This is a genomic window from Terriglobales bacterium (assembly GCA_035487355.1).
Taxonomy (GTDB): Bacteria; Acidobacteriota; Terriglobia; order Terriglobales; family Acidobacteriaceae; genus QIAW01.
Genome location: DATHMF010000116.1, coordinates 1 through 93,496, shown reverse-complemented (window position 1 = coordinate 93,496; position 93,496 = coordinate 1). Strand labels below are relative to the sequence as shown.

The window sequence follows — 93,496 nt, the reverse complement described above, 5'->3', positions numbered from 1 at the left end:
CGACCAAAGCACCGGAAGCCACGCGACGGAAGATCCTGGGAGCCGCATTTGCGGAGTTCTACAAGAACGGTTTCCAGGGTGGGAGCCTGAATCACATCGTAAAAGTGACAGGGACCACCAAAGGCGCGCTGTTTCATCACTTCTCAGGCAAGCAGGAACTGGGTTACGCAGTAGTGGACGAGATCATTGCGCCGATTCTGAAGCAGCGTTGGCTTGATACCTTAGCGGATTCGACGAACCCAATCGCGGACATGAAACGTTCCTTCCGGCGATTCGTCAAAGAGGACATCAAGAGCGGCTCGTTCGTGCAGGGATGTCCATTAAACAACCTGGCGCAGGAGATGTCGCCGCTGGATGAAGGATTTCGCAAGCGAATCGACAAACTTTATAACATGTGGCGGAAGTGTTATACAGACGCCTTTACGGATGCCATGAAGGCCGGAAAAGTGAGAAAGGACATCTTGCCGCGCGCCGTAGCGGCGCTGGTTGTGGCATCACAGATGGGAATTTGGGGCACAGGCAAGAGTTCGCGGAGCCAGGAGTTGATGGTACAGGCAGTCGAGGCGCTGTGCAGGTATCTAGACAGCTTGAAGCCTTAAATACAAGAAATGATATGCAAAAATAAAAATGCAGAACCTGTCGATTCTACGTCGGTCGTGCGTCGTATATATAAGGCTACGTGTTAAACGTAAACAAAGGCGAGCATCAAGACCCCTCGCTACAAGCCATGATAGGGTTGTCGGCGAGCATCTTCAAAAATCTAAGGAGGAAGGATGAGCAAGGTACGAGTACTGGTTGGCACACGCAAGGGCGCGTTCGTCCTGACGTCGGACGGCAAGCGCGAAAAATGGGATGTGAGTGGTCCGCATTTCGCGGGTTGGGAGATCTACCACGTCAAGGGATCGCCCGTTAACCCAAACCGGATTTATGCGTCGCAGTGCAGTGGATGGTTCGGACAGATTATTCAGCGCTCCGATGATGGGGGCAAAACCTGGGTGCAGCCAGGGACACCGCCGGGCGAACCGACCACAGGGCCGGGGGGAATGCCCAAAGGCGAGAGCAACAAGTTCGTGTACGACACCTCGACGGAGACCGGCAACCCCCTTACCACTCATCAGTGGTACGACGGCACCCAGCATCCGTGGGAGTTCAAGCGAGTCTGGCATATCGAACCATCGCTGACCGATCCCAATACTGTCTACGCCGGAGTGGAAGACGCCGCTTTGTTTCGCTCAACCGACGGCGGCCAGAACTGGCAGGAGCTCTCTGGACTTCGCGGCCACGGCACAGGCCCAAAATGGCAGCCCGGTGCCGGCGGCATGTGCCTGCACACGGTCATTCTCGATCCGAGCAACCCCGGCCGCATCTTCATCGCCATCTCGGCTGCGGGCGCCTTCCGTACCGACGACGGCGGCAAGACGTGGAAGCCGATCAATCGTGGACTGCATTCGCAATACATTCCCGACCCGAATGCTGAGGTCGGCCACTGCGTCCACCATATCGCCATGAATCCCACACGTCCGCGTGTCCTTTTCATGCAGAAGCACTGGGACGTCATGCGCAGCGACGACGCCGGAGATTCGTGGAAAGAGGTCAGCGGCAACCTGCCTACCGACTTCGGATTCGTGATTGACGTTCACGCGCACGAGCCTGAGACCATCTACGTGGTCCCGATCAAGAGCGATGGGGAGCACTTCCCTCCCGATGGCAAACTGCGCGTGTACCGCAGCCGCACCGGAGGAAATGAGTGGGAGGCGCTCACCAAAGGCCTGCCGCAGAGCGATTGCTACGTCAACGTGTTGCGCGATGCGATGGCCGTCGATTCGCTCGACAAATGCGGTGTGTATTTTGGCACCACAGGCGGGCAAGTATACGCGTCGGCTAATGCCGGAGACAGTTGGGCCCCTATCGTCCGCGATCTGCCAGCCGTGCTTTCTGTGGAGGTCCAGACATTGTCTGGGTCAAACTAATATGATCCGAGTTATGCTCCCGCAACACTTGCGAACCCTGGCAGGTGTTCACGGCGACGTGGAAATCGAGGTCGAAGGCCAGGCCACGCTGCGCTTGGTCCTCGACGCGATTGAGGCCCGCTATCCGATGCTGCGCGGGACGATCCGCGATCACGTCACGCAACAGCGCCGGCCGTATTTGCGGTTTTTCGCCTGCGAGCAGGATCTGTCGCATGAATCACCAGACGCCCTACTGCCTGCCTCGGTCGCGTCCGGCTCGGAGCCATTGATCATCTTAGGGGCTATTGCCGGCGGGTAAACAACCGTAGTTGGGACTCGGTGTGCGAATATGGCGGACTGCACAGCGCGCTCTGCCACATCCTCAAAAGCCCGTTATCGTAGAATGTTTGGGGTCCTGGTGTTGGGAAGGAAAAACGTAATGAAAATCGTGGCTTTGGATCGCACGTATTCTGCTCGGCCTGGTCTTCCTGGTATTTGGGCTGAATGGTTTCCTGCACTTTCTTCCTACGCCGCCCTTGCCTTCAGGAACGGCAGGCCAGTTCATAGGCGCACTCTTCCAATCACATTACGCGTTCGTTGTATCTGCGCTTCAAGTTGCAGGTGGCGTACTTCTGCTGGTAAATCGCTACGTGCCGCTCGGGCTCACGCTTCTTGGCCCTGTGATTGTGAACATTTTTTTGTATCACCTGCTCATGGATCCGAAGGGTCTGCCCCTGGCGATCGTAGTCGTGATTCTATGGTGCATTGTGGCCCTTCGTCACCGCCAATACTTCTCAGGCCTGTTTGTGCAACGGGCGTCATAGACGGCACAAGTCGTCATACTTTATGACCAGCTTGGCTCGGTATCGTCCGAGGTTGCGACGAAAGGCTGCCAATTACCAACTCGGATTGCGCATTGACCACAAGCCAACATGCCCTTTAGTACCGCAGCGCTTGTCCTACTGGTTGTGTAGAATCATGGGACGACGCCACGCGTATTTCCCAAAGGTGGAACACTTGAAAAGCAATCCTGTAAAAGCAGAAACCTTGCACAAGGAGAGTTATGAAAACCTCTCTTCCTAATCATAATCATAAGAGACAGCCCATCCGTATTGCTGTAATCGAGACCGACCCGTTGCGGTTTGCGGGTTTGCATACCCTGTTAAATTCAGCGTCGGATTTAGAGCTAACCTTTACTTCCCTCTCGGAAATGGGCGCCCGGCAGAACATTGATCTTGCGCTCCTCGGGAACCATATCGGCCCCAATTTGTTCGAGGCGATGGCCACCCTGCGAGCGGCACGTCCTGACCTGCGCGTCATCGTGATGGGCTCCGGGATGGATGAAGAAAACATCCTCAAGGCCATTGCCGGCGGGGCCAAGGGTTATATTGACGAAGCCGCGGATCCAAGTGAGTTTATCAACGCGATCCGGGCGGTGAACCATGGGTCGGTGTGGGCGCCACGGCGAGTGCTCTCTCTGTTCATTGAACGCGTGAGCAACTCACCGGGACGCATCTTCCCTGCTGGCCGGGTGACTTTTACCGACCGCGAAAAAGAGGTGCTGGAAATGCTGGTCGCGGGTCGATCCAATAAGGAAATCGGCGCTCCCCTGGGCATCACCGAGCGCACCGTCAAAGCGCACGTCGCAAAACTGATGCGTAAAGTGGGAGTACAAAACCGAATCGCGCTTTCGGTGCACGCCATCACAAACTCACTGGTCTTTGTGGCCAAATGAGTAGGCGGGCCTCAACGCTTTTCCTTTAAGATCCGTTCTATTTGTTGCAGGTGATTCAGGTCGTGTCCCGCAATCATCCGCACGATGTGGGCCACGCTCTCGTTTCCTCTTTCCTGGTGGATACCGTAGTTCTCCCACAACTTGCGGGGTACGGTCTTGAGCAGAGCCACATTGCTGTTCCGCAGCACTCGAAAATCTTCCAATGACTGCTTTGAATCGCGGTGAGCGTAGTCAAGTGTCGTTGCCCATGAATCCTGATCGTAGGCCTGGATTGGGATGGCATTGCTGCTGAGAATCTGGCGCAAACGCCATGAGATTGCTATTTCCGCATCAGCCAAATGGGCGACGATTTCCACAACCGACCACTTGCCGGGAGCGGGCCGGCGCATGAGTCGTTTCTTGGTCTTACCTTTTAACAGCGCCGACAGCTTCTTGGGAGTGGTCTGCTGCAATGCTAAAGGTTCTTTTCCTTCTGAGTAACTCAACAGCCGCTGAGTATATTGTGCTGGCGTTTCCTGCATGGGTATTCCTCCACCTGTCTGTAATGGCCATCTGAATGACCTCAAAGAGTGTAACGCACATACAACGGGTGATGAGGAGTCTCACGTCGGCCAGGGGGGACTTGCTGCTAGTGGTTGGAGCCCTAAAAACAGCGCTGATCACCGCATATCCAGCGGCTAAAGTTGATGCCGGGGTGGGGTACTTGCTGAGGAAGTGCAGTACTCAGTACTCAGTAGTCGGTACTCAGAAAACAAAGCAGTATTCTGCTCTTGAGAAATGCCGATCATTCTACACCGCTTGGCTTCCTGCACCGCTTGGCTTCGCCAGATCGTGGCGGGGTGGGGGGACTTGCAGCTAGTGGTCAGAGCCCTAAAAACAGCGCTGATCACCGCATATCTAGCGGCTGAAATTGATGCCGGGGTGGGGTACTTGCTGAGGAAGTGCAGTACTCAGTACTCGGTACTCAGTACTCAGAAAAGAAGGCGGCATTCTGCTGCGGCTTCGATCTACCGGTAACGAATTTTCAAAGACCAGATGGGCCAAAAGCCCCCGCATTCTTGAATGCGGCTTTTATCTAAGGGCTCCGCGGTAAACCGCTGCGCCCTCGCCAACTGCTCGCGCGCATCCGGCGCTCGCATTTGGCTCACCCTTCAAAACACACCTCAAAGACAATTATGGCCTACAGTTGCTGTGAAACGAGCTTTTTGATGCCACGGTGATATCACTTTTTAGAGACTTTCGTGCACGCTGCAACTACTTCCACTGAATCTGCTCGAATATTGCGCGAAGGCGTTTTCCTTTGACCGGGTTGATCATCTCCACGAAGCCCACTCGGCCTTCGAGGTGTGAACGAAAGTGAGGATGAGCCTCGCGGTTCTGGCTCTCAGGACCGAGCCGAACACAGTTCGTCAGTATTGCTTTGAAGCGATCAAAATCGGCCCGGATAACGTTCAGGTGCTGATTGGCGACGAGGCCCGCCAAATGCTGGCGCACACCCTGGCGCATGATGCGTGTCTTACGATGATGTACGGCGAAACCCTCTTCGAGCAAAATTGCAGCGACTTGGGTTGAGAACCTCTCTACGCAGCGTTCCAATGTTTCACTGCCGGAAAAGGCAAGATCATCGGCGTAACGCGTGTACTTAGCGCTAACCGATTTCGCCAAGCCAGCGAGGCGGCAATCAATCCGGTAAGAGCAAAGATTAGCGAGTGCCGGCGATGTAGGCGCGCCTTGCGGCAAATGCGGCCGGGTATACAGGGCCCGCGCTTCCCACAGGTGACCAGGATCAACATCGAAGGCAGGCTTTTTCCACGCGCTGCGTGGCGCGGCGTTCGTGCAAATGCCCCCAAGCAGATCGGCAACCGATTCGGGATAGCCCATGGTGCGAAATAAGGTTTGAATCCTTGCCCCGCCGAAGGTAGGGAAAAAATCCCGCAAGTCCATTCGCAAGACAACGCGCCGGCCCACGTGGGGGGCCACGAACGTCTTGATGGAGCGTCCTTTGAGGAAGCCTTGCGCGGCAGGATGGGGCGGGATCTTTTCAAGAATTGCGGACAGAATCTGTCGTTGCAGTTCTTTCAAACGTGGCTTCGGTGCTTCAATCAATCGAATGTTGCCGGAGCGCTTGACCAAGACTTGGTAGTGATAGTGCCTTAGTTGCTGGCTGCTTTTCCTGTATCCGAGTCCCTTGAGATCGGCGAACCACTGCAATTCGCTGGGAGTGAGCCCAAGCCACTCGGCCAGGGCCCCGAAAGACTCGATGGCTGGAACGTCCCACATCTTTGCCGCCGCAACCGGCTGCATCTGCTGCGGCTCGGTCAGCCGTTGCTGCACGAACAATTCGCGGAAGTATTTCGACTGCACCTGTGCCATGCCGCGGTCGTGAAGAAGAAACACAACCACATCGCGGTGCCGGGGACGAGGACGTCTCCCGCTGGCAAAGATCTCGACGTAGCGCTTCGCAAGGGGACGAAGCCAGCGCCAGGGCTTGCCCAGAGTCCGGCTGCCACGAGCAATGACCTGCTCGACGTTCTGTTCGCCAGCCAGAAAGGACTGGGCGAGCGCGTTCAAAAGCGACAGATTCGGCATGATCAAGGCGGTGGCAAAATAGGATGCAGAATGTGACGGCAGAATACTCCAACCAGTCTGACCTTGCGTGAGCTGGTCTGCGCTCCGCGCAGCGAGGCTCATGCGACGAGATTTCAGTTCATCACGATTCCCTGGGGTAACCCCAGAGAGGCCCAACCGAACTCGAGAGCCCGATTCAAGCCAAGCTTGGAGTATTCCGCCGCCGGAGAAATGATAGCAGGGCCTTGTAGCAGGCTTTCTCGATGTCCCATGCTTTACAAGCCGGGGGCTAAAGCCCAATTTTATTTCATCCCTACCCCGGCCTAAAGGCCGGGGCTCCCACCGACGCTGCTTCGCTTTGCTCGCAGCGACTCAGCGCTTTTGATCCAGCCCACTGCCTGTGTTGGATTGTGCGGCTTTGCTGGTGTAACAGAGAATTTCAATTTCGTGGAAGTGTTGACGGCTGACCAACGCGTGTCCGCTTTCCAGCGAGGTTTGGGTTTTCTCTAAAAACGACGTTTCGACTGTATCGCTAGGATGAAGTCCATAAAGAACCAGCCAGATGGTCGGTATCTTGTAGGGGGAGGCTGCTTCATCGAAAGGGCTTATGATCGCCGGACTGACAGATGCCGGGCCCATGCGCTCGCGATAGTAATCAAAAGGCTGTTGCCCATACTCGCGATAAAAGACAATGCCATCCTCAGGCCGCACATGTGCAAGTAAGTAGGCCGTCGCTCCTCTCCAATCTTCCTTCGGCTTTGAGTAATAGGTGAATATTGCGGGAACGAAGAGTGCTCCCAGCGCCACGGTCGCAACCGTGAACTTCGTATTAGAGCGGAAACGGCACAATCCAACTGCCGCCAGCAGTGTCGAGGCGGGCAAGCTGATGAGTAAATACCGGGGAAATAACGGCGGCTTCCACAAGGAGACCAGCACAATGCTTGCAACCGGAAGAAGAAACCAGCCCCATAGGAGGGCATGCCGCCAGCGAGGGGCGGGTTCCCCGGGGTCTCGCCAGGCTTGACGGAAGCTAATGCCCGCCATCCCCAGGACCAACAAATAAATGGGGAACTTCACACCCGCGCCTGTGAGGGTCTGCAGCGCATGAAGCAGGTCCCACATAGTTGGTTTAGCGCCCCAGGGAATTTTTGGGAGATTCCTCACGATTGTCAGACTGAACACTGGAGCAATCAGCAGCAGAATCACCGTTGCACTTAAAATTGCAGGTTTTAACTGTGTCTTCTTGCGATCCAGGAACGCGAGCGACAACCACTGTGCCGGCAAGAGAAAGACAGCAAATAGATGGCTATAGATAGCCAGTACACTGCTCACAACATAGAGCAGCCACCATTTGCGGGCTCCTTCTTGTACTCCCCTGATGAAAAAATAGAATGCCGCCACGGAGAAGAACACACAAAGCGCGTAGCTGCGCGCTTCCTGAGAATAGGCGATATGGACCGGTTGCACGGCCAGCAGAAACGCCGCCGCCAATCCTGTCTGTTTGCTGAACAGACGCGAACCTAGTGCGTACAATAACGGGACCGTTGCCAGGCCGCAGAGGGCAGATGGCAGTCGCAGCCAAAGCTCACTGTCTCCTAAACGCACCCAGAAATGTAGCAAGGTGTAGTAGAGGCTCATGTAGAGGGCAAAGACGCTGGTATTAACTTGCGGAGACCAGAGACCATGCCACACGGAAGAGAAACTGGAGCGTGCAATCCATTGGCTGTAGGCTTCGTCCAGCCACAAGCTCTTTGATCCGAGTCCAGCAAAGCGGAACACGGCCGCGATGATGGTGATAAGAGTGAGCCAGCGAGTTACATGCGCAGGCGAATCAGACGATATCGGGAATGACGCTTTGATTTCATTTCCGGGCAGTGGTCGAGTGTCATTCAAGCGAGATTGTGTCTCGGTACTCAACCCGCCATTATAAATAGATACTGGCTATGGGGGCGCTCGCGCGCAAGCCCCTGTGTATATACTCTCAGCATTATTTCTATTCCTACCTGAAAGGCACACTAATGATTTCTCGTGTTTGGCGGCCTTGCGCTCTGATCGTTCTTCTCTTTTCTCTTTTCTCGCGTCTTGCCTTTGCGGAGCAGGCCCCCAATCCGGGCACTCAGCCTGCCACTGCCATGCCATCGGTCATCAATGTTCCTGCAGGGGCGCAGGCCTCTGCGAATTTCGACACTGATGTTGCCACTAATGCTTACCTCGCGGAAATTCCCGCAAGCGCCAAGGCGAAATCGGATGCCTACTTCGAAGGCGGGTACTGGCTCATTCTGTGGGATTTTGTCTACGCCGTCGCGGTCGTATTGCTGTTGCTCAATCTCCGCTGGTCGGCTGCTTTCCGCAACCTGGCGGAACGCATCACGCGCTTCAAGCCGCTGCAGACGATGATTTATTGGGTGCAATACCTTTTGGTCACGTCGGTTTTAGGTTTCCCGCTGACGGTATACGAAGACTACCTTCGCGAGCATAAATATGGATTGGCAACCCAGACCTTTGGTCCGTGGATGGGTGACCAGTTCAAAAACCTTCTTGTGGACCTGGTGCTGGGAGCGATTCTCTTTACCCTGCTCTTCGGTGTAGTCAGGCGCTTTCCACGCACATGGTGGTTATGGGGCGCGAGCGTGAGTACTTTATTTACCGTTCTAGTGACTCTGATCGCTCCGGTTTATCTTGTTCCCATCTTTAACAAAGTTACACCTCTGAACGATGCCAAAATCGCCGGGCCCATTTTGAGCATGGCACGGGCCAACGGTATCGCGGTGAAAGACGTCTATAAGATTGATGCCTCGAAGCAGTCAACCCGTATGAGTGCGAACGTGAGCGGACTTGGCCACACCCTGCGCATTACGCTGAACGACAATCTGCTGCGTCGGGGCTCTTTGGAAGAGATTCAGGCAGTAATGGGACACGAGATGGGGCACTATGTGCTCAACCACGTGTATAAAGGCATCTTCTTTTTTGCCATCGGCATCTTCGCCCTGTTTGCCCTTCTCTATTGGGCGCTCAACTGGTCGCTGGCACAGTGGGGAGAGAAGTGGCAGATTCGTGGCGTCGGCGATACCGCGGTGCTTCCATTGGTTGTACTCGTGGGGCTGATCTTCATCTTTGTGCTGACGCCCGTAGTCAATACTTTCATTCGGTCGCAGGAGCACGAGGCCGACATGTACGGGCTCAATGCCAGCCGGCAACCGGATGGTTTCGCCCAGGGTGCAATTCACTTGGGCGAATATCGCAAGATGAGCCCGGGCCCAGTGGAGGAGTGGATATTCTTCGATCATCCCAGCGGCCGCAATCGGATTCACGATGCTATGCAATGGAAGGCGGAGAACTTGAAGCTGATGACAGAGCAGGCGAAGCCGTGAGTTGGGCTGCTTGCCGATAACTTCAACTGGCAGCAGCCAGGATGGCATCGGCCACACGCGCCGCTTCGACAGCAGGTTTTACATCGTGCACGCGGACGATGTGGATCCCCTGCAAGATGGCTGCAGCAACGGTTGCCAGCGTGCCATACAAACGTTGGTCTGCCGGCGCATCTTCTTTTTCACCGTTGGTTCCCTCGTGGGCCAGAGTGCGTCCGATGAAAGACTTGCGCGAGGTTCCTGCGAGCAAGGGGAATCCCAGCTCGTGCAATTTGTCGAGGTGGGCGAGCAGAGGATAATTTTCTTCAAACTTTTTGCCGAAGCCAAAGCCGGGGTCGAGGACAATACGACCGGGTTGCACGCCGGCGCCGATTACCGCTCCACTCCATTCTCTTAATTCGCGGCCCACCAGCTCCAGCAAAGCATCGCTAGAGAGTTGCGGCAGTGTGTGCCACTCTTCGGGAAGTCCGCGCGAATGCATCAGCACTACGCCACACTTAAGCTCGGCCAGGGTTTGCGGCATGGTGGAATCCCAGCGAGCAGCGCTTACGTCGTTCACAATTTCCGCTCCAGCCTGTACGCAAGCGCGTGCTACTCCAGACTTGTAGGTATCCACGGAGATCAGTGCGGAGGGCCTCTGCTTGCGCACCGACACGATGACGGGCAGAATGCGGCACAGCTCTTCCGCAGCAGTCACGCCTCCCTCACCAACTTTCGAGCCGGGGCGGGTGGATTCTCCGCCGATATCGAGAATGTCCGCGCCTTCGTCGAGCAGCCGCAAAGCATGTTCGACGGCATTTCCGTGGGAAAAGTGTCGTCCGGTATCGGAGAAGGAGTCTGGGGTGACGTTGACGATGCCCATGACCAGCGTGCGCGCACCTAGCTCCAGGCGCCGCCGGCTAAGCTTCCATTCATAATGTGGACGCATGTAAGGAGATTTAAACACAAAGAGCACTTAGGACCACAAAGACGATAGGTTACGGGGGTAACCTGCCAGTTAACTTTATTATTTTTCCTAACGGACTACACTGGCATAACACATGCGACAAAAGATGAGAGTTGGTTGCAGTAAGGCACCTCAGGGGCTAAAGCCCAAGCCTGATGAGACTTTTAACGGCACGGCTAAAGCCGTGCTCCTCCGAAAGCAATACACAGCGCTGTTCTGCTGGGCACTAATCTTTTGGGCGCTGCTCGTGTTCTTGCCGGGAGCATTGGGCGCTGATAGTGGCAAATCCGGACGCAAGAGCAGCAATCCGCTGCCAGGGAAAATTGCTCCTATTCTGGCGCAACCCGACCTTAATCGCAGCTTCTGGGGGATCCAGATAGTTTCTTTAGACGATCAAAGAGTCTTGTACTCACTGAATGCAGAGAAGCTTTTTGTTCCGGCCTCCAACACAAAACTCTTTACCACGATTACGGCCATGGCATTGTTGGGACCGGACTACCGTTTTCATACAACGGTCGAGGCCAGCGCTCCACTCGACAAATACGGACGAATTGATGGTGATGTAATTCTGGTGGGGAGAGGCGATCCTAACCTTTCGGGACGCAGCTTGCCTTATGCACTTAAGACGGAGCGCACGCAGCCTACCACGGTTGCCCTGGAGAACCTTGCCGATCAACTGGTAAAAGCCGGAGTGAAATATATTGACGGCGATGTGGTGGCTGATGATTCCTACTACGTTGACGAACCTTACGGTGCAGGCTGGGCCCAGGATGATTTGCAGTGGGGATATGGGGCCCCGGTTTCGGCGCTCACCATCAATGACAATCTTATTTTCCTGAACATTCTGCCGGGAGAAAGATCGGGTGACCGCGCTTTTGTCACGCTTGACCCGCCGACTGCATACTACAAAGTGGACAACCGCATCGTCACGGTTGCCACAGGCGGAACGCACAAGATTGGCGTGCATCGTGATCAGGGTTCGCACACGGTAACTGTATGGGGAACGGTAACAGTCAATGATGGACCCGACCACCAGGAGCTGGCGGCCGAAGATCCAGCAGACTATGCAGCGCAATTGTTTTACGAAATCCTGAGCAGACACGGCATTGTGATTTATGGTCACACCCGAGCGCAGCATACGTCGCAAACCAGCATAATGAACGAAGAGGTTCCGGCTGCATCGCTACCCACGCTGGGCGCGACTTCCTCGCTGTCCCTCGGCAACCACTTTTCCCAGGGGCTCGCGACCTATGATTCCCTGCCCTTAATAGAAGATATTCGCGTCACCAACAAGACCAGCCAGAACCTACATGCCGAGATGACATTGCGCCTGATTGGAAAAACCAGCGGCGGCATTGGGAACACGGAAACAGGATTAAAGATCGAGCAGAACTTGCTGACCCAGGCAGGGCTTTTGCCGGAGGAATATGATCTTCACGATGGTTGCGGCCTTTCGCGCGAGAACCTGGTTGCTCCAGCGGGGGTAGTGAAGCTTTTGCAATACGCGGCAAAGCAGACGTGGTCCGCTAAATTCCAGGACACCCTGCCAGTTGCCGGTATAGACGGCTCGCTTGCCGACCGCTGGAAGGGTACAGACGTAGCAAATCACGTGCGAGCGAAAACCGGCACTATAAACCATGTGAGTGCCCTCTCGGGTTATGCGACCACGCTGAGCGGCAAAAATCTGGCGTTCTCAATCATGGTGAACAACCACGCTCTTAAAAACGGGCGCGCCCGCGAGGTCATTGACCAGATTGTAACGGCGATGGTGGAAGATCAGACGGAGCAAAAGTAGTAAATTAATTTTGGAACGAGCGGGTAGCCTAATCGGCTGAGTCAAAGTAAACTTAGAGGCCGTTCAGACGTACGAGTATTCTTGCATTCATCAGAACAAAATACTGCCCCAGGATTCCTTTGGGTTTCCAGCGCTCAGGATGACATCAGGGGACCGAGGTAATCGCTCTTGAAGCGACTAATTATTGGCTGCCTTTTATCACTGGCAACATTCGCAGCAGCTCAGGGAATACCCGCTACTGCCGGTGGGCAAGAGCTGACCATAGAAAAAATCTTCGATGGCGTCGGATTAATTGGACGCTTGCCTGAGGCGCTGCAATGGAGCCCTGACAGCAAAAAGATCTCTTACATCCTGCGGGACGACAGCGGCGCGAATGGCCAGCTTTGGTATGTTGATGTGAGTGAAGGCAAGCCGGCAGTTCTGGTTACGCAGGACAGGCTGGCCTCGCTCTCTCCCCCTGATTACAAGGTCAGGAGCGAGCGCGAATTAGAGCGACGCTTGCGCTATGGCGTTGCCGGATATCATTGGGCCCCGGATTCCAAACATCTGCTTTTTGACTCGCACGGCCAACTCTGGTTCTACAGCCTGGATACCAACACGGGTGTTCCGCTGACCTCAGAAGACGATCTGGCCTATGATCCCAAGTTTTCTCCGGACGGGTCACGTGTGGCTTATGTGCGCAAACATAATTTGCGTGTTCATCCCATATCAGGCGACGTTGAGTTCCAGCTCACGCAAGACAAAGATCCCAATGTTCTCAATGGCGAGGTTGACTGGGTTTATGCCGAAGAGCTGGATGTCCGCAGCAATTACTTCTGGTCACCGAACGGCAAGCAGATTGTTTTTTTACAGATGAATGAAACCCCGGTGCCAACGTATCCCATTGAAGACTTTATTCCCACGCATCCCATCATGGACTTCCAGAAATATCCCAAGGCAGGAGACCCTAATCCGGCTGTGCGTGTGGCCGTGGTGGGCGCCTCGGGAGGCAAAGTGAAATGGATTGATATTCCGCGACAGAAGAACGTGGAAGAAGTGCTGCCGGCGCCGGGAATCGGTGGAGCTGAGGACATCTATATCCCCCGCTTCGGATGGGTACGTGATGGCATTCTTTACGTCCAAGTGCTCAACCGCGCGCAGAACATATTGAATCTTTATTTCATAGATGTTGAATCGGGCAGATCGAAGCTAGTTCTTAGCGAGACCAGCGAGAACTGGGTTGAGGTGAACGACGATTTCCGATTGTTGAAATCGGGGAACGAATTTCTCTGGGGAAGCTGGCGCGACGGCCATACGCATCTTTATCTCTATAGCTTCAATGCATCGAGTCCACTGAATGGGCAGGCCACTCTGGAGCGTCAGCTTACAAGCGGCAATTACGAAGTGCAAAACCTGATCGCAGTCAATGACTCCACGCATAACGTTTATTTCACCGCTAATAAAGATGACGACCGGCAAAGCCAGCTCTACTCGGTGCAGCTCGACGGTAGCGGGTTAAATCGCATCTCAAAAGAAGACGGTACGCATACTCCGGAATTCGCCGGAGACGCCATGCATTATGTAGACACCTTCTCTGCCCTCATGACTCCGCCGCGAGAGTCGTTATGCGGCGCCGATGGAAGCTGTCAGGCTTTCTGGGAACCACATAGCCTGAAAGAGTACAAACTTGTTCCGCCCAAATTTGTTGATTTCCAGGCGGAAGATGGGACTGTGCTGCATGGACTGCTGCTCATGCCACCTAATCTACAAGGTAAAGCGCCGGTGCTCATGAATCCTTACGGTGGGCCGCACGCCCAGCGCGCGCGCGACGCCTGGGGAGGAACCGATTCCCTCTTTGATCAAATTTTAGTGCGGGAAGGCATTGCAATTTTGCGGGTTGACAATCGCGGGATGGGAAATCGCGGACAGAAATTCGCGGCGGCTTTACGTCACAATTTCGGCGAAGTCGAGTTGAAAGACCAACTCGCCGCCCTCGACCAGGCGCTGGCACAGTTCCCGCAACTGGATGAATCGCGCCTGGGCTGGTGGGGCTGGAGCTACGGCGGATACATGACCTTATATGCGCTGACCCACTCCGACCGCTTTAGTGCAGGAGTTGCGGTGGCCCCAGTCACCGACTGGCACGATTACGATTCCGTCTACACCGAACGCTATATGGGGCTGCCGCAGCAGTTTGAGGAGAGCTATAAGAAAAGCTCTCCAGTGCATTACGCCGCTCATTTGCATGGCAGCCTGCTGATTGCACACGGCACCGGCGACGACAATGTACACATGCAGAATACGATGCAGATGACGCAGGCGCTGATCAACTCGGGTAAAAAGTTTGACTTGATGCTCTACCCGCGCAAAACCCACAGCATCACCGGAACCGAGGTACGCCGGCATTTATTCAACAAGATCAAAGACCATTTTGAAACATACCTGCTAAAGGCCGGGCGGTAGAGAATCATCACTAAAACTTCGGTTCCTCCCATGTAGGAATGCGGCCGGGTGTCCAGGGGGCGCCCGCGGCTTCCATGTCTTTTTCCAAACTCACCAGATCCACTTCAATCAACCTGTGGAGTGTGACAAGCTGCTGGGAGAGTTCTTCGGAAGCAATCTTGAAGCTCTCCACATGTGTGTTGGTTGGGCGTGAGCTGGAGGTGCTCTCTTCATCCAGAATCGTGGATACGCGGTTCTGGATGGAGGTCGGAATGGGTTCATTGTGGGCCTGCAGCGCCTCATCGCCAACCAGAACACGCAATAGTTTGTTATTCGCTTCTTCAATCGCATCGGCACGAGGCGACAGCTCCGAAGCAGCCGTGGGGGTTTCAAGCAGGGCCCGCTTTATAGATTTGAGACGCGATTTGAGTTCGTTGGCTGATTCTACGGCCCCATTCACTGAACGATAGAGCGAAACAACGTTACGCTGGAACCTGGTGAGCGCAGCGCGGTCTTCGGCATTGGCCGGCCAGCCGTAAAGTGGAGTCACGTTGAATGAGAGCGGAGTTCCGACAGGCGTAATCGCTCCTCTGACCCGCGTTGCCATTGAAACCTTGTACGTACCCGGCATGACCAGAGGTGGTCTTGTATCCGGGCCGAAATCAGAATCTTCGTCGGACTTATCTTCCGAAGCAAGCGCCGGAGCGGAATAGCGCAGGTCCCAAGTTACACGCTGCATGCCGGCTCCGGTAGGTCCGGTAAGAATGCGAAGCGGCTTGCCGTTTTCGTCAGAGATCGTGAGCAATACAGCGGGAGCCTGCTCTTCGGCTTCAGCGCGCAGCTCATCGGGCGTAGGGTAAGCCACGGTCTTGCCTTTTTTGGCGGCCTCTTTTTCAGCGTCATGGCGCAGATCTTTTTTGGTTTTGAGTTTTTCTTTGAGGTAGTAAGTGATGGTTGCACCAAAGGGCGGATTAGCGCCGGTATAAAATGTCTCTCCCAGATGCGCCTTGCCCTTATCGCCGTAAGGTTTGCTCTCATGGTAAAGAGCTGCATTATGAACAGCGAGTAAAGCCGCAGGTGAGTTCAAGTCGTCGGTTTTAAGGTCTCGCAGCGGGCGAATGTCATCCAGAATATAGATGCTGCGGCCAAAGGTGCCCACAACCAGATCACTCTCACGCGCTTGAATTACCAGATCACGCACGGCAATGGTAGGGAAATCACCTTTGAGTTGCACCCATTTTTTGCCGCCGTCAATCGTGAAATACAGACCAAATTCCGTGCCGGCAAAAAGAAGGTTGGGATTCACTGGATCTTCTGCAAAGGCCAGCACCGGGCCGTTTTCAGGAAGGTTGCCGACCACTGAACTCCAGGTTTGGCCAGCGTCGGCGCTCTTTAAGAGGTAGGGTTTGAAGTCGGCATTCTTGTGGTTTTCAAAAGCGGCATAGACAGTACGAGCATCGTGGTTGGAAGCGGCAAGGCGGCTGACATAGGTCGAGTCGGGCACGCCGGGGAATTTATCAAGCTTGCGCCAATTGCTTCCACCATCTTCGGTTGCCTGGATGAGGCCGTCGTCGGTGCCGGCATAAATCAATCCTTCTTTTTTGGGGGATTCGCTCAGAACGACAATGTTTCCGTAGAACGATGTGGAGGCATTCTTGGCGACCGCGTCTGGTTCCCACACACGGCCCATCACCTGCAGTGAGTTGCGATCAAGCTGGCGTGTAAGGTCAGGACTGATAACCTGCCAAGTGTCTCCGCGATCGTCGCTGCGAAATATTTTGTTGGCAGCATAATAGAGACGCGTGTGCGAATGCGGGCTGATGATAAGAGGCGAATCCCAGTTCCAGCGATAGACCTCGCCGCCTTTTGGCTCCTGCACCGCAATGCCGGTATTTTCGCCGGTGCGCTTGTCGTAGCGGGTGAGTCCGCCCTCCTGATATTCCGAGTAGATAGTGTTGGGGTCTTCAGGATCAACCTGCGTGCGGAATCCGTCGCCGCCTTGCGTGATGAACCAATCGGCATTGGTTATGCCCGAGGCACTGGCGGTACGCGAAGGTCCACCAAGACTGTTGTTATCCTGCGTGCCGCCGTAGACGTTATAAAACGGCTGAGCGTTGTCTACAGCGACATCGTAAAACTGGCCGAGCGGCAAATTGCTTTTGTACTCCCAGGTAGCGGCGCGGTCGTAGCTCTCGTAAACACCGCCGTCGCAGCCGACAAGATAGTGGTCGGTGTTGCTGGGGTCAATCCAGATGACGTGGTTATCCACATGCTTTGATTTTGTAGGCAGTTTGGTAACAGTTTTGCCGCCGTCATCGGAAACCATAATGTTGAAGCCGGTCACGTAGACGCGATCAACATTCTTAGGGTCGGCAAATATCTGGCCGTAATACATGGCAGTCTGGTTGAAAGGATTACGCTTCTCCCAGGTCGCGCCGCGGTCTTTGGAGCGGAATACACCGCCGCTTTTGTTAGCGGCCTCGATGGTGGCGTAGACAACATTGTGATCTGCGGGTGAAATCGCCAGGCCGATGCGGCCGATCTCTTCGGAGGGCAGACCAGATTTCAGTTTGTTCCAGCTCTCTCCCCCATCGGTGGATTTATAAAGTGCCGATTCAGGCCCGCCATCAATCAGAGTCCAAACGTGGCGGCGGCGCTGATAGGCAGCCGCATACATTACATTGGGTTCAACGGGATCAATGGCAACATCAACTACGCCGGTGTTTTCACTGATGTTGAGGACACTTTTCCATGTCTTGCCGCTGTCGGTGGTTTTGTAAAGTCCGCGGTCGCCGCCGGGCCCCCATAGCGGACCTTCGGCTGCGACGAAGACGACGTTGCTGTCGCGAGGATCAATGGCAATGCGTCCGATGTGCTCGGATTTTTTTAGCCCCATGTTCTTCCAGCTTTTGCCACCGTCATCGGAGCGATAGACGCCATCGCCGTAGCCCACGCTGCGCTGGCTGTTACTCTCGCCCGTGCCTACCCACACGACATTTGAATCTTTGGGATCGAGCACGACCGTGCCGATGGAATAGCTGCCTTCACCGTCAAATACAGGAGTCCAGGTAATGCCATGGTTTTCAGTCTTCCACACGCCGCCGGAGGCAGTGGCGACGTAATAATGGGAGTGGTTTTCCGGATCAACGGCAAAGGCAAGCACACGGCCGGAGATCATGGCAGGGCCAATGAGGCGCAGCTTCAATCCGTCGAAGGTCCCCGACGACATAGGCTCAGGAGGGGTTTCCTTGTTTTCTTTTTCCGGCGCGGGCTGCTGTGCCGCTTTCTTCTGGGCAGGTTTAGACGCTGGCTTAGGATTAGAAGCTTTCTTGTCTTGAGCGAAGGTGGAAATGGAAGAGCAAATAACTATGCCGATGAGAAACGAACGAAACACGTTCACGCTGAACCTCCTGGAATTCATGCGAGCCATTAGGTATATCAGAATTAGCAGGGCTTTGCTGATGCTCGGACCTTTTGGGCATCGCTTATGCCAGGCCAAATCAGTGTCAATGCTAGAATCAACTTAACTTCTACTTATGGCCCGGAAAACGCGCGCCCCCGGACACGAGATCAAAAACCTGTCTATCCCGGTTAACCGCTGCTTTGCCTGCGGACCAGACAACCCGGAAGGCATGCACCTTGAATTTCATTTTGACGAGGCACACCGCCGTTCGTATTGCCGATTTCGCTTGCCCAAGAAATACCAGGGGCCGCCGGGACACTCTCACGGAGGGATTATTGCCACCATCCTGGACGAGGCTATGGGCAAGGTGAACAGGCTGCGCTCGGTGATTGCTCTGACAAAACAAATGGATGTGGAATATCTGAAGCCAGTCCCACTGCAAACGCCATTAATTGTGGAAGCTCGTGAGAGCAGCGTTCAGGGCAAAAAACACATTAATATTGCCGAAATCCGCAATCAGAAGGGCGAGGTACTGGCACGCGGACGGGCTGTGTTCATCGCGATTGATCCTCTCAAGATGTTTGCCAAACACATCAAGAAACTGTGAGTAGGGTTCAAGCCCAGTGGCAATGCACAGCTAAACTAGCCCTGTGTGTGTATTTAGACGTAAAATAACCTTAGTGCCACGCAACTTTTTGACTTTACCTGTGCGCAGGCACGAAGAGGAACTATGTCCAACAAAAATGGAAACCCAAACAACAGTCTGCGCCTGAAGACCGGGTTAGCCGAGATGCTCAAAGGCGGCGTCATCATGGACGTCACCACAGCCGAGCAGGCGTTGATCGCAGAAAAGGCCGGCGCAACAGCCGTCATGGCGCTCGAGCGCGTGCCGGCGCAGATCCGCGCCGAGGGTGGCGTGGCCCGCATGGCCTCGCCCAAGAAGATCCGCGAGATCATGGATGCGGTTTCCATTCCGGTGATGGCCAAATGCCGCATCGGTCACTTTGCAGAAGCCCAAATTTTGCAAGAGCTGGGCGTGGATTACATTGACGAATCCGAAGTCCTTACCCCCGCCGATGAAGCCAACCACGTAGACAAGCACGCCTTCAAAGTTCCTTTTGTCTGCGGAGCGCGGAATTTAGGCGAAGCGTTGCGGCGTATTGCCGAGGGTGCGGCCATGATCCGCACCAAGGGCGAAGCCGGCACCGGCGACGTGGTTCATGCAGTCAAGCACCTGCGGGCCATCAACCAAGAGATGCGCGTCCTGACCGTGCTGCGCGAAGACGAGTTGTACGCCAAGGCCAAAGAATATCAGGCACCGTACGAGATTATCCGCCTGGTGGCGAGCAGTGGTAAGCTTCCTGTCCCTAACTTCTCAGCCGGTGGCATTGCTACCCCGGCCGATGCCGCCCTGGTGCGCCAATTGGGCGCCGAAGCGGTGTTTGTAGGCTCGGGCATCTTCATGCAAGACTCCACGAATTTTGCTTCCCCGGAAGAGGCCGCGCGCCGGGCTCGCGCCATCGTACAAGCCACAACCCACTACGACGATCCTAAAGTATTACTTGAAGTCAGCCAGGAACTGATCGGAGCTATGAAAGGGTTAGCGGTGGCAGCGATCTCCGAAGAAAACATGATGCAAAAGCGCGGCTGGTAGACCTCAGATAACCACAAAGGACACAAAGGTACACAAAGGTTCTGCCATCACAGCACAACCGTTGTGGTCCATTGTGTCTTTGTGTTGAATTGAAGTATGACCATTGGTGTGCTTGCCATTCAGGGTGATTACGAAGCGCACGGCCGCGTGCTTGAGGGGCTGGGCGCCACGGTGAGTTACGTCCGCAAGCCGGAGCAGCTTGATTCTGTAGATGCGCTAGTGATTCCTGGCGGCGAGTCAACTACATTCCTGAAATTTTTGGAGCAAAAAGGGTTTTTTGAAAAGCTGGGGCAGTTCGTAAAAACCAAACCTGCCCTGGGCACTTGCGCCGGCGCTATCTTGCTGGCAAAAGAAGTCGAAGGCCCCAGCCAAGCCAGCCTGGGAGCGTTGGACATATGTATCCGGCGCAACGCTTATGGACGACAACTGGAGAGCTCGATACGCCAGGGGGAAACCAAACTTGGCGGCGGGCCGATGGAGATGGTTTTTATCCGCGCGCCAAAAATTGAGAAGGTGGGCAAAGAAGTCGAAGTGCTGGCTTCGGAAAATGGCGATCCTGTCCTGGTCCGTCAGGGGAAGATCATGGCGGCGACGTTTCATCCGGAACTTTCCGGCGATATCCGCGTTCACCAGGCATTTCTGCAACTGGTGAAATAATCAGATTCATTTAAACTTGATTCCGGGAAGCTATGGCAAAGGCTTTGTTGGTCGCGCTCTGGTTGATTGCATTGGTCTGCCTCTGCTTGTTCTGGTTTCATCCGTGGTGGTTGCCGGCGCTGGCTTCTGCGCAAGGCGCAGTTGTTGATCAGCAATTTAAATTCACTTTTATTTTTGTGGGATCCGCTTTTCTTCTAACGCAGGCTGCGCTTGGGTTCCTGGTATGGAAATACAGCGCCTCTCAGAATCAAATATCCAGCCGATCGTTCGTCGAAAATAAAAGGGCTGAATTTTTCTGGACGGCGCTTACTTCCCTGCTCTTTCTTGCCTTTGCATGGACAGGTGCCCGCAGTTGGTCGCAAAGCCATAGGCTACATACTGACGCTGATGCCAAGATGCCGGTTGATATTGAAGTTACAGGCATGCAGTTTGCGTGGTACTTCCGTTATCCGGGGCCGGACCGGACGTTTGGCCGCACACGACCAGAGTTGCAGGATGCTTCTTTGGGCTCGATTTCAACAGTGGGTTTGGATATGAGCGACCCGGCTTCACGAGACGACTTTGTGACCACAACGCTGGTGGTTCCCGCCAATCGCAACGTACGGCTCACGCTGCGGGCACAGGACGTGATTCATAGTTTTTTTGTACCTGAACTGCGCTTCAAACAAGATGCAGTACCCGGGATGGCAATTCCTGTCATCTTCACACCCAATCGCGAGGGGAGTTTTGAAATCGTCTGCGCCGCGTTGTGTGGTTTGGGACATTACCGTATGCGGGCCACGATGAAAGTTGTGAGCGAGACCGAGTTTGATAATTGGCTGGCGAAGCACGCGCCACAACCAACCGGGGTGCATCCGTGACGGAACTGCATGCAGCACATGGCAGCAGCGCATCGTCTATCGTCACTGAGAAGCCTGCGGGCTTTTTACGCCGCTATCTTTTCAGTTGTGATCACAAAACCATCGGCCTGCAATATTTCTTTCTAGCCCTGGCCGCTGCCCTTGTAGGAATTTTTCTTTCGCTGCTGATGCGCATTCATATTGTGTGGCCGACGGCAACTATCTTCGGGATCGGCAAGATTACTCCAGAATCTTATCTGGGACTCATGACCATGCATGGCACTTTCATGGTCTTCTTTGTCCTGACGCTGGCGCCGCAAAATGCCTTTGGAAATTATTTTCTACCGCTACAGATTGGCGCGAAGAGAATGGCGTTCCCCTGGTTGAACATGGCCGCGTTCTGGCTAGCTTTGGTTTCATTCCTGATCATGCTGGCTGCATTCTTTGTGCAGGGTGGCGCACCCATATCCGGCTGGACGCATTACGCTCCGCTCAGCGCCATCGCCAGCGCCGGGCCCGGTCAAGGATCGGGGTTAGACCTGTGGCTGGTAAGTATTGCGGTCTTCTGCGTTGCATCGGGAATCGCTGCGGTGAATTTCATCGTAACCACTATCAAGCTGCGCGCTCCGGGAATGACCTGGATGCGATTGCCGCTGCCCTGCTGGGCCTGGTTTGTAACTGCATTTCTCATACTCTCAGCCTTTTCGGTCCTTCTGGCAGCGGCGGTCATGCTCTTCATGGACCGCCATTATGGCACCAGCTTCTTTGAGCCGTCGGGGTTGATGATAGCGGGCCAGATGATTCAGCACCAGGGCGGGTCACCGCTGTTGTGGCAGCATCTCTTCTGGTTTTTCGGGCATCCCGAAGTTTACATTGCGATTCTTCCCGGAATGGGAGTGACCTCACATCTGCTATCTACTTTTGCGCGCAAGCCAGTCTTTGGATACCGCGCCATGGTTTATGCCACGATTGCGATTGGCGTCCTCGGCTTCGGGATTTGGGGGCACCACATGTTCACCAGTGGCATGAATCCGCATGCGGCTTTTGCGTTTTCTAATCTCACACTGGCGATCGGGGTTCCTTCCGCTGTCAAGATGTTTAACTGGCTGGGAACGCTGTGGGGCGGACGCTTGCGCTTCACCACACCCATGCTTTTTTCCATCGGCTTTGTGTCGTTATTTATTACCGGGGGGCTGACCGGGCCGATCCTGGCGCAGCCGGTGCTGGATTCTTATCTCCATGACACTTATTTTGTTGTGGCGCATTTTCACCTCATCATGGGTATGGCGGCAGTGTTTGCTATCTTTGCGGCGACATACTTCTGGTTTCCGAGGATCTTTAACCGCATGATGTCAGAAAAATTGGGACGCACTCATTTCTGGTTGAGCTTTTTTGGGGCCTATGCGACTTTTGTGCCTATGCATTTACTGGGGATGGCCGGACATCCGCGGCGCTATTCGCAGCTAACCGAGGTAAACTATGTTTATAAGCTGGCGCCGCTGCAGATGTTTATCAGCATAGCGGCGTTTGTAACCATGAGTGCGCAAGTTTTGTTTCTCGTGAATTTGTTTTGGAGCATCTTCCGGGGGAAAGCAAGCACTCAAAATCCCTGGGAGGCCACAACGCTGGAGTGGGAACCGTTGCAAGAAGGCAATCCAGTGCAGCACGGGGCTTACGAATTCGGCGGAGACTATAACGGAAAAGACTTTCAGCCGCAATCCGGGTTGTTATAACAGACGTAGTAAAAGCAGTAGCGCATGAGATGGGGAGACAAACCTAAGGGAACGGAGCTGCCCGATTCGGCACGCGAAGAGCGTGAACCTCGTTTGAGCGGGGGCGGCACGAACGACCGCTTCCCTTCCGACGATCACGGCGGAGACGACTCCGGCCATAACGAAGATGGGCGGCTGAGTTACCGCGATCGCTTGATGCGATGGCGCCTGGGGCTCGGCCTCAGCATGATCTCGATCCTGATGCTGTTCATAGCCCTGAGCAGCGCCTATATGATCCGCCAGCATACAGTGATTCAGAGTGGAAACGGGCACGGCGTAATTTATTGGCAAAAACTTCACCTGCCAACACTGCTCATCTTCAACACCATCCTGCTTCTCATCAGCAGCGTCACACTGGAAATCGCGCGGCGTCAACTGTTGCGGCGTGGATTACTGGCGCCCCTGGCCGATATTCCGGGAATCCAGCAGGAAAACTCGCGTTCCTTGCCCTGGCTTGCAATCACAGTCATTTTGGCCATTGGATTTCTCGTTGGACAGGCGACTGCCTGGAACATGCTCCAGCAGGAAGGGATGTTTGTGGTGGGCAACACCAGTGGCTCTTTCTTTTATGTGCTCGCCGGCACCCACGCTATTCACCTGAGCATCGGCATATTGGTGCTACTTTATGCGCTCTCGAGTGAAGTGTTCTCCTGGAAGCTTGAGACCCGCTGCCTGGTGGTAGATGTTACTTCCTGGTATTGGCATTTCATGGCAGTTTTGTGGATATACGTCTACGCGATCATGCACTTTTCACGTTAGTTTTGTTTAACCACAAAGAGCACGAAGGTAAACACAAAGAGCACGAAGGAAAGAATTGGTTTCGCAGAACCTGGTTTTCTCCGAAGCCACGCTTCGCCCCGTCAAAGCAATTTCTTTTATAATAGAAAGATTATCCAGCATCTTTGGACCTGCTGAGGAGTTATCCAGCGGAGTTGGGCCCTATTTTCATGGCAACAGAAAGCATTATTGTGCGCGGCGCGCGCGTGCACAACCTGAAAAACATTGACTTTGAAATTCCCCACAACACCTTGACGGTGGTGACCGGAGTTTCCGGTTCGGGCAAATCTTCGCTCGCCTTCGATACGATTTACGCTGAAGGACAGCGCCGCTACGTGGAATCGCTCTCTGCTTATGCCCGGCAATTTCTGGAGAGAATCGAAAAACCGGATGTTGACGTAATCGAGGGCATCGCGCCGGCAATCGCCATCCGGCAGAAGAACAGCACGCGCAATCCGCGCTCGACCGTAGCCACGGCAACGGAGATTTATGATTACCTGCGGCTTCTCTTTGCCCGTATCGGTAAAACGTATTGTCTCCAATGCGAGTCTCCGGTCAAAAAAGACACGATTGATGAGATGGCCCAGGCAGTGCTTGCCTTGAGTGAAGGCACTCGCTTGAACGTTTTGTTTCCGATTGTCGGCACACGGCCGCAAAGTGAACAGAGTAAGCCCAAGAAATCAAAGAGCAAAGAGACGAAACGTTCTGCACCGGCCAAGCCGGAGGAGAGTTTAAACGAGCGGCTTTTTGACCTGCGCAAGCGGGGCTTTAACCGTCTTTTCCAAAATGGGACAATTTTCGAATTTTCCACGCCGGAATCGTTGCTGGAGGTTGATTTTTCTCAGTCTGTGTTTGCGTTGGTGGACCGCATCGTGGTCGCTCCTGATGCACGCGCCCGCATTGTAGATGCAGTGGAGACCTGCTATCGCGAGTCGGGCGAGGTGTTGCTGGAAACCGCTCCGCGCGAAGACGAACCCATCCAGCGCTGGAAATTTTCACAGCGCTTTGAGTGCAAGAATTGCGGCATCCGCTACGAAGAGCCGGAGCCCCGGCTGTTTTCTTTCAACAACCCTTTTGGAGCGTGTCCGCGCTGCCAGGGATTCGGCAACACGATTGATTTTGACTTGAACCTGGTGATTCCCGATCCGCAAAAAACGCTGGCGGAGGGCGCCATTGATCCCTGGAACAAACCTAAATACCGCGCCTTTTTTGCGGACATGAAGAAATTCGCCCGACAGCATGACATCTCTATGGACGTACCCTGGGGCGATCTTTCCCGTGAAGACCAGGAAAAGATCCTGAGCGGCGAACGAGGAAGTTTCATGGGGGTACGCGGTTTCTTTGCCCACCTGGAGCGCAAGAAATACAAGCTGCACGTACGGGTGTTTCTCAGTCGTTATCGCGGATATGCGCTTTGCACCGACTGCCGGGGCGCGCGCCTGCGCAATGAGGCGCGTCACGTAAAAATTGCCGGCAAAAACATTTGCGATGTCGTCGGCTTTACTGTGGAAGAAGCCGCTATTTTTTTTAAAGAGCTGCAACTGAGCGATTATGAGCAGGAAATTGCCGGCCAAATCCTGGATGAAATTCGCGACCGTCTAAAGTTTTTGAATGATGTGGGATTGGAATACCTCACGCTCGACCGGCTGGCTTCCACGCTCTCTGGCGGCGAAGCGCAACGCATTCAACTGGCAACATCGCTGGGATCGCGCCTGGTGGGAGCGCTCTACGTATTAGACGAGCCTTCGATAGGCCTGCACAGCCGCGACACCACACGATTGATCAAGATCTTGCTCGATCTGCGCGATCTGGGCAACACCATTCTGGTGGTCGAGCACGATGCGGAGATCATGCGCGCCTCGGACCGCATTCTTGATCTTGGTCCGGGTGCGGGAGAGCACGGCGGTGCGGTGATTGCCAGCGGAACGTTCAACGAAATCATCAAGGCCACAGCATCCCTTACAGGCCGCTATTTATCGAGCGAGCTTCGCATTCAGTTGCCGGCCATACGGCGCAAGCCGGGTGCAGAACAACTCAAGATTACCGGCGCGCGCGCACACAATCTGAAAGATCTGACTGTCAATATCCCATTGCGTATGCTGGTGGCAATTACCGGCGTCTCCGGGTCAGGCAAGTCAACTTTGGTTCATGATGTCCTGTACAACGCTCTGGCCGCGGCCAAGCGCCAGAACGATTTTGCGCCGCCTATTGACCTGGGCCAGAAGCTGCAAAAGCTGGAAGGCTCGCAATATGTTGATGAAGTGATTCTAGTAGATCAGTCGCCCATTGGACGTACACCGCGCTCGAATCCGGTCACCTACATCAAGGTATTTGACGCGATCCGCGACCTTTATGCGAGCCAACCGGAAGCCGTGAAAAAAGGTTTTTCCGCTGGACACTTCTCTTTCAATATTCCGGGCGGCAGGTGTGAGGTTTGCCAGGGCGATGGCACGGTCACGGTAGAGATGCAGTTCCTGGCCGACGTCGAATTGGTTTGCGAGGAGTGCCACGGCACACGCTTCAAACCGGAGGTGCTGGAGGTCCGTTATCGTGGCAAGAATGTTTATGAGGCTCTCAACCTCACGGTGAAAGAGGCCATGCAGTTCTTTGCTGCCGCTCCTAAAATCACCGAGAAGCTGCGTGTTCTGGATGAAGTTGGCCTTGGATATCTTCGTCTGGGGCAATCGGCTACAACGCTCTCCGGCGGCGAGGCGCAGCGCATGAAGCTGGCTGCTCATCTGCAACCTAAATCCATACGCGGCGAAAACGGAAATGGAAATGGGCCTGACGGACGTCCGACGGGAAAGAAGCGCTTGCCGCGTATTCTCTATATCTTTGATGAGCCCACGACTGGACTCCACTTTGATGATGTCAGCAAGCTGCTTTCAGCATTCCGAAAACTTATTGAAAGTGGTGGCTCTATCGTGGTCATTGAGCATAATCTGGATGTGATTCGCGCAGCCGACTGGGTAATTGACTTAGGGCCGGAAGGCGGGGGCCGCGGGGGCAAAGTCATTGTCACCGGCACGCCAGAGACAGTGGCAAAAACTGCAGGCTCGTACACCGGAAAATGGCTGGCGCGCATCTTAAAGAGTAACGGGAACTCTCGTTCCAATGGACGCAAATAGCAGGCTTCTGGCGTTAGCGCAGAGCAGGAGACGGCTCTGCCACGCAAGCATAGGTGCGCTTGCGCTGGTGGCTGCGCTCACCGCGACGGCATGGGCTCAGGGCCGCAGCGTTGGCGGGCAATCGAAGCCGACGGTCCGGCATCATCGAGCGGCGGAGACGACGGCAGACACGATTCCTCCGGATGTCATCGAGGCAGAAAAAGCCCTGGACAAAAAAGACTACGCTCAAGCGGAAAAACTTCTTTCTTCCGCATCAACCACCAACCCCAATCATTACCGCGTGTGGTTTGACCTGGGAGTGCTCTATTCGCTGACTGATCGCAAGCCTCAGGCCATAGACGCATATAAAAAGTGCGTTGAGATCAAGCCAGATGTGTTCGAATCGAACCTGAACCTGGGATTGTTGCTTGCTTCAAGCGGAAACACAGGTGACGCCGCCAAATACCTGCGCGCGGCCACCGCGCTCAAACCGTCGCAGGTGGATTCCGCATCTGAAGCCCGGTTTACCGCATGGGATGCCCTCGGCCATGTTCTTGCCAAGGATTCGCCTGACGATGCCCTGACCGCGTATCAAAGGGCCGAAGAACTTCATCCTAAGGATTTTGATCTGCATCTGGCGATGGCGCGGCTGGCAGAGCGCAAAAATAATTTTGAGGTGGCAGAAAAAGAGTACAAGCAAGCACTTGCGTTGAATCCGCAATCATCGGAAACACTTGCTGAGTTGACGGACGTTTATATCGCCGGCAAGCGCCTGCCCGAAGCTGAGCAGAGCTTGCGTGACTATCTGAAGCTCAATCCGCAAAGCGCCACGGCGCACGTGCAGTTGGGACGCATCCTGGCCAATAGCGGACGGAATCAGGAGGCGCTGGTGGAGTTTGAAGCTGCACAAGCAATTTCTCCACAGAACCGGCAGGCACAGCGCGAAATTGCTGACCTGGCGCTGCAGGCAAAGGAATATGATGAGGCCGAGCGTTTGTACCGGAACTTAATCAAAGATGATGACAAGAACCCTGACCTTCACAATTCGCTGGCCAATATCTTGATGAATCAGAGAAAATTTCCTGAGGCACAGCAGGAATTCATTGCCAGCCTGAATCTTGATCCTTCAAGAGGCGCGGCCTATGACGGGCTGGCAACGGTTGCGGCAGAGAACCAAAACTATCCGCTGGTATTGAAGGTGCTGGAAGCCCGGGCAAAACTTCTTCCAGAGACTCCGGGAACCTATTTTTTGCGGGCCAGTTCCTACGATCATTTACACGACGTTAAGCAGGCGGCCGCAAATTATCATTTATTTCTATCCGTAGCTAATGGAAAATATCCTAATCAGGAGTGGCAGGCAAAACATAGGCTGATTGCGATTGAGCCGCAAAAATGATGCGCAAGGCCCTGGCCATTACGTTACTTCTTTCATCCACTGTGCTCTATGCATGGGCAGGATGGGACGATGAGCCCATTGAAAAACTGATCGCCCGCGCCGAAACCCGGAGCGACAGCCAGGCAGAACATTGCGCTGATGTTGCCCGCCGCGAAGTTGAGATCGCCAACCAGTATTACACCTCCGGCGACGTGGAGAAGGCCGAGGATGCGGTCAAGCTGACGGTCACCTACAGCCAAAAAGCGCTTGATGCCGGCAAACGTACCCGCAAGAAATTAAAAGAAACCGACCTCACTCTGCGCAAGACCTCGCGCCGATTGAGCGATGTAGAACAAACACTCGCGTTCGAAGATAAACCCCTGGTGAAAGATGCGGTCGAAAAGATCGAGCATGTCCGCAGTCAGTTGCTTACTTTGATGTTCGCTCAAAAATAAAAGTTTGGAGGGAAAGTCATGCCCAGGCCCCTTTCGGTCACACTCTGTGTTCTTATGCTGGCAATTTCTCTCGTTGCCTCCGCGCCTGGAGGCAGACGAGATCCGCTCACCGAGGCTGAAACCGACCAACTGCGCGAGCAGGCCCAGGAACCCGTTGCCCGCCTGCGGCTGTACATCAAATTTGCGGGCATTCGGATGGTGGCCCTCGAAGAGGTGCCTGCCAATGCCAAGGCGGACCTCAAGCGTGGACAAAAGATCCACGATCTGCTCGAAGATTTTGCCAACCTCATTGATGAGATTGACGACAATATTGACAACTATAGCGAGCACGGCTCCGACATGCGGAAACCTTTAAAAGAGCTCATTGACGCCGAATCAGACTGGGCCCTGCGTTTGCGCACCATGAAAGACGCTATCGCCAAGGACCCACAGGCGGCCAAGGAGGCGCGCGATTACTCCTTCGCCCTGGATTCTGCCATTGATTCGGTGAATGACAGCGCTGATAGTACCCGCAAAATCCTGGAAGAACAAAACGCGTCTTTGAAAACGAAAAAGAAATAAGAAACGAAAAGAAGCAGGCTTCGTTGCAAACGGAAGAGAAAATAAATTGGTGGGCGTGAAAGCAGTGCTGGCCAAGCATGGGTGTGGCGTACTTGCGTTTATCTTCATGCTATTGCCGAGTACGTCGAAGCCACAAGAGAACAAGGGCGAGCCGCCGAAAACAATCCATGTCTTTGTGGCATTGGCCGATAACCAAAGCCAAGGTATCGTTCCGGTTCCAGCAAAGCTAGGAAATGGCGAGGACCCAAACAATAACCTCTACTGGGGATCGGCTTACGGAGTGAAGACCTTCTTCACAAGAAGTAGTGATTGGCAATTACTCGCGACTCGGCAAGGACCCAAAGCAGAGGTGCTGGAACGATGCATCTTCAAGTACCGCAGCAAAAATGTCTATCTTGTTGCCGACGCCTATCATGGTAATCAGATCAAGCAAGCAGTCATTGATTTCCTGCAGGCAGCATCTGGAGCGAATCCCGAAACGATCACTCTAAAGACCAGTTCTCAGACTTTAACCTTCGAAGGTGGCGGGAATGCCAACCTGGTGGCATACGTGGGGCATGATGGGTTGATGGACTTCCAGCTATCTTCCCTTCCACAAAAAAGAAATGGTAGCTGGCGGGAAACAATAATCCTGGCTTGCTACAGTAAGGCTTTCTTTGGGCAGTCGCTGTACGCCACTGGTGCATATCCTTTGCTGTGGACAAATGGCCTGATGGCACCGGAAGCTTACACTTTGAAAAGCGCCATTGATGGCTGGATTCTCAGGGAGAGCAACCAGCAAATCCGGGAGCGAGCCGCCGAGGCTTATCACAAATATCAGAGCTGTTCTCTGAGTGCGGCACGAAAGCTGCTGACCACAGGCTGGTGATGTCTTTTAAGTTTCTCGTGATACTGTAAAAACAGTGAACCCTAATCTCATACCAATCTTTCAGGAAAGCTACCGCGAACTGCGTCCGCGGGCGCCGATGCCGGAGTTTCAGGTCCAGTTTCGTGCCTTTGCCAATGTCAATAATACGATTCGGCTACGCGAAGGACGCATCCTGGCGCGGCTCTCTGATCTGCTGGAAGGCGCTCCGGACTCTGTGCTGTATGCTATCGCCCACATACTGCTGGCCAAGCTTTACCTCAAACCCATCGAGAGCAGCCATGCCATCCGCTATCGCAAATATGTCGGCAGTCATGAAATAGCGTCTAAGGCGCACCTGATCCGCCAGATGCGCGGTCGCAAGCGAATTTCTTCTGCCAATGGACACCGCTTTAACCTGGAAGAAATTTTCGATGAACTCAATACCCGCCACTTTCACGGGCTGATGGGAAAGCCGCGGCTTACATGGAGTTCGAACGCCTCGCGCAGCAGTCTTGGACATTACGACCCGGCGCATAACACGATTGTGGTGAGCAGGATTTTTGACCGCGAGGCCGTGCCCCGTTTTGCCGTGGAGTATTTGCTGTTTCATGAGATGCTGCATTTGAAGTATCCGGTTAAACTGCGAGGGAGCAAACGCTGCGTGCATCCCCCGGAGTTTCAGGCGGAGGAAAAGTCATTTCCCCATTATGAGCAGGCCAAGAAATTCTTGCAGAAGCTTTAGCAAAACCGCGCGTTTTAATGCCTGCAGTCATTCTCAACAAGGTTCCGGGCCCGGCTTTTATTTGACGCACTGTTCCAGGGAACTTTAGAATCGTAGTCATACGTAAAATGCAGACTGTATTTCACACTTCGATGCTTGTTTCTCCAGTTGCAAACGATTTGCAAGTAGGATTGACCCAATAATATGCTGCAAGCACTTGTTATTACATTACGAGAGGGCGTGGAAGCTGCCCTAATTGTAGGAATTACCCTCGCCTATCTGGCCAAGATTGGCCGGGAAGAGTTGCGCCGGGTTGTTTACATCGCGCTCATAGCGGCTTTTGTGGCCAGCGTCGGCGTGGCGGTGGTGATCTCCCGTATCCAACTGAATCAGGACATTTTCGAGGGCTGGGTCATGCTTGTGGCGGCAGCGTTAACCATCAGCATGATCATCTTCATGATGCGCACGGCCCGCCGCTTAAAGGGTGAAATCGAAAGTAAAGTGAGCCAATTGGCCAGTAACAGCTCGCGCCTTGGCCTGTTTGCTTTTGTTTTTCTCATGGTCTTGCGCGAGGGCGTGGAAACGGTGCTGATCCTGGCTGGAGTTTCCTTCAATTCGACCGAATTGATGAACTTTGTTGGGACCCTCGCTGGCGTGATGCTGGCAATTTTGTTCGGCGTCATGTTTGTAAAAGGTTCAGTACGGATTAACCTGCAGAAATTCTTCCGCGTCACTTCGGTGATTCTATTTTTCGTGTCGGCACAGCTTATCATCTCCGGTCTGCATGAGCTCTCAGAAAACGGCGTATTGCCCTCCAGTAAGCGCGAGATGGCGCTGATTGGCCCTATCGTACGCAATGATCTTTTCTTTTTTATTACGATCCTGGCGCTGGCTGCGCTGATGGTTTTGATGGAGTGGCGTCGTCGTGCACCTTCTGGATCTCCCGCTTCAGGTACAACTGGAGCGGAGCAGCGCAAAGCAGTATGGACAGCACGGCGTGAGCGCTTCTGGATGGTCTCGGTTTATGTGACGACATTTGTTTTTATCGTTCTCATTACCGCCCAATTTATTTATGCCCAGAGCACCACAGGCCTCTCGCCGGCAACTCCGGTGCAATTGGTCAATGGCCAGGTGAGTGTTCCGCTCTCCCAGGTTTCCGATGGAGACCTGCATCGTTATTCCATTACTATCAACGGAACCGAGATGCGCTTCTTCCTTTATCAAAAACCTGATGGAAGTGTCGCTACCGTTCTTGACGCTTGTACGATTTGCGGCCCGGTAGGGTTTTACAAAACCAGTACGGGATTGGTATGCAAGAACTGTGCTGCGCCGGTGAATCCGCAGTCAGTGGGACAGCCCGGTGGATGCAATCCTATACCTTTGAAAGCAACCAAGACGGCCGATTCCATTGTCATCACGCAGCCCGACCTGGCCGCCGGGGTGGAATACTTCCAACACTGATCATGTTTTTCCGACTCGTCTATCAATCGTTCTACCGCCAGCGGCGAAACAAGCTCCTGGCTGCAACGGCCATTGTGTTCGGCGTGGCCGTGGCCACGGCCATGATCGCCGTGGCGACCGATATAGGCGACAAGATGAATCGTGAGTTGCGAGTGTACGGCCCCAATCTTGTAGCTTATCCGCAGGAAGACACGCTTGATGTGGAAATTGGCGGAGTCAATTTGAAGCCCATCACCTCCGGCGCATTCCTTAAGGAATCAGACTTGCCGAAGCTCAAGGGCATTTTTTGGGGACACAACATCACTGGATTTGCGCCTTTTCTTTCGTTGGACGTGAACGCTGCTTTAAACAATACGGCGAACCACGCAGGATCGGATGCAAACGCAAATAGTCCAACTGAAATCCCCGTAGAGTTGATTGGCACCTATTTCGCGAAGACGATTCATTACGGTAAAGAAGATTTTGTTACGGGCGTACGTAGCACGTATCCGTGGTGGAAGGTACAAGGCGAGTGGCCTCAGGATGAACTTTCGGCAAAACAACCGATTGAGGTGCTGGCCGGAATCCAATTTGCAGATCAGCATCACCTGAAACCAGGCGACGTCTTGCGGGTAGGCGACCGTGAGTTGAAGATCACTGGAATTCTGAGCACCGGCAGCGCCGAAGAAAAAGCTGTAATGGCTCCTCTGGTGCTGGTGCAGCAAATCGCGGGCAGACCGGATGCTGTTCGCAGGCTCTACGTAAGCGCTCTGACCAAACCCGAGGACGCCTTTGCACGACGCAATCCCAGCACGATGTCTCGGGAGATGCGTGACCGCTGGTATTGCTCACCTTACGCCAACTCCATCGCACTCCAGATTAGTGAAGCTCTGCCCTATGCCCATGCAGAGCAGATACGACAAGTCGCGCAGAATGAAGGCTCGGTGCTTTCGCGGATCAAAGGACTAATGTGGCTGGTAACGCTCGCTGCTCTTCTGGCAGCGGTGTTGGCTGTTTCTGCCGCCGTGATGAACACTCTGATGGTCCGCCGGCGCGAAATCGGACTCATGAAGGCCCTGGGCGCAACCCGCTCTTCGGTGGCGGCGTTGTTCTTTGCTGAGGGGGCGATGCTGGCTGTTGTAGCGGGCGGTTTAGGCTTTGCTTTGGGAATTCTATTAGCGCAGCGAATCTCGCTAAGCGTTTTTGGGAGCAGCATCCACGTTGAAGTTGCTCTGCTGCCGATCGTGCTGCTGATTTCATTCTTCATTCTGCTATCCGGAAGCGCTCTGGCATTACGGCGCGCGGTCCGTCTGGATCCAACGGTTGTTCTGCGAGGCGACCTATGAGGCGCCTGCGGATGCTGTTGCGAATCATGTTTCGCTCGGCAACGGTACGCCGAGGACGCGCTATTCTTACTCTCGTTGCCATTGCGGTGGCTGCCGCCGTGAGCACTGCGCTGCTCAACCTTTATGTTGATATGCAGGCCAAGCTGCACCGTGAATTTCGAAGCTACGGCCCCAATGTGGTCCTTTCGGCGAAAGAGGGCTCTTCCCTGCCGGCAGATGCGCTTGCCGTAGTTGATCGCGAGATTGCCAATCGGGGCACGGCTGTTCCGGTTACCTATGCAACTGCACGCACGCCTGATGGCTCATCGGTAGTGGTGGCAGCGGTTGACATGGAGCGCGCCCGCAAACTGAATACATGGTGGTCGGTGACGGCATGGCCCTCGGAGCCGAATTCAATACTGATAGGGGCGCGTGCATTGGAGGCACTCTCGCCTGAGGGCAAGCCCTTCGATCTCATTTTTGATGGACGCACGATGCACGTTTCCATTGCCGGCACGCTGCGTACCGGCGGCGCCGAAGACAGCCGTGTGTATCTTTCACAAAACGACTTCAGTGCCTGGACAGGATTGCAACCCTCGGTCATTGAGATCGGTGTAGTGGGAGGCGAGCAAGAGATCACGGAATTCATCAACAGGTTGGCAGCGCAGATGCCTTCGGCCCAGGTCCAGCCGGTGCGCCAGATCGTAGAAGGTGAGGCCCGGGTTTTTAATAAGACCCGCGCGGCCCTTCTGGCGTCGGTTGCGCTTATTATTCTGACTTCATTTCTGTGTGTGCTGGCGACGCTGACTTCTTCCGTGCTCGACCGGCGAAAAGATTTCGCCGTGATGAAGGCCCTGGGAGCGACGCAGCGCACGGCCAATCTGCTTTTTGCCGGGGAATCTGCCTTTATGGGCGCCGGCGGAGCTCTGCTGGGATATTTTGCCGGTATTGGAGTGGCTGCGCTGATTGGAAGAATCAATTTTCAGGCCGGCATCGAGCCACGCTGGAGCGTTTTTCCAGCAATACTGCTGGGCAGCGTCGTATTGACGCTGGTCACGGCCATCGTACCGATTACAATGCTGAATCGCATTCAACCGGCGGTGATTTTGAAAGGCGAGTAAGAATGGCAATCAGGATTGATAACGTCAGCAAACTCTATCCGGCGAAGGCCGAGGGCGGAGGCGTGCTCCGCGCTTTGGACGGGGTCTCACTGCAGGTGAGCACCGGAGAGTGGCTGGCGGTGATGGGGCCCTCAGGTTCGGGGAAATCAACCCTGGTCAACATTATTGGATGCCTCGACCGGCCCACATCGGGAGAAATTCTGATCGGCGGAGAAAACCTGGCGCAATATTCAACGGCACAGCTCGACCGCTTTCGTGCCGAGAAGATCGGGTTTATCTTTCAGCAGTTTCACCTGATCCCCTACCTCACGGCTTTGGAAAACGTGATGCTCGCGCAATACTTCCACAGCATGACCGATGAAGGTGAGGCCCTGGCCGCCCTGGAAAGAGTTGGATTGCGCGGACGGGCGCAGCATCTGCCGGCGCATCTCTCGGGCGGGGAGCAGCAGCGGGTCTGCATTGCGCGCGCTCTCATCAACGATCCGCAGATTATTCTGGCCGACGAACCTACCGGGAATCTGGATGCGCAAAACGAAGAAATCGTCCTGCACCTGTTGCGGCGATTCCATAATCAAGGCCGAACCATCGTGATGGTGACGCACGACCCGGCGGTAGCGCGGCTGGCAGACCGCAAAGTAGAGCTGCACCACGGCCGCATCGCCGAACAGGAGACCTTCAAATTTTCCGATGAAGAGCAGTTCGACGAGGTGCTGGAAGAGATTTGGACGCTCAAGGAAAACGGGGTGCCTGCCGAGGTTGGGCGCATGCACGTCTCCGGTCCGCTGCCGGTAACCATCGCTGTCGAAAAGATGAAAGAGATGGGGTTACTGCTGGTGCTGAACGGCGCACAATCTGAAAATGGCCACAAAGAAGTACTGAACCGCTGTCACGAGATGATTTATTCGGAGAGCGCAAAGATCAGCGAAGAGCAGAACCTGATGGTGGATTTCACTCCGCGCGGCGAGCAGCGAGCGGCAAACATTATCCGCCGGCACCGGCTGGCCGAGCGGCTGTTCATGGAAACCTTGCACATCGAGAACGAGGCTGAAGTCGAGCAGCAGGCATGCAAATTCGAGCACATTCTTTCTTTTGAAGCCACGGACAAGATCTGCACCTTTTTAGGGCACCCTAAGACTTGCCCGCATGGGAGCCCTATTCCTCCGGGCTGCTGCTGCACCCAGGCCAGAGTGGCAAACCTGCAGAAATAGCCTATTACGCCCCCACCCCACTTGCTAGCAGGTCATTTGAAGCCCCCAAATCACGTCTGACCCGCGTCATTGCTGGCGAAAATCGATCCGGAGAGGGGGACTTGCTGCTAGTCTGCCGGAATGTGGGTGATCCCTCGATGGGCCAACTGGGACGATCCAAGGCACTCACAGCAAGGCGGGGCCGGTCAGCTCCGCACGGCCAGATAGCACCTCCCCGCCCCACTTGCTAGCAGGTGATTTGAGGCCCCCAAATCGCGCCTGACCCTCGTCATTGCTGGCGAAAAGCGATCCGGGGAGGAGGACTTGCTGAGGTAGTACTTAGTACTCGGTCCCAGACAAGAAATTTTCAAAGAGCTAAAGAGGCTATGAAACCCCGGCATTCTTGAATGCCGTCTTCGTTCTTTTGCGGTTGTTTTTGACTGGCAACTGCTTCTCAATGATGGCCTGCGGTTTCCAGGAAGTCAACGATTTGATACCAGGATGATACCGACGTTGAGCTAAAACAAAAGCTTACCGCAGATTTCACGGATTGCGCGGATTTATGAAAAGTGGTTAGACCTGGCAGAGAACGGTTTCTAGTTGTGAATTCTCATCTCCGATGGCCGGTGCTGCACTCGTGGGCGTCCTTCTTCAACAGGGTGCGCAGGATCGGGTTCTCAAGATGCCGCAGCACGTCGTTAGGCGCGAGAGAACTTTGAGTGTTGAGGCGTGGCCGACTTTGCAGCAACTCTTCCACGCGCTGCATTTCTTCCTCCGTGCTCATCTTCCGAATGGCAGTCCACGCGCGCCGCGTCGCTGGATCGGCGGTTTCCCAGGCTTGCGTGTAGGCCATCGCCAGCTCCTCAGCGATGGTCTTGCATTCGCGGCAAGGTTCTGAACTCTCCATGACACTGCCATTCTAGCTCCTTCCTCGCCCATAAGACGAGACATTCAGAGGAGGATAGATTTCCGATGCCTCGGAAAACGCAATAAAAATGTTCGGCACAATAGGGATTCCTCCGCTCCGCGTTCGGAATGACAAGAAATTAAGGACGGTGATTCCACATTTTCTCGATTCTTCCCGCCCCACTGGCTTTGCACCGTTCCTGTGGTCAGAGTCGTCTAATGTTTATTGATTCCCGGTTCATTACACGCAGAACATAGGGCCAGCACTTATAATTAGAATCCAGATACAAAGATTCATGACGACCAGAAAAGGAATGACAACCCGGTGGAATTGAAAGCAACCCTCAACCTGCCCCGCACGGAATTTGCCATGAAGGCCAACCTGCCGCAGAAAGAGCCAGCGATACTGGCTCGCTGGCAGGAGACGGGGATCTATGAGCGTATCCGTGAAGCCAGAAAAGGTGCTCCTATCTACGTTTTGCACGATGGGCCGCCGTATGCCAATGGCTCTATTCACCTTGGTCATGCCTTAAACAAATGCTTGAAGGATTTTGTCGTAAAGTCAAAGACTATGGCAGGGTTCGATGCGCCGTATGTCCCGGGCTGGGACTGCCATGGCTTGCCTATTGAGATCAAAGTAGATGAAAAACTGGGCAAGAAAAAGCTGGAGATGGACCCGCTACGGGTCCGGCAGGAATGCCGCGCCTACGCCGACAATTTTCTCAACATTCAGCGTGAGCAATTCCAGCGTTTGGGTGTTTTTGGCCGATTCGACCGGCCCTATTCCACCATGTCACCGGACTACGAAGCGGTGATCGTAGAGACACTTTTTAGCTTCCTGGAAAAAGATGCCGTTTATAAGGGGCTCAGACCGGTTTACTGGTGCATCTTCGATAAAACCGCACTGGCAGAGGCGGAAGTTGAGTATGAAACGCATACCAGCCCGAGCGTGTGGGTAAAGTATGCCCTGACCAGCGATCCCGCAGCCATTGATCCTGCCCTGAAGGGCAAAAAGGTATCCACCATCATCTGGACTACGACCCCATGGACTTTGCCGGCTTCGATGGCGGTAGCTTTTCATCCGGGGATTGAGTATGTGGCCCTCGAAAGCGGCGATTCGGTTTACATTGTGGCTGAAGCGCTGGCTAAGGCGACCATCGAAAACACTTCGCTGACCGGGGCGCAGGTCATTGCCCGCTTCCCCGGACGCAAGCTGGAAAACGTCACCTTCGCGCATCCCTTTTTGGATAGAAAGATTCTCGGGGTCCTCGCCGACTACGTCACGACCGATCAGGGAACGGGCGCGGTGCATACCGCCCCTTCTCACGGCGCGGACGACTTTTATACTGGCGCGAAGTACAAGCTCGACCAGACCTGCAACGTGGATGAAGCCGGCAGAATGCGCAACGGGCTTCCCGAATACGAAGGCAAAACCGTTTTTCAGGCGAACGAACCCATCATCGAGTTGCTGAAGAAGCGGGGCGTACTCATGGCCCAGGCAAAGCTGGAGCACCAGTATCCGCATTGCTGGCGCTGTCATAATCCGGTGATCTTCCGCGCTACCGAGCAGTGGTTTATCGGCATGGAGAGTCCACTCGAGGGTTCAACGTTGCGGCAACGCGCGCTGGATGAAATCAAGAAGGTGAAGTGGGACCCGGCGTGGGGCGAAGAGCGCATCTCCAACATGATTGCGACGCGTCCGGATTGGTGCATCTCACGCCAGCGGGTTTGGGGCGTGCCTATCGCTGTATTTTTCTGCGCCGGGAAAGACTGCAACGAGTTGCTGCGCTCGCCCCAGGCCAACCGCGCTGTGGTCGAGTTATTTGCGCGCGAGGGCTCCGATGCCTGGTACAAGCACGATGCCAAAGAGATCCTCCCTGCGGGGACGAAATGTACGAAGTGTAGCGGCGCAGAGTTCCGCAAAGAGATGGACATCATTGATGTCTGGTTCGAATCGGGCTCAAGCCATGCCGCGGTGCTGGGCCACGAGCCCGGACTTCCCTGGCCTGCCGATATGTACTTGGAAGGCAGCGACCAATATCGCGGCTGGTTCCACTCTTCCCTGCTGTGCGCCGTGGGTACGCGTAATCAATCGCCTTATCGGATGGTGGTTACCAATGGCTGGACGCTCGACCCCGAAGGACGGCCGATGTCAAAGTCGCTGGGCAACGGAGTTGATCCGGTAGATGTCGCCAAGCGCCTGGGCAGCGAGATTGTGCGCCTGTGGGTGGCGTCGGTGGATTTCCGCGAAGACGTGCATGCTTCCGAAGAGCTGATGCAGCGGGTGGCGGACAACTACAAGAAGGTACGCAATACGTTCAAGAACATGCTGGGCAATCTTTACGACTTCAACCCAGCCGAGCACGCGGTGGAATTTTCGAAGCTGGAGCCCCTGGATCGCTATGCGCTGGTTCTGACCGCCGACCTGACAAAAGAACTTCGGCAATGGTACGAAGAGTTTGCCTTTCACAAAATCTACCAGCGGCTGAACCAGTTTTGCGTGGTAGACCTGAGTGCCTTCTATTTTGACGTGATTAAAGACCGTCTCTATACGGCAGCCACCAATTCGCAGGCGCGCCGCTCGGCGCAAACTGCGTTGTGGCAAATTGCCTCGGCGCTCGTCAAACTAACAGCACCGATCCTGAGCTTTACCGCCGAGGAGGTTTGGCAATACCTGCCCCAGGGCAAGGATTGGCCGGCGAGTGTGCATCTGGCGCGGTTTCCAGCACCGGAAGAAGTTGCCGGAGCATCCAATTGGGATGACGCGGCTTTCCGTGCCGATTGGGCGGTGATGCTTTCGGTGCGTGATGCCGCTTTGAAGGCGCTGGAGGAAGAGCGCAAGAAAGAGACGATTGGCCGCAGTGAGGAGGCGCAAGTGACAATCTCGGCGGCGGAGCAGGCCCACCAGGTGCTGGAACGCAATCGTAAGCATTTGCGGGAACTTTTGAAGGTCTCTAGTGTTGTATTAGAAAAGGCAGCCTCTGGGAACGGAGCCGCGGCGATCCACGTTAAGGTGGCTCGGGCGCAGGGGACAAAGTGCGAACGCTGCTGGACGTACTCAACGCATGTGGGAGAAGATAAGCAGTATCCGACGGTATGCGAACGTTGCAGCCAGGCTTTGGCCGAGATGTTTGGCCCACGAAACGAAGATGAAATAGGAAACAAGGCTCAAAATTGAAACCCGCTTCCAATAACCACGCCAAACGTAAATACCACTTTTTGATCGCAACCCTTGTTGTGCTCGCCGATCAGTTTACGAAATGGCTGGTGGCGACAAATATCTCGCTGCATGACACCATCAGTATTATTCCGGGACTGTTCCGTATCACCCACGTTGAGAACCAGGGCGCAGCCTTCGGCTTGTTTGCGGATTCGCCCTCCGAGTGGCGGGGTGCAGCGTTGATAGCTTTTTCAGCGCTGGCGCTGGTGGTAGTGTCTATCCTGCTCTGGAAGAACAGCCATGCCATGAACTCCACAGGAATTGCGCTCTCGCTCATCCTGGGAGGAGCAATTGGGAATCTATGGGATCGGGTGGTCGCAGGCCACGTGGTTGATTTTCTGGATTTTTATCTGGGCAATTCGCATTGGCCCTCTTTCAACATCGCCGACAGCGCCATTGTGATCGGAGCGCTCCTGCTGGTCGGCGAGATCATGTTCGCCAAATCTCCCGCCGAAGAAGGCACGGTGACCAACCGCTAGCTTCGGTTAGCGTGCCGGGCCAGTTGCGGTTGAATCTCTTGCAGGAAATACTCAGTTTTCTCAAAAATCTTCAGCAGCCCGCGTATGGAAGTTTCTGCAACTGGCGCCTCGCTGGAGAGCTCCGCGATTTCCTGAAAAGCCCGGTCAGGCTGCAATCCCGCCTCGGTTGCCGCCATATATAAATCTCCCAACCCGGCAAGCGTGTCGTGGTAGTCGCCACGCAGGTCTTCCATAGAAGCAACGGCGACCCCAAATCGCAGCCACTGTTCTTCACTCCCGGCTGGGCCCCCGGCGCGAACCTGCTCAGCGGCGCGATGGAGGTATCCCCAAAGGTCATGCAGGATGTAAGGCTGCTTTCCCAGAAAAAACCGAATGTTTTCGCGTTCCTTGGATGTGGCACCAAGATACAAGCTACAGAGTTGGTCAATGGCCAGGTTCAGATCGTGCCGGGGGCCGTCTCCAGCCTTGGCCATAGCATGGCGCAAGGCCTCATGTTGCTGCTCATGTTTGTACTCGCCAGCAGCAGCCTTGACCGGATCGAGTAACCTGCCCAGTTCGTCTTTGACCTGCTGCTGCCAAAGCAGCAAGCGCTGGTTCAAGGCCATCAGCTCTGGCTGCAGTTTCTCCCACGGTTGGAGGGAAATCATAGAAGGCACACTTTCATGGGAGTCAACCAATACTTTTAAGTTAAATGAATGCAGGCCCCGGCGGCAAGCAGGCAAAGATGCAGCGAAGGTGGTATATTGCATCGAAACATTTCTGCAGTACCCAGGAGCAACAGAGCCATGGCAAAAAGCGTGAATAAAGTTATTCTCATCGGAAATCTCGGAAAGGACCCCGAGGTCAAATTTACTCCCAGCGGCACGGCAGTGGCCAAGTTCAGCCTGGCGACCAACGAACGCTATAAAGACAAAGCCGGCGAATGGCAGGACCGCACCGAGTGGCACAACATTGTCGCCTGGCAGCGCCTGGCGGAGATCGTGGGCGAGTACGTGAAGAAAGGCAACAAGATCTACATCGAAGGACGCCTGCAGACTTCTTCCTGGGAAGACAAACAGAGCGGTGAGAAAAAGTATCGCACTGAGATCATCGCTCATGATTTAGTTCTGCTCGGCGGACGCGGCGGCGAGGCCGATCACGAAGGCGGCGGCTCACGTTCACGCGGTGCTGCCGCGGGCAACAACGCCCCGGCACCACCAGAACAAGAGTTCAGCGAAGCCTCGCAGATTACGGATGAGGATATTCCGTTCTAAATGCAGTTCTTAGTTTCGGGTTTCAGGTTTCGAGTTGCTGTTTCATAGCAGGAGGCATGATTTAAACTATTCCCTGGCTCGAAACTTGAAACTGGAACTGCCCATGGATGAACAGCAATTTCGCCGACATGCCGACTCTGCACTGGAGTCGCTCAAACAAAGCCTGATTCGCGCTGAGGATTCCGCCGAAATAGAAGTGGAAGAGAGCGGAGGCGCTCTTAAAGTCAACTTTGAAGAGCCGCCCGCTATTTTTGTGATTTCACCCAATGCGCCGGTGAAGCAAATCTGGATCTCGGCCCTCTCCACCAGCTTTAAGCTTGATTGGTCCGACGCGGCCAATGCATTTGTATTGGGCAAGACGGGCGAGGACCTGAAGATACTGCTTTCGCGGCTGATCAACGAACAATTGGGTGAGCAGGTAGTGAGCCTGAAATAAGCGCCACTTATTCGGTGTTTCTATAGGCTATCTCATAAATAGCTCTGCGAGGTGCGCCCAACATAGGTGGTGTAATCGCCTGTTTTCAACAGTTACTTCCGTATTGCCCGGCGCCCGTCACGGTGGAAAATTGTTTACGACGCAGCTCAAATGCGGCGCTATCCCCGTCGGTACGAAGCTCAACAATTCGCAGAATGAGGGTGCGTAGTCCGCGCCGCCGGTCACTTTAGACACTCCCCTACAGGCGCAGCTCTTCTAGCTTCAACTACTTCTGAACACACACGCGGGGACCCTTAAGATGCCGCCGCATCCCCGGCGAAGGCTCGAACCGCCTTGGGCTGAGGACGCAGCAGCAAATAGAATGCGACGACGTGCGTGATCATCAGCACGGGCACGTAGATGATCGGGATCGCGTATGTGGCGCCCAACTGTCCCGCCAGCGCGGGAAGGCCGACCTGGACGGCGTGGTAATAGTCGAGGATGAGGTCGACCACTCCCACGAGATTGAAGGCGACTACGAACAGCCAAAAGAGTGGACGTATCCTTACCGTGAGAAGCGCGAGGATGGCGAGCACCCCGGTTGCCAGGTCCCAGTAGGCGGCGAACGTCGCGAAGCTCGCGGGCAGATTGCCGACGACACCTGGAAGAATAAAGACGAGCCCGAAGAAGCGGAAGCTGTGTAGGGTAGCGATGGCACGTTGCGCTGCAACCAGGTCCATCGCCTTGAGCCTGGGCATGATGTACACGCCGAAGCAAAGCAGCCACGCGACATAACCTAGAATGAGATGCAGATTGAAGATAATTTCCGGCGACATTTGGCCTCCTATCAGATTGACGGCTTCCCGTTAGATGACATACGTCATCTAACGAGAGCAAGATCCACACCGCGAATCACGGTTCTCAACGCGGCCTAAGGTTTCGGTGTTCGAAGTTCAGCCATCGCCGTCGAATGGCCGTTTACTTCCAGCGTTGGCTTCCAATGGGAAAGACTGCCAGCCTCCGCCCAGGGCTTTGTATCCGGCCGCAGTGGCCGAGTTCACTTATTGGTTAGGGCTATCACGCAATAGCATCCTGAGCGGCATGAGTGGCCCGACCGGAATGAACTGCTCGTCCATGAGGTTTTCCTTCGAGAGAGGTAGGTCCTCGATGAGGGCCCGGGCCTCCTCTACGTCCTTGCAGTTCAGTATGAAGATGACGCCCCGGCCGTCGCCGCGCGTGAACCACTGCTGAATCTTGCCGTCGAGATACAGGGGAACGGTCGCACGAATTTCGGCGGGCATGATTTTCATGACTTGCTCGGGAGTAACCCCCGGTTTTGGCGAAAGGATCGTCAGCACGCCGGTGATCTTGGGCTGCGGCGGTGTGACCTGGCCTTGCGCCATAGGCGCCAGGACCGTCGCGAACGCCAGCATCAGGTAAAACATTTCAATCTTCATGGTTCAGCTCCTTTGATTCCTCTCGGAATTTGAGTTGGTACCCTTGGGTACCACACACTCATAATGGTACTATACGGTACCAGCTTCGTCAAGGAGGGGTGATGGCTACGACATCCATGTCAAAACGCCGCCAGGAAGGCGGCGACGAAACCGCAGTGCGCGAGCGCATCCTTGAGGCGGCCTTTGCGGCGTTCATGAAGAGCGGCTACGCAACGACCAGCACACTTGAGATCGCGACGCGCGCGCGCGTTTCGAAGCGAGAGCTTTACGCGCTAGTTGGCAACAAACAAGAAATGCTGATCGCCTGCATAAGCGAGCGCGCCAAACGATTTGACGTGCCCGTTGACCTGCCCGTGCTGCGCGATCGCGATACCCTAGAGCAGGTGCTGGCTTCTTTCGGGACCAAGCTCTTCCGCGAGATAAGCGATCCCACGGTCATTGCGGTATTCCGATTGGCGATCGCCGAGGCGGTCCAGGCCCCCGAAGTGGCGCGTGCGCTCAACTCTATAGGACGCGAGACAAGCCGCGCCGCTTTGCGTAAAATCATGGCCCGGGCCCAGGCGGCCGGACTGCTCGCAGGGCGTCCTGCCGAACTTGGCCAGCAGTTCGCGGGGCTGCTCTGGGGCGATTTGATGGTCAGCCTGTTGCTCGGCGTCGCCGAGCGACCGAACCCCCGCGAAATCGCGGTACGTGCCCGCGACGCCGCAGCCGCCTTCCTGCAACTTCATCCGCTACCGAAGGAACATGCGCCTGAATAGACGTCCGAGCGCCCGGCTCAATTCCAAGTAAGATCCAAAATCTGCAAGTGGAAAGTTAGGTGCAATTCGATAGTTGGCATTAACATCGCCATTTCACCAGCAACCGCCGGACAGCGCATTTATGAGATAGCTTCTAATCCGTGTTTATCCGTGTAAATCTGTGGCAAGTTTTCTTTTTAAGTCTTCGGCGATTTGCTTGCCGTGGAACCGGCCATTCTCGATGAAAATTTCGCTGGTCTTGGCGCCGGCCACGATCACTCCGGCCACGTAAATTCCAGGTACGTTACTTTCCAAGGTTTGCGGGTTGCACTCGGGGCGATAGTCGTTCTGGTTAAGGCGAATGCCCACGCTGCGCAGGAAATCGTAATCGGGATGGTAACCGGTCAGGGCGAAGACAAAATCGTTCTTGATTCGGATCTCGCCTGCAGGAGTGCTTAGCAGCACGCAATCCGGACGAATCTCGCGCACGATGGACTCGAAGTAAGCCTTAACCTCCCCATTCTTTATGCGATTTTCAATATCAGGCTTAATCCAATACTTTACGTTTGCATGCATGCCCGGTCCGCGATGCACCAGGGTTACTCGGGCGCCGCGTCGCCACAGTTCCAGCGCGGCAATGGCGGCAGAGTTCTTGCCGCCGACAATGAGAACGTCGGTATCAAAGTACGGATGCGGTTCGCGGTAATAGTGCAGAACCTTGAGCAGCTCTTCACCGGGTACGTTCATGATATTGGGCAGGTCGTAGTAGCCGGTGGCGATAATGACTTTACGGGCGCGATACTGGAATTTATCGCCACGCTGGTCGTGGGTAGTATCAATCAGAAATTCGTTATCTTTACCGCAGATCTTCTCTACCCTTTCATACTGGCGGATCTTTAACTGGTAGTGCTGGGCGACATTGCGGTAGTACTCCAGCGCTTCTGGCCGGGTCGGCTTTACGTTAGCGGAGGGAAAAGGAATATCGCCGATCTCCAGCAGCTCAGGCGTTGTGAAAAAAACCATGTTGGCGGGATAGTGAAAGAGCGAATTGACCAAGCAGCCCTTATCAATCAGCAGGGCGCTCAGCCCGGCGCGCTGCGCTTCAATCGCGCAGGCCATGCCGGTGGGGCCGGCTCCGATCACGATGACATCTGTCTTCTCTTCCGTTGCTTGTGACATGGCTTCGATCACTGTTCCGATTCTAAATCATCAGTAGAAGCTCTTAGCTCTTGGCTTTTAGCTCTGGCCAGAGACGTAGCAAGCTACGTCTCCACTGTAGTTTTTTCGGGGCTGGATTGGCGCAATGTACTCCAGCTTTGATCACCGGCGGTTGTTATAATTTTCTGTTTGGCATTTGCTCAGATTCAAACAAGGAGAGAGCCCTTCCAAAATGGCTACAGCAACCATGAATGCAACCCGGCAGGAAAAGGATTCCATTGGATTTAAAGAGGTCCCGGCAAACGCTTACTACGGCGTGCAGACGGCGCGAGCGGTTGAGAACTATCCTATTTCGGGAATGAGGGCGCATCCCACGCTGATTCGCGCTATCGGCCTGGTGAAGCAGGCCGCAGCCGAGGCCAACAAGTCGCTGGAACTGGTAGATGAGCAACGCGCGAACGCCATCATCCAGGCCGCACAGGAGGTTGCCGAGGGCAAGTGGGACAAAGAATTTGTGGTGGATGTTTTTCAGGCCGGGGCCGGTGTCAGCTTCCACATGAACAGCAATGAAGTCATCGCCAACCGCGCTACTGAGCTGATGGGCGGCAAGCTGGGCGAATACACGGTGCATCCCAATGACCACGTCAACTACGGACAATCTACCAACGACGTCTTCCCTACCAGCATGCGTCTAGCCACGCTGCTGGAGTTGGAGAAACTCTACCCTGCCCTGGACGCGCTGGCAGCGTCGTTAGAGAAAAAGACAAAGGAATTTCACGATGTGATGAAGTCGGGCCGCACGCACATGCAGGATGCTGTGCCGATTCGCCTGGGGCAGGAATTCGCCGCCTACGCAGTCTCTGTACGTAAGGCAATCGAGAGCATCAAACTGAACAGCAACGAGCTGCGCGAACTAGGGTTGGGAGGTTCGGCGGTTGGGACCGGCATTAATACGCATCCTGATTACCGTGAAAGGGCCATTGCCAATCTGGCACGCCTCTCCGGACAAAAGCTTGTTCCCGCGAAAGATATGCGTTGGGCGATGCAGTCAAATTCTGCGATGGCGGCCGTCTCCAGCGCGCTGCGCAATCTAGCGTTGGAAATCATTCGTATCTCGAATGACTTGCGACTGCTCTCTTCCGGCCCCAATACAGGATTCGCCGAAATTAATCTGCCCGGATTGCAGCCCGGTTCTTCGATCATGCCGGGAAAAATTAATCCGGTTATGCCTGAGCTGGCGGCGATGGTTTGCTTTCAGGTGATTGGCAACGACGTAGCAGTAGCTATGGCGGTGCAGGCGGGACAGCTCGAACTCAACGTCATGATGCCTACGATGTCTTATAGCGTGCTGCAGTCCATTACCATCCTGAGCAATATGCTGCAGGTCTTCAACGAAAAGTGCGTAGCCGGATTGACCGCCAACCAGAAACGCTGCGAGTTCTACGCGCAAAGCACGGTTTCGCTGGCAACGGCGCTTAATCCGTATATCGGGTACGCCAAGGCGGCGGAGATCGTAAAAGAATCCGTGGCAACGGGCAGATCAATCATAGATATTGCCCGCGAGAAAAAGTTGCTGACGGAAAATGAAATTGCGGAAATCCTTGATCCTGTGAACATGACTGAGCCACAGGTGCCGAAAGAAGCGGCCAAGCATCGAGAAGAGATCAAGAAGAAGTAACCTTAATTTTCTATCACCCCGGCTTCAATCAAAGCTTGCTCCGCGGCCGTTACTCCTTTGACCTGGACAGCATTCATCCCAACGGCTTGCGCCGCCTCTACGTTTAGTTTGCTGTCATCGAGAAAAAGGACTTCGTCCGCGGCGCAGTTCAGTGTGTCAGTCACGTGTTGGAACACTTCTTCATCAGGCTTGATCTTGCCCATCAGATGCGAGGCAAAATACAGATCGAAAGCCTCGGCTAGTTGCATTTCTTCCATCATGCGAGGCCAGTGCAGCGCGTTGGAATTGGACAGCGTGGCCCGCGTGTACCGCTGCGGAACTCTGCCGATCAGGTCAAGGGCGCCCGGAAACAGACCACGCGGCCAACGTGCGAACTCGTCCAGAAGCTGAGGTGTTCCGACGGGGAGGCCCATCTCCACAATAAGTTGATCGGCGAACCACTCAGGGGTAGCTCGTCCGGTTTCAAATGCGCGGACTACCGGAGAGGTAAGCCACATTTTCCAAAGCTCTTCCGATGAAACCCGGTTGCTCATCCACGCGAGCATGGTCGGGACCCCGGACAGCTCGACCAGCACTCCGCCCAAATCAAACAGGACAACACGAATCTGATGCTTCCGAGACATAAGTTTTGGCCGGTAGAACTGATATAGCGCAAAATATTTGAGGCCATTGAATAGCAATTGCCTAATAAGCCCATCGCAGCAAGGTTGCTCCAACGGTAAATCCTGCGCCAACCGACGCCAGAAGTACGAGATCGCCTTTCTTTAGCTTACCGCGTTCGCGTGCGGTCTGCATGGCTAAAGGAATAGTTGCTGCCGTAGTATTCCCAAACTGATCAATGTTGACGATCACGTTCTCGGATTTTAGGCCAATGCGGTCTGCCGTGGCGGTGATGATCCGCAGATTGGCCTGGTGAGGCAGGAATACGGCTACGTCGCAGCCCTTCAATCCGTTGCGCTTCAAGATGGTCTCGCAAACCTCAACCATCTTACGCACCGCGAACTTGAATACGGCCTGCCCATCCTGATGGACGTAATGCAATTTCTTGTCTACCGTCTCGTGCGATGGCGGATGCAGGCTTCCGCCTCCCGGCATATTGAGAGCGGATCCGCCGGAGCCGTCTACCTCATGAAGAAAGTCTATAAAACCGGGCTCGTCAGCGGCAGCGGGCTCTACCAGCACAGCCCCAGCGCCATCGCCAAAAATTACACAGGTGGCACGATCGGTGTAATCAATGATGGAAGACATCACGTCCGCACCGATGACCAAAACTTTTTTGTGGGCTCCCGTGCGTACGAACTGCACGCCCGCCTGCAAAGCATAGAGAAAACCCGAGCAGGCCGCCGATACGTCGAAGCCCCATGCGCCTTTGGCGCCGAGTTTGTTTTGCACCAGACAGGCGGTGGCGGGAAACATCATATCGGGCGTGACCGTGGCAACAATGATGGCCTCTACATCTCCAGGAGTGATTCCACGCTCGGTCAGTACTTTGCGGGCCGCTTCAACTGCCAGATCGCTGGAGGCGACTCCTTTTTCCACGATATGGCGCTGGCGGATGCCGGTGCGTTCGACAATCCACTGGTCGGTGGTATCCACCATTTTTTCAAGATCATTGTTGGTAAGAATTTTGGGCGGGACATAGGTTCCCAGAGCGGTAATCTTGGCGCCTAATAGATTTTGCAAAATTAATATCTCCAGTTATATAAGGCTCCGCGGTAAACCGCTGCGCCCTCGCTTTTTGGTTCGCGCGGCACGGCGCTCACCAAAAAACCACCCTTACCAAGAAGAACACGAGCTTTCGTAAACTCGCTGCGTGTGGAATCTATTGCCTGGAGGGCCAGTTTGCCAGGCACCGGGGTACCCGCTGCACACGCACGAGCCCGTTACCGTTGCTTCCTTCCGGACCTGGCGGGGTTGGCGGGATTGCGTTGCGCGGGACCCAATGCCTGACAGACGATTTTATCAAATGACCTAAGAATGACCCACCGCAGCACAAAAAAGATGGTTAACGTAAGGGGTACAATAATGCTGTGTCTTCCGCTTCAGCAGTGCGCTTACGGGTGCCTTTGGCGATCGAACGCTTCTTTGATACCTCGCTCTACCTGTTGATCGCCACGGGTTTTTTTACCCTGGCCGGTACCGGTAAGCTGGATATGCTCTCTGTGTTGTTCGTCGCTGTTGCGCTCATCGTTCGGGGTGTATTGCTGGCACGCGGACGGGAATTCAAGATCTCGGAACGCTACACCAATTACGCCACACTTGTGTACGTGGTTTTTTACGTTGCCGATTTCTTTCTGATATCTGGAAGCTTTGTTAATGCCACCGTGCACCTTGTGCTGTTCAGCATGGTGGTCAAAATGTTTTCTGTGCATCGCCAGCGCGACAATTTCTATCTCGCCTTGCTTGCGTTCTTAATGGTCCTGGCGGCAGCGGTGCTCACTGTGGATAGCACCTTCTTTTTTGCCTTCCTGCTGTTTCTCGTTTTGACAGCCACAACCTTTCTCAGCATGGAGATGAAACGCTCCGCAGAAACCGCTACGGCGCAGGCGCGCGAAATACCAGACCAATCTGTGCTGGCCCGCTCGCTTCTGATTGCGGCCGTAGTCCTGGTGATCAGCATCAGCGTGACATCGCCGATTGTTTTCTACGTCCTTCCCCGCACCAGCAATGGTTATCTGAGCCAGCTTGCTCAAAACAACCAGGTGCTGACCGGATTTGGAAACGAGGTACAACTCGGCCAGATTGGCGAGATCAAGCAATCCAGCTCCATCGTCATGCATGTCCAAGTGTTCGGCGATACGCGCGGAAATTTCACCAATTTGAAGTGGCGTGGCGTGGCGCTGGGGCTCTTTGACGGCCGCAAGTGGGACAATCCGCTTACATTTTCTCCCATTCCACATGGAATTTCTGGAACATTCAGCCTGCGGCCGCAAACCGGAGAAGGATTTCGCCCGGAAACGTCTGCAAAGTACACGCACCCCTACGCGCACATGCTGAATTACCGCGTGGTGATGGAACCGATTGGCACAAACGTCTTCTTTGTGGCCCCCTTTGGAGACGCCATCGTGGGCAATTATCGTTCTGTCTCGCAAGACCTGGCGGGTTCGGCATTTACAGATGAACCCATCGGTATTTACGTGGGGCGCTCTAATGTGCTTGAGGCCGAACCAGAGCTGTTACGCAAAGCTTCTGGAGAGTTTCCACCAGAAATTGCGCTGCATTATCTGCAGGTGCCCAAGCTTGATCCTCGCATCGCGCAACTGGCGGCAAAAGTTACAGCGGGCAAAACCAATAACTACGATCGCGCCCGCGAAATCGAGAATTACCTGAGCACGCATTATGGATACACACTGAAGCTTTCGCAGACACCACCGGATGATCCTTTAGCGGAATTTCTTTTCGTGCGCAAAGAGGGCCACTGCGAATATTTTGCCTCCGCCATGGCCATTATGCTGCGCACATTGCAGATTCCCACGCGCGTGGTCAACGGCTTCCGTAGCGCCCAGTTCAACGATCTGACCTCCAGTTACATCGTGCGCGCGAGCGAAGCGCATACCTGGGTGGAAGTGTATTTCCCTGGTTACGGATGGAGCACTTTCGATCCCACACCACCCGATCCTGGTTCCACTTCGGTGTTGCGCAATTCGCGCATGGGTCTATACCTTGATGCGGTCGGCGAGTTCTGGCGCGAATGGGTGATCAACTACGACTTTGGACACCAATCTAACCTGCAGATCAGGATGTTCCTGTTCTCCCGCAGCCGCATGTTTGCCTGGAAGCTGGCACTGATGCGCCGGTATTACAAACTGGTCAGCCATGCCAGCACGACGGACGTACGGCAAATCGCGCGACGTTACGGCCTGGTCCTGACAGCTCTGGTCGCCCTGTTCTTGCTGGCGGTGAACGGCCGCAGGCTGCTGCACACCTGGCGCGACTATCGGATTGCGGCGAGGCCAGAAGACGCCCCACGCGCGGCGGCTTCCATCTGGTATGAACGCATGACGGCTTCCCTCGCCCGCCGGGGATGTGAGAAAAAGCCCGCCCAAACTCCAGCAGAATTCGTGAACTCGATTCTTGAACCTGAGCTTCGACGCGTGGTTTCAGTGTTTACCCTGCACTACCTGCGGGCACGATTTGGGGAGATGACAGAAGACGCCAAACGCTTACCTGAGCTGTTCGCGGAAGTAGAGATTGCCGCCCGGCGATGAATTCACCAGATGTTAAAATAGAAAGATTGCATGTCATCCAAAAACACAACTGAGACCCCCTCAGCCCGGGCAGAAACCCCGGTCAAGATAGGCTTTGTCAGCCTGGGGTGCCCCAAGAATCTCGTGGATAGCGAGGTCATGATGGGGATGCTGGCCTCGTCGGGCGCGCAAATCACTGCTCGTGCCGATGAAGCGGATGTCATCGTAGTCAATACCTGCTCGTTCATTGACACGGCCAAGCAGGAGTCGGTGGATACCATCCTGCAGATGGCGCGGCACAAAGCTTCTGCGGAAAACCCAGGCGGCCGCGCAAAAAAACTGATTGTCGCCGGCTGTCTGGTAGAACGTTACCGCAATGAAATTCAAAAAAATATTCCCGAAGTAGATGCGGTTGTCGGCACCGGCGAGCTGCAAAAAATAATTGCCAGCGCTGGACTGGCGCAATCGGCAACCGGCGCAAGTCAGGATTTTTCACCCTTTAAGATTATTACTTCGCGTCCGGAGGCAACCTATTCGAAGCCGGATGGAGGGTCGACTTCCCGTGCCGAAGGCGACGCCCGCCAAGCGGCCGGACGCTTCTCGCGCAACGAGTGGGATGGGGCCATCGCCGATCTGCCCAATTATCTTTACGACGAAACCACGCCGCGTGTGCTGGCTACGCCCCGGCATCTGGCGTATATCAAGATTGCCGAAGGATGCGATCATCCTTGCAGCTTCTGCATCATCCCGCAACTGCGCGGCAAATTTCGCTCGCGCCGGTTCGAATCGGTAATAACAGAAGCCGAGCGTCTCGTACAGAGTGGTGTGCGAGAGATTACTCTGATCGGACAAGATACGACCTGCTACGGCGAGGACCTTGGCTTGAAAGACGGCTTGGCACTTCTGCTGGAGCGGCTGGCTGCAATTGACGATCTGCGCTGGGTGCGTTTTTTATATGCCTACCCCAACAAGATCACCGGGCGCCTGCTCGAAGCTATCGCCTCTCATCCGAAGATTTGTTCTTACATTGATGTCCCGTTGCAACATGCTTCGGCTCCCGTGCTTAAGAGCATGAAGCGCGGCAGCAGTGCCGACATCTTCCTGAAATCCATCGAGAAGATGCGCCGCGCCGTTCCCCAACTCACATTGCGGACTTCATTCATCGTGGGGTTTCCGGGAGAAAGTGAACGCGACTTCGAGGCGCTGTGTGATTTTGTTCGCGCCGCTGAGTTCGATTGGATGGGGACCTTTGCCTACTCCGATGAAGAGGGTGCTAAAGCATTCCATCTGGAAGAAAAATTACCGCATCGTGTGATTGAAGGCCGTCGCAAGAAACTGATGCAAATCCAGCGCCAGATCAGCAAACGTAAAAAACGCGCTTTGATTGGCAAGCAGTTTGATGTTGTCCTGGAAGGCCCGTCGCAAGAAACTGATTGGCTTTGGGAAGGACGCACCGAGATGCACGCACCAGAAATTGATGGCAAAGTCTTTATCAATGATTTTGGCGCCCTCGATAATGTTCAGGCCGGCGAATTCCACCGCTGCGAGATCACCGAAACTCATGACTACGATCTTGTAGCGCGGCTGGTATAACCAATTCAATTTTGCAAGGGGAAGTATGCGTGAGTAGTTTCTCTCAGATACTTCCCCTCTCTCCATCATTCACATCCCCAGGCTATAACTGCCAGTTGCGAACAGGAGATTACTTCACAAGGTTCAACCCTACCGCCCGAAGCACAATCTTGTCGGTGGTATCGCCAAAATTGACACGCAAATCGAGAAGGACAGAACCCTTTGCGGGATTGACCAACGTTGGTTGACTGTTAACGCAGACCGGACCCGCAGCGTTGAGATGGGTTGGGTCATCCAGCAAAACAATGGCGGTGCTGGGAGGGTTCTGCACCTGCGCCAGCCGTGTCTGAGTGATAAAGCTGCGCGGGTTGGAATTCTCGTAGCACACGCGCACGCTTACAATCTGGAAGCCTGGCGGTACTTCCAGAGCGGTCTCGACGACTTTGTTTCCCCCACCCTGTGCCTCGTCGCCGAGGGTTGAGGAGGTGATGATGAGGCCGCTCAATCCGCCTCCAACACCCGAGTTAACCGCGTTGAACGAGGTCTGCACGCTGGGGTCACCCGGCAGAAATACAAGGTGATCAATCCACATGGTGTGAATCCGGTCTCGATCATGATCACGATCAGGATCGAAACGGGGACGCTCTTGTGCGGTTGCGACAGAACGCGCGAGCAGCAAAGCCATTCCGAGGCAAATGGCAAAAAATAAGGGTCTTTTCCTGCTTCGAGATACTGATAAAGCTTCATTTTCCCTGGGCACACTCATAAATTTGAATTGCTCCTTTCAAAGTTGTCTTGCATAGCAGATAGTGAGGGGCACGTGGATTTCGTTTCCCTTTCCCGGAAACTGGATGAGTAATTCCTATGCTTTAGCGCTTGATTTCGGCCATTATCCGCGTTAAAGTTTCAGTAGCTCTCGCGGTAACTCCCGCCTTCGTCGAATCTCCGAACGAAAATTGCACTGGTTAAGCAGTTTTTTGGCTAATTGCATCAGAGGCTGTGCAATAGGCAGCGGTATAGGCATATGCCACACAATATATTGGGCGTTTAATGCTTGACCGGTAGTAACTTACCCGGTACATTAAGCAGCAATGGTTGTGTTTCCGATCCCTGTCCAGCCGCAGGGAGCGAATTTACCTGCCCACAAGGCAGTACAAACGCCGGGAGTGCTTTCATGGAATCTGACCAATTGAAAGACCACACCGATGCGGCATGAGGGAGTGAGTTTTTGCTAAAACTGAAGAAGCTGCAAATCCTGGGGTTCAAATCTTTCTGTGACCGTACGGAACTGAAGTTCCAAGGTGATGGCGTCGCCGCCATTGTGGGACCGAACGGCTGCGGCAAGTCGAATATCGCTGATGCCATCTCGTGGGTCTTGGGCGAACAGTCAGCCAAGAGCCTGCGCGGCTCGCGCATGGAAGACGTGATCTTTATCGGGACACGCGATCGCAAGCCTACTGGCATGGCCGAAGTCTCTCTCACTCTGATTGACCCTGAAGAGTACGAAGGCAATACCAGCTTCACAGAACCTGAAGTTGATATCCAGAACGAACCCTTCGACGATTGGGATGAAGCCGGCGATCGCGCAACTGCCGCGGAAGACACAGAACGCCACATCGCTGACGTTCAGCCGCTGGGACCGGAAGAGGTTATTGTAGAAAACGCTGCCGCAGCGGATGATGCCATCGCCGGCGAGAACACGACCCCCGAAAATACAGTCGAGGATTCAGAGAACGCTGCTGCACAAGCTGCTCCGGAAGAGGCACAACAGACTGCGGAAAGTGACACAGCCGAACCGCAAGCTCCAGATGCTTCAGCCAGCGAAAACGCTCCGCAGCATGTTGTTTTGAAGATCCGCCGCCGCAAGTTCAAGACCACGCAATTCAAAGCCGGCGAACTTGTTGTCACGCGGCGGTTGTTCCGCTCTGGCGAGAGCGAGTATCTGCTGAATGGCAAACTCTGCCGCCTGCGCGATATCCAGGATATCTTTATGGGAACAGGACTTGGCCCTGAGTCCTACGCGATCATTGAGCAGGGCCGCATTGGCCAGATTCTCAGCAGCAAGCCCTATGACCGGCGCGCGATTATCGAAGAAGCTGCCGGCATTACCAAGTTCAAAACCAAGAAGCGGTTGGCCGAGGCGCGGCTTGAGCAATCGAAGCTGAACTTGGCCCGAATTAACGACATTTTCGATGAAGTCACGCGCCAGATGAATTCCCTTAAGCGCCAGGCCGCCAAGGCTGAGCGTTACGCCAAGCTGCGCGATGAGATGCGCGAAAAGCTCCGCCTCGTGCTGGCCAGCAAGTTTACCCAACTGGAGCGTGAGGCGGCACAACTCGAGTCTGAACTCGCGAGCATCACCGCAGAGATGCAGACGAAGAATGAAACCGTGCAGAGGTTGGAATCTGAACACGGCGAGCGCACACAGCGCGGCTACGCCATCGAAGAAGAAGCCAAGCGCAACACCGAACACCTGAACACGCTGGCCCTGGAGATGGAGCGCAGCGTCTCGCGCCGGCACACCAATGAAGAGCGTTGCGCAGAGCTCGATGCCCGCTCGGCTGCCGCTCTTGCCGAACTGGAACGCACCCGCGAACAACTTGGCGGCTTACAGGCTGAATTAAACAGCAACCGGTCGGTGCTGGAATCGGCTGCCGCTGATGTGGCTGCTGCTCAAAGTGAAGCCAGCCTGCGGCAGCACGAAGCCGCGACTGCAACCGAAACACTGGCAGCGACAGAACAGAGCCAGGAAGCACGACGCAGCGAGATCATGGAAGCCGTGGCTGCTGCATCCGCCGTTCACAATCGCATGGCGAAGGCAGAAGAACATAGCGCCTCTCTGGAGCGCGAACTGCATCGCTTGCAGCAGGAGACGGCAGGAGCCCAGTCTCAAATCACCGCGTTCGGTGGGCAGCGCGGACAGATTGCTTTTGAGTTTGAGTCTGTTTCCCAAAAAGTTTCTGCACTTACGGCACAGATTGCTGAAGCCCAGCAACAGGTTAAGGAAAAGAAAGCTGCCGAAAGCGAAGCTAAGATACGTCTCGATTCCCTGCGCGCTGAGTATGCTTCCGCATTGGGGAAACGAGGTTCACTCGAAGCGTTGATCGCCGAACACGGATATACGACCGAATCGGTAAAGCGTTTGTTCCAGTCCGGCGCCATGGAAAAAGATTTTGCGCCGGCGGGGATACTGGCTGATTTTCTTGAGGTGGATGACCAGTATGAAAGGGTCGTGGAAGACTTCCTGCGTGACGAGTTGAACTACATCGTGGTCAAGTCCTGGGATGCGGCCGATCAGGGATTGCAGATCCTGCGCAACGATGTCGATGGGCGGGCCACATTCCTGGTGCATTCTGAAGATAGCCAGGAAAAGTTTTCTTTCCTCGTTGATCAGCACACGCGTTCTGCTGTCCGGCGTGATGCTATCGTTCCCTTGAAGAGCTGCATTCGGGTGCTCAACGGTTTTGGAAAGTCGCTGGAAGGAATTCTTCCCAAGTTGGGCAACGGGTATATCGCTCCCGACTCGGCAACCGCGCGCGAGATGGCACTGGAAAACCCCAATGCCTTCTTCCTGGCGCCGAACGGGGAGACTTTTCACAATCTCACGGTCACGGGTGGCAAGCAGCGCACCGAGGGTCCGCTTTCCATGAAGCGCGAATTGCGGGAGCTGCAGCGCACTCTTTCTGACATGGAGCAGACCCTGCGCGCCGATGAGGCCCGCACGGCCGTGCTGGGGCGTGAAATTACTGAGCTTACTTCCCTGCTGGTACGGCTCGAAGAGGAAAGGCGCGAAGCAGAAAAACTGGCGTTGACCTCAGGACATGCCCTGCAACAGCTTGAAGCCGAATTAGAAAAAACCCAGCAGCGGTTGGGGACCTACGAAGCAGAGATCAGCCGGGTCCGTTCTGAGCGCGAAGAGGCACAGCAGACTGTGGCGGAGATGCAGCAGGAATCGGCGCAGCACGAGTCGCACCGCAAAGAGCTGGAATCTGAAGTCGCGGCCATACAGTCCAGGCTGGCAACGATGAAGGAATCGCGCGACCTGGCGGTGCAAACGGCCTCCCAGATGTCGGCGCGGGTAGCGGCTCTGGAAGAGCGCCGTATTGCGGCCTCCTCAGCATTACAACGGATTGAGACCCTGGTCTCCGAGGTCAATGCGCGTGTGGCCTCGCTGGAAGCGCAAATCGAATCTGCGCACGCGGAAAAGCAACAGCGCCTCAGCGAAAATGCGCGTCTGGCCGAGCAGCTTATTGCTTATGCAGCCGAGCGTCAGTCTACGGAAGCCCGTGGGGTTGAACTGCAAAAGGAATCGGAGCAGGTGCGTGCGCGCATGGCTGAAATCGAGCACCAGTTGCGCGAGGTGCGCCAGTTGCTCGATGCCGCTCGCGACCGCCGTGGTGAGCTCTCCGCTGCCATTGCCAAACTGACTTCCGATGCCGAGTACATGGCCGAGACCTGCCGCAACGAACTAAACCTGGGCCGTGAAGAGTTGTTGACCGATACGAACGTGGGCCGAGTGGAAGGCGAAGCGCTTGCGCTGGAAGATACGGCTTATCGCGAGATGCGCACCAAGCTCGAGAACATGGGACCGGTCAACATGATGGCGCTGGAAGAGTACAAGAAGACCGCTGAACGCCACTCGTTCCTGGAGACGCAACGCAAAGACCTGCTGGATTCCATTGAGAACACCTTGAACTCGATCAAGGAAATTGATGCCATCTCGCGCCAGAAGTTCGAAGAGGCATTCGAGCGCATCAACGAGAATTTCCAGTTCACCTTCCGCAAGCTGTTCGGCGGCGGTCAGGCGTTCATGCGGTTGACCGACCAGGAGAACAGCAGCGAAAGCGGTATTGACGTTATCGCTTCGCCTCCGGGCAAGAAGCTGCAGAACGTCCTATTGCTCTCTGGCGGTGAAAAGGCGCTTACCGCGCTGGCGTTGCTGGTGGGCATCTTCCAGTTCCAGCCCAGCCCGTTCTGCATCCTTGATGAAGTGGATGCTCCACTCGATGAAGCCAACGTCGGCCGTTTCACCGATCTGGTAAAAGAAATGAGCGTGCAGACGCAATTTGTCATCATCACCCACAACAAGAAGACGATGGGCATCTCGCCCACGCTTTATGGAGTGACCATGCAGGAGCCGGGCGTCTCCAAGATCGTCTCCGTGCGCTTCGGTGAAGAAGCCAAGGCGGCCAGTTAGCCCGCGCGGCGGGAAAATTACATGCACCCTGTTGCATAGTTCGCCATCAAAAGTTTTTACGGCTTGGTTCAACCGATAAAATACCAGCCTCTATTTTGTATTTTTTGAAGCGATCTACTTTTCCACTTACTTTTCCACAGCTCTAAACCATTGAGCGCCTGTATAAAAACTAAAAAATAATTTCTGTCAACTGTTTTTCAGCGAAGAAATTTTGCACAATAGGTCAAGTGACCAATTGGTCATGTTGACAAATTTTTCTGTGGGGTTAGAATACGCGACTATCCTCGAGTATGAGTTCTGTGCAGACCCGAACCGACCATCCCGTCTTGATGCAAACCGATTTCGCGGACTTGGAACTTTATGCCAGCGGCAAGGTGCGCGATGTCTATCGTGTTGATAACGAACATCTTTTGTTCGTGGCGACCGATCGCATCTCAGCCTTTGATTACGTTTTGGCTTCCGGTATCCCGCATAAGGGCCGCGTGCTCACCCAGCTTTCCCTGTTCTGGTTTGATTTTTTGAAGGATGTGACCCAGAACCATCTGGTGACAGCCAACGTGAACGACTACCCGGTGCATCTTCAAAAGTACCGCAATGATCTATCAGGCCGCTCCATGCTTGTGGTCAAGGCCGACATGATAGCCATTGAGTGTGTGGTGCGCGGATACATTTCAGGCTCGGCCTGGAAGGAATATAAACAGAACGGCACGGTATGCGGCATTCAATTGCCGGCTGGATTAAAAGAATCCGACAAACTACCGGAGCCGATCTTTACCCCGTCAACCAAGGCGTTGAGCGGGCATGACGAAAATATTTCGTTCGAAGAAATGGTTAAGCACGCCGGCCCCGAGCTTAGCAAGAAATTACGCACCTTGAGCCTGGAGATCTATACCAAAGCGGCAGAATACGCCGCTGGGCGAGGCATCATCATTGCAGATACAAAATTTGAGTTTGGCAATACGCCCAAGGGATTGGTGCTGGGTGACGAGGTGCTTACGCCCGACTCTTCCCGCTTCTGGCCGGCGGAAAAGTACCAGCCCGGACGGGCGCAGGATTCTTACGACAAACAGTACGTGCGCGATTATCTGGAGGAGATCCACTGGAACAAGCAGCCTCCGGCGCCGGCGTTGCCCGAGAATGTTGTGGAACGTACCAGTGAGAAGTACACAGAGGCATACCGCTTGCTGACCGGGCGGACTCTGGACCTGTCATAGACATGACTGGTTTTGATTGGGTCCTGGTGGCGATTGTTGTGCTGTCTGCGTTGATGGCGGCGGCAGAGGGTTTTTTCTTTGAAATATTTTTTCTCGCAGGATCGGTCGCTGGTTATCTTCTGGCGGCGTGGGATTATCACCGGGTTGCGCCCTGGTTTCAACAATTTGTCAGCGCACCCTGGATGGCGAGTTCAGCGGGCTTTTTAACAATTTTCTTTGGCGTCATTCTCCTGGCGGGGATGGCGGGACGTATTTCGCGGTGGATTTTTAAGGAAGCAGGATTGCAATGGGTTGACCGGGCATTGGGTGCGGTCTTCGGTCTGGCGCGCGGAATCGTAATTGCTACGGTTCTGGTGATGAGCATGGTTGCATTTTCACCAGGTGTCAACCTGGTGGCCCAATCCAAGCTAGGACATTACTTTCTAGTGTTTGGTTATGGAGCCAGTTGGTTGGCGCCGGCAGAGTTGCGCGGACGGCTGAAACAAGGAATGGAAAAGGTGAACGCATTCATCCTTGAACAGGAAGACCACAGTGGCCCACAGAAAACCCCCAGCCAGTAAAGCTGGAAGTAATTGCGTACGGCAGGAATTAATTTCATAGCAACCCATTAGGAAGAGAGGCGCTCAGGTGAAGGACCAACTCGAAGCTCTTGTTCAGCAGATGCATAAAAGCGGCATTCTTTATACCGAGGCAGTACACGAATTCAAAAAGCGGTTTATCTGCACTGTTCTGCAAGAAAACAGCGGCAACCAATGTAAAGCTGCCCGCGAACTGGGCATGCACCGTAATACGCTCAGCCGCACCATCTCCGAGTTGAAGATTGATCTGCGCACATTGAACGGCGTGCGCCGCCCACCGCGCAGTGCCCGCCTGCTGCCCCTGGAGAAAAAGGCAGCCCGATAAGTTAGTCTCGAAAACTGATCTAAAACCGTAGCGCGGCGTCTCGCCGGCTGTCGCGTGGGCATCTTGCCCACGTCCCTTAGAGGGAAGCAGGTTTGCGTCAGGGCACGCCCGCAGTAAACTTTTTCTAATTGGCTTTTTTCTGCGGCCCGGGAAGTCGAGATATCCTGACTTTGCGTCCCTCAACTTCCATGGTTTCTCCAACTGATTTTTCCCCTTGCAGACCGGCTGGTTCTCTTTCAGCCGCCATGATGCCGATGGCCTGGTTGCGGCCGGAGTTTTTGGCCACATACAACGCGCGGTCAACCAGCGTAAGCATCTCTTCCATAGAAACTGCTTCGGGAGCAGACCGGAACCAGGGAAAGCTTCCCCACCCGAGGGAACAGGTCCGGAACATAGATTTTCCGCCTCCCAGGTCAATGGGCTCAGAGGCCACGATAGAAAGAATGCGTGCCGCCAGCGCCTGAGCATCGCGGCGTTCTGAAGCGCGCGAGACGATCAGGAACTCCTCGCCACCCCAGCGGATGAGCATGTCAGATGTGCGTACCACGCGCGAAAAGCGCCGCGCCATCTCGACCAGCGCATGATCTCCCACATGGTGGCCGTGCATATCGTTGATTTCTTTGAAGTGGTCAATATCAACCAGATAAAAAATCAGGTCGCGGTGATCGGTGCTGTGAGAGGAATCGGAATATGCGCGAATCGCCTGGCTGATGTCGGAGGCAATCATACTGTCGAAGAACCTGCGGTTGCCGACCCCGGTCAGAGGATCGGTCAGAGCCGCTTCGGCAAGTTCACGGTTTGCGTTTGCCAATTCCGCGCTGCGCGCAGCCACAGCGGCCTCCAGGCGTCTGCGGTCGGCCTGCAGGGCGGCAGTTCGAATGCGCAACATGAGGTAAATCAAAAAGACCAACAGGCCAAGCCCGAGCAGGCGCGCCCACCAACGCTCCCACCACGCCGGGTGTATGGAAAAAGAAAATCTGGCAGAATCGCTCCATTCATTCTCGTCAAGACGGCAAGAAACTTCGAATACATAGGAGCCCGCGCCAAGCGAAGGGTAACGTACCTGACGCAGAGCAGTTTCAGTAAACTCAGATTCCAAACCATTCAGCCGGTAACGGCAGAGGTAGCGCTGGGGCTCGCGGAAGGTCAGCGGCACAAACTGCGCTGAAAATACTCGTTCGCTGTATTTGGCCTCAGGATTAGCTTCCGCGAGGCGCTCCTGGCTTCCCAGGCGGGCTGATGTGATCACTACCGGCACGGATTGTGCGGCCTCTGCTCCATCCGTTTTGTGAGGAGCATAGTGGGCCAAACCGCGGCTGGTGCCGATCAACAAGCTGCCATCGGGTTCTACCCAGAAGGCTGCGGCGCTGATGTCATCCCAGATGAGCCCATCGGCGCGAGTAAGGTTGGTGATATGTCTCTGCGAATCTATGACCGAGACGCCGCTGTCACCGCCGGTCCATACATTTCCGGCATGGTCGAGGCCGATCATGTAGATCGCATCGGTGCGGAGCCCCTGGGCAGTGGTGATGTGTTCAACACTAGCGGTGGAACCTGAGAGCCGAAGATGTCCTAATCCCATGGCTTCGTCATAGCGAAACCAGATTTCATCACCGCTGACCGGAACAATCTCAGTGACCACGTCGGAACGCAGGCCGTCTTTGGTGGTAAAGTGCAGCCAGTGCTTGCCGTCAAAACGAGAGATGCCGCTGCGGCCGCATGTCCACAAGATTCCGTCGGACGAAAAAACCGGATGACTCGTGGAATGGATGACCTCTGAAGGAAAGCTGATATTACGGGAAACCCATCTTCCGTTTTCGTTGCTGAGGGTCTTCAGGTATTGCGCGTTGCCGATCCAGAGCTTGTTATCAGGAGCGAGCGCCATTCCCGTGGGGTCGCGTGCACTGGCGGGTTCAACCCGCACCTGCTTGAGCTGCAGGGTTGCCGGATCAATATGAGTCAACCCACCGGGATAGGAGAGGACCCAAATCGCCCCATCTTTTGCCAGGGCCAGCCGGCGGACAATCGAGCCCGCAAGCCCCTGGGCTTGCTTCCAGACGCGCCAGGAGTGCGTGGAGGCATTCCACAAGGCAAGGCCTTTGTTGGTTCCCACCCAGAGACGCCCTTGACGGTCGCGCAAAGTGCACCAGACTACGTTGTCGGGAAGTCCTTCCGACTTTCCCCACCCAGACCAGGTAGTGGGATTCGGCCAGCGATCTAGCCCCATGCCGCCGTAGCCAATCCATATGGCGCCTTCACGGTCCTCGAGTGCGGCAAAAACGGCCTCGGACGACATGCCTTGTTTTTCACCATAGGCTTGCCAGTGATGATTGATACGCCGGAATAGACCATTTACGGTTGGAACCAGCAAATTCCCCTGGCGATCAAACGATGGGGCCCCAAAATCATTGGCTTCGGGGATGCCGGCGTCATCCTTGATGAATTGACTGGTTCCCAGATTGAAGCGGTCCAAATGCTCGGTGGTTCTGACCCATAGGTTCTGTTCACCATCCACCAGAATGGCGATGATCGCTTCTTTTGGCCTTCCAATACCCGTGGGTAAAATTTCCGGACGCGACGCCGGGGTCCGCAGCCTGCCTAAACGGTGCCCGACGGCAAACCAAAGCACGCCATCGGATCCGAAATAGAGGGCATCAATCGTTCCTGCGGGCAGGCCATCTTTGCTGGTTACCAGACGCGTGTGGTTAGGATCAAAACCATCAATCCAAAGCAACCCATCGGTGGTGGCAATGTAGATTCCATTACGCTTGTCTATGGCAAAGAGCTGATGAATCGGTTGGATGCTCATAGCCGACGAAGGCAGTGGCAGCGGCACAAAGCGCTTGCCGTTAAAGTGCGCAATGCCCGATGCGGTTCCCACCCATACAGTGCCGTTAGGCGAGAGCAGGAGCTGATCAATAAAGGCTGTCGGGAGCCCTTCGTTACGGGTAAACGTGACTACTTCCGTGCCGTCAAAGCGCATCAGGCCGCTTTGCGTGCCTATCCACAGGAAGCCTTGACGATCTTGGACTAACGCCGTGACCGTCTTTGTGCTCAGACCTGCGCGTTCAATGTGCTCAAAGGCGTAGCGAGGGTTTGCCGGCAGCGAGAGCTCAAAGGTTGCCCCGGCCGGGTAAGCGATTATTTTTCCGGATGCCAGCAAAAAACACCCCAGCATGACAATCCGGATGTGCGAAAGTCGAAAGCAGAATTTCATCTGCAAACTTAAATTGTTGTGCGCCGTAACCTGGTAAGACCGTTCTCCGGGAGGTGCATCAATTATGCAACAAAATCGCCTGGGTGGATAGTCCGCGACAATCTGAAGATTCTATTGAAATCATAAGAGGTCGTCGGGCGGAGAGAAGCAATTCATTATTTGGGCATGGCAAGAAAGCATAAACAAGGAAAATCACTGAGTATCAAGGGGCGTGTGCTAGCATCATAGTTTTCAAGTGCTCCATTAAATGCCTTCTGGAAAGCTACATATCGTGCCCTTGGGCGGCCTGGGCGAGTTCGGGATGAACTGCATGGCCGTGCGCTGGGAAGATGACATCATCGTCATTGACGCCGGCCTGATGTTCCCTGAATCCGAACTGTTGGGGGTGGATATTGTTGTCCCCGACATCACCTACCTCATAGAAAATCGCGACAAGGTCAGGGCGATCATCTTGACCCACGGCCATGAGGACCACATCGGAGGATTGCCATGGATCCTCACCGAATTGAACGTGCCGGTCTATGGCACGGAGTTCACCCTGGCCTACGTGGAAGACAGGCTGGAAGAGCACGCCCTGCTTGAAAACGCCAAATTGCACATTATCGAAAGCGGCAAACGTTTCAGCATTGGACCGTTTACCATCAATCCCATTCAGGTGACCCACAGCCTGGTGGATTGCGTGGCGTTGGCTATCCACACGCCGCTTGGGGTCATCATTCACACCGGCGACTTCAAAGTTGACCCCACCCCTACGGATAACCGCCTGTTCGACTTGCATGCTTTCGCCGAGTATGGAAAAGAAGGTGTGCTGGCGCTATTACAGGATTCCACGAACGTAGAGCGCCCGGGCTATACGCCCAGCGAACGCGCCGTACGGCGCAAATTCGATGAAGTGTTCACCCGGGCTCAAAAGCGGATTTTCATCTCCTGCTTTTCTTCCTCCATTCATCGCATCAAACTGGCTTTTGATCTGGCCTACGAATATCGCCGCAAGATTGTTCTTGTGGGCCGCTCGATGACCAATTCGGCAGAGATCGCAGAGGATTTGGGATACGTCGAGATTCCCAACGGGGTGCTGATTCATCCCGGCGATCTGAAGAATTATCCTCCGGAAAAGGTATGCATTCTCATCAGCGGTACGCAGGGCGAGCCCATGTCTGCCCTCTCACGCGCGGCGGTTGATAACCACAAGCACGCACGCATCGAACCCGGCGATACCGTCGTGCTTTCTTCCCGCATTATCCCCGGCAACGAAAAAAGTATTTACCGGATGATTGATCACATATTCCGCCGCGAGGCGCACGTGATTTACGAAGACGGCTCTTCCCCACCGGTCCACGTGAGCGGACACGCCAGCCAAGAAGAGCTCAAGTTGATCATCAACTTGGTGAAGCCGCGATATTTTATTCCTATTCACGGCGAGTATCGCCAACTGCGGCGGCACGGAGAGCTGGCCGCCACCATGCACGGCGCAGTAGGCCAGGTGATGCAGATTGAAAGCGGCGACATTCTGGAATTCGACGAGCTCGGCGCGCGCAAAGCTGGCCGCGTGACCGTAGGCCGGGTTTGTATTGATTCTGGATCCATGACCGACGTCGTCGAAGATTTGGTGATCCGCGACCGCAGACACTTGGGAGAAGACGGCATTGTGCTGCCCATCATCGCGATTAACAAGCTCTCTGGAAGGGTGGAGGCTACGCCCGAGATCGTGATGCGCGGCTTTGCCGGCGCTGGAGGCTTGGCCGAAGAAGTCGGCTTTCTCGAACAGGCCCGCACCATTGTCATGAAAACGCTGGAGGAATCGAGCGCCGAAGAAAAGGCAGATTACGGCGTGATTAAAGAGAAAATCCGCCAGGACTTAAAGCGTTACATTAACAAGAATACAGCCCGCCGTCCGCTCATCATGCCGGTGATTTTGGAAATCTGAAGCCGAGCATTCAGTACTCAGCGATCAGCATTCAGCTAAAAAAACAAGTACTCGGTACTTAGAAACATCCGGTGAAACCGAGTTCAACGTGGCAAGGAAAAAAATCGAAATTCTTAATCGAAAATTACCCAAATTACGCAGTTCCCCAATTTCTTCAATGACTCAATGCCCCGATGATTCAATGACTCAATTTTCTCTGTGTCTCTGTGCCTCTGTGGTGAAGCTATAATTGTCCTCTTGAAATCCACCCGACGCAAACGGCTGCTGTTGTTCCTTAAGATCGCGTTCTGCGCGATTGTGCTTACTGTAGGAGCGCTGCCCTTCACGCCGGCGCATGACTACCAGCGCGCCGCGTCACTGCTGCTCCGCATGAATAACCCCGACCATCCCGGCAGGTTGGGTGAGTTCGGTGTCTATCAGGTTGATGAAACCATTCTGAGCTTGAACGCTCCTTCTGGCAGCGTACGAGCCCGTCTTTACATGCCTCAAGGTGTCACGCAACCGCCAGGGATCGTTCTGGTCCATGGCATTCATCATCTCGGGATGGAGGAGCCTCGCCTGGTGAGTTTCGCCCATACATTCGCGCAGAGTGGTGTGGCTGTACTTACTCCCGAAGTAACTGAGCTGGCGGATTATCGAGTTGATCCTGTATCCATCGAGACTATCGGCGAGGCAGCACACTTCCTGTCCCAGAAACTGAACCGCGAGTCTGTTGGAGTGATGGGCCTTAGCTTTGCCGGCGGGTTGGCGTTACTGGCTGCTGTTGATCCTCATTATTTGCATGACATTAATTTCGTAGTTGCGGTCGGTGCACACCATGACCTCGCCCGGGTTTCGCGTTTTTTGGCGAGCGATCAGATCGAACTGCCTGATGGTTCGGTCAAATCTCTTCCTGCCCACCAATATGCAGGACTCGTACTGGTGTATGCGCATCTCGAGGATTTTTTCCCTCCTGCCGATCAACCCGCAGCACGCGATGCCTTGCGGCTGTGGCTTTGGGAGAGCTTTGACGCTGCGCGAGCGCAAGAGGGCCGGCTTAGCGCTCCCGCCAAGGCAACCGTAGAAGCGTTATTTCAGCACAAGATGGATGCCGTGCGTCCGCAGTTGTTGAAAGAGATTGATCAGCACCAGATACTTATGCAACAGGTTTCTCCCGCCGGACATCTGAATCAAATTCAGGTGCCTGTGTTTCTGCTCCACGGTGAAGCGGACAATGTGATTCCCTCTTCAGAAACCGAGTGGCTGGCGCGTGAGCTTCCTCCCGAGTACCTTCGCGTCCGTTTGATTACTACAGCGTTCAGCCACGTGGATATGCAGCATAAAATGTCTTGGAAGGAAGAGTGGCAATTGGTTTCATTCATAACGGCAATTTTGCAACAAGCCGAAACAGAAAAAGAAGCGCCTGCCAAACCATCTCCCGAGGTGCCGTCATCGTCAAGCTAAGCGATATCAAGCAGGCCCGAAAACGCATCCTTGGAGTGGCCATTCGCACTCCGTTGCTTCGCTTTCCGCGGAGCAAGGATTTCAGTCTTTTTCTGAAAGCCGAGTGCCTGCAGCCCGTCGGATCGTTCAAGCTGCGTGGCGCCTATAACAAAATTGCTTCTCTGACCGATGCCGAAAGAAAACGCGGTGTGATTGCTCACTCCAGCGGCAACCATGCGCAAGGCGTGGCCTATGCTGCCCGTGCCCTGGGAGTGCGTGCCACCATCGTGGTACCCGACAATATTCCCGAGATCAAACTCAAGGCAACCAAAGGATACGGCGCCGAGGTGGTAATTGTAGGCCCTAACAGCGCTGACCGCATCCAAAAGACAGCGGAGTTGGAAGCGCAATACGGCTTCGTGCCCGTCCCGCCCTACAATGATGAAAAGATCATTGCCGGTCAGGGCACAATTGGTTTGGAGATCATGGAAGACCTGGCCGATGTAGAGCTGGTTCTGGCCCCTGTAAGCGGAGGCGGACTCATCAGCGGAATTGCTTCCGCTGTAAAACAGATCAACCCGAAGGTAAAAATTGTGGGAGTTGAACCAGAGCTGGCCGGCGATGCCCAAGCCAGCTTGCGCCAGAAGCAGCGGGTGACATTCCCTGCCGAGCAGGTAGGACGCACTATTGCCGACGGCTTGCGCACCTCGCCGGTAGGAGAAATTCCCTTCGCGCACATCATGAAATTTGTGGATGATATCGTGACCGTAAGCGAAGATGAGATTCGCGAATCCATGCGCCTGATCCTGCACAATACTAGAATTGTCGCCGAGCCCAGCGGCGCTGTAGCTCCAGCCGCAGTTTTCTTCCATGCCGAGCAACTACCAAAAGCGCGTAAGATTGCAGCGGTAGTCAGCGGCGGTAATGTTGATCCAAAAATGCTGGTAGGCATCCTGAAGAATGAGTTATGAATGAAGAAAGAGTTGTCATTCCGAGGAACGAAGTGACGAGGAATCCCTATGAGCTTTGAGGATTTGGGTAGCATAAGGTGAAGAATCGCCGCACAATAGGGATTCCTCCACTTCGCTACGCTTCGTGTTCGGAATGACAAGAAATCTGACTGTGCAGCCAAACTTAGAATATTGCCATGCCACATAGAATGTTTTACAAAATTGCTCTCTTCCTCTTGCTCTGCCCCGCACTTTCTTTCGCCGACTCCGTGCGCGGCATCCTGATCCGTGAAGCCGGGCTGTATATCAGCCCCGACGCCACCTCCCAGAAGATCGGTGCCGCCGGACGCGGCCGCGAGGTTGCGATCTTTGAGAAAAGCCACGACTGGGTCAAGGTTTTTGCCCAGGTGAGCGAAGAGCAACAGTTGACCGGCTGGACTCTGGCCAAGGGCGTTATTCTCACCACAACTCCCAACGGTGACCGGGTCCTGTTTGGCGCTGCTGCTGAAGCCGAAGAAGAAGCCTCGCGCCCGCACGGCCGCCGTGGCGCCGCCCAGGACGCCATGCGAATGTACGCGCGCATGGCAGAATATTTCCCCAACTCGCCCCTGGCGGCTGAAGCCTTGTACCGTGCTGGGGATATCCGCTGGCAAATCGAGTACGCCGATATCATGACCCTGCCCTCGGCCAAGGAGCAGGACCCGGATGTGCGTTCCAAGATGGATGAAGACGTAATGCGCCAGGTCATGAAAAAGTATCCGCACACCAAGTGGGCTGATCTGGCTGCGTATCATCTGCTCGACAACAAAGTTTGCGGTGACTGGCAGGCGCAACCCAAGTGTCCGGAAAAAGAAACTGAGCTCTATGAAAATTATGTGAAAGAGCACCCGCAGTCGCCTAAAGCCGCCGAAGCACTTTACAATGCAGCCTGGCGCCAGTCGGCATTGATAGAAATTTACAAAACACAGGAGCAGGCTGCCCGCAGCACCGCTGCCGCCGGTAAAGCCAGCATACTGGCCAAGCGGGTAGCAACGGAGTATCCCGATTCGGATTGGGCCAACCGCGCTTTGACGCTGGAATATAAGATCGAGCAGAACATACCTACTTACGGGAGTGATAAAGAATAGTGCCCCTCTATCAGGCAATCGTCCTCGGAATCGTTCAGGGTCTCACAGAATTTTTACCGGTTTCCAGCTCAGGTCATCTCATCCTGGTGCGCGACCTGCTGCACTGGTCTGATCCTGGCCTGGCCTTTGATGTAGCACTGCACGCCGGAACGCTGGTTGCCGTGCTCATTTATTTCGCCGGCCTGTGGATACGCATCCTGCGCGCTGCCTTCGGCGCCAACGTCAGAATTGACGACGCCTCTGGTGATACCAGCCCGCTTTCACCGGAAGAGCTGCGGCAACAGCGTTGGTTGCTCTGGCTGCTGGTGCTGGGAACGGTCCCAGGCGCGATTATTGGCAAGCTGTTTGAGAAACAAGCCGAAGAAACCTTTCGCCAGCCCGCGCTGGTGGCATCCATGATGATCGTGGTCGCATTGATCATGTGGTGGGCTGAGAAAGCCGGAAGCTACCGTAAGAGCCTATCCCAGACCGGCGTGGCAGACGCTCTGACTGTAGGCATTGCCCAGGCGGCAGCGATTGTCCCCGGAGTCTCGCGTTCGGGCTCTACCATCGCCGCCGGCCTGTTCCGTGGAATGACACGTGACGCCGCCGCGCGCTTCAGCTTCCTGCTGGCTACGCCCATCATCGCCGGCGCTTGCGTGCTCAATGCCATTCATCTGCGCCACACGGGAATTCCGGCCGACATGAAGCAGGCATTTATCGTAGGAACGGCGGTTTCGGCGGTGGTGGGGTACATTACCATCGCGGGGTTTATACGTTACCTTCGCACCCGTACTTTGAAGATTTTCATTGTTTATCGCATTATTTTTGGCATAATTGTTCTAGCTCTGGTTTTCCGCGGGTACTTTGGCTGATCGCCATAACTGGCATCGGCTCTAAGTGCTTTCGCCTAAATGAAAATTATCGTTCGTGCCTTTGTGCCGACCAAGAACCGCCGGCTGAATGAGCTGGTGGGATTGTTGTTGTTTGCTGCCGCGGTCCTCCTTTTCCTCGCATTAGCCTCGTATTCCCCTGCTGATCCGTCGTTAAACACCGCCGCGTCTACACTGACTGCGCGTCCGGCGAGAAACTTGATTGGAATGGCAGGCGCACTGACCAGCGACCTGTTCTTACAAGCAGAAGGAATTACCGTATTCCTGCTCCCACTGATGCTGGGATTCCTGGGCATGCGCTGGTTTAAATCCAGAGAAGTTACCTCTCCCATTGCCAAGCTGGTAGGCTGCAGCACTCTGATGGTCTTTGTTCCGGCGTTGCTGGGCTTGTTGCCCTGGCATTTGCGCTGGCTGCAGGCTGTTCCTGTCGAGGGCCTGGCAGGACGCATCGTTGCCGACATTTTTATCCGTTACTTTAATATTGCCGGTGCATATATTTTGTGTGCCAGCGTTATCTCTGTTGCTCTTTACCTGACGACTGCATTTTCCCTCAGCGGCGCGCGCGTCTGGATGCAAACCCGCTTTGCCTTCGTTATTGCCGCCTGGAACCGCTTTGTGGATTGGCGCGCAGGGCGTGCCAAGGCGCGCGAACAGCGTGAGCTGGAAAAGCGGCGTACCAGCAAACCTGCGGTTACCACCCAGGTTGTATCCGCCCGCCGGGCCCCGTTTGTGGCTGCTCCGGCGCCGGTTGAATTCCCAAAAACCGGTGTGGAGCGCGTAGCCGAGGAGACCGCCAGCAGGATGAGTTCAACCACAGGAATTGCCGCCTTCAAAAGTGTGGCCGCACCGGCTATTCCTTCCAAGCCTGCGCCAGCCCACGAATGGGCCATGGACTCTTTGGAAGTCGGCAAGCGCGCCGACAGTGACAATAAGCCTAAGACCACTATGCCTAAGATCGCCGGAGGCTTCAAGCTCCCGGCCAGTTCCCTGCTGCATCGTCCGGATGAGCAGCATGCCATTGATGAAAACGAGCTGAAAGGGCTGGCCCAGGACCTGCTCGACAAGTTCGGCGAATTCGACATCACCGGACAGATCACCCATATCAATCCCGGCCCGGTAGTTACGACTTACGAATTCAAGCCTGAAGCCGGAATCAAATACAACCGCATCACCGGCATGGCCGAAGACCTCTGCCTGGGCCTGCGCGCGGAAAGCATTCTCATTGAGCGTATGCCGGGCAAGGCAACGGTCGGCATCCAGGTCCCAAATCGGGAGCGCGAGACCATCTGGTTGCGCGAGGTGATCGAGTCGCCCGAGTTTATCGGCTTGAAATCGAAGCTCACGCTGGCCATGGGCAAAGATATCAACGGACGCATTGTGACCGCCGATCTTGCCTCCATGCCGCATCTGCTCATTGCCGGTTCAACGGGCACGGGCAAGAGCGTGGCCATCAACGCCATGATCATGTCGATCCTGTACAAGTCCACGCCCGAGCAGGTGCGCCTGATCCTGGTTGACCCCAAGCGCCTGGAGCTAGGCAACTACGAGGGCGTTCCCCATCTTTATACGCCCATCATTACCGAGCCCAAGCTGGCCAGCAACGCGCTGCGCAATGCCGTCCGCGAGATGGAGCGCCGGTTGAAGCTGCTGGCGGAAAAAGGCGTCCGCAACATCGAGCAATACAACAAGCTCTTTGACAGCGGCGGCTCGCTCAGCCTGTTTGAAGAAGGCGAGACCGAACACAAACCCATTCCCTACATCGTGATCATCATCGACGAATTGGCCGACCTGATGATGCTCGATGGCTCGAATGTGGAGGAATCCATCACCCGCCTGGCGCAGATGGCGCGTGCAGTCGGGATCCACTTGATCCTGGCGACGCAGCGGCCCTCGGTGGATGTAATCACAGGATTGATCAAAGCTAACTTCCCCGCCCGGGTTTCGTTCCGCGTGGCCACCAAGGTTGACTCGCGCACCATTCTCGATGCCAACGGCGCCGAATCTCTGCTGGGACGCGGCGATTTGCTCTATCTCCCCGCCGGCACCTCGCGCGTGCTGCGGCTGCACGCCCCATTTGTTACAGAAAAAGAAATTGCCCTGGTCGTGGAGTCGTGGCGCGCTCAAGGCACCGCCCAGTATGAGCAGAAATTCCTGGAGGCCCTCAAAGAAGACAGCGAGCGCGGAGAATCTGGCGGCGATGATGCCGGCGGCGAGGCCGAACACGACGAACTCTTCGAAGATGCCGTTCGCCTGGTCCTGGACTTCGGCAAGGCGTCCACTTCCCTGCTGCAACGCCGCCTGCGCATAGGCTACGGCCGCGCCGCGCACCTGATAGACCTGATGGAAAGAGAAGGCATCGTAGGCCCCGCAGATGGACCGAAGCCCCGCGAGATACTCAAGCGCCCGGATTGGCTGTCTGAGGTGGAAGAGGCGTTGAGATAAGCTCTTAAGCCCTTGGCTCTTAGCTTTTAGCCGTTAGCAGGAAGAAGATTGTGTGGCACAGCCGTCCTCGGCTGTGTTGTAGCGCCGGCGTCCCGCCGGCTGTCCCGTGGGCATCTTGCCCACGGACGTTCCCCACTTCGGTCTTGGACTTCTTAGAAGGCGTTGTTATGCTAAGAAAGAACGGCACTTCCTACCTCATTGCAGTTTTAGGTTCAACTTTAGGTTCAGCATAGATGAGAAAGAGACCAAAGAAGAAATGAAGAACCAAAAACGAGATATAAGAGAAGAGTCCTACCAACAGATACTCAGCCGCCTCGCTCATATCGAAAATAAGGTAGAGTCAATTGATGAAACGAATGCATTTGCGCTACGTGCAGAGGCCGGTAAGCACGCTGAGACCGTTAAAAAGATTTTCAGGCACGGCAAGCGCAGAGCGCAGATTTATCTCGCTGCCAATGGGAATAGAGGTGTTATTCAAATTGCTCAGCACCTGGGAATGAAGCAACCAAATGTAAGTCGGGAGCTACGCATACTTAAAGAAGAGGGGCTTCTAGAAATTGTGGATGCCACCGGTAGACGCGATATATGGGCAAAAAAACCGATTGATCGCACTCTTCAAATCACTAGATATCTTTGCAAAGAATACAATCTTAGGCCTGACGGACACACTAACCAGGCAACAAAGAAGAAGAGATAGTCTGTGATACCGACATGATTTTCGCAGTCCAAGGATATCTCGAGGATTACTTTGTTAGTCGCGGCCTTAGTGATCCTGATCGGTATGCCATTACCTTGGCCAAGCTCTATGACCAGGAGCGGTCAGGTAGGACAGTAGCCGAATTTCTTGCTTCAATGAAACGAATTCGTACGGCCTTCTATCGTAGAAACACGAATATCAATCGTGATGAATTCAGCCTAAACATTCTTTCTCTCTTGGACACCAAGTTCAAAAAAAGGCTGATCTTCCTCACAAAGGCTGTCGCGGAAAGGGTTGAATCTTCCGGAAAGCGCCTAACAGTACTTCCCCGCATCACTATTCGTAAGTTTCTTGATGAATTTAAGCACACCGTCGAAGCGGAGGCGGTAAATTCTTTTTGGGAGTCTCGATCAAAAGGACGGCTTAAAAAACATCCCGAAAAACATGGTCAAGAACTCCTCGGAGTCTTTGCCAAGGCAAAACTTGCAGGGAGAGGCTCCTTGCTTCGTGAAGCAGTTTCTGGCATTGGCTTTGTTGACGTCCTCGTGACCTTCTCATCAGGCTTGGTTCACATTGTTGAATTGAAGATGCTAAGTGGCAGCGGCATTCCGGGTCCAGCTCAATTGGAGAGTTACATGCGAAACAGAGCCCGCCGAGAAGGTTGGCTTGTTTTCTTTGATGTACGCAAGCTAAATCAGAAACAAGCTATACCAGCAGTAATTTCGAGAGCGTCTGGCACAATACGAACCATTGTAGTAGACGTTAATCCAGTACCACCGAACAAGCTCAGATAAAACCTGGTCTTCAAGGAATCAGAACCGTTATTCCGTTCTGATTTAGCTGTGCAAAAGCTCCAGGCAGCGACGCATAAGTGGTGTCAATTCTCTGTCTGTCATAGGTATTTGGATAATTCATGTGACCGACCAAATTTCTGGGAAGACGTATCGTTTCCAGACGAACTATCCATTGATCTATATCAGACAGAACTGTAATGAACAAATTACGGTAATCGGCAAGCATCTTAGTAAGATCACTCAGAAAAAATAAGTAGATGTCGTGATGGCCAGGTGATGCATGCAAGGGATTGTTAAGATATTGATTTCGGAAGCTCGTAAGGGTCCTTTGCTTCTTCGGACCGACAGCAACGGCCCACCACGTCGGGCTGATTTGGACTGACAAGACCGAATGGATGATGATTCTCCAGGAGTTCTCTATAGCATAAAGCTTCCAATAAGAGTTACGGCCAATTGACCTGCCACAGCGATCGATGCGTACCGATTGATACTTGAATCGTCTGAAATCCTTAGGGACAGGCATAAGCTATTTCTTCTTGAACTTCATGACTTTCTTCGCGTCGTAAACGCTTTGAGCGACTACGTTCGCCTTCATTCCAAGAAGATCTGCTATCTCAACATTCGTAAAGCCGGCAATGCTAAGTTGCAACGCCTTCTCCTTTTGAGTTGCGCCTTTCATCAGTTGCAGCAAAATTACTGCGAGCAAACGTTCTTCTCTAGTTTCCCTTGTTTCGGTCATCTCTTTTTCTTCCTTAAATTAGAAGTAAGCGTGCGTATTGTCGCTGGCGTTGTGCCCAGGATTTCGGAAATGGTTTCGTTATCTAAACCTGCAGTCTTAAACATCCGAGCGTTATCAGTCACGCTTCTTTCGCCTGATGCTTGTATGCTAATAATCATAATAAGCTGATCAAGTTTTTTATTAACATCTCGCAAAAATTGATCAAGTTTCTTGTTAACATCTTGCAAAAGCTCTTCAGCACTAAGACCAGTCTTCTTTCGCATCGTTTCCTCATCTCGCATTGAGTGCGTCGGGGCGGAAATTAATCAAGAGATTTCGTTATTGCTTCTTGGGAAGGCCTTCGAGTCGCTCATTGACCCATGTTTTACTTTTTCCCATGAACTTGGCAATAGCCCCCTGGGATATTCCCAGATTGTATAGTTGTAGTAGCAGAAGTGATTCAAGCAAATCTTTGGTTTTGTCATCGTTGTTAGGCATATCTTTAGCTTTTCCGATTTTTGATTTTATAAATGTCTTTACTAACTTGAGTTGGATCCTTCCCAAGAAGGCCTGCGATCTGTTGCGAAGTAAAGTTCTGTCTAACAAGGAACTCGATTTGACGAGTTTGATTTCCTTCATACTGCGATTCAAGAAGTAAAGCCGCAATTAATTCAAGGTACTTTAGTTGTGTATCTTGAGACTCATCACTTGAGGAATTATTCTTCTTCATAGTTGGTGACCTTTCCACACCCCTAAATATCTAGCGCTTTTTATCTTTGCGATTCGACAGTTCCACGCTAACGGTTCCAGCGCTCGTTCCCACCAAGCTTGCAATCTCATTTCTATTCATTCCAGCATCTGCCATCATGTAGATTTGTTCACGTTGGGTTCTTCCCTTTGTTAACGACAGCGCTGCTAGGCGCACAAGTTTGCGCAGTTCATCGAGAATTGGATTGGATATCTCCGTTGCTTCTTCCTTTTTCTTAGCCATTGCCACTCCCTTCTGTTAACCTTTACAAGCCCTCTTCGCTTCCCTTCTAATTTCGGCCAATCTAACACTCACGGCATTTCCGGTTGTTCCTAATAGTTGAGCGATCTCTGTCTGTCTAAACCCCACCCTGTCTAGTAACTCGACCTGTTGCCGCTGCTTCCAACCGCCAATCTGAACTAACAATAAAGCCTTCATTGTCTTTTGCAAATCGTTCGTGGATTCCTCATTGCCCGTATTCTTTGTCATGTGACACCCTCATTTGGAGTTTACATTTTGCGATGTAACTGGTCGCTGACGTGGCACAGGAGGACGCACATCCTGCCAAACACCGCTAATTGCGTGGCAAGTATTCACAATAGTGCGATTAAAGTAATTCAAAGGACGATGCGATATTACCTCTTCACCTGTCTTGGTATTCAGATAGACGACATTTCTCGCACGAATTTTATAACCGGTTTTTATTGCAGCTTTTCTTATCAGGTGCAGCAGCAAATCCACTTGGTCAGCGCTCCTATTCTTAGCTACTCCTATCTTTATTAGAACCTCTGTTCCATTTTCTGAAACCCATAGGTCCGGTTGTGCTTTAATTGTGACCGAACCAACCTCCAATGCCAGAAAATGGTTTGGCATCACGGTAAACTTGCGAGCCCCATATAAATCTTCGTATGCATATAAGGCTTCGATATTCTTTCTGGCCTTAGTACGAGTTTGTCTTGGCAAGCTCAAGTCATTCTCGATTGCAGTGAGTCTCTCGATAGCTTGACGAAGCACACGAGTATTGTTTTGGGAGCGATGGTACTCTCGTACCGTATCTCTTGTTCCTTTGTAGTAGGCGCTGCGGCCTGCACCTTCACCCCGGTTACTATATTTATAAGGTCGAAGCTTGCTTGCTCGAGCACCTGGTGTGGCGTACGCTAACTCAGCGATACAGGTTGCTGGCAATCTGATCTGGCTCATTTCGCCTCCGGTTTAATCGAATTACCAATGACGCCGCCTAAGATCGCTCCGAGTAGAATCCCGCCGGGCCCAAGAAAAGCACCAGCTAAGCCGCCTAGGAAACTTCCGCCGACTGTGTTGTCTTTCCGTATTTTCTCTTTTTTACTTCTCGAAAGCGGAGCACGAGTTCTTCCATTGAGCAAACGCGCAAGACGACTGGAATTTGTGCCTTTTGACCGATTGCATGAAATGCACGCGGCGTACTTGTTGTTTCCGTGGCAGGTGCCGCCGTTGGCGCGGGCGATTGAATGCTCGACCTCCCAGCAGCCCCGTGAACCAAAATCACCGTAATTGTTAAAGCAGAGTTTTTTCCAGCAGATGTGACAATGTCCATCAGTGCGGTCAAAGATACGCTGAAGTTCGATTTTGTCGGATGCCACTTTCACACATCTCCTAAAGAGAATTGTTTCCCATGGGTTCGGCCCTAGGGAGAAGTGTGAAACCGGCGTGCTTGCTGCGGGGTCTACAGAAACCTACTGCTTGAACCTCGGGCGGCAACTCATTCGCCGAAAAGCTACTTCTACCAATACCTGGTGGAATGTTAATGTACGCCTCTATATTGGGCCTGTCAAGGCCCTATCCCAATATATTGTAGTACTTAAGGAGATTTACCTAACACATTGAAAATATTGAATTTTCAATCCAATACATACCGCAATGGGCCAAGTTTTCCACAGGGGCGGGTTTTTATATGGGGCTGACGAAGAGGACTGGTGTTCTGAAATTTAAGATCAGGAAAATCGTAAATCGTAATTCGCAAATCATAAATCCTAAAAATGTAAAGCTTTTAGTGCCAGCATGATATCACTCTGGCACCATGTTGCTCATTCCACCCAAATCCATGCCATCCTCTCTTATGTACTAGAAGGAGGTACAACAAATGGGCATTAAAGAATTGTTCGGCAACAAGCCCCGTTGCCAGCACACCAGCAAAAACGGGAGCCCCTGCCAGGCCGATCCCCAGACCGGCAAACCTTATTGTTTTTTTCACGATCCCGAGCAGAAACAAAAACAGGCCGCAGCCCGCAAGCAAGGCGGAAAGGTTCGCAGCGGTGCGACTGAAAAAAAGACCTTCCTGCCTCCCAATCTCTCCGCCAAATCGCTGGAGACACCCTCCGATGTGGCCGAGCTGTTATCCGAAACCATCAACCAGTTTCGCATGGGAGAGATAGACATGGACACCGCCAAAGCCGTCGGCCAAATGGCCAACGTCATGCTCAGCCTCATGAAAGTGGCCGACACACAAAAGCGCAGGGCTGCCCGCTCCGCCAAAAAGACCGAGGCTTACCCCGGCCCAAACGATTACCTCATGAATTAATTCCATGGATTGATTCATTGATTCGATGATTCGAAGACCAGACCGAAATCTGGAATCCCACACCGGCGGCAAACCTGTGTGGGATTGATTCTCAGGAGAAAATAGATATGAAGAACGCTGAAGTTAACGCCAAAACCCCCCGCTGCCGATACATCAGCAAAATCGGCGCCCGCTGCCACGGCGATGTCGAAGCCGGCAAATTCTATTGCTTTTTTCACGATCCCGAGCAGAAGAACAAACAAGCCCAGGCCCAAAAAGAAGTGCAGAAAGAAGCCCAGAAGAAGCCCCCAGCCGTGAGGCTGACACAATCACCATGCCTCCCGGTCTCCCCGTTCTCTCTCTCGAGACTCCCTCCGACATCACCAAACTGCTGGCCGAAACCGTCAACCAATTCCGCCGCAGAGAGATAGACCTCCGCGCTGCCAAGGCTCTCTGCAATATGGCCTGCCTCTTGCTCCGCTCCCTGAAAGAAACCGCTCTGCTGGAGCAACTGGCCTCAGCCCGAACCATGAGCTACTACTCCCAGCTCTGTAAGCCAGATCAACCTGAAGACCAGCAGGAAGCACAACAGGATCAAAGCACCGTCAGCTCAGAACCTGTCGCGAGCGCACAAGATCCGAAAAGGCACGGCCGGCAATCATGGTCCCAGGATTTAAGAAGTTGAAGGTTTTAAAAAACTTAAGAGACAAAATACAAAGATCTTTGAAAAGATCTTAGAAAATAAGAGCAACAACAAGTCGCCTGCCGCGATTCCGCGTAGCTGCGTGCACCTTTGCCTAACCCCGCATCCCCGGCGGCAAACGCTTGGTTTAAAGCCTGGCGTTCGGGCCTCTTCCCGCTCAAATTGGCAGCAAAATCCCCCTGATTCAATCCCGTTCATCCCACAGCGAGCTTGTTTTAGCTAAAAAGCCAAAAGCTAAAACGCGAAAAAGCTTCTTCCTTCCGACCAAGCTGGCAAGGGGGGACTCCCCCCAAATCCATCAGACAACCTGAGAAAAATCCGTGCAAATCCGCGTTATCCGCGGTGAGTTTTTTATTTCTTTGGCTCGTTCAGCTTCAGCTCCCGCAGGCAATAGGCGATCTCCGTAGCAATCTCGGTGATTCGCATTCCCTCTTGCACCATCAGCTTGCAGGAGAGCGCCTGGCGGCTCTGGGTGCCTTCGCCGGTGTCATAGGTCACGCGGCAGTACTGGCACTCTTCATTCCAGCAGAATTTGCCGTAGGAGATATTTTCTTCCGCCAGATACTGAAACCCACGCAACAGCATGTTGTTTTCTGGAATCTCAAATTCTTTGCCTTTGATGGTGATCCGTATCAGCTTCTGGTAGGGACGAAAGAGAGGACCCGGCGTGCTATGGCTGCTCATGGAGAAAGAAGATTGTAACGCAGAAGTTCGCAATCCATAAATGTGTGCACTATTGGGTGGTAATTGCCTGGTTACAAGAGTAAGGTAGGGCCTACTACATGAGGTTAGCCATGCAGAAGTATTGGCACGACAGCGATATCAGCAAAGGAGCGATGGAGCCGGAAGACCGCTCGCAGTCTGGCAACTCCTCAATGGCTGGCCAGCAAGGACACCGCACCACCAACCGCATGATTAAGGATTCAGACTCAGATTTTCCCGAACCGGGCAGCAGCCCGGAACACTCGGGCGAACTGCAAGAATATATGAGTCTGGAAGAAGCAGAGTAAAGCCCCTGCCCTCTTATCCACCGTGGTGATAGAAGAATTCCTCCTGGATAATCTTGCCGTCTTTGACTGTGTAGAGCCCGGTTTCATCCAGGTTGAGGCGTTTGCCGGCCATCGGGCCTGTCTTAGGCGTCACTTCGTACTTGAAGTGCACGATGAAGCGGTCGCCATTAGGCCAGGGTCCTTCGACTTCGCCGCTATGGATCTCATGGTTCTTTTCCCACCATTCACCCTTGCCCTTGATCGCTGCCAGTCCTTCCATGCGCGCGGGACCGGAGGGATTATCCGCCACTTCGAGGCTCACAATCTTCGGATGGTAAAGGGTATTGATGGCTTCCATGGCTTTGCCCTGGCGGCACAATTCAACCAATTTCTTTCCGACTTCTAACGTGTTGCTCATGAGCGATCTCCTTGATCGTGGACTTCTGAATCATGGTTATAGATGAATAAATGTTGGGTTGATCTCGGAAGCTGTCTTATTACGAAAACAACAATTTCACCGAGACACAGAGGAGCAAAAACTTTGCAGCAGTATGGATGCAGGTTTGCACGATCGGTTTCACTTTTTTCTCAGAGCAAGCAGTCTGGAAACTGAGTACTGGGTACCGAGTACTTGCTTTACCGCAGCTCTTCCATCGCTTCCTGCAGCGCCTGCGGTGAAGGCCGCAGATCTTTCATGCCCAGCGAGGCCAGCGGGCGCTCGCCCAGGTTCAACAGATCAATGAAGCTGGGCTTCTTCGTATCCAGGTAAAAGACGCCGGTCAGGACTTCCCCTTTGGCGTGCGATTCCATGAGGGCCTGGACGGCATGCACACGGTCTGACGGGTCGTAGTCTTCATGCAGCTTGCGCAGCCGCAAGTGGGAACCATCGTGCATGGTGACGTCTGTGGTTGTGCCGGGGTCATAATCCACGTCAATGTTTTCAAAGTGGGGCACGAAGCTGACCTCATGCAAGGGCTCGTCATGCTCCTTCATGTACTGATAAGACTTGGTCGAGCCTTCGTGGTCGTTGAAGGTCACGCAGGGAGAGATGATATCAAGCATCACCGTTCCCCGATGCGCAATGGCGGCCTTCAGCATGGCGGTGAGCTGGCGCTTGTCGCCGGAAAATGAACGTCCCACGAAAGTCGCGCCCGCCTGAATGGCCAGCGCGCAGGTATCCAGGGCGGGAAGATCGTTGATCACACCCGTTTTGAGCTTCGATCCAATATCGGCGGTGGCCGAGAACTGGCCCTTGGTAAGCCCGTACACACCGTTATCTTCAATGATATAAATCACCGGCAGATTTCGCCGCATGAGGTGGATGAACTGTCCTATGCCGATGGACGCGGTGTCGCCATCGCCGCTGACGCCTATGGCCAGAAGGCTATGATTCGCCAGCATAGCGCCGGTTGTGACCGATGGCATGCGTCCGTGGACGCTGTTGAAGCTGAACGAGCGGCTCATGAAATAGGCCGGCGTCTTGGACGAGCAGCCAATGCCCGACATCTTGATCACGCCTTCGGGCCTGACGCCCATCTCATACATGGCATCAATCACGCGCTCCGAGATTACGTTGTGGCCGCAGCCGGCGCACAGCGTGGTCTTGCCGCCTTTGTAGTCGAGCACGGAGAGTCCGATGTGATTGGTCTTTTGTGGAGTAGGAGTCGTAGCCATGTTATTTGCCCTCCTGTGAGCTGATGGCAACCGTGACCGAGCGGGCGTCAATGGGCAGGCCGTTGTAATGGAGCACGCTGCGCAGCTTTGCAGCCTGCGCCGCCGGCAGCTCCATCTTGAGCAGGCTCAGCAGTTGTGCGTCACGATTTTGCTCAACAATGTAAATACGCTTGTGTCTCTCAATGAAGTCGAAGACTTCGCGGGTGAATGGGTAAGCCCGCACGCGCAGATAATCGGCCTTCAGTTTGTGCTCATTACGCATCTGGTCCAGGCTCTCTTCGATCGCCCAATGGGTTGTGCCATAGGCGATAATGCCGGCTTCAGAAGTTCCGTCCACCACCTTGACCGGTTTGGGAACAAAACTGCGTGCCGTCTCAAACTTGCGGCCCAGGCGGTCTAGATTGTTCTGATAATCGTCGGGCCGTTCGCTGTACTGGGCTTTTTCGTTGTGTCCGCTGCCGCGGGTAAAGTAGGCCGCAGCAGGATGGTCGGTTCCCGGCAGCGTGCGGTATGGAATACCGTCGCCATCTACGTCTTTGTAACGGGCAAAACTTCCCAGCTTTTCCAGGTCCTCTTTCGAGAGCACCTTGCCGCGCTGCAGCGGCTTTTCCGGATAGCGGAAAGGTTCGCTCATCCAGTTGTTCATGCCCAAGTCCAGATCGGTGAGCACAAAGACGGGCGTCTGGAACTGCTCGGCCAGATCGAAGGCGTCCATGGCCAGGGTGAAGCATTCTTCCACCGTGCTGGGGAATAAGAGAATGTGCTTGGTGTCTCCGTGAGAGAGCACGGCTGTTGCCAGCACATCACCTTGCGCGGTGCGCGTAGGCAATCCGGTCGAGGGCCCCACGCGTTGCACATCAAAGATCACGCCCGGGACTTCGGTGTAATAGCCAAAGCCGGCAAACTCGGCCATGAGTGAGATCCCCGGCCCGGAGGTCGAGGTCATCGAGCGCGCGCCCGCCCAGCCTGCGCCAATTACCATACCTACAGCAGCGAGTTCGTCTTCGGCCTGCACGATAGCGAAGGTCGCCTTGCCGTCGGGGCCAATGCGAAAACGCTTCATGTAATCAATCAGTTGCTCGACCAGCGAAGACGAAGGCGTGATGGGATACCAGGTGACTACGCTAACACCGGCAAACATGCATCCCAGTGCGGCGGCCGCATTGCCATCAATGATGATCTTTCCCTGCGTCTGGTTTGATGGCTCGATGTAATACGGATCGGATTTGGTCAGCGTGGAAGCCGCGTAATCGTAACCCGCCTTCACGGCATTCATGTTCAGATCAGCGGCCTTCTGTTTCTTCTTGAACTGTTTGCGGATGGCTTTTTCCACCTGCTGCATGTCTAACCCAAGCAGTTGCGCGGCCACGCCTACATAGATCATGTTCTTGACCAGCTTGCGCAACTTGGCTTCCGGACAGACCGCGGCCACGAGCTTGTCGTATGGCACGACGTAGAAGGTCAAATCATTGCGGAGCTTATCAAGCTGCAGGGGCTCATCGAACAGCACGGCAGCACCCGGAGCAAGGGACAAAACGTCTTCCCTGGCGGTCTCGGGATTCATGGCGATCAGGAAATCAATCTCTTTTTTGCGCGCAATGTAGCCGTTCTTATTGGCGCGGATGGTATACCAGGTCGGCAGCCCTGCAATGTTGGAAGGAAAGAGGTTCTTTCCTGAGACGGGCACGCCCATCTGGAAAATCGTGCGCAACAAAACTGTGTTGGCGGATTGCGAACCGGAGCCGTTGACGGTTGCTACTTGAATACTTAAATCATTGACTATCTGTTTTTGTCCAGTAGTTTGCGGCGAAGACGCTTCGCTCACACCTACGTCACTCGTTGCCATTGGGAAAAGTTTCCTTCAGCTTCAGTTGTGATTAAAAGCAAACCCATGATTATACGTCGTATAACTCAAATCACTCAAATAAGCACAGCAGATGGGCGCTATTTCATATTGAAAGGCAAATTTTTCGCAGCAATCGGGAAAGTAAATGCCTGGTCAAAATCCATTACAAATCATTGGCCCGATATGGGCCTCACCCCTGCCTTACACTTGGCTCTAGTATAGCGCTTGCATAAGCGGAGCCATAGTGACCATGGTGGTATGCCTGGTAGGCACTTTGGTTCATGATTGGGAGTGGGTCGTTGTGGGCAAGATGCCCGCACTACGGCCTAGTAGACGACGCTCACCGAAACTCACGAGTCATCGTCTTGATTCCGTCAGCGCGAGGAAAAAATCCAACCGAAAAACCGATTTCAGCCGTGGGTGATTCCCATCCTCATCGGAGATCCTTCGCCACGGGGCTCAGGATGACACCGCTTGAAAGGTATAGTTTTCATTACGGCTTGCCGCCAGTATGTTACAACAACATTTCTACTCTTCGGTGAAGAACTGCGCCATTTTGCGGAATTTTTGGTAACGATTTTCTGTAAGCTGCTGGGCAGGCAGTTTCTGCAGTTCTTCAAAATGTTTCTGTAAGGCCTGGTTGAGCAGCATGGCGGCGGCATCGTGGTCGCTGTGAGCTCCGCCCGGAGGCTCAGATATGATCTCATCAATGCAGCCGAGCTGCATCAGGTCTTTGGGCGTGATGCGTAGCGCCTGGGCGGCAACATCGCGCTTGGTGGAATCGCGCCACATGATGGAGGCACAGCCCTCCGGCGAAATCACCGAATAAACCGTGTTTTCCAGCATCAGGATCCGGTCGGCGACGGCGATGGCCAGCGCGCCGCCGCTTCCTCCCTCACCCGTAATCGTGGTGATGATAGGGACTTTCAACCGCGCCATCTCCCGCAGACTGCGCGCAATGGCTTCGGCTTGTCCGCGCTCTTCGGCGCCGAGGCCGGGATAAGCCCCGGGAGTATCGATGAAAGTAAAAATAGGGCGGTTAAATTTTTCTGCGAACTTCATCACCCGCAAAGATTTGCGATAGCCCTCTGGGTTGGCCTGGCCAAAGTTGCGGTAAACTCGCGTCTTGATGTCGCGGCCCTTCTGGTGGCCCAATACAACCACCTCTTTCCCATGAAAACGGGCTATGCCGCAGATGAGAGCGGGGTCATCGCCGAAAAAACGGTCTCCGTGAATTTCACTCCAGTCGGTAAAGATGCGCTCAATGTAGTCGAGCGTATAAGGACGTTGCGCATGACGGGCCAGTTCCGTCTTCTGCCAGGCGTCCATATGGGAATGGAGCTGCTGGCGCAACGTACTCACTTGTTCCTGGAGTTTTTGCAGGCGGGTACGCGCTTCCTGGTTTTCGCCTGCGACAGATTGCAACTGCTCAATCTGCCGTTCAATTATTTCCAATTCGCGCTGCGTTTTCGTGGAAGCTTCCAAATTTGGTTCCCGTTGGTCTGATGGATTTTATTTAGTCAATAATGCGAACTGCACCGCGTCCCAGCAACTCTTCCACCCGGTTCATAAAGGAACGGTCAGGAAGAACATTATATCCGTCGGGCTCCATGACCACCATGAAATCGCCGGCGCGTTCCACATCGAACAATATCTTGGCCTCGCCGCGTTTCTCGATGCAAAGCGAATGGAGGGCGTCTATTGTTCCCGGGCTGGCGCTCTCCAGCGCGATACGGATGCGCAAGGAACGCGGCAGTTTGGGTTGGGCCTGTTCCAGCGGAGTAATATCTCCCACGGTAAGTTTGGGATTTGCGCCTTCTTCCACCCGAACTCCGCCGCGCACCAACACAGGGACTTCCAGCTTCACTTTATCTTGTAGGCGGCGGTAAGCCTCGGGAAAAACCAGGATGTCAACCGCTCCCACCATGTCTTCAAGCGTACCTTGCGCGTAGAAGTCGCCTTTTTTTGATTTCAGCACGCGCAGGTTGGCAATAATGCCGGCGGCGAAGATCTCGTCTTTGCCGGTGGATTGTTTCAGCCCAGAAATGGCTTCGGTATCCATTGCGTTGAAATCTTCCAGCTTTGATTTGTATTTTTCCAGCGGATGGCCGGTGATAAAGAAACCCAACACTTCTTTTTCTGACGACAGTCGCTGGTGCTCATCCCAATCCGGAAGGTCAGGCAGATGCCCATTCTCGCTTGCCGGGGACGGTCCATCATCAAAAACGCCAAACAAACCATGCTGGCCTGATTCCGCGTCGCGCTGCGATTTTTGTGCCTGTTCCATAGCTTTATCCAGGACCGCCATGAGCTGTGCGCGCTTTCCCAATGGGTCCATGGCTCCGGCTTTGATGAGCGATTCCAGCACGCGCTTATTGAGCAGACGCAGGTCTACTTTGTCGCAAAATTCAAAAAAGGAGTTAAATTTCCCTTCTTTTTTACGAGCAGTAACAATAGAGTCAATGGCGTTTTGTCCCACGTTCTTGACCGCCGCCAGCCCAAAGCGAATTGCACTCTCGTGTGGCGTGAAATAAGCATCGCTGACGTTGATATCAGGGGCTTCAACAGGGATTCCCATCTCCCGGCATTCATTGATGTACTTCACCACGCTGTCGGTGCTGCCGGTCTGCGATGTAAGCAGAGCGGCCATGAACTCCACCGGATAGTGCGTCTTGAGCCATGCGGTGTGATAGGCCAGCAGGGCGTACGCAGCAGAGTGTGATTTGTTGAAGCCGTATCCGGCGAACTGCTCCATCAGATCGAAGATTCGGACTACTTTTTTCTCAGGAAACCCGCGATCAATCGCGCCTTTAACAAAACGCTCGCGCTGCGCCGCCATCTCTTCTGCGTTTTTCTTACCCATGGCCCGCCGCAACAGGTCGGCTTCGCCCAAGGAATATCCAGCGAGCCGGTTGGCGATCTGCATCACCTGCTCCTGGTAAACAATCACGCCCAGGGTTTCTTTCAGGATTGCTTCCAACTCGGGCAGTTCGTATTCGATTTTTCTGCGGCCGTGCTTGCGCTCAATAAAGTCATCAATCATGCCGCCTTGAATCGGCCCTGGCCGGTAAAGTGCATTCAAAGCGGTAAGATCTTCCACCACGTTCGGCTTGTAGCGCCGCAAGACATCGCGCATGCCGTGCGATTCAAACTGGAACACGCCCGAGGTCAGCCCGGTGTGAAAAACTCTTTCATAGGTGGCAGCGTCATCCAGCGAAATCTGGTTCAAGTCAAGCGACTTGCCTTCCCGCTGCACGATCAGCTTGAGCGCATCATCAACGATGGTGAGCGTGGTGAGCCCGAGGAAATCCATCTTGAGCAGGCCCATCTTTTCAATGGCCTTCATGTCGAAGGCGGTTACGATTTCATCGTTCTTGGTGCGGTGTAGCGGCACCAGGTTGGTCAGCGGCTCGGGGGCAATCACCACTCCAGCGGCGTGCACACCGGCATTACGAACCAGTCCTTCGAGCTTGCGCGCCGTATCCAGCAACTCACGCACCTGTGGTTCATTTTCGTAAGCAGTCTGCAGAGGCGGTGAGTCTCTTAACGCATCATCGAGTTTGATATTAAGAGTGGTGGGGACCATCTTGGCGATGCGGTCGACTTCGTTGTAAGGCATGTCCATGGCGCGGCCCACATCCTTAATCGCTGCTTTGGCCGCCATGGTGCCAAATGTAATGATCTGTGCTACCTGGTCGCGTCCGTACTTTTGCGTAACGTAATTAATCACCTCTCCGCGGCGGTTCATGCAGAAATCAATATCAATGTCAGGCAGCGAGACGCGCTCCGGATTCAAAAAACGCTCAAAGAGAAGCTCGTTTTGTAAAGGATCAATATCGGTGATGGCGAGCGCGTAAGAAACCAGAGAACCGGCCGCCGAGCCACGGCCCGGACCGACTGGAATATTATGTTCGCGAGCATAACGGATAAAGTCCCAAACAATAAGGAAATAGCCAGGAAACTTCATCTGTTGAATGATGGCAATCTCTTGCGTCAGCCTTTGCTCATAGGCGGTGATCGGGTTCTTCAAACGTCCCTGGCGCTCCGCCTCGCGGAGCAGATTCAGTCGTCGAGCAAATCCTTCACGGGTGACGTGTTCAAAATAGCTGTCCAGGGTGTAACTGCTGGGGACCTCAAAAAACGGAAACGGGTTCTTGACCTTGCCTAATTTCACGTTGCAACGCTCGGCTATGCCCATCGTCCGCGTGATGACGCTGGTCACATCCTTGAACACGCGCTGCATCTCTTCCGCCGATTTCACGAAAAACTGATTGCCGTGGAACTTGAGCCGGTTGGTATCCTGCACGGTCTTCCCGGTTTGTACGCAGACGAGGACATCGTGGGCCTGGGCATCGTCCTCGCAGAGGTAGTGGCTGTCATTGGTCGCCACCATGGGGATGCCAGTCTCTTTTTCCAGACGAAAGAGATCGTTGTGAATACGGTGTTCGAGTTCAAGTCCCTGATCTTGAATTTCAAGGAAGAAGTTTTCTTTTCCGAATATTTCGCGGTAGAAGCCAGCCGCGCTCAGGGCTGCGTCGTATTTGCCTTCCGTTAGAAATTCTGCCACCTCGCCTTTCAGGCACCCCGAGAGGCCAATCAATCCTTTGGAATGCTCGGCGAGAAACTTCTTGCTGATGCGCGGCTTGTAATAAAAGCCGTGCAAAGAGGCCTCTGAGGTGATCTTGACCAGGTTGCGGTAGCCTTCATCGGTTTCCGCAAGTACACAAAGATGGTTGTAGGTATCGCCCTCGGGCGGATCGCGGTGGTTGTCTTTTTTGCAGACATACAATTCGCAGCCAATGATGGGCTTAACGCCGGCCCTTTGGGCGGCATCGTAAAATGCGAATGCCCCAAAGATATTGCCGTGGTCGGTAACGGCCACCGCCGGCATCTTCAGTTCCTTGGCGCGATTAACCAGCTTCTCGACGTCACAGGCGCCATCGAGCAGCGAGTAATCCGAATGCAAATGTAGGTGAACGAACTCAGACATGGACTATTTTTATTGTAACGAGTAGTTCCGCTAAGAGCTATGCCGCAAAATTGTGCAACCGGGCAGTACTCTTAGCGGACCTCTGTTTGAAGTATCTCTTGGAACAATAAAGCTCGTGGGTGTGGATGAAGTCCCGAAAGGACCGGCCCTCCATCTCAGAACTACCGCTTTTTCTTCTTTTTGTCCTTAGCGGCCGCTTTAGCCTTCGCCGGTTTCTTGCTGGCTTTTTCGGGCACAGGTTTAGCTTTCGGCTTTTCGGGTGGCGCCGGTGCCGGAGCTTTTTTATCTTTCCCCACGGGAATTGGCGGCTTCTTCGCGGCTTCCGGCGGCACTGGGTGCTTGCCGTGCACCACCGGTTTCGCCGCCGCTGGCGGTGCAGCAGGCGCCGCAGCAACAACAACAGCTTTTCCTTTGGGCCCTCTTTTTCCTTTGCCCTTCTGCGGAGGAACCACTGCAGGCACAGTCGCAGGCGCCGGGGGCTCCGCTTTAGCTCCGCGTCCGCGTTTGACTGGGGGCGGCGGTGGTGGAGGCGGCGGTGGTGGTTCATAAGGCCTGAGAAATTTTCTTATCTCCGTGCTGTTACGCAGTTTGCCATCGAGCATCAGGAAGAACATGTCATCCACCAGCTTTTGGTAGACGGGCAGCTCCGGCGTGATGCGCATCTCGATCATTTCCGGCAATGGGAAGCGTTGCTTTACCTGCCGCCATTTACCCAGATAATTACGTATTTTATGGACGACCGATTGTTGCCGCGAGGTCGTCTCCAGGAAGATGATCATCTCCGGCCGGCTGGCAGAGAGCAGATGCCATGTACGCGAAGGTGTGGCTGCTTCCTTGCCGGTAAGCCTGTGGGCTAATTCCTTGGCATCGGATTCCAGGCTCTGCCAGGATTTCACCAGTCCTTTGTGGAGAATATGCTTTTGCAGCTCAGTGGTCTCGCGTTCACTCAAGCGCGCCGTCAGGAAATACATCACCGCGGGCGCGATGTTGGCGGCGTATCCCAACTCCGACATCTGCTGCCGTGTCTTTAAAAGCTGCGTCAACCCAGCGGTATCTACCTTGGCTACACTCCAGTGGGGATGCAACACTTTCAGCCAGCCCTCTTTTTCCAGAGCTTTCATGATGGGCAAAGGCTCATCTTCGTACGCCAGTTGCTCGGTCTCCTGGCCAATCACCCGCTCGTTATGGAGATATTCGATGTAATTATTCTCGATTGCCGCGGCATAGCGGGCTTGCGTCCGCTCTTCTAAGTTCCAGTGAAAACGCGCAAGAAAACGCGTGGCGCGGATCAAACGCGAAGGATCTTCGAGGAACGAATAGTTATGTAAGACGCGGAGCAGCTTGGCTTCAATGTCGGCAACGCCGTTGCTGGGGTCGAGCATCAGACCGCGGGAGCCGGTGTTTAACGAAAGCGCAATGGCGTTGACCGTAAAATCGCGGCGCCGCAGGTCTTCCATGATCGAAGCCGGAGCAATCTCAGGCGCCCTTCCCGGCTTGGGATAGGATTCCCGCCGCGCCATATTAATACTGAGGCGCACGCTTCCCGGATAAGATACATAGAGTTCGCGGTAGTCTTCGTCGGCGTCCTGGATGGTGGCGCCGCCCTTTTCCAGGTCTTTTTGCAGCTTGAAGGGGTTACCCTCGACCGTCAGGTCAATATCGCGAATGGGAAATCCGCTGATGACATCGCGGACCGTTCCTCCGGTGAGGAAAATGTTCATCTCGTGAGCGCGTGCCGCTTCTGAAATCAAAGCTACAGCCCGCTGTTGTTCCGGCGTGAGCCGGCTTTCCATCATGTAAATGTAATCAGCCATGGACGGGGACTAAACACTCCTGATAACACACTTCCCCCATATTGCGGAAGTGGTCTTCTGTCTGCAAGTTGCTCATGATAATAGACTTATACGGCTGGTAATGCGCTTCAAGGGCCCGTCACAAACCCCTTAACATATCATGAACATTGTCTCTTTGGCTACTTTGAGGTTAGTCTGACACGAAAACAGGTAAAAATGCGAGAATAACCCAATACAATAGCTAGGGGTGATTGCCGATACCTACCATGCCTTCGACTCATAAAAAAGTAATCGTGCGCAAGCTAGATCGGGACGCAGTCCAGGGGCATGTGTCGCCAGCCAGCTTTGTGACCGAGGGCAAACTGGAGTTGCTGAACACCAGCGGCAAGCAGGTATTCATTGATCTGGAAGAGATCAAGGGAGTGTATTTTGTCCGGGAGTTCAATGATTCCGAGTCGCTCAACCGCAAAACCTTTGCCGCCCGCCCCCGCAGCGAGGGACTTTGGGTGCGGCTGAGGTTCCGGGATGGTGAGGTCATTGAAGGCATGATGCCGAATGAGCTGACACAGCTTAGTGCGGATGGATTTCTCATCATTCCTCCCGATACACGGTCCAATACGCAACGGATATTTGTTCCGAAACAAGCATTGGAATCGCTGGCCGTGCTGGCCGTGATTGGCGGCCCGCAGGCGCGGCGCCGGAAAACATTGCCGACAGCCGAGGGCCAGGTACCGATGTTTTCAGAATAATTCGCCGCTTTCCTGGTTGCGCGGTCAAAATTTAGCGACCTGGCATACCTCTGCTCAAGTACAATCAAATTTTTCTTCAGGATTTGCAGCATGAGCATGAAACTCAGTCAAATTGCAGCCGCGCTGAATGTGCATCTGGAAGGCCCCGGAGAGGTCGAGATCACCGGGCTGGCCGGCATTGAAGACGCCCAGGCCGGCGACATTACATTTGTTTCCAATCCCAAGTATGCTTTGGCAGCGAAGAATACGCGTGCCTCAGCGGTCATTGTGGCCAATGACTTCCCTGCTTTGAGCGTGCCGACGCTGAGAACAAAAAATCCTTATCTGGCATTTGCCCAGGCCATCGAACTTTTTTATAAGCCGCCACAGTATGTGCCTGGGATTCATCCCAGTGCGGTCATATACTCTTCGGCCCGTCTCGGAAAAAACGCTTCTGTTGGGGCCTACGTGGTCGTCTACGACGACGTTCAGATCGGCGATAACTGTGTTCTTCTACCGCATGTGGTGATTTATCCCGGTGCGCGGATTGGCCACAACTTCTTTGCGCACGCCCATGCCGTTGTGCGGGAGCATTGCCGGATCGGCAATAACGTCATCCTACAGAATGGCGCCATTATCGGCGCAGATGGCTACGGATTTGCCCGGGACAACGCCGGAGATTGGCACAAGATCGTTCAATCCGGGCCGGCAGTGCTGGAAGACGAGGTCGAGGTGCAGGCCAATGCCTGTGTAGACCGCGCCAGTATTGGCGAGACCCGCATTGGACGCGGAGTCAAAATTGATAACCTGGTGCAAGTCGGCCATGGCTCCAAGGTGGGCAGCAATACCCTGCTGTGCGCGCAGGCAGGGCTGGCAGGCTCGACGGAGGTGGGCAGCAATGCCGTATTTGCCGGCCAGGCAGGCTCGGCCGGGCATTGCCGCATCGGCGACGGGGTTGTGGTCACTGCGCAAAGCGGCATCCTGAAAGACGTGCCCGCGGGTAAGGTGATGAGCGGGTCTCCCGCCATCGAAAACAAGCAGTGGCTGCGCAGCATTGCGCTTTTTAATAAATTGCCTGAGCTTGCTAAAGCGGTACGTGGCAAAAATCAGGACAATCCAGAAGACAAATAACAAGAATACAAATAAATTCGCGACCTCCCCATGAGCGAAGACAAGACCGTTACCACCATTCAGCGTAAGAGCGAGGGCAAGGGACCGATTCGTGTACTTTTGCTCGACGATCGCGAAGAAAACCTGGTTCTTCGGGCCACGATCCTGCGTAAAAAAGGTTACGAGGTGCTGACGGCCTCGTCCATTGAAGCCGCGGAAGAGCAACTCAAGGCAATTGACATTGCCGTGCTCGACTATCATCTGGGCGCGGGAAAATTTGGAACCGATGTAGCCGAAAAGTTGCGGCAGACGCGTCCCGAGGTTCCGATTATCATTCTTTCCGCCACGCTGGAGCGCAAGTTCGGCGGCATTGAAGATATGCACCTGCTCAAGGGATACAGCTCGGTGGAGGACATGCTGGCGGCGTTGCGCTCCTTCGAGGCCAAGAAGCGCGGAAAGCCAGTGGTGGTGGATGCGCGTGACTTTTACTATTCGCGCATCAGCATGGCCATGGGAGACGACGTGGTGGTCGAGATCATGGATAGCGAGGGCAACTGGCAGTACGTCAACGATACCTGTGCAGCACTGTTTGAAAAAAAACGGCAGTGGTTTCCAGGGAAAAATCTTTTCCAGGAATTTCCTGAGGTCAGCGCGGAGTGGTTGGAGAACATTCGCACTGTCGCCGATACACGCGAGACTTACATTGACCGCAGCTTCCGCGGCTTTCCTTTGTTACCCAAAAAAAATCCGCGATGGGTGTGGAACGTCATTCTTTTTCCCATCAAGTTGCATGACAACCGTCCGGGGGTCATGTTGAGTGCGCGGGTGATTGAGAAAAAGGGGATTTAAGAAGCGCGCTTGCGCTGTTTAGACTTGTTTAGTTTTTTATGTAAGGTAACAACGTGCTCAGGATGAACAGCGAATCTGAAAGGGCGCGCAAAAATCTATATCCCTCCACTCCACCGCAAAGAGCGGCTCCGGTCGGGATGACAAAAGCTTAATAGAGCTCTTACAGAAATAGTTAAAACGGCATAGAACGGCGATGTTCTTTCGCACGCAAAATAAAAACTTTCGATGCCCGTAAGCACGGGGGACAAAACCCAGCGAAAGGCCGATTCCAGCCGCTGGTGATTCCTATCGCCATCGGAGATCCTTCGCCACGTGGCGAAGGATGACAGTGTTTCGATGGAAACTTCGGAAACTACCCACGACGTCGGCGCTACTAGTGCGGTGCAAGCAGCGTGAGCGGGTAGTATGGAATATTGCGTGCCACCCCAAAAGTGACGACGATAACCAAGGCAAGCCACATGAACTTATCTGGAGCTGGAATCCTGGGGAGCGCCGGTCCGCCAAGAAGCAAGAACAGTTCAGAGATCATCCAGTAGGCCAAGAAAGGCACGCTGAGGACGAACAAGGGGTTGTAACCGAATGCGGTGCCTATATGTCCGTGCAAGAGGTGGTGAAGTGCACGGGTCGCGCCGCAGCCGGGGCAATAGTATCCGGTATAAGTACGCAGAGGGCAGGTGGGGAAAAACCCGGCGCCTTCAGGGTTCCAGTGATAGACCACAGCCGCACCTGCTGCGCAGAAAGCTGCTCCCGTCCAAAATATTGCGTGCCGCAGTCTGGGACTTTCAATATCGGCCAAGCTGGGAAGAACTGCCATCAGCGATGCTCCTTGGAGTCGCCAGAAACTAAAAACGGTGCTCCCAATAGTTACCCATAGCGCCGAAGAATACTAACAGGAAATAAAGCACAATAGCTCCAACCAGCAAGCCGCACGTGATCCAATTAAATAATTTGGCGTTCTTAGAGGA

General features: G+C 54.2%; 79 protein-coding genes and 1 other RNA gene. 50 read left to right on the top strand and 30 right to left on the bottom strand.

Annotated elements, in window-relative coordinates; translation table 11 throughout:
* From VK738_21660 to VK738_21640, 5 genes are all read left to right on the top strand, one after another.
* The coding region (locus tag VK738_21660) for a TetR/AcrR family transcriptional regulator (protein HTD25270.1) at window positions 1-599 on the top strand (599 nt) is incomplete at its 5' end.
* 174 nt (window positions 600-773) lie between these two features.
* Complete coding sequence (locus tag VK738_21655; GenBank protein ID HTD25269.1) at window positions 774-1,970, top strand: hypothetical protein; 1,197 nt, start codon at window positions 774-776, stop codon at window positions 1,968-1,970.
* A gap of 58 nt (window positions 1,971-2,028) precedes the next feature.
* A complete protein-coding gene (locus VK738_21650; protein HTD25268.1) occupies window positions 2,029-2,268 on the top strand; it encodes a MoaD/ThiS family protein in 240 nt (79 codons plus the stop codon).
* A gap of 217 nt (window positions 2,269-2,485) precedes the next feature.
* Entirely contained in the window at window positions 2,486-2,773 is a 288-nt protein-coding gene (locus VK738_21645) for a hypothetical protein (protein HTD25267.1), read from the top strand.
* Window positions 2,774-3,012: 239 nt separating this feature from the next.
* Complete coding sequence (locus VK738_21640; GenBank protein HTD25266.1) at window positions 3,013-3,684, top strand: response regulator transcription factor; 672 nt, start codon at window positions 3,013-3,015, stop codon at window positions 3,682-3,684.
* Window positions 3,685-3,695: 11 nt separating this feature from the next.
* Here VK738_21640 and VK738_21635 read toward each other — a convergent pair whose 3' ends face one another.
* The 3 genes from VK738_21635 to VK738_21625 form a co-directional block, all read right to left on the bottom strand.
* Window positions 3,696-4,205, bottom strand: a complete 510-nt coding sequence (locus VK738_21635; protein HTD25265.1) for a DinB family protein — start codon at window positions 4,203-4,205, stop codon at window positions 3,696-3,698.
* Between the two features lie 733 nt (window positions 4,206-4,938).
* The gene (locus tag VK738_21630; protein ID HTD25264.1) at window positions 4,939-6,375 is read right to left on the bottom strand and encodes a reverse transcriptase family protein; all 1,437 of its coding nucleotides are present in this window, start codon (window positions 6,373-6,375) and stop codon (window positions 4,939-4,941) included.
* A gap of 249 nt (window positions 6,376-6,624) precedes the next feature.
* A complete protein-coding gene (locus tag VK738_21625; GenBank protein HTD25263.1) occupies window positions 6,625-8,145 on the bottom strand; it encodes a glycosyltransferase family 39 protein in 1,521 nt (506 codons plus the stop codon).
* Between the two features lie 125 nt (window positions 8,146-8,270).
* On the opposite strand from VK738_21625, the gene VK738_21620 reads away from it, so the two are divergent.
* The gene (locus VK738_21620) at window positions 8,271-9,623 is read left to right on the top strand and encodes a M48 family metallopeptidase (GenBank protein ID HTD25262.1); all 1,353 of its coding nucleotides are present in this window, start codon (window positions 8,271-8,273) and stop codon (window positions 9,621-9,623) included.
* 22 nt (window positions 9,624-9,645) lie between these two features.
* Here VK738_21620 and folP read toward each other — a convergent pair whose 3' ends face one another.
* Window positions 9,646-10,548 (bottom strand): dihydropteroate synthase, encoded by a 903-nt coding sequence (gene folP, locus VK738_21615; protein ID HTD25261.1) that lies wholly within the window; start codon window positions 10,546-10,548, stop codon window positions 9,646-9,648.
* A 124-nt stretch (window positions 10,549-10,672) separates the two neighbouring features.
* On the opposite strand from folP, the gene dacB reads away from it, so the two are divergent.
* Both dacB and VK738_21605 read left to right on the top strand, forming a co-directional pair.
* Complete coding sequence (dacB, locus tag VK738_21610; protein HTD25260.1) at window positions 10,673-12,361, top strand: D-alanyl-D-alanine carboxypeptidase/D-alanyl-D-alanine-endopeptidase; 1,689 nt, start codon at window positions 10,673-10,675, stop codon at window positions 12,359-12,361.
* A 168-nt stretch (window positions 12,362-12,529) separates the two neighbouring features.
* Complete coding sequence (locus VK738_21605; GenBank protein HTD25259.1) at window positions 12,530-14,803, top strand: S9 family peptidase; 2,274 nt, start codon at window positions 12,530-12,532, stop codon at window positions 14,801-14,803.
* 10 nt (window positions 14,804-14,813) lie between these two features.
* Here the strand turns inward: VK738_21605 and VK738_21600 are convergent, their stop codons facing one another.
* Window positions 14,814-18,182: a hypothetical protein gene (locus VK738_21600; protein ID HTD25258.1), complete on the bottom strand. Its 3,369-nt coding sequence runs from the start codon at window positions 18,180-18,182 to the stop codon at window positions 14,814-14,816.
* 136 nt (window positions 18,183-18,318) lie between these two features.
* On the opposite strand from VK738_21600, the gene VK738_21595 reads away from it, so the two are divergent.
* From VK738_21595 to VK738_21520, 16 genes are all read left to right on the top strand, one after another.
* Entirely contained in the window at window positions 18,319-18,792 is a 474-nt protein-coding gene (locus VK738_21595; protein HTD25257.1) for a PaaI family thioesterase, read from the top strand.
* A gap of 123 nt (window positions 18,793-18,915) precedes the next feature.
* Entirely contained in the window at window positions 18,916-19,839 is a 924-nt protein-coding gene (pdxS, locus tag VK738_21590) for a pyridoxal 5'-phosphate synthase lyase subunit PdxS (protein ID HTD25256.1), read from the top strand.
* A 96-nt stretch (window positions 19,840-19,935) separates the two neighbouring features.
* Window positions 19,936-20,496, top strand: a complete 561-nt coding sequence (gene pdxT, locus VK738_21585) for a pyridoxal 5'-phosphate synthase glutaminase subunit PdxT (GenBank protein ID HTD25255.1) — start codon at window positions 19,936-19,938, stop codon at window positions 20,494-20,496.
* Between the two features lie 32 nt (window positions 20,497-20,528).
* Window positions 20,529-21,356 (top strand): cytochrome c oxidase subunit II, encoded by an 828-nt coding sequence (gene coxB / locus VK738_21580; protein ID HTD25254.1) that lies wholly within the window; start codon window positions 20,529-20,531, stop codon window positions 21,354-21,356.
* A complete protein-coding gene (locus tag VK738_21575) occupies window positions 21,311-23,068 on the top strand; it encodes a cbb3-type cytochrome c oxidase subunit I (GenBank protein HTD25253.1) in 1,758 nt (585 codons plus the stop codon). The genes coxB and VK738_21575 overlap by 46 nt, the downstream gene beginning before the upstream one ends.
* A gap of 24 nt (window positions 23,069-23,092) precedes the next feature.
* Window positions 23,093-23,866: a cytochrome c oxidase subunit 3 gene (locus VK738_21570; GenBank protein ID HTD25252.1), complete on the top strand. Its 774-nt coding sequence runs from the start codon at window positions 23,093-23,095 to the stop codon at window positions 23,864-23,866.
* Between the two features lie 188 nt (window positions 23,867-24,054).
* Window positions 24,055-27,012, top strand: a complete 2,958-nt coding sequence (gene uvrA, locus VK738_21565; protein ID HTD25251.1) for an excinuclease ABC subunit UvrA — start codon at window positions 24,055-24,057, stop codon at window positions 27,010-27,012.
* The gene (locus VK738_21560) at window positions 26,999-28,387 is read left to right on the top strand and encodes a tetratricopeptide repeat protein (GenBank protein HTD25250.1); all 1,389 of its coding nucleotides are present in this window, start codon (window positions 26,999-27,001) and stop codon (window positions 28,385-28,387) included. Before uvrA ends, VK738_21560 begins: the two co-directional genes overlap by 14 nt.
* Window positions 28,384-28,821: a hypothetical protein gene (locus tag VK738_21555; GenBank protein ID HTD25249.1), complete on the top strand. Its 438-nt coding sequence runs from the start codon at window positions 28,384-28,386 to the stop codon at window positions 28,819-28,821. The genes VK738_21560 and VK738_21555 overlap by 4 nt, the downstream gene beginning before the upstream one ends.
* A gap of 18 nt (window positions 28,822-28,839) precedes the next feature.
* A complete protein-coding gene (locus VK738_21550) occupies window positions 28,840-29,382 on the top strand; it encodes a hypothetical protein (GenBank protein HTD25248.1) in 543 nt (180 codons plus the stop codon).
* 46 nt (window positions 29,383-29,428) lie between these two features.
* Window positions 29,429-30,250, top strand: coding sequence for a hypothetical protein (locus VK738_21545; protein ID HTD25247.1), 822 nt, complete (start codon window positions 29,429-29,431; stop codon window positions 30,248-30,250).
* 34 nt (window positions 30,251-30,284) lie between these two features.
* Window positions 30,285-30,971: a hypothetical protein gene (locus VK738_21540; protein HTD25246.1), complete on the top strand. Its 687-nt coding sequence runs from the start codon at window positions 30,285-30,287 to the stop codon at window positions 30,969-30,971.
* Window positions 30,972-31,154: 183 nt separating this feature from the next.
* Complete coding sequence (locus VK738_21535; GenBank protein HTD25245.1) at window positions 31,155-32,411, top strand: Fe-S-containing protein; 1,257 nt, start codon at window positions 31,155-31,157, stop codon at window positions 32,409-32,411.
* A 2-nt stretch (window positions 32,412-32,413) separates the two neighbouring features.
* Window positions 32,414-33,736: an ABC transporter permease gene (locus tag VK738_21530; GenBank protein HTD25244.1), complete on the top strand. Its 1,323-nt coding sequence runs from the start codon at window positions 32,414-32,416 to the stop codon at window positions 33,734-33,736.
* The gene (locus VK738_21525; protein ID HTD25243.1) at window positions 33,733-34,836 is read left to right on the top strand and encodes an FtsX-like permease family protein; all 1,104 of its coding nucleotides are present in this window, start codon (window positions 33,733-33,735) and stop codon (window positions 34,834-34,836) included. Before VK738_21530 ends, VK738_21525 begins: the two co-directional genes overlap by 4 nt.
* Window positions 34,837-34,838: 2 nt before the next feature.
* Complete coding sequence (locus VK738_21520; GenBank protein HTD25242.1) at window positions 34,839-36,044, top strand: ATP-binding cassette domain-containing protein; 1,206 nt, start codon at window positions 34,839-34,841, stop codon at window positions 36,042-36,044.
* A 589-nt stretch (window positions 36,045-36,633) separates the two neighbouring features.
* Here the strand turns inward: VK738_21520 and VK738_21515 are convergent.
* A complete protein-coding gene (locus VK738_21515; protein HTD25241.1) occupies window positions 36,634-36,930 on the bottom strand; it encodes a hypothetical protein in 297 nt (98 codons plus the stop codon).
* Window positions 36,931-37,254: 324 nt separating this feature from the next.
* Here VK738_21515 and ileS point away from each other — a divergent pair, with 324 nt between their 5' ends.
* Entirely contained in the window at window positions 37,255-40,107 is a 2,853-nt protein-coding gene (ileS, locus tag VK738_21510; GenBank protein HTD25240.1) for an isoleucine--tRNA ligase, read from the top strand.
* Window positions 40,104-40,628, top strand: coding sequence for a signal peptidase II (gene lspA / locus VK738_21505; protein ID HTD25239.1), 525 nt, complete (start codon window positions 40,104-40,106; stop codon window positions 40,626-40,628). Before ileS ends, lspA begins: the two co-directional genes overlap by 4 nt.
* On the opposite strand, the gene VK738_21500 is transcribed toward lspA, so the two are convergent.
* Window positions 40,625-41,275: a hypothetical protein gene (locus VK738_21500; GenBank protein HTD25238.1), complete on the bottom strand. Its 651-nt coding sequence runs from the start codon at window positions 41,273-41,275 to the stop codon at window positions 40,625-40,627. The two genes, lspA and VK738_21500, sit on opposite strands and share 4 nt — an antisense overlap.
* Window positions 41,276-41,413: 138 nt before the next feature.
* On the opposite strand from VK738_21500, the gene VK738_21495 reads away from it, so the two are divergent.
* Entirely contained in the window at window positions 41,414-41,881 is a 468-nt protein-coding gene (locus VK738_21495; protein HTD25237.1) for a single-stranded DNA-binding protein, read from the top strand.
* A 103-nt stretch (window positions 41,882-41,984) separates the two neighbouring features.
* Complete coding sequence (gene cyaY / locus VK738_21490) at window positions 41,985-42,317, top strand: iron donor protein CyaY (protein ID HTD25236.1); 333 nt, start codon at window positions 41,985-41,987, stop codon at window positions 42,315-42,317.
* Between the two features lie 293 nt (window positions 42,318-42,610).
* On the opposite strand, the gene VK738_21485 is transcribed toward cyaY, so the two are convergent.
* Both VK738_21485 and VK738_21480 read right to left on the bottom strand, forming a co-directional pair.
* Entirely contained in the window at window positions 42,611-43,132 is a 522-nt protein-coding gene (locus tag VK738_21485; protein HTD25235.1) for a hypothetical protein, read from the bottom strand.
* Between the two features lie 225 nt (window positions 43,133-43,357).
* A complete protein-coding gene (locus VK738_21480; protein ID HTD25234.1) occupies window positions 43,358-43,753 on the bottom strand; it encodes a hypothetical protein in 396 nt (131 codons plus the stop codon).
* Window positions 43,754-43,854: 101 nt separating this feature from the next.
* On the opposite strand from VK738_21480, the gene VK738_21475 reads away from it, so the two are divergent.
* A complete protein-coding gene (locus tag VK738_21475) occupies window positions 43,855-44,511 on the top strand; it encodes a TetR/AcrR family transcriptional regulator (GenBank protein ID HTD25233.1) in 657 nt (218 codons plus the stop codon).
* 144 nt (window positions 44,512-44,655) lie between these two features.
* Here VK738_21475 and VK738_21470 read toward each other — a convergent pair whose 3' ends face one another.
* Complete coding sequence (locus tag VK738_21470) at window positions 44,656-45,669, bottom strand: YpdA family putative bacillithiol disulfide reductase (protein ID HTD25232.1); 1,014 nt, start codon at window positions 45,667-45,669, stop codon at window positions 44,656-44,658.
* Window positions 45,670-45,880: 211 nt separating this feature from the next.
* Between VK738_21470 and VK738_21465 the strand changes: the two genes are divergently transcribed.
* Window positions 45,881-47,326 carry an aspartate ammonia-lyase gene (locus tag VK738_21465; GenBank protein HTD25231.1) on the top strand — a complete coding sequence of 482 codons (1,446 nt, stop codon included), beginning with the start codon at window positions 45,881-45,883 and terminating at the stop codon, window positions 47,324-47,326.
* Between the two features lie 2 nt (window positions 47,327-47,328).
* Here VK738_21465 and VK738_21460 read toward each other — a convergent pair whose 3' ends face one another.
* The 3 genes from VK738_21460 to ffs form a co-directional block, all read right to left on the bottom strand.
* The gene (locus tag VK738_21460; protein ID HTD25230.1) at window positions 47,329-47,949 is read right to left on the bottom strand and encodes an HAD family phosphatase; all 621 of its coding nucleotides are present in this window, start codon (window positions 47,947-47,949) and stop codon (window positions 47,329-47,331) included.
* Between the two features lie 61 nt (window positions 47,950-48,010).
* Entirely contained in the window at window positions 48,011-49,009 is a 999-nt protein-coding gene (locus VK738_21455) for a beta-ketoacyl-ACP synthase III (GenBank protein ID HTD25229.1), read from the bottom strand.
* 164 nt (window positions 49,010-49,173) lie between these two features.
* An RNA gene (ffs, locus tag VK738_21450) (signal recognition particle sRNA small type) lies at window positions 49,174-49,271 on the bottom strand.
* 115 nt (window positions 49,272-49,386) lie between these two features.
* On the opposite strand from ffs, the gene VK738_21445 reads away from it, so the two are divergent.
* Together VK738_21445 and rimO are read left to right on the top strand one after the other, a co-directional pair.
* The gene (locus tag VK738_21445; protein ID HTD25228.1) at window positions 49,387-51,534 is read left to right on the top strand and encodes a DUF3488 and transglutaminase-like domain-containing protein; all 2,148 of its coding nucleotides are present in this window, start codon (window positions 49,387-49,389) and stop codon (window positions 51,532-51,534) included.
* A gap of 30 nt (window positions 51,535-51,564) precedes the next feature.
* Window positions 51,565-53,106 (top strand): 30S ribosomal protein S12 methylthiotransferase RimO, encoded by a 1,542-nt coding sequence (rimO, locus tag VK738_21440; GenBank protein ID HTD25227.1) that lies wholly within the window; start codon window positions 51,565-51,567, stop codon window positions 53,104-53,106.
* Between the two features lie 109 nt (window positions 53,107-53,215).
* Here rimO and VK738_21435 read toward each other — a convergent pair whose 3' ends face one another.
* Window positions 53,216-53,770: a hypothetical protein gene (locus VK738_21435; protein HTD25226.1), complete on the bottom strand. Its 555-nt coding sequence runs from the start codon at window positions 53,768-53,770 to the stop codon at window positions 53,216-53,218.
* A 543-nt stretch (window positions 53,771-54,313) separates the two neighbouring features.
* Between VK738_21435 and smc the strand changes: the two genes are divergently transcribed.
* The 4 genes from smc (at window position 54,314) to VK738_21415 (ending at window position 60,399) form a co-directional block, all read left to right on the top strand.
* Window positions 54,314-58,282 carry a chromosome segregation protein SMC gene (smc, locus tag VK738_21430; protein ID HTD25225.1) on the top strand — a complete coding sequence of 1,323 codons (3,969 nt, stop codon included), beginning with the start codon at window positions 54,314-54,316 and terminating at the stop codon, window positions 58,280-58,282.
* 299 nt (window positions 58,283-58,581) lie between these two features.
* Window positions 58,582-59,496: a phosphoribosylaminoimidazolesuccinocarboxamide synthase gene (locus tag VK738_21425; protein ID HTD25224.1), complete on the top strand. Its 915-nt coding sequence runs from the start codon at window positions 58,582-58,584 to the stop codon at window positions 59,494-59,496.
* Between the two features lie 2 nt (window positions 59,497-59,498).
* Window positions 59,499-60,056 carry a CvpA family protein gene (locus tag VK738_21420; protein HTD25223.1) on the top strand — a complete coding sequence of 186 codons (558 nt, stop codon included), beginning with the start codon at window positions 59,499-59,501 and terminating at the stop codon, window positions 60,054-60,056.
* 67 nt (window positions 60,057-60,123) lie between these two features.
* Window positions 60,124-60,399 (top strand): helix-turn-helix domain-containing protein, encoded by a 276-nt coding sequence (locus VK738_21415; protein HTD25222.1) that lies wholly within the window; start codon window positions 60,124-60,126, stop codon window positions 60,397-60,399.
* A 124-nt stretch (window positions 60,400-60,523) separates the two neighbouring features.
* On the opposite strand, the gene VK738_21410 is transcribed toward VK738_21415, so the two are convergent.
* On the bottom strand, window positions 60,524-63,616 hold the full coding sequence (locus VK738_21410) for a diguanylate cyclase (protein ID HTD25221.1): 3,093 nt from the start codon (window positions 63,614-63,616) through the stop codon (window positions 60,524-60,526).
* A 247-nt stretch (window positions 63,617-63,863) separates the two neighbouring features.
* On the opposite strand from VK738_21410, the gene VK738_21405 reads away from it, so the two are divergent.
* From VK738_21405 to VK738_21370, 8 genes are all read left to right on the top strand, one after another.
* Window positions 63,864-65,543 (top strand): ribonuclease J, encoded by a 1,680-nt coding sequence (locus VK738_21405; protein HTD25220.1) that lies wholly within the window; start codon window positions 63,864-63,866, stop codon window positions 65,541-65,543.
* Window positions 65,544-65,780: 237 nt separating this feature from the next.
* Window positions 65,781-66,986 (top strand): hypothetical protein, encoded by a 1,206-nt coding sequence (locus VK738_21400; protein HTD25219.1) that lies wholly within the window; start codon window positions 65,781-65,783, stop codon window positions 66,984-66,986.
* A 35-nt stretch (window positions 66,987-67,021) separates the two neighbouring features.
* Complete coding sequence (locus VK738_21395; GenBank protein ID HTD25218.1) at window positions 67,022-67,936, top strand: threonine/serine dehydratase; 915 nt, start codon at window positions 67,022-67,024, stop codon at window positions 67,934-67,936.
* A 176-nt stretch (window positions 67,937-68,112) separates the two neighbouring features.
* Window positions 68,113-69,042: a hypothetical protein gene (locus VK738_21390; protein ID HTD25217.1), complete on the top strand. Its 930-nt coding sequence runs from the start codon at window positions 68,113-68,115 to the stop codon at window positions 69,040-69,042.
* Window positions 69,042-69,896 carry an undecaprenyl-diphosphatase UppP gene (uppP, locus tag VK738_21385; protein ID HTD25216.1) on the top strand — a complete coding sequence of 285 codons (855 nt, stop codon included), beginning with the start codon at window positions 69,042-69,044 and terminating at the stop codon, window positions 69,894-69,896. Before VK738_21390 ends, uppP begins: the two co-directional genes overlap by 1 nt.
* A 39-nt stretch (window positions 69,897-69,935) precedes the next feature.
* Entirely contained in the window at window positions 69,936-72,356 is a 2,421-nt protein-coding gene (locus VK738_21380) for a DNA translocase FtsK (protein ID HTD25215.1), read from the top strand.
* A gap of 256 nt (window positions 72,357-72,612) precedes the next feature.
* Window positions 72,613-73,053, top strand: a complete 441-nt coding sequence (locus VK738_21375; GenBank protein ID HTD25214.1) for an ArsR family transcriptional regulator — start codon at window positions 72,613-72,615, stop codon at window positions 73,051-73,053.
* Window positions 73,054-73,067: 14 nt separating this feature from the next.
* Window positions 73,068-73,847, top strand: coding sequence for a hypothetical protein (locus VK738_21370; protein ID HTD25213.1), 780 nt, complete (start codon window positions 73,068-73,070; stop codon window positions 73,845-73,847).
* 526 nt (window positions 73,848-74,373) lie between these two features.
* Here the strand turns inward: VK738_21370 and VK738_21365 are convergent.
* The 6 genes from VK738_21365 to VK738_21340 form a co-directional block, all read right to left on the bottom strand.
* Entirely contained in the window at window positions 74,374-74,586 is a 213-nt protein-coding gene (locus tag VK738_21365) for a hypothetical protein (protein ID HTD25212.1), read from the bottom strand.
* On the bottom strand, window positions 74,583-74,849 hold the full coding sequence (locus VK738_21360; protein ID HTD25211.1) for a hypothetical protein: 267 nt from the start codon (window positions 74,847-74,849) through the stop codon (window positions 74,583-74,585). Before VK738_21360 ends, VK738_21365 begins: the two co-directional genes overlap by 4 nt.
* Before the next feature lie 55 nt (window positions 74,850-74,904).
* A complete protein-coding gene (locus VK738_21355) occupies window positions 74,905-75,204 on the bottom strand; it encodes a hypothetical protein (protein ID HTD25210.1) in 300 nt (99 codons plus the stop codon).
* Between the two features lie 121 nt (window positions 75,205-75,325).
* Window positions 75,326-75,556 carry a hypothetical protein gene (locus VK738_21350; protein ID HTD25209.1) on the bottom strand — a complete coding sequence of 77 codons (231 nt, stop codon included), beginning with the start codon at window positions 75,554-75,556 and terminating at the stop codon, window positions 75,326-75,328.
* A 255-nt stretch (window positions 75,557-75,811) separates the two neighbouring features.
* A complete protein-coding gene (locus VK738_21345; GenBank protein ID HTD25208.1) occupies window positions 75,812-76,513 on the bottom strand; it encodes a hypothetical protein in 702 nt (233 codons plus the stop codon).
* A complete protein-coding gene (locus tag VK738_21340; protein HTD25207.1) occupies window positions 76,510-76,932 on the bottom strand; it encodes a hypothetical protein in 423 nt (140 codons plus the stop codon). Before VK738_21340 ends, VK738_21345 begins: the two co-directional genes overlap by 4 nt.
* Before the next feature lie 500 nt (window positions 76,933-77,432).
* Between VK738_21340 and VK738_21335 the strand changes: the two genes are divergently transcribed.
* On the top strand, window positions 77,433-77,870 hold the full coding sequence (locus VK738_21335; GenBank protein ID HTD25206.1) for a hypothetical protein: 438 nt from the start codon (window positions 77,433-77,435) through the stop codon (window positions 77,868-77,870).
* A gap of 14 nt (window positions 77,871-77,884) precedes the next feature.
* Here the strand turns inward: VK738_21335 and VK738_21330 are convergent, their stop codons facing one another.
* Window positions 77,885-78,178 (bottom strand): hypothetical protein, encoded by a 294-nt coding sequence (locus VK738_21330; GenBank protein HTD25205.1) that lies wholly within the window; start codon window positions 78,176-78,178, stop codon window positions 77,885-77,887.
* Between the two features lie 5 nt (window positions 78,179-78,183).
* Between VK738_21330 and VK738_21325 the strand changes: the two genes are divergently transcribed.
* Entirely contained in the window at window positions 78,184-78,534 is a 351-nt protein-coding gene (locus VK738_21325) for a hypothetical protein (protein HTD25204.1), read from the top strand.
* Window positions 78,535-78,903: 369 nt separating this feature from the next.
* Here VK738_21325 and VK738_21320 read toward each other — a convergent pair whose 3' ends face one another.
* Window positions 78,904-79,236: a 2Fe-2S iron-sulfur cluster-binding protein gene (locus tag VK738_21320; protein ID HTD25203.1), complete on the bottom strand. Its 333-nt coding sequence runs from the start codon at window positions 79,234-79,236 to the stop codon at window positions 78,904-78,906.
* A 110-nt stretch (window positions 79,237-79,346) separates the two neighbouring features.
* Here VK738_21320 and VK738_21315 point away from each other — a divergent pair, with 110 nt between their 5' ends.
* Window positions 79,347-79,562 carry a hypothetical protein gene (locus tag VK738_21315; protein ID HTD25202.1) on the top strand — a complete coding sequence of 72 codons (216 nt, stop codon included), beginning with the start codon at window positions 79,347-79,349 and terminating at the stop codon, window positions 79,560-79,562.
* Window positions 79,563-79,575: 13 nt separating this feature from the next.
* On the opposite strand, the gene VK738_21310 is transcribed toward VK738_21315, so the two are convergent.
* The 6 genes from VK738_21310 to VK738_21285 all read right to left on the bottom strand — a co-directional run bounded on the left by VK738_21310 (window position 79,576) and on the right by VK738_21285 (window position 89,865).
* The gene (locus tag VK738_21310) at window positions 79,576-79,959 is read right to left on the bottom strand and encodes a nuclear transport factor 2 family protein (protein ID HTD25201.1); all 384 of its coding nucleotides are present in this window, start codon (window positions 79,957-79,959) and stop codon (window positions 79,576-79,578) included.
* Window positions 79,960-80,177: 218 nt separating this feature from the next.
* Window positions 80,178-81,215 carry a 2-oxoacid:ferredoxin oxidoreductase subunit beta gene (locus VK738_21305; GenBank protein ID HTD25200.1) on the bottom strand — a complete coding sequence of 346 codons (1,038 nt, stop codon included), beginning with the start codon at window positions 81,213-81,215 and terminating at the stop codon, window positions 80,178-80,180.
* Window position 81,216: 1 nt separating this feature from the next.
* A complete protein-coding gene (locus VK738_21300) occupies window positions 81,217-83,061 on the bottom strand; it encodes a 2-oxoacid:acceptor oxidoreductase subunit alpha (GenBank protein ID HTD25199.1) in 1,845 nt (614 codons plus the stop codon).
* 528 nt (window positions 83,062-83,589) lie between these two features.
* On the bottom strand, window positions 83,590-84,516 hold the full coding sequence (locus VK738_21295) for an acetyl-CoA carboxylase carboxyltransferase subunit alpha (GenBank protein HTD25198.1): 927 nt from the start codon (window positions 84,514-84,516) through the stop codon (window positions 83,590-83,592).
* Window positions 84,517-84,577: 61 nt separating this feature from the next.
* A complete protein-coding gene (gene dnaE / locus VK738_21290; GenBank protein HTD25197.1) occupies window positions 84,578-88,051 on the bottom strand; it encodes a DNA polymerase III subunit alpha in 3,474 nt (1,157 codons plus the stop codon).
* Window positions 88,052-88,212: 161 nt separating this feature from the next.
* A complete protein-coding gene (locus VK738_21285) occupies window positions 88,213-89,865 on the bottom strand; it encodes a hypothetical protein (protein HTD25196.1) in 1,653 nt (550 codons plus the stop codon).
* Between the two features lie 272 nt (window positions 89,866-90,137).
* Here VK738_21285 and VK738_21280 point away from each other — a divergent pair, with 272 nt between their 5' ends.
* The 3 genes from VK738_21280 (at window position 90,138) to VK738_21270 (ending at window position 92,531) form a co-directional block, all read left to right on the top strand.
* A complete protein-coding gene (locus VK738_21280; protein ID HTD25195.1) occupies window positions 90,138-90,593 on the top strand; it encodes a hypothetical protein in 456 nt (151 codons plus the stop codon).
* 96 nt (window positions 90,594-90,689) lie between these two features.
* Entirely contained in the window at window positions 90,690-91,703 is a 1,014-nt protein-coding gene (gene lpxD, locus VK738_21275) for a UDP-3-O-(3-hydroxymyristoyl)glucosamine N-acyltransferase (GenBank protein ID HTD25194.1), read from the top strand.
* A 30-nt stretch (window positions 91,704-91,733) separates the two neighbouring features.
* Entirely contained in the window at window positions 91,734-92,531 is a 798-nt protein-coding gene (locus VK738_21270; protein HTD25193.1) for a response regulator, read from the top strand.
* Between the two features lie 373 nt (window positions 92,532-92,904).
* Here the strand turns inward: VK738_21270 and VK738_21265 are convergent, their stop codons facing one another.
* Window positions 92,905-93,345, bottom strand: a complete 441-nt coding sequence (locus tag VK738_21265) for a DUF2752 domain-containing protein (GenBank protein HTD25192.1) — start codon at window positions 93,343-93,345, stop codon at window positions 92,905-92,907.
* Window positions 93,346-93,496 lie beyond the last annotated feature (151 nt).

Excerpts from the sequence above, each read along its gene's own strand:
- VK738_21655 (HTD25269.1), top strand. The coding sequence starts at position 774 with ATGAGCAAGGTACGAGTACTGGTTGGCACACGCAAGGGCGCGTTCGTC.
- VK738_21640 (HTD25266.1), top strand. The coding sequence starts at position 3,013 with ATGAAAACCTCTCTTCCTAATCATAATCATAAGAGACAGCCCATCCGT.
- VK738_21635 (HTD25265.1), bottom strand. The coding sequence starts at position 4,205 with ATGCAGGAAACGCCAGCACAATATACTCAGCGGCTGTTGAGTTACTCA.
- VK738_21630 (HTD25264.1), bottom strand. The coding sequence starts at position 6,375 with ATGAGCCTCGCTGCGCGGAGCGCAGACCAGCTCACGCAAGGTCAGACT.
- VK738_21620 (HTD25262.1), top strand. The coding sequence starts at position 8,271 with ATGATTTCTCGTGTTTGGCGGCCTTGCGCTCTGATCGTTCTTCTCTTT.
- folP (HTD25261.1), bottom strand. The coding sequence starts at position 10,548 with ATGCGTCCACATTATGAATGGAAGCTTAGCCGGCGGCGCCTGGAGCTA.
- dacB (HTD25260.1), top strand. The coding sequence starts at position 10,673 with ATGAGAGTTGGTTGCAGTAAGGCACCTCAGGGGCTAAAGCCCAAGCCT.
- VK738_21595 (HTD25257.1), top strand. The coding sequence starts at position 18,319 with ATGGCCCGGAAAACGCGCGCCCCCGGACACGAGATCAAAAACCTGTCT.
- pdxS (HTD25256.1), top strand. The coding sequence starts at position 18,916 with ATGTCCAACAAAAATGGAAACCCAAACAACAGTCTGCGCCTGAAGACC.
- pdxT (HTD25255.1), top strand. The coding sequence starts at position 19,936 with ATGACCATTGGTGTGCTTGCCATTCAGGGTGATTACGAAGCGCACGGC.
- coxB (HTD25254.1), top strand. The coding sequence starts at position 20,529 with ATGGCAAAGGCTTTGTTGGTCGCGCTCTGGTTGATTGCATTGGTCTGC.
- VK738_21570 (HTD25252.1), top strand. The coding sequence starts at position 23,093 with ATGAGATGGGGAGACAAACCTAAGGGAACGGAGCTGCCCGATTCGGCA.
- uvrA (HTD25251.1), top strand. The coding sequence starts at position 24,055 with ATGGCAACAGAAAGCATTATTGTGCGCGGCGCGCGCGTGCACAACCTG.
- VK738_21560 (HTD25250.1), top strand. The coding sequence starts at position 26,999 with ATGGACGCAAATAGCAGGCTTCTGGCGTTAGCGCAGAGCAGGAGACGG.
- VK738_21555 (HTD25249.1), top strand. The coding sequence starts at position 28,384 with ATGATGCGCAAGGCCCTGGCCATTACGTTACTTCTTTCATCCACTGTG.
- VK738_21550 (HTD25248.1), top strand. The coding sequence starts at position 28,840 with ATGCCCAGGCCCCTTTCGGTCACACTCTGTGTTCTTATGCTGGCAATT.
- VK738_21535 (HTD25245.1), top strand. The coding sequence starts at position 31,155 with ATGCTGCAAGCACTTGTTATTACATTACGAGAGGGCGTGGAAGCTGCC.
- VK738_21530 (HTD25244.1), top strand. The coding sequence starts at position 32,414 with ATGTTTTTCCGACTCGTCTATCAATCGTTCTACCGCCAGCGGCGAAAC.
- VK738_21525 (HTD25243.1), top strand. The coding sequence starts at position 33,733 with ATGAGGCGCCTGCGGATGCTGTTGCGAATCATGTTTCGCTCGGCAACG.
- VK738_21520 (HTD25242.1), top strand. The coding sequence starts at position 34,839 with ATGGCAATCAGGATTGATAACGTCAGCAAACTCTATCCGGCGAAGGCC.
- VK738_21515 (HTD25241.1), bottom strand. The coding sequence starts at position 36,930 with ATGGAGAGTTCAGAACCTTGCCGCGAATGCAAGACCATCGCTGAGGAG.
- VK738_21500 (HTD25238.1), bottom strand. The coding sequence starts at position 41,275 with ATGATTTCCCTCCAACCGTGGGAGAAACTGCAGCCAGAGCTGATGGCC.
- VK738_21495 (HTD25237.1), top strand. The coding sequence starts at position 41,414 with ATGGCAAAAAGCGTGAATAAAGTTATTCTCATCGGAAATCTCGGAAAG.
- cyaY (HTD25236.1), top strand. The coding sequence starts at position 41,985 with ATGGATGAACAGCAATTTCGCCGACATGCCGACTCTGCACTGGAGTCG.
- VK738_21485 (HTD25235.1), bottom strand. The coding sequence starts at position 43,132 with ATGTCGCCGGAAATTATCTTCAATCTGCATCTCATTCTAGGTTATGTC.
- VK738_21480 (HTD25234.1), bottom strand. The coding sequence starts at position 43,753 with ATGAAGATTGAAATGTTTTACCTGATGCTGGCGTTCGCGACGGTCCTG.
- VK738_21475 (HTD25233.1), top strand. The coding sequence starts at position 43,855 with ATGGCTACGACATCCATGTCAAAACGCCGCCAGGAAGGCGGCGACGAA.
- VK738_21470 (HTD25232.1), bottom strand. The coding sequence starts at position 45,669 with ATGTCACAAGCAACGGAAGAGAAGACAGATGTCATCGTGATCGGAGCC.
- VK738_21465 (HTD25231.1), top strand. The coding sequence starts at position 45,881 with ATGGCTACAGCAACCATGAATGCAACCCGGCAGGAAAAGGATTCCATT.
- VK738_21460 (HTD25230.1), bottom strand. The coding sequence starts at position 47,949 with ATGTCTCGGAAGCATCAGATTCGTGTTGTCCTGTTTGATTTGGGCGGA.
- rimO (HTD25227.1), top strand. The coding sequence starts at position 51,565 with ATGTCATCCAAAAACACAACTGAGACCCCCTCAGCCCGGGCAGAAACC.
- VK738_21435 (HTD25226.1), bottom strand. The coding sequence starts at position 53,770 with ATGGCTTTGCTGCTCGCGCGTTCTGTCGCAACCGCACAAGAGCGTCCC.
- VK738_21420 (HTD25223.1), top strand. The coding sequence starts at position 59,499 with ATGACTGGTTTTGATTGGGTCCTGGTGGCGATTGTTGTGCTGTCTGCG.
- VK738_21410 (HTD25221.1), bottom strand. The coding sequence starts at position 63,616 with ATGAAATTCTGCTTTCGACTTTCGCACATCCGGATTGTCATGCTGGGG.
- VK738_21405 (HTD25220.1), top strand. The coding sequence starts at position 63,864 with ATGCCTTCTGGAAAGCTACATATCGTGCCCTTGGGCGGCCTGGGCGAG.
- VK738_21390 (HTD25217.1), top strand. The coding sequence starts at position 68,113 with ATGCCACATAGAATGTTTTACAAAATTGCTCTCTTCCTCTTGCTCTGC.
- VK738_21380 (HTD25215.1), top strand. The coding sequence starts at position 69,936 with ATGAAAATTATCGTTCGTGCCTTTGTGCCGACCAAGAACCGCCGGCTG.
- VK738_21375 (HTD25214.1), top strand. The coding sequence starts at position 72,613 with ATGAAGAACCAAAAACGAGATATAAGAGAAGAGTCCTACCAACAGATA.
- VK738_21370 (HTD25213.1), top strand. The coding sequence starts at position 73,068 with ATGATTTTCGCAGTCCAAGGATATCTCGAGGATTACTTTGTTAGTCGC.
- VK738_21365 (HTD25212.1), bottom strand. The coding sequence starts at position 74,586 with ATGACCGAAACAAGGGAAACTAGAGAAGAACGTTTGCTCGCAGTAATT.
- VK738_21360 (HTD25211.1), bottom strand. The coding sequence starts at position 74,849 with ATGCGAAAGAAGACTGGTCTTAGTGCTGAAGAGCTTTTGCAAGATGTT.
- VK738_21355 (HTD25210.1), bottom strand. The coding sequence starts at position 75,204 with ATGAAGGAAATCAAACTCGTCAAATCGAGTTCCTTGTTAGACAGAACT.
- VK738_21350 (HTD25209.1), bottom strand. The coding sequence starts at position 75,556 with ATGGCTAAGAAAAAGGAAGAAGCAACGGAGATATCCAATCCAATTCTC.
- VK738_21345 (HTD25208.1), bottom strand. The coding sequence starts at position 76,513 with ATGAGCCAGATCAGATTGCCAGCAACCTGTATCGCTGAGTTAGCGTAC.
- VK738_21335 (HTD25206.1), top strand. The coding sequence starts at position 77,433 with ATGGGCATTAAAGAATTGTTCGGCAACAAGCCCCGTTGCCAGCACACC.
- VK738_21325 (HTD25204.1), top strand. The coding sequence starts at position 78,184 with ATGCCTCCCGGTCTCCCCGTTCTCTCTCTCGAGACTCCCTCCGACATC.
- VK738_21320 (HTD25203.1), bottom strand. The coding sequence starts at position 79,236 with ATGAGCAGCCATAGCACGCCGGGTCCTCTCTTTCGTCCCTACCAGAAG.
- VK738_21315 (HTD25202.1), top strand. The coding sequence starts at position 79,347 with ATGCAGAAGTATTGGCACGACAGCGATATCAGCAAAGGAGCGATGGAG.
- VK738_21310 (HTD25201.1), bottom strand. The coding sequence starts at position 79,959 with ATGAGCAACACGTTAGAAGTCGGAAAGAAATTGGTTGAATTGTGCCGC.
- VK738_21305 (HTD25200.1), bottom strand. The coding sequence starts at position 81,215 with ATGGCTACGACTCCTACTCCACAAAAGACCAATCACATCGGACTCTCC.
- VK738_21300 (HTD25199.1), bottom strand. The coding sequence starts at position 83,061 with ATGGCAACGAGTGACGTAGGTGTGAGCGAAGCGTCTTCGCCGCAAACT.
- dnaE (HTD25197.1), bottom strand. The coding sequence starts at position 88,051 with ATGTCTGAGTTCGTTCACCTACATTTGCATTCGGATTACTCGCTGCTC.
- VK738_21285 (HTD25196.1), bottom strand. The coding sequence starts at position 89,865 with ATGGCTGATTACATTTACATGATGGAAAGCCGGCTCACGCCGGAACAA.
- lpxD (HTD25194.1), top strand. The coding sequence starts at position 90,690 with ATGAAACTCAGTCAAATTGCAGCCGCGCTGAATGTGCATCTGGAAGGC.
- VK738_21270 (HTD25193.1), top strand. The coding sequence starts at position 91,734 with ATGAGCGAAGACAAGACCGTTACCACCATTCAGCGTAAGAGCGAGGGC.
- VK738_21265 (HTD25192.1), bottom strand. The coding sequence starts at position 93,345 with ATGGCAGTTCTTCCCAGCTTGGCCGATATTGAAAGTCCCAGACTGCGG.